The 114,175-nt window shown below is 58.2% G+C and carries 107 protein-coding genes and 3 tRNA genes (2 of these 110 only partly in view); 60 read left to right on the top strand and 50 right to left on the bottom strand.

All coding sequences use genetic code 11. The features are described from left to right. A protein-coding gene (locus Q0816_RS01985; protein ID WP_298846997.1) for an endonuclease/exonuclease/phosphatase family protein crosses the window boundary here: on the top strand, positions 1-149 show its final stretch. It extends 853 nt beyond the left edge of the window; 149 of the gene's 1,002 nt are visible here — the last part of the coding sequence; the start codon falls outside the window, past its left edge; the stop codon is at positions 147-149. Between the two features lie 37 nt (positions 150-186). Continuing rightward, positions 187-561, top strand: a complete 375-nt coding sequence (locus tag Q0816_RS01980; RefSeq protein ID WP_298846994.1) for a hypothetical protein — start codon at positions 187-189, stop codon at positions 559-561. A gap of 14 nt (positions 562-575) precedes the next feature. Here Q0816_RS01980 and Q0816_RS01975 read toward each other — a convergent pair whose 3' ends face one another. From Q0816_RS01975 to Q0816_RS01955, 5 genes are all read right to left on the bottom strand, one after another. Further along, positions 576-2,120 carry a Ppx/GppA family phosphatase gene (locus Q0816_RS01975; protein WP_298846992.1) on the bottom strand — a complete coding sequence of 515 codons (1,545 nt, stop codon included), beginning with the start codon at positions 2,118-2,120 and terminating at the stop codon, positions 576-578. 49 nt (positions 2,121-2,169) lie between these two features. Further along, positions 2,170-2,859, bottom strand: a complete 690-nt coding sequence (locus tag Q0816_RS01970; protein WP_298846989.1) for a DnaA/Hda family protein — start codon at positions 2,857-2,859, stop codon at positions 2,170-2,172. Next, complete coding sequence (locus tag Q0816_RS01965; RefSeq protein WP_298846986.1) at positions 2,860-3,933, bottom strand: AI-2E family transporter; 1,074 nt, start codon at positions 3,931-3,933, stop codon at positions 2,860-2,862. It lies immediately after the preceding gene. An 89-nt stretch (positions 3,934-4,022) separates the two neighbouring features. Next, positions 4,023-4,997, bottom strand: coding sequence for a 2OG-Fe(II) oxygenase family protein (locus tag Q0816_RS01960; protein WP_298846983.1), 975 nt, complete (start codon positions 4,995-4,997; stop codon positions 4,023-4,025). Continuing rightward, complete coding sequence (locus Q0816_RS01955) at positions 4,997-6,361, bottom strand: FAD-dependent oxidoreductase (protein WP_298846980.1); 1,365 nt, start codon at positions 6,359-6,361, stop codon at positions 4,997-4,999. Before Q0816_RS01955 ends, Q0816_RS01960 begins: the two co-directional genes overlap by 1 nt. 170 nt (positions 6,362-6,531) lie before the next feature. Between Q0816_RS01955 and proS the strand changes: the two genes are divergently transcribed. Continuing rightward, positions 6,532-7,872: a proline--tRNA ligase gene (gene proS, locus Q0816_RS01950; RefSeq protein WP_298846977.1), complete on the top strand. Its 1,341-nt coding sequence runs from the start codon at positions 6,532-6,534 to the stop codon at positions 7,870-7,872. A gap of 122 nt (positions 7,873-7,994) precedes the next feature. Here the strand turns inward: proS and Q0816_RS01945 are convergent, their stop codons facing one another. Then, the gene (locus Q0816_RS01945; protein ID WP_298846975.1) at positions 7,995-8,348 is read right to left on the bottom strand and encodes a hypothetical protein; all 354 of its coding nucleotides are present in this window, start codon (positions 8,346-8,348) and stop codon (positions 7,995-7,997) included. A 355-nt stretch (positions 8,349-8,703) separates the two neighbouring features. On the opposite strand from Q0816_RS01945, the gene Q0816_RS01940 reads away from it, so the two are divergent. Both Q0816_RS01940 and Q0816_RS01935 read left to right on the top strand, forming a co-directional pair. Then, positions 8,704-9,999 (top strand): lipoprotein-releasing ABC transporter permease subunit, encoded by a 1,296-nt coding sequence (locus Q0816_RS01940; RefSeq protein ID WP_298846972.1) that lies wholly within the window; start codon positions 8,704-8,706, stop codon positions 9,997-9,999. Continuing rightward, entirely contained in the window at positions 9,992-10,678 is a 687-nt protein-coding gene (locus tag Q0816_RS01935; protein WP_298846969.1) for an ABC transporter ATP-binding protein, read from the top strand. Before Q0816_RS01940 ends, Q0816_RS01935 begins: the two co-directional genes overlap by 8 nt. Here the strand turns inward: Q0816_RS01935 and Q0816_RS01930 are convergent. Beyond that, the gene (locus tag Q0816_RS01930) at positions 10,662-11,099 is read right to left on the bottom strand and encodes a DMT family transporter (protein ID WP_298846967.1); all 438 of its coding nucleotides are present in this window, start codon (positions 11,097-11,099) and stop codon (positions 10,662-10,664) included. The two genes, Q0816_RS01935 and Q0816_RS01930, sit on opposite strands and share 17 nt — an antisense overlap. Before the next feature lie 92 nt (positions 11,100-11,191). Here Q0816_RS01930 and Q0816_RS01925 point away from each other — a divergent pair, with 92 nt between their 5' ends. Further along, a complete protein-coding gene (locus Q0816_RS01925; protein ID WP_298846965.1) occupies positions 11,192-11,599 on the top strand; it encodes a cytochrome c in 408 nt (135 codons plus the stop codon). Here Q0816_RS01925 and Q0816_RS01920 read toward each other — a convergent pair. Then, on the bottom strand, positions 11,596-12,288 hold the full coding sequence (locus Q0816_RS01920; RefSeq protein ID WP_298846963.1) for a hypothetical protein: 693 nt from the start codon (positions 12,286-12,288) through the stop codon (positions 11,596-11,598). The genes Q0816_RS01925 and Q0816_RS01920 overlap by 4 nt on opposite strands. Before the next feature lie 42 nt (positions 12,289-12,330). Beyond that, complete coding sequence (locus Q0816_RS01915; RefSeq protein ID WP_298846961.1) at positions 12,331-12,993, bottom strand: DNA-3-methyladenine glycosylase I; 663 nt, start codon at positions 12,991-12,993, stop codon at positions 12,331-12,333. Positions 12,994-13,416: 423 nt separating this feature from the next. On the opposite strand from Q0816_RS01915, the gene Q0816_RS01910 reads away from it, so the two are divergent. The 5 genes from Q0816_RS01910 (at position 13,417) to Q0816_RS01890 (ending at position 18,852) form a co-directional block, all read left to right on the top strand. Further along, positions 13,417-14,367, top strand: a complete 951-nt coding sequence (locus Q0816_RS01910) for an ABC transporter substrate-binding protein (protein ID WP_298846958.1) — start codon at positions 13,417-13,419, stop codon at positions 14,365-14,367. A gap of 10 nt (positions 14,368-14,377) precedes the next feature. Beyond that, positions 14,378-15,427, top strand: a complete 1,050-nt coding sequence (locus Q0816_RS01905; protein WP_298846956.1) for a glycine betaine/L-proline ABC transporter ATP-binding protein — start codon at positions 14,378-14,380, stop codon at positions 15,425-15,427. Further along, positions 15,424-17,490 (top strand): proline/glycine betaine ABC transporter permease, encoded by a 2,067-nt coding sequence (locus tag Q0816_RS01900; RefSeq protein ID WP_298846954.1) that lies wholly within the window; start codon positions 15,424-15,426, stop codon positions 17,488-17,490. The genes Q0816_RS01905 and Q0816_RS01900 overlap by 4 nt, the downstream gene beginning before the upstream one ends. 104 nt (positions 17,491-17,594) lie before the next feature. Continuing rightward, positions 17,595-18,260 carry an NnrU family protein gene (locus tag Q0816_RS01895; RefSeq protein ID WP_298846952.1) on the top strand — a complete coding sequence of 222 codons (666 nt, stop codon included), beginning with the start codon at positions 17,595-17,597 and terminating at the stop codon, positions 18,258-18,260. Between the two features lie 70 nt (positions 18,261-18,330). Beyond that, a complete protein-coding gene (locus tag Q0816_RS01890; RefSeq protein WP_298846950.1) occupies positions 18,331-18,852 on the top strand; it encodes a DUF2478 domain-containing protein in 522 nt (173 codons plus the stop codon). A 96-nt stretch (positions 18,853-18,948) separates the two neighbouring features. Here Q0816_RS01890 and Q0816_RS01885 read toward each other — a convergent pair whose 3' ends face one another. Together Q0816_RS01885 and Q0816_RS01880 are read right to left on the bottom strand one after the other, a co-directional pair. Further along, complete coding sequence (locus Q0816_RS01885; RefSeq protein ID WP_298846947.1) at positions 18,949-19,623, bottom strand: hypothetical protein; 675 nt, start codon at positions 19,621-19,623, stop codon at positions 18,949-18,951. A 150-nt stretch (positions 19,624-19,773) separates the two neighbouring features. After that, positions 19,774-19,857: transfer RNA gene (locus tag Q0816_RS01880), tRNA-Tyr, on the bottom strand. 116 nt (positions 19,858-19,973) lie between these two features. Here Q0816_RS01880 and rlmB point away from each other — a divergent pair. The 4 genes from rlmB (at position 19,974) to Q0816_RS01860 (ending at position 22,265) form a co-directional block, all read left to right on the top strand. Further along, on the top strand, positions 19,974-20,744 hold the full coding sequence (gene rlmB, locus Q0816_RS01875; protein ID WP_298846944.1) for a 23S rRNA (guanosine(2251)-2'-O)-methyltransferase RlmB: 771 nt from the start codon (positions 19,974-19,976) through the stop codon (positions 20,742-20,744). A gap of 127 nt (positions 20,745-20,871) precedes the next feature. Further along, complete coding sequence (locus tag Q0816_RS25985; protein WP_367180451.1) at positions 20,872-21,042, top strand: hypothetical protein; 171 nt, start codon at positions 20,872-20,874, stop codon at positions 21,040-21,042. Positions 21,043-21,121: 79 nt separating this feature from the next. Continuing rightward, a complete protein-coding gene (locus tag Q0816_RS01865; protein WP_298846942.1) occupies positions 21,122-21,598 on the top strand; it encodes a YHS domain-containing (seleno)protein in 477 nt (158 codons plus the stop codon). A 196-nt stretch (positions 21,599-21,794) separates the two neighbouring features. Beyond that, on the top strand, positions 21,795-22,265 hold the full coding sequence (locus Q0816_RS01860) for a CoA-binding protein (RefSeq protein WP_298846939.1): 471 nt from the start codon (positions 21,795-21,797) through the stop codon (positions 22,263-22,265). Here Q0816_RS01860 and Q0816_RS01855 read toward each other — a convergent pair. The 4 genes from Q0816_RS01855 to Q0816_RS01840 form a co-directional block, all read right to left on the bottom strand. Continuing rightward, positions 22,262-22,834: a hypothetical protein gene (locus Q0816_RS01855; RefSeq protein ID WP_298846936.1), complete on the bottom strand. Its 573-nt coding sequence runs from the start codon at positions 22,832-22,834 to the stop codon at positions 22,262-22,264. The genes Q0816_RS01860 and Q0816_RS01855 overlap by 4 nt on opposite strands. Before the next feature lie 69 nt (positions 22,835-22,903). Further along, positions 22,904-23,221, bottom strand: coding sequence for a phosphoribosyl-ATP diphosphatase (locus tag Q0816_RS01850; protein WP_298846933.1), 318 nt, complete (start codon positions 23,219-23,221; stop codon positions 22,904-22,906). Next, positions 23,218-23,979: an imidazole glycerol phosphate synthase subunit HisF gene (gene hisF, locus Q0816_RS01845; RefSeq protein ID WP_298846930.1), complete on the bottom strand. Its 762-nt coding sequence runs from the start codon at positions 23,977-23,979 to the stop codon at positions 23,218-23,220. Before hisF ends, Q0816_RS01850 begins: the two co-directional genes overlap by 4 nt. A 116-nt stretch (positions 23,980-24,095) precedes the next feature. Further along, on the bottom strand, positions 24,096-26,318 hold the full coding sequence (locus Q0816_RS01840) for a fused MFS/spermidine synthase (protein WP_298846927.1): 2,223 nt from the start codon (positions 26,316-26,318) through the stop codon (positions 24,096-24,098). A gap of 226 nt (positions 26,319-26,544) precedes the next feature. Here Q0816_RS01840 and Q0816_RS01835 point away from each other — a divergent pair, with 226 nt between their 5' ends. Further along, positions 26,545-26,991: a DUF302 domain-containing protein gene (locus tag Q0816_RS01835; protein ID WP_298846924.1), complete on the top strand. Its 447-nt coding sequence runs from the start codon at positions 26,545-26,547 to the stop codon at positions 26,989-26,991. 10 nt (positions 26,992-27,001) lie between these two features. Here Q0816_RS01835 and Q0816_RS01830 read toward each other — a convergent pair whose 3' ends face one another. Beyond that, entirely contained in the window at positions 27,002-27,466 is a 465-nt protein-coding gene (locus Q0816_RS01830) for a DUF2867 domain-containing protein (RefSeq protein WP_298846921.1), read from the bottom strand. Positions 27,467-27,470: 4 nt separating this feature from the next. After that, positions 27,471-28,193, bottom strand: coding sequence for a 1-(5-phosphoribosyl)-5-[(5-phosphoribosylamino)methylideneamino]imidazole-4-carboxamide isomerase (gene hisA / locus Q0816_RS01825; protein ID WP_298846919.1), 723 nt, complete (start codon positions 28,191-28,193; stop codon positions 27,471-27,473). Between the two features lie 134 nt (positions 28,194-28,327). Here hisA and Q0816_RS01820 point away from each other — a divergent pair, with 134 nt between their 5' ends. Further along, entirely contained in the window at positions 28,328-28,729 is a 402-nt protein-coding gene (locus tag Q0816_RS01820; RefSeq protein ID WP_050602864.1) for a DUF2147 domain-containing protein, read from the top strand. Between the two features lie 3 nt (positions 28,730-28,732). Here the strand turns inward: Q0816_RS01820 and hisH are convergent, their stop codons facing one another. Continuing rightward, positions 28,733-29,371 carry an imidazole glycerol phosphate synthase subunit HisH gene (gene hisH, locus Q0816_RS01815; RefSeq protein ID WP_298846915.1) on the bottom strand — a complete coding sequence of 213 codons (639 nt, stop codon included), beginning with the start codon at positions 29,369-29,371 and terminating at the stop codon, positions 28,733-28,735. Beyond that, positions 29,372-29,959, bottom strand: a complete 588-nt coding sequence (gene hisB / locus Q0816_RS01810; protein WP_298846912.1) for an imidazoleglycerol-phosphate dehydratase HisB — start codon at positions 29,957-29,959, stop codon at positions 29,372-29,374. A gap of 154 nt (positions 29,960-30,113) precedes the next feature. On the opposite strand from hisB, the gene Q0816_RS01805 reads away from it, so the two are divergent. Further along, the gene (locus Q0816_RS01805) at positions 30,114-30,353 is read left to right on the top strand and encodes an Lrp/AsnC ligand binding domain-containing protein (RefSeq protein WP_050602861.1); all 240 of its coding nucleotides are present in this window, start codon (positions 30,114-30,116) and stop codon (positions 30,351-30,353) included. On the opposite strand, the gene Q0816_RS01800 is transcribed toward Q0816_RS01805, so the two are convergent. From Q0816_RS01800 to Q0816_RS01790, 3 genes are all read right to left on the bottom strand, one after another. Further along, complete coding sequence (locus Q0816_RS01800; RefSeq protein WP_298846907.1) at positions 30,350-31,216, bottom strand: GNAT family N-acetyltransferase; 867 nt, start codon at positions 31,214-31,216, stop codon at positions 30,350-30,352. The genes Q0816_RS01805 and Q0816_RS01800 overlap by 4 nt on opposite strands. 81 nt (positions 31,217-31,297) lie before the next feature. Further along, positions 31,298-31,372, bottom strand: a tRNA-Gly gene (locus Q0816_RS01795). A gap of 33 nt (positions 31,373-31,405) precedes the next feature. Next, positions 31,406-31,480: transfer RNA gene (locus tag Q0816_RS01790), tRNA-Gly, on the bottom strand. Between the two features lie 148 nt (positions 31,481-31,628). On the opposite strand from Q0816_RS01790, the gene Q0816_RS01785 reads away from it, so the two are divergent. Then, positions 31,629-31,781 (top strand): hypothetical protein, encoded by a 153-nt coding sequence (locus tag Q0816_RS01785; protein WP_298846905.1) that lies wholly within the window; start codon positions 31,629-31,631, stop codon positions 31,779-31,781. A gap of 13 nt (positions 31,782-31,794) precedes the next feature. On the opposite strand, the gene Q0816_RS01780 is transcribed toward Q0816_RS01785, so the two are convergent. The 4 genes from Q0816_RS01780 to Q0816_RS01765 form a co-directional block, all read right to left on the bottom strand. Next, positions 31,795-32,178 (bottom strand): MAPEG family protein, encoded by a 384-nt coding sequence (locus Q0816_RS01780; RefSeq protein WP_298846902.1) that lies wholly within the window; start codon positions 32,176-32,178, stop codon positions 31,795-31,797. Between the two features lie 78 nt (positions 32,179-32,256). Further along, positions 32,257-35,694 carry a pyruvate carboxylase gene (locus Q0816_RS01775; RefSeq protein WP_298846900.1) on the bottom strand — a complete coding sequence of 1,146 codons (3,438 nt, stop codon included), beginning with the start codon at positions 35,692-35,694 and terminating at the stop codon, positions 32,257-32,259. 154 nt (positions 35,695-35,848) lie between these two features. After that, positions 35,849-36,976: an alpha-hydroxy acid oxidase gene (locus Q0816_RS01770; protein WP_298846898.1), complete on the bottom strand. Its 1,128-nt coding sequence runs from the start codon at positions 36,974-36,976 to the stop codon at positions 35,849-35,851. A 39-nt stretch (positions 36,977-37,015) separates the two neighbouring features. Next, positions 37,016-38,791, bottom strand: a complete 1,776-nt coding sequence (locus Q0816_RS01765) for a diguanylate cyclase (protein WP_298846896.1) — start codon at positions 38,789-38,791, stop codon at positions 37,016-37,018. Between the two features lie 180 nt (positions 38,792-38,971). On the opposite strand from Q0816_RS01765, the gene Q0816_RS01760 reads away from it, so the two are divergent. Beyond that, entirely contained in the window at positions 38,972-41,368 is a 2,397-nt protein-coding gene (locus Q0816_RS01760; protein ID WP_298846894.1) for an ATP-dependent helicase, read from the top strand. Positions 41,369-41,372: 4 nt separating this feature from the next. Here the strand turns inward: Q0816_RS01760 and Q0816_RS01755 are convergent, their stop codons facing one another. After that, on the bottom strand, positions 41,373-41,663 hold the full coding sequence (locus tag Q0816_RS01755; RefSeq protein WP_298846892.1) for a DUF1330 domain-containing protein: 291 nt from the start codon (positions 41,661-41,663) through the stop codon (positions 41,373-41,375). Positions 41,664-42,030: 367 nt separating this feature from the next. Beyond that, positions 42,031-42,255, bottom strand: coding sequence for a DUF1127 domain-containing protein (locus Q0816_RS01750; RefSeq protein ID WP_298846890.1), 225 nt, complete (start codon positions 42,253-42,255; stop codon positions 42,031-42,033). Between the two features lie 979 nt (positions 42,256-43,234). On the opposite strand from Q0816_RS01750, the gene mraZ reads away from it, so the two are divergent. The 9 genes from mraZ (at position 43,235) to Q0816_RS01705 (ending at position 52,901) form a co-directional block, all read left to right on the top strand. Continuing rightward, on the top strand, positions 43,235-43,702 hold the full coding sequence (mraZ, locus tag Q0816_RS01745) for a division/cell wall cluster transcriptional repressor MraZ (RefSeq protein ID WP_298846888.1): 468 nt from the start codon (positions 43,235-43,237) through the stop codon (positions 43,700-43,702). A gap of 4 nt (positions 43,703-43,706) precedes the next feature. Beyond that, on the top strand, positions 43,707-44,699 hold the full coding sequence (gene rsmH, locus Q0816_RS01740) for a 16S rRNA (cytosine(1402)-N(4))-methyltransferase RsmH (RefSeq protein WP_298846886.1): 993 nt from the start codon (positions 43,707-43,709) through the stop codon (positions 44,697-44,699). Beyond that, positions 44,696-45,064, top strand: a complete 369-nt coding sequence (locus Q0816_RS01735; RefSeq protein WP_298846884.1) for a cell division protein FtsL — start codon at positions 44,696-44,698, stop codon at positions 45,062-45,064. The genes rsmH and Q0816_RS01735 overlap by 4 nt, the downstream gene beginning before the upstream one ends. Beyond that, complete coding sequence (locus Q0816_RS01730; protein ID WP_298846882.1) at positions 45,061-46,848, top strand: penicillin-binding protein 2; 1,788 nt, start codon at positions 45,061-45,063, stop codon at positions 46,846-46,848. The genes Q0816_RS01735 and Q0816_RS01730 overlap by 4 nt, the downstream gene beginning before the upstream one ends. A gap of 22 nt (positions 46,849-46,870) precedes the next feature. Further along, positions 46,871-48,370, top strand: a complete 1,500-nt coding sequence (locus Q0816_RS01725) for a UDP-N-acetylmuramoyl-L-alanyl-D-glutamate--2,6-diaminopimelate ligase (RefSeq protein WP_298846880.1) — start codon at positions 46,871-46,873, stop codon at positions 48,368-48,370. Continuing rightward, on the top strand, positions 48,367-49,761 hold the full coding sequence (murF, locus tag Q0816_RS01720; RefSeq protein ID WP_298846878.1) for a UDP-N-acetylmuramoyl-tripeptide--D-alanyl-D-alanine ligase: 1,395 nt from the start codon (positions 48,367-48,369) through the stop codon (positions 49,759-49,761). The genes Q0816_RS01725 and murF overlap by 4 nt, the downstream gene beginning before the upstream one ends. A gap of 36 nt (positions 49,762-49,797) precedes the next feature. Further along, positions 49,798-50,880, top strand: coding sequence for a phospho-N-acetylmuramoyl-pentapeptide-transferase (gene mraY / locus Q0816_RS01715; protein WP_298846876.1), 1,083 nt, complete (start codon positions 49,798-49,800; stop codon positions 50,878-50,880). A gap of 149 nt (positions 50,881-51,029) precedes the next feature. Beyond that, the gene (gene murD / locus Q0816_RS01710; RefSeq protein ID WP_298846874.1) at positions 51,030-52,427 is read left to right on the top strand and encodes a UDP-N-acetylmuramoyl-L-alanine--D-glutamate ligase; all 1,398 of its coding nucleotides are present in this window, start codon (positions 51,030-51,032) and stop codon (positions 52,425-52,427) included. A gap of 99 nt (positions 52,428-52,526) precedes the next feature. Next, positions 52,527-52,901: a glycine zipper family protein gene (locus Q0816_RS01705; protein ID WP_298846872.1), complete on the top strand. Its 375-nt coding sequence runs from the start codon at positions 52,527-52,529 to the stop codon at positions 52,899-52,901. 50 nt (positions 52,902-52,951) lie between these two features. Here Q0816_RS01705 and Q0816_RS01700 read toward each other — a convergent pair whose 3' ends face one another. After that, entirely contained in the window at positions 52,952-54,133 is a 1,182-nt protein-coding gene (locus Q0816_RS01700) for an NAD(P)/FAD-dependent oxidoreductase (protein WP_298846870.1), read from the bottom strand. Between the two features lie 191 nt (positions 54,134-54,324). On the opposite strand from Q0816_RS01700, the gene Q0816_RS01695 reads away from it, so the two are divergent. The 17 genes from Q0816_RS01695 to Q0816_RS01615 all read left to right on the top strand — a co-directional run bounded on the left by Q0816_RS01695 (position 54,325) and on the right by Q0816_RS01615 (position 71,703). Further along, positions 54,325-54,660 carry a cupin domain-containing protein gene (locus tag Q0816_RS01695; protein ID WP_298846868.1) on the top strand — a complete coding sequence of 112 codons (336 nt, stop codon included), beginning with the start codon at positions 54,325-54,327 and terminating at the stop codon, positions 54,658-54,660. Positions 54,661-54,889: 229 nt separating this feature from the next. Beyond that, complete coding sequence (gene ftsW, locus Q0816_RS01690; protein WP_298846866.1) at positions 54,890-56,053, top strand: putative lipid II flippase FtsW; 1,164 nt, start codon at positions 54,890-54,892, stop codon at positions 56,051-56,053. Further along, the gene (locus Q0816_RS01685) at positions 56,053-57,150 is read left to right on the top strand and encodes a UDP-N-acetylglucosamine--N-acetylmuramyl-(pentapeptide) pyrophosphoryl-undecaprenol N-acetylglucosamine transferase (RefSeq protein WP_298846864.1); all 1,098 of its coding nucleotides are present in this window, start codon (positions 56,053-56,055) and stop codon (positions 57,148-57,150) included. The genes ftsW and Q0816_RS01685 overlap by 1 nt, the downstream gene beginning before the upstream one ends. Then, positions 57,147-58,556 carry a UDP-N-acetylmuramate--L-alanine ligase gene (gene murC, locus Q0816_RS01680; RefSeq protein WP_298846861.1) on the top strand — a complete coding sequence of 470 codons (1,410 nt, stop codon included), beginning with the start codon at positions 57,147-57,149 and terminating at the stop codon, positions 58,554-58,556. Before Q0816_RS01685 ends, murC begins: the two co-directional genes overlap by 4 nt. 75 nt (positions 58,557-58,631) lie before the next feature. Then, positions 58,632-58,880 carry a DUF2484 family protein gene (locus tag Q0816_RS01675; RefSeq protein ID WP_298846859.1) on the top strand — a complete coding sequence of 83 codons (249 nt, stop codon included), beginning with the start codon at positions 58,632-58,634 and terminating at the stop codon, positions 58,878-58,880. Next, positions 58,877-59,143, top strand: a complete 267-nt coding sequence (locus Q0816_RS01670; RefSeq protein ID WP_298846857.1) for a DUF2484 family protein — start codon at positions 58,877-58,879, stop codon at positions 59,141-59,143. The genes Q0816_RS01675 and Q0816_RS01670 overlap by 4 nt, the downstream gene beginning before the upstream one ends. Before the next feature lie 24 nt (positions 59,144-59,167). Further along, complete coding sequence (locus Q0816_RS01665) at positions 59,168-59,461, top strand: hypothetical protein (protein WP_298846854.1); 294 nt, start codon at positions 59,168-59,170, stop codon at positions 59,459-59,461. Further along, the gene (gene murB, locus Q0816_RS01660) at positions 59,458-60,384 is read left to right on the top strand and encodes a UDP-N-acetylmuramate dehydrogenase (RefSeq protein ID WP_298846852.1); all 927 of its coding nucleotides are present in this window, start codon (positions 59,458-59,460) and stop codon (positions 60,382-60,384) included. The genes Q0816_RS01665 and murB overlap by 4 nt, the downstream gene beginning before the upstream one ends. A 108-nt stretch (positions 60,385-60,492) precedes the next feature. Further along, complete coding sequence (locus Q0816_RS01655) at positions 60,493-61,410, top strand: D-alanine--D-alanine ligase (protein ID WP_298846849.1); 918 nt, start codon at positions 60,493-60,495, stop codon at positions 61,408-61,410. Further along, positions 61,398-62,405, top strand: a complete 1,008-nt coding sequence (locus Q0816_RS01650) for a cell division protein FtsQ/DivIB (protein WP_298846846.1) — start codon at positions 61,398-61,400, stop codon at positions 62,403-62,405. Before Q0816_RS01655 ends, Q0816_RS01650 begins: the two co-directional genes overlap by 13 nt. 8 nt (positions 62,406-62,413) lie before the next feature. Beyond that, positions 62,414-63,748: a cell division protein FtsA gene (gene ftsA, locus Q0816_RS01645; protein ID WP_298847263.1), complete on the top strand. Its 1,335-nt coding sequence runs from the start codon at positions 62,414-62,416 to the stop codon at positions 63,746-63,748. Beyond that, positions 63,735-64,154 (top strand): hypothetical protein, encoded by a 420-nt coding sequence (locus Q0816_RS01640; RefSeq protein WP_298846844.1) that lies wholly within the window; start codon positions 63,735-63,737, stop codon positions 64,152-64,154. The genes ftsA and Q0816_RS01640 overlap by 14 nt, the downstream gene beginning before the upstream one ends. A 348-nt stretch (positions 64,155-64,502) precedes the next feature. Beyond that, positions 64,503-66,107 carry a cell division protein FtsZ gene (gene ftsZ / locus Q0816_RS01635; RefSeq protein WP_298846842.1) on the top strand — a complete coding sequence of 535 codons (1,605 nt, stop codon included), beginning with the start codon at positions 64,503-64,505 and terminating at the stop codon, positions 66,105-66,107. 213 nt (positions 66,108-66,320) lie between these two features. Next, positions 66,321-67,241 (top strand): UDP-3-O-acyl-N-acetylglucosamine deacetylase, encoded by a 921-nt coding sequence (gene lpxC / locus Q0816_RS01630; RefSeq protein WP_298846840.1) that lies wholly within the window; start codon positions 66,321-66,323, stop codon positions 67,239-67,241. A gap of 126 nt (positions 67,242-67,367) precedes the next feature. Next, positions 67,368-68,231, top strand: a complete 864-nt coding sequence (locus Q0816_RS01625) for an outer membrane protein assembly factor BamD (RefSeq protein ID WP_298846834.1) — start codon at positions 67,368-67,370, stop codon at positions 68,229-68,231. Positions 68,232-68,267: 36 nt separating this feature from the next. Beyond that, positions 68,268-69,917, top strand: a complete 1,650-nt coding sequence (recN, locus tag Q0816_RS01620) for a DNA repair protein RecN (RefSeq protein ID WP_298846832.1) — start codon at positions 68,268-68,270, stop codon at positions 69,915-69,917. A 100-nt stretch (positions 69,918-70,017) separates the two neighbouring features. After that, positions 70,018-71,703, top strand: coding sequence for a chloride channel protein (locus tag Q0816_RS01615; protein ID WP_298846829.1), 1,686 nt, complete (start codon positions 70,018-70,020; stop codon positions 71,701-71,703). 3 nt (positions 71,704-71,706) lie between these two features. Here Q0816_RS01615 and Q0816_RS01610 read toward each other — a convergent pair whose 3' ends face one another. Continuing rightward, on the bottom strand, positions 71,707-73,074 hold the full coding sequence (locus Q0816_RS01610; RefSeq protein ID WP_298846826.1) for a DUF3179 domain-containing protein: 1,368 nt from the start codon (positions 73,072-73,074) through the stop codon (positions 71,707-71,709). 152 nt (positions 73,075-73,226) lie between these two features. Between Q0816_RS01610 and Q0816_RS01605 the strand changes: the two genes are divergently transcribed. After that, positions 73,227-74,150 carry a DMT family transporter gene (locus Q0816_RS01605; RefSeq protein ID WP_298846824.1) on the top strand — a complete coding sequence of 308 codons (924 nt, stop codon included), beginning with the start codon at positions 73,227-73,229 and terminating at the stop codon, positions 74,148-74,150. 139 nt (positions 74,151-74,289) lie between these two features. Here the strand turns inward: Q0816_RS01605 and Q0816_RS01600 are convergent, their stop codons facing one another. The 4 genes from Q0816_RS01600 to cobS all read right to left on the bottom strand — a co-directional run bounded on the left by Q0816_RS01600 (position 74,290) and on the right by cobS (position 79,627). After that, positions 74,290-74,631, bottom strand: a complete 342-nt coding sequence (locus Q0816_RS01600) for a DUF427 domain-containing protein (protein ID WP_298846821.1) — start codon at positions 74,629-74,631, stop codon at positions 74,290-74,292. A gap of 63 nt (positions 74,632-74,694) precedes the next feature. Beyond that, on the bottom strand, positions 74,695-76,485 hold the full coding sequence (locus Q0816_RS01595; protein WP_298846818.1) for an aminopeptidase P family protein: 1,791 nt from the start codon (positions 76,483-76,485) through the stop codon (positions 74,695-74,697). A gap of 152 nt (positions 76,486-76,637) precedes the next feature. After that, complete coding sequence (cobT, locus tag Q0816_RS01590) at positions 76,638-78,515, bottom strand: cobaltochelatase subunit CobT (RefSeq protein ID WP_298846816.1); 1,878 nt, start codon at positions 78,513-78,515, stop codon at positions 76,638-76,640. A gap of 125 nt (positions 78,516-78,640) precedes the next feature. Next, positions 78,641-79,627 carry a cobaltochelatase subunit CobS gene (gene cobS, locus Q0816_RS01585; protein ID WP_298846813.1) on the bottom strand — a complete coding sequence of 329 codons (987 nt, stop codon included), beginning with the start codon at positions 79,625-79,627 and terminating at the stop codon, positions 78,641-78,643. 452 nt (positions 79,628-80,079) lie between these two features. Between cobS and Q0816_RS01580 the strand changes: the two genes are divergently transcribed. Then, positions 80,080-80,982, top strand: a complete 903-nt coding sequence (locus tag Q0816_RS01580; protein ID WP_298846809.1) for a Hint domain-containing protein — start codon at positions 80,080-80,082, stop codon at positions 80,980-80,982. Between the two features lie 145 nt (positions 80,983-81,127). On the opposite strand, the gene Q0816_RS01575 is transcribed toward Q0816_RS01580, so the two are convergent. Both Q0816_RS01575 and Q0816_RS01570 read right to left on the bottom strand, forming a co-directional pair. Then, complete coding sequence (locus tag Q0816_RS01575) at positions 81,128-81,682, bottom strand: hypothetical protein (RefSeq protein ID WP_298846806.1); 555 nt, start codon at positions 81,680-81,682, stop codon at positions 81,128-81,130. Positions 81,683-81,824: 142 nt separating this feature from the next. After that, entirely contained in the window at positions 81,825-82,451 is a 627-nt protein-coding gene (locus tag Q0816_RS01570; RefSeq protein WP_298846804.1) for a J domain-containing protein, read from the bottom strand. A gap of 107 nt (positions 82,452-82,558) precedes the next feature. On the opposite strand from Q0816_RS01570, the gene Q0816_RS01565 reads away from it, so the two are divergent. Then, positions 82,559-82,813: a BolA family transcriptional regulator gene (locus tag Q0816_RS01565; RefSeq protein ID WP_298846802.1), complete on the top strand. Its 255-nt coding sequence runs from the start codon at positions 82,559-82,561 to the stop codon at positions 82,811-82,813. Between the two features lie 12 nt (positions 82,814-82,825). Here Q0816_RS01565 and Q0816_RS01560 read toward each other — a convergent pair whose 3' ends face one another. The 8 genes from Q0816_RS01560 to pepN all read right to left on the bottom strand — a co-directional run bounded on the left by Q0816_RS01560 (position 82,826) and on the right by pepN (position 93,077). Further along, a complete protein-coding gene (locus tag Q0816_RS01560; RefSeq protein ID WP_298846800.1) occupies positions 82,826-83,902 on the bottom strand; it encodes a PLP-dependent cysteine synthase family protein in 1,077 nt (358 codons plus the stop codon). A 416-nt stretch (positions 83,903-84,318) separates the two neighbouring features. Then, positions 84,319-85,155: a hypothetical protein gene (locus Q0816_RS01555; protein ID WP_298846798.1), complete on the bottom strand. Its 837-nt coding sequence runs from the start codon at positions 85,153-85,155 to the stop codon at positions 84,319-84,321. 57 nt (positions 85,156-85,212) lie between these two features. Beyond that, a complete protein-coding gene (locus tag Q0816_RS01550) occupies positions 85,213-85,632 on the bottom strand; it encodes a DUF4177 domain-containing protein (protein WP_298846796.1) in 420 nt (139 codons plus the stop codon). 80 nt (positions 85,633-85,712) lie between these two features. Next, positions 85,713-86,969 carry a peptidase T gene (gene pepT, locus Q0816_RS01545; RefSeq protein WP_298846793.1) on the bottom strand — a complete coding sequence of 419 codons (1,257 nt, stop codon included), beginning with the start codon at positions 86,967-86,969 and terminating at the stop codon, positions 85,713-85,715. A 148-nt stretch (positions 86,970-87,117) separates the two neighbouring features. Continuing rightward, complete coding sequence (gene gatB, locus Q0816_RS01540) at positions 87,118-88,629, bottom strand: Asp-tRNA(Asn)/Glu-tRNA(Gln) amidotransferase subunit GatB (RefSeq protein ID WP_298846791.1); 1,512 nt, start codon at positions 88,627-88,629, stop codon at positions 87,118-87,120. Positions 88,630-88,710: 81 nt separating this feature from the next. After that, positions 88,711-89,970, bottom strand: a complete 1,260-nt coding sequence (locus Q0816_RS01535; RefSeq protein WP_298846788.1) for a hypothetical protein — start codon at positions 89,968-89,970, stop codon at positions 88,711-88,713. Positions 89,971-90,099: 129 nt separating this feature from the next. Beyond that, entirely contained in the window at positions 90,100-90,528 is a 429-nt protein-coding gene (locus tag Q0816_RS01530) for a hypothetical protein (RefSeq protein ID WP_298846783.1), read from the bottom strand. Next, positions 90,525-93,077: an aminopeptidase N gene (gene pepN / locus Q0816_RS01525; protein ID WP_298846779.1), complete on the bottom strand. Its 2,553-nt coding sequence runs from the start codon at positions 93,075-93,077 to the stop codon at positions 90,525-90,527. Before pepN ends, Q0816_RS01530 begins: the two co-directional genes overlap by 4 nt. Positions 93,078-93,285: 208 nt before the next feature. Here pepN and Q0816_RS01520 point away from each other — a divergent pair, with 208 nt between their 5' ends. From Q0816_RS01520 to Q0816_RS01510, 3 genes are all read left to right on the top strand, one after another. Next, positions 93,286-95,421 carry a malate synthase G gene (locus Q0816_RS01520; RefSeq protein WP_298846775.1) on the top strand — a complete coding sequence of 712 codons (2,136 nt, stop codon included), beginning with the start codon at positions 93,286-93,288 and terminating at the stop codon, positions 95,419-95,421. A gap of 70 nt (positions 95,422-95,491) precedes the next feature. Next, positions 95,492-95,917 (top strand): heme-binding protein, encoded by a 426-nt coding sequence (locus Q0816_RS01515; RefSeq protein WP_298846771.1) that lies wholly within the window; start codon positions 95,492-95,494, stop codon positions 95,915-95,917. Positions 95,918-96,135: 218 nt separating this feature from the next. Beyond that, positions 96,136-96,915 carry a gamma-glutamyl-gamma-aminobutyrate hydrolase family protein gene (locus Q0816_RS01510; protein ID WP_298846768.1) on the top strand — a complete coding sequence of 260 codons (780 nt, stop codon included), beginning with the start codon at positions 96,136-96,138 and terminating at the stop codon, positions 96,913-96,915. 48 nt (positions 96,916-96,963) lie between these two features. On the opposite strand, the gene Q0816_RS01505 is transcribed toward Q0816_RS01510, so the two are convergent. Beyond that, complete coding sequence (locus Q0816_RS01505; RefSeq protein WP_298846765.1) at positions 96,964-99,204, bottom strand: molybdopterin cofactor-binding domain-containing protein; 2,241 nt, start codon at positions 99,202-99,204, stop codon at positions 96,964-96,966. Between the two features lie 3 nt (positions 99,205-99,207). After that, a complete protein-coding gene (locus Q0816_RS01500; protein WP_298846762.1) occupies positions 99,208-99,672 on the bottom strand; it encodes a (2Fe-2S)-binding protein in 465 nt (154 codons plus the stop codon). Positions 99,673-99,771: 99 nt separating this feature from the next. Between Q0816_RS01500 and Q0816_RS01495 the strand changes: the two genes are divergently transcribed. Next, positions 99,772-100,350, top strand: a complete 579-nt coding sequence (locus Q0816_RS01495; RefSeq protein WP_298846759.1) for a TetR/AcrR family transcriptional regulator — start codon at positions 99,772-99,774, stop codon at positions 100,348-100,350. On the opposite strand, the gene kynU is transcribed toward Q0816_RS01495, so the two are convergent. Continuing rightward, on the bottom strand, positions 100,343-101,536 hold the full coding sequence (gene kynU / locus Q0816_RS01490) for a kynureninase (protein ID WP_298846756.1): 1,194 nt from the start codon (positions 101,534-101,536) through the stop codon (positions 100,343-100,345). The genes Q0816_RS01495 and kynU overlap by 8 nt on opposite strands. 173 nt (positions 101,537-101,709) lie before the next feature. Here kynU and Q0816_RS01485 point away from each other — a divergent pair, with 173 nt between their 5' ends. The 6 genes from Q0816_RS01485 (at position 101,710) to Q0816_RS01460 (ending at position 108,435) form a co-directional block, all read left to right on the top strand. Beyond that, the gene (locus tag Q0816_RS01485) at positions 101,710-102,159 is read left to right on the top strand and encodes an isoprenylcysteine carboxylmethyltransferase family protein (RefSeq protein ID WP_298846754.1); all 450 of its coding nucleotides are present in this window, start codon (positions 101,710-101,712) and stop codon (positions 102,157-102,159) included. Positions 102,160-102,288: 129 nt separating this feature from the next. Beyond that, positions 102,289-103,860, top strand: coding sequence for a Re/Si-specific NAD(P)(+) transhydrogenase subunit alpha (locus Q0816_RS01480; protein ID WP_298846751.1), 1,572 nt, complete (start codon positions 102,289-102,291; stop codon positions 103,858-103,860). 13 nt (positions 103,861-103,873) lie between these two features. Next, positions 103,874-105,328, top strand: a complete 1,455-nt coding sequence (locus Q0816_RS01475) for an NAD(P)(+) transhydrogenase (Re/Si-specific) subunit beta (RefSeq protein ID WP_298846749.1) — start codon at positions 103,874-103,876, stop codon at positions 105,326-105,328. Between the two features lie 159 nt (positions 105,329-105,487). Next, positions 105,488-105,844, top strand: a complete 357-nt coding sequence (locus Q0816_RS01470) for a VOC family protein (protein WP_298846746.1) — start codon at positions 105,488-105,490, stop codon at positions 105,842-105,844. A gap of 108 nt (positions 105,845-105,952) precedes the next feature. Further along, positions 105,953-107,230 (top strand): DUF3422 family protein, encoded by a 1,278-nt coding sequence (locus tag Q0816_RS01465; protein WP_298846743.1) that lies wholly within the window; start codon positions 105,953-105,955, stop codon positions 107,228-107,230. 68 nt (positions 107,231-107,298) lie between these two features. Next, on the top strand, positions 107,299-108,435 hold the full coding sequence (locus tag Q0816_RS01460; protein ID WP_298846741.1) for an MFS transporter: 1,137 nt from the start codon (positions 107,299-107,301) through the stop codon (positions 108,433-108,435). A 7-nt stretch (positions 108,436-108,442) separates the two neighbouring features. Here the strand turns inward: Q0816_RS01460 and Q0816_RS01455 are convergent, their stop codons facing one another. From Q0816_RS01455 to Q0816_RS01445, 3 genes are all read right to left on the bottom strand, one after another. Then, positions 108,443-109,423: an ABC transporter permease gene (locus Q0816_RS01455; RefSeq protein WP_298846739.1), complete on the bottom strand. Its 981-nt coding sequence runs from the start codon at positions 109,421-109,423 to the stop codon at positions 108,443-108,445. Next, positions 109,416-110,423: an ABC transporter permease gene (locus Q0816_RS01450; protein WP_298846735.1), complete on the bottom strand. Its 1,008-nt coding sequence runs from the start codon at positions 110,421-110,423 to the stop codon at positions 109,416-109,418. The genes Q0816_RS01455 and Q0816_RS01450 overlap by 8 nt, the downstream gene beginning before the upstream one ends. 89 nt (positions 110,424-110,512) lie before the next feature. Beyond that, positions 110,513-112,219 (bottom strand): peptide ABC transporter substrate-binding protein, encoded by a 1,707-nt coding sequence (locus Q0816_RS01445; protein WP_298846733.1) that lies wholly within the window; start codon positions 112,217-112,219, stop codon positions 110,513-110,515. A gap of 285 nt (positions 112,220-112,504) precedes the next feature. Here Q0816_RS01445 and Q0816_RS01440 point away from each other — a divergent pair, with 285 nt between their 5' ends. Next, positions 112,505-114,175: the 5' portion of an ABC transporter ATP-binding protein gene (locus tag Q0816_RS01440; RefSeq protein WP_298846730.1), read on the top strand. Its footprint extends 150 nt past the window's final position; only the first 1,671 of its 1,821 coding nucleotides appear in the window; the start codon lies at positions 112,505-112,507; the stop codon falls past the right edge of the window.

Raw genomic sequence — 114,175 nt, 5'->3', positions numbered from 1 at the left:
TGATCACCCAGGATTTGCGTGCATACCGCCCGGCCTGGCGGATCTGGCATCCGTTTCGTGATACGGCTTGTTGGTCCGAGCCGGATTTACGGCAAGCGCTGCTGACGGCGTCTGATCATTTCCCGGTGACACTGGATATCGACCTGTGACCTTTCCAGCCCGCGACAGGGAAACTATATGTTCGGTATGAAACACATTTTGCTGACCAGCGTGATCTCAGCCGTCTTGTGCGCACCTGCTGCAGCGCAGGAAGACAATGGCAAATCCCTGATGGAGCAAGGGGCGGAACTGTTTTTCGAAGGTCTGCGCAAGGAAATGGAACCGGCACTGGATGAATTGCTTGACCTGGCGGATGAGTTTGGCCCGGCGATGCAGTCGTTCCTGCAGGAAATGGGCCCGGCGTTGGTCGAACTAGGGGCTGAGATCAAGGATTGGAGCGCCTATGAAGTGCCCGAGATCTTGCCGAACGGTGATATCATCATCCGCAAGAAGCCGGATGAGGATTCACCGACCCCCAATGAACAGGACGAAGAAGCACCTGAAGGGGCGACCGATATCTGATCGGGGTAGGGGGGTCAGCCTCTGATGATCACCCGTGTGTCGGATTTCAGGGCGTTTGCCAAAGAGTTCAAACGAGAATCGGCCACTTCGCTGAACAGGGGTGCTGCTGCTTTGGGCAGATACAACTCCAACTCGCGCTTCTTGGGATAGAATTTCAGGCGCCCCATATTGGCGTCATTGTGCATCCACAGCATCGCACCAAAGCGCATGGCCTTGCCCAGAATCTCGGCCTGTTTCTGGTCCTTTTCATCCAGCAACTCATACAAAGGCGCAAACCGGTTACCTTCGCGTTTGTTACGATACCGATGCTGCAAAGCCAGCCCGATAAAGACACGTTCGGAATGCTTCAAACCACCCAGATTGGCGCGGGTGACGTTGTCAAAACAGACCTCGGCCCGGTAATCTGGATGGGCGCGCCAGCTGACATCGTGCAGCAGGCACGCCGCCTGGATCAGACGCACCTTGTTAGGGGGCGCAGATTTGAACAGCGGCATCACGAAATCATAGAGGTTGCGGCCAAATCCGGGCAGGCGGGCATCCTTGGCCTCGGAAAAGAGGCTGGCTTCGATCAGCGGGTCTCGGTCCCGCAATTCCTGCGACATCTGCTCGTACAACAGTCCTTCGCGGATGCCGTAGCTGGAGATGGCAATATCCTTGGGCTTGAACGTGCGGATCAATCGCGCCAGCACATCCATCGCATAGGGGATAAGCGACATGCGCGAGCTGGACACACCTGCCTTACTGCGCAGTTTTTCGTGGTCATTCTTTTCGATGAACTTGATCGTTTCGCGGACCTGTTTCGTGGTCATGCGATATTCATGCAGCACGTTCAAAGGATACCCACGCCGCAACATGTCCAGCCGGGCAAATGCACGCCAGCTGCCGCCGACCAGAAACAGACGATCCCGCTGTGGACCCATCTGGTCACGCAGCGTTTCCATCGTGGCTTTGATATGCGACTTGCGTGCGCGCCGCCCACCCTTGATGTCGCGCAGTTTCAGCGGCCCGAGCGCCGAGGTCACGCGGCGGCCCACCTGACCGTCCCCGATTTCAGCAAGCTCCATAGACGACCCGCCGATGTCGCAAATCAGGCCATAGGCTCCGGGCCACCCCAGCAAAACACCCTGCGCAGAAAACCGGGCTTCTTCTTCTCCGTTGATGACCTCTACGTGCAGGCCGGTTTCCGCCTTTACCTGATCGCAAAAATCCGGTCCGTCTTTGGCTTCGCGCACAGCTGCAGTGGCCACGACATGCAGACCCGGCAAATCCAGATCCACTGCCAGATTCTGAAATCGTCGTAATGCCGCCAGCGCACGTTCGCGTCCGCGTGGGTTCAATCGCCCGGTTTCGGACAGCCCAGCCCCCAGTTCACACATGACTTTCTCATTGTAGAAATAGGCGGGCGATCTGGCGGCACCGTCAAAGATCACCATCCGGACCGAGTTTGACCCGACATCGACAACTCCGACACGCGACAAATCCCGCGTTCCAGGCTCGTCGAACAGTGGCTTTCCGAAAGGTCCCCAGTCAGGGATGTCGGTTACAGCGGTCTGATCCATGTGTCTTCCAGATATTGCTGCGTGAGGATGCGAAATTGGCGGGCATGGGTCAATCGCCTGTCTCGATCTCATCCGGGCTCATGTTCAAGACCCGAACGGCCAAAGCACGAGTGATATCGCGTTTTTCAGTCAGGGCCAGCTGATCCAGCTGCACCACCACGTCAGCTGCGGTTTCAAATCGCCGATCCATATGTTTGACAAGATAGGCAATCACATCCGGGCTGGGGTTCAGTTGTCGATCAACAAACAGCTTGGCCAGCACAGCGCCCAGCAGGGCATCGTCGGGTGGGTCCAGCGCCACATGATGGGCCCCTTCGACCCTGCTTTGCAGATCCGCCAGCGGCAATTCCCAGAATTTCGGTGCAAGCCGACCTGTCATCAGCAGGGCGTGCCCCTCGGCCAGAACAAGATTGTGCAGGTGAAACAGTGTTTTCTGCTGGTCGATATCGACTGCGATCATGGGCACGTCTTCAACCGCAATCGGCTTGCGCGCCAATTCCGGCACATCGTCATATCGCAGGTCGGTGGCCTGAATGATACGTCCGCCGGTTTCAGCGGCCCAGACGTGCGCTAGGTGGGTTTTGCCCGCGCCGGCCGGGCCGCTCAGCACCAGCTTGTTGCCGGGCCAGGACGTGGCCGAGATCATCGCCACGGCCAGCGCATTGGCAGGTGACACAAAGAAATCTTCACGCCCCAGCGCAGTCTTGGCGGGCAGATCAAAGCTGAGTTGTCGGGCCATTTACTCGGGTTCCTGATCCTGACCTTCAAGACCGGTGTATAGTCGGCTGTCCAGGTACAGCGATGTGGCAAATCGGGCCAGTACGCCCAAGGCAGCGGCCACTGGAACAGCGATCAGCATACCGACAAAGCCAAATAGCGCCCCAAAGACCGACAGCGCCAGCAACAGCCAGACCGGGTGCAACCCCACAGAGCTGCCCACCAGCTTGGGCGTCAGGAAATTGCCTTCGGTGACCTGCCCGATTGCAAAAATACCCGCGATCAGCCCAATATGAGCCCAATCGCCCCAGAACTGGAACAGCGCCAGCCCAATGGCCAGTGAGCCGCCGATCAGGGCGCCCAGATAGGGAATGAACGTAACCAATCCCGCGATGAAGCCCACGATCAAACCGAATTGCAGACCAGCAAGCATCAAAGCGACCGCGTAATATGTACCAAGGATCAGGCAGACCGTGCCCATGCCGCGTACGAATGAGGCCAGAACAGCGTCAATCTCAGCGGCCAGTCGCTTGATGATCGGGGCATGATCGCGGGGCAGCAGCTCGCCGATGCGAGCGATCATGCGGTCCCAGTCCAACAGCAGGTAAACAGCCACAACCGGCACAATCACCAGCAGGACCACAATGTTTAACGCGGACCCAAGTGAGGCGAGAACTGTTTGCAGAACATCCCCAGTCTTGGACTTCAACGTTTCGCCGAAAGACACCAGCATCTGATGCGTGTTTGATTCCCGATCCAGCAGGGACGGGAATTGTTTTTCGACGAAGCCGCGCAATTGCTTGAACAGATCGGGCAGAACGTCGATCAGATCCAGCAACTGAGTGATCAGGGCGGGCACCACCATCAAGATTGCCAGGACAAACCCCAGCACGCCGACAACGGTGATGATTGCTGTGGCCGCCATGCGTGACAGGCCCAGCCGCTCCAGCCGATCCGCAACGGGATCAAGGAAGTAAGCAATGGCCCCGCCAATGACGAACGGCAGCAGGACATCCCCCAAAGCCCAGAGGATCAACACAAAAACCACAGCGGCGACGCTCCAGTATCTCAGCTGATCCTTAACCGGCAAAGCCATGGCGTTCCCCCTGTTCAGGCCGTTGCAGGTGTTCTTGGCGCATCAAAGCCCATGATGCAAGCGCTTCATTTGGCCGGGCTTTGTCGCCTTCAGTCCTGCAGTGTTCCCAGTTCCGGAGTATCTGCGTCGGCGGTTTCATCAGACCAGTTGGTGCGCCAGATTTCCGCCGACCAGTGGCCGCAATGGACGGCAGGGCGGTCGAAACCGGGCAGGGATGGCAACAACGGTTCAACAATAACATCATGACGGGGCACGGCGAAATACGGGAACGAGTACCGTTCTTTGCCCGACCGGTTGACCACTCGATGTGGTGTGGATTTCAATCGCCCGCCGGACCACAGCTCCAGCATGTCGCCGATATTGACCACAAATCCGCCAGGTGGACAGCCCGGCGTGATCCACCCGCCGCTGCGGGTTTGTATCTCAAGCCCGCCCACAGGGTCAGGGGCAATGATGGTCAGCGCGTCCGTGTCCTTGTGCGGATGGATGCCATAGCCCGCGTCATCCACAGCCTGCGGCGGATAATGCAGCAGGGTCATATTGGTCATTGGGTTCCGGAACGCGCTGCGCAGCATGTCGGGTTTCAGATCCAGACCAGCCTCCAGCGCGGCCAGCAACAAGTCGGTGACGCGATCCAACTGGTTCCAATAGTCCAGAATGATATCCTTGGCGCCGGGCACTTCATCCGGCCAGAGGTTCGGCCCGTACAACGCACACTCTGCACATACCGGCGCGTCAATCGCGACCTCATGATGCAGTTTGTAACCTTCATATTTATCCGCCTTGCCGGATCCATCGTTGGGTGTGAAAAATCCCATCGGAATATAGCCGCGATAGTTTTCGCGCATGATGGCCTGATCCCATTTTCGAGACTCATTGATGGCAAAGATCTCTCGGGTGGTCTGGCGGACCTGATCTACAGTTTTCTGTGAAATCGCTGTTCCGGTGATGGACAGAAAACCGATCCCGGTGCAGGCCTCAAGAATGCGCTGCACCGTCGTATCGTAGGCTGCAGTTTTCGGCTCGGCCAATGGCGAGATGTCAATCGTCGGAATGCCGTCCATCAGTGAATCCTGACCCCTTGACGCTTTAGTTCCGTATGAACAGGTGCCAGGTTCAATTGATCCAGTTCCTGATTGGTTTTCAGCGACAGGGCTGCCGCTATGCCCGCGCCCTGACCCATGACAGCGCAACACGACATGTTGCGCGTAGCGGCATGGGCAACCCGGTCTGCGCCATGTGACCGGCCCGCGACAAGAAGGCCCTTAATCCCTTTCGGCAGCATCGATCTATAGGGGATTTGCATGTACCGCCCCGTAGTGGGCAGGATCAGGATGCCATAACCGTCGATGAATTCGGGATAGATCCCTATGGTGTCCTCGAACCGGCCTTCATGGCGGGCATCACTTTCGGTCATGTTATACATCGCGTCAATTTTCCGAGTATCGCGGATACCGATGGTCATCCCGAAATTCCGCAGCCGCGCGTTCTCGCACCCGGGCATGAATCGGCGCAGAGCGTCGATGGCCAGCATGGACTGGCGGCGGCCTTCGATCTCACCGCGCGTCAGGCTGTCAGGGTCAGTGCCGTCGATCTGGTCAAGATGGATCAGGTTCATGTAGGTCAGTTCGCCTGTGTCATGCATCGCGCCCCATGTACCCGCGATGGTGTTCAGATGCGGCGGAATCAATCCTTCATCAATCGCCTGCTGGAAAGGTTTCTTGACGAAAGGTGAGAACATGTCGTCCTCTTTTCCTGAGGTCTCGATATTCCACTCGCCGCCGCCGCCCCAGTCCTTGTAGGTCTGCGGGTCAGCTTTCACGCCTTCCATAAAGGCGCGCTTATCGACGCCTGCCAAATGAAACATGACCGAGGCGGCCATCATGTCCTCTCTTGGAGTTTTGTGCGTTGGTGCCCCCGCGCGATGGGCTACATCCGCGTCGCCGGTAGCGTCAATTACGACCTTGGCCAGAATTGCTTCACGCCCGGCTTTGGATTCGGTGATGATGCCAGTGATCCGGTCGCCGTCCATGATTGGTGCCACGAATTGGCGGTGCAGCATCGGTTGCACGCCTGCCTCTTCGACCAGCTTGTCGGCCACCAGCTTGAAGCCTTCGCTGTCCAGCTCATAGCTGAGAGACTGGCTTTCCGGGACAGCGGCTCCCATGTCCTTGGCGCGGTTTTCAAACTCCATCCCGATGCCGCCCGCTTCGATGGTTTGCTCGTGCCGGTACCAGGCGAACCCTTCTACGCCGACCGCTGTAATATTGCCGCCCATGCAACCGAACCGATCAACCAACGACACCTCGGCGCCCGCGCGTGCTGCAGCCAATGCTGCGGCCAACCCGCCGGGGCCGGAGCCCACAACCAGAACATCGGTTTGATGGATGACGGGAATCTGGCGGGCGGGTTCCTGTATTGTTTGCATCGGCGCCTCTTCGGGGTTTGCGTTTCCGCTACCATTGAAACTTCGGATTGGCGGGTCAATCAAAAAACCGACTGACGCGAAGTCGCAAAAACGCCAATGTCCGATTGCCCCCGGCGAGGCTTTGGCATAATCACCTTTGAAGTCGAATTCTCACCTTCGAAGGTCCAACCATGCGCCTCAGCCGTTACTTTCTGCCCGTTCTCAAGGAAAACCCGTCCGAGGCTCAGATTGTCAGCCACCGGCTGATGCTGCGTGCCGGGATGATCAAGCAGGCCTCTGCCGGGATTTACTCCTGGCTGCCACTGGGCTTCAAAGTGCTGCGCAAGCTGGAAAACATCGTCCACGAAGAACAGGCACGCGCCGGCCATATCGCGATCCAGATGCCCATCATCCAGTCGGCAGATCTGTGGCGCGAATCCGGGCGCTATGATGACTATGGTCAGGAAATGCTGCGGATGAAGGACCGGCATGACCGGGACATGTTGTTCACACCCACGGCCGAAGAACTGGTGACCGACATCTTCCGTGGCCACGTCAACAGCTACAAGGACCTGCCGCTGACGCTCTATCAGATCCAGTGGAAGTTTCGCGATGAAATCCGCCCGCGTTTTGGCGTGATGCGGGGCCGCGAATTCTACATGAAGGACGGCTATAATTTCGACCTGACCAAGGAAGACGCGCTGCACGCCTATAACCGCCATCTTGTCAGCTATCTGCGCACTTATGAGCGTATGGGGTTGCAAGCGATCCCTATGCGCGCCGATTCCGGGCCCATCGGCGGCGATGATACGCATGAATTCCTGGTTCTGGCCGATACTGGTGAATCCGAGGTCTTCTATGACAGCGCCGTCACCGATCTGACCTTTGGCGACCGCCAGATTGATTATGACAGCCGCGAAGAATGTCAGACGATCTTGGAAGAGTTCACCTCGAAATACGCGCGCACTGATGAAACGCATGACGAGGCGCTGTTCAATCAGATCCCCGAAGAACGCCGCCGCGTGGCGCGCGGTATCGAAGTTGGGCAGATCTTTTATTTTGGCACCAAATACTCCGAGCCGCTTGGCGCGACCGTGCAAGGCCCCGATGGCAAACCGGTTCCGGTGCATATGGGCAGCCACGGCATTGGCGTCAGCCGCCTGGTCGGCGCGATTATCGAGGCCAGCCATGACGACAAGGGCATCATCTGGCCCGAAGGCGTGACACCGTTCCATTGCGGGATTGTGAACCTGAAGCAGGGTGATGAAGAAGCTGACACAGCCTGTGACAAAATCTACAAAGCGCTGACGGCCTTGGGTCTCGAGCCGCTCTATGACGATCGGAAAGAAAGGGCAGGGGGCAAATTTGCAACCATGGACCTGATCGGTCTGCCCTGGCGCATCACGGTGGGCCCGCGTGGTCTGAAAAACGGTGTCGTTGAACTGACTTGTCGCCGTACCGGTGAAAGCGAAGAGCTGAGCCCCGAGGCCGCTGTCACCAAAGTCGCTGAAATCTATGAGCAGATCGCCTGAACGCGGCTATCGGGTACTGCTCTGGTTGTCAGTGTAAACCGACCTGATCCATGAAGACGGCCAGGATTTTGTTCTGGCCATTTCATTAGCCTGACCAAAACGCCGGGTTCGGCTCTTTAGTTTTAGTCTGCCGTTGGGCGCGTTGCCAGGATGTCGCCATTGGCCCCGTCGCCGGTTGCCACCACGATTGGACGGCCCAGTCGACTGACCAGTTCGCGAAACTCAAAGCCAAGAAACCGCAGCCCGCAAACCCGCGCGTTCGTGGTCCGATCCGTGATACACAGACGACCTTGCCGAAAAACCAGCCGATACCCTTTGTCTTTCAGGATGTCCGTCAGATTGCCCCAGCTTGCCGCGCTGACAAATATCGGCCGAATGGCCGCTCGCAGCAGCGCCGCTGTCTCGCAATCCAGTTCTGATGATGCCTGGCGGGACGGAATAACGCCCGCTCTGTTGGTTGAGATTAGAAAATTCATTGAGCGACCCCCGCTCTTTAAATGTGTTCCCCCAAGGATAGGGTGACAAAGTTTCTGAAAATAATCAAAAAGAGTAATAAAATTTCGCACCCATTGTTGCTTTTTCGATTCAGGAGCTCACGAAGTGCGATGATTAAAGTCATACCTGAAACAATCTGGGTATGTCTGTGATGCGCTTCACAACCAATGGTGTAACGCCTGTTTCCGAAGTCATCCGTTTGGCTCGATCATCTCGGTTGCACGTTGGGTTGATTCGGTTCATTCAGGCCGAGGAGCCGGGTCAAAGTGACAACCGGCTTGACCATCGGATGAAATGCCGAAACTGTCCCCGCAAACAAGAACACCCGGAGCAGGCATGGCCAGAACACCCCCGCCCTTTGCCCCTTTTGAATGGAAAATCGCCTGGCGCTATCTGCGGGCCCGCAGGGCCGAAGGTGGTGTCAGCGTGATGACGTGGATCTCTCTGATCGGGATCACACTGGCAGTGTTTGCCCTGATTGCGACATTGGCGGTTCGGTCCGGTTTTCGTTCGGAATTTGTGGGCACCATTCTGGGTGCCAACGCGCATGTGACGGTCTACTCGTCGGGTGAGTTCGACGCCCAGGGCCGGGTGGATCGCACAATGGCCGATTACGAAGACCGCGCGGCTCGTATCGCGCAAGTGCCCGGTGTTGAACGAACAGCGCCTTTGGTGAAAGGGCAGGTCTTGATCACCAATCGCGACCGCAGCAGCGGGGTTGAGGTGTTTGGTATTCGACCCGACGATCTGCTTGATTTGCCGGGTGTTGCGCAGGCAGAGCAGGCTGCCGGTGATTTGTCCAAATTCCAAACCGGAGAGGATGTCATTGCCATCGGATCGGGCGTGGCGCGCAGCATCGGGGCCACCGTGGGGGATGTCGTCAAACTGACCTCGCCCAACGGGGTCAAAACCGCCTTTGGTACCTCGCCACGGGTAAACGCGTATCGCGTCGTCTATGTGTTCTCGGCGGGTCGCTATGACATCGACCGCACCCGCGTCTATATGCCGTTTTCGCAGGCCCAGAGTTTTTTCAACCGCGAGGGCGTGGCGGATGAAATCGAGGTGATGGTGGAAAAGCCGGAAGAACTGGGCCCGATCCTGATATCGATCATTGAGGCCTCGGGTGAACGCAGCCAGATCTGGACCTGGCAGGACGCATCCGGTGGCTTTTTGCGGGCGCTGGAAGTCGAGGACAACGTGATGTTCATCATCCTATCGATCCTTGTTTTGATCGCAGCGATGAATATCGTTTCGGGCCTGATCATGCTGGTCAAGAACAAAGGGCGCGATATCGGGATTCTGCGTACCATCGGGCTGAGCGAAGGCTCGATTCTACGTGTCTTTTTCATCTGTGGAGCATTCACCGGCCTGATCGGAACCGTGATGGGGGTTATTCTGGGGTGCTTCTTCGCGATCTACATCGACCCGATTTTCTCGTTCGTGAATTATGTGATGGGCGGAGGCGTCTGGGATCCGTCGATCCGCGGCATCTATGCTTTACCCGCCGAGTTGCACCTGAACGATGTGCTCAAGGCTATCGGCCTGTCCCTTGGTCTGTCCTTTATCGTCACATATTTCCCTGCGCGCCGTGCGGCGCGGCTGAACCCGGTCGAGGCATTGCGCTATGAATAATGTCACATTGCGTCTGAACGGTTTGACCAAGACCTACCTGACAGGCACGCCGGGAGAGGTTCAGGTTCTACGCGGGGTCGACCTGGATCTGCGCGCGGGTGAGGCGGTGGCAATGGTTGCCCCATCAGGGGCTGGCAAATCGACCCTTCTTCACATTGCAGGTCTGTTGGATAAGCCCGACAACGGAACCGTCGAAATCGGTGGCCGGAATGTCTCGGCCAAGGGTGATCGCACCAGAACAGCGCTGCGTCGGCAGGATGTGGGCTTTGTCTATCAGTTCCACCACTTGCTGCCGGAATTCACGGCGCTGGAAAACATCACCCTGCCGCAACTGGCGAACGGTGTGCCTGAAAAAGCCGCACAGGCGCGAGCCATGGAGTTGCTGGATCGTGTTGGTGTTGCCCCACGCGCCAGTCACCGCCCTGCCGCGCTCTCGGGTGGGGAACAACAGCGTGTCGCTTTTTGCCGGGCGCTTGCCAATGCGCCGCGTGTATTATTGGCGGATGAGCCGACCGGCAACCTGGACCCGGATACTGCGGATCAGGTGTTTGACGCGCTGATGACACTGGTCCGGGACGAAGGGCTGTCGGCGTTGATTGCGACCCACAATCTTGAGCTGGCGGCGCGCATGGACCGGATGGTCCGGCTTGAGGGTGGCGTGCTCAGGCCAGTTGAGTGATCGCAACACCAATGGCCATCACGGCAATTCCGCCCGCCCGCATGAGCGTAAGCGGTGTGATCTGAGCGCCAAACAGGCCGAAATGGTCAATAGCGGCCGTGCTGATCAATTGCCCTAGCAATACAAAGAACACGGCGTTGCCGACCCCGAAATGAGGGGCAACGTGAGTGATCGACAGAACGTAGAACGCGATCAGGACACCGGCCAGCAGCAGGTGTTTAGGGGCCTCGGCAACCTTGGACAGCGCTTCAACTCCGGGCAATAGCAACATTACCAGTGCCGACGCGACAAAGGCGATGGCGAACAGGATCACTGCGGCGGTGGTCGGCGACCCGATCAGCTTGCCCAGAGCCGCGTTCAAAGCCGCCAGAATAGGGACGCCGATCCCGGCTGCCAGCATGATGGCTGCGTATTGTGTCATGGCCTGTACCCTCCGCCTGCGTTGATCTGGATCATTGCGCCAAGACGTCCACCGGGCAACCCTGCAATTGTCAATCTTGGCAGGAGGATAGGATGTTCAAGGCAACAATCGGCGTGCTGGTTCTTGGGGTTTCGGCCGCTGCTTCACAGGCGGTCTGGGCTCAGGATGCAAAGACCGGTGAGGAACTTTACATGCATCATTGTGCAACCTGCCACGGGATCGATGCGACCGGCCAGGGCCCGATGGCAGGCGTGCTGGTGATTCAGCCGACCGATCTGACCGCTTTGTCCAATGAAGAAGGCGTGTTTCCGACCGCCGACGTCGTCGCCCGCATCGACGGCAGGAACCCGCTGGTCAGTCATGGTAGCCCGATGCCGGTTTACGGTCCTTATTTCGACGGACAGGACACATCCATGAAAACGCCCGAGGGTCAGCCAATCCTGACCAGCCAGCCCATCGTGGATCTGGTGGCGTATCTGGAAACACTTCAGCGGAACTAGGTGCCGCTGCATATCCCTTCAATCTCGGCCTCACTCCAGGGCAGTACAATCGCGCGCTCGCGTCCGTTTTCCGGAAGCGGAGACAGGTCAAAATGCGCACCCAACATCCTGTGCAGCCTTTTGGTTCGCGTGGCCTGAGGGTCCAGCGCCCGGCAACACACGTACTCCTCGACAATTGCGCCTTGCTGCTCAAACCCGTAGGACAGGAAGTCCGGTGAAGTTTCGAGGTCGAACAGATAAGGGTCCTTCCGTCCTCCATGCTCCGCCGCCGCGCGAAGGGGGTGATAGCCGGTGGTCTGGCGATTTTGCCATTGCCAGACATGCGTCAATTCATGGGCCAGCAGCATCGCGGCCACCAGATTCATCTGATCCGGGAAGTCAGACATGTAGTCTTCCAGATACCAGTCGCGGGCAAAGTAAACCTTGTTGAACAGGGCCACAGCTGCGGGTTTGCCCGTCACCGGCCCGGGTTCCACCGGAGGAAGAATACGTTCTCGGCAGGCAAGGCGTGGGCGCTCTTCGCGGAAATATGTCACATTGGCAACCGGAGCGCCCTCAACCAATCGCACGCTGTCCAGATTCAGGGTTTCCCCCTGAATGGCATCCGCAAAATCCCGCTCTTGCACGGTCAACTGACGACCGCAGGAGGAAAGCAATAAAAGAGCAAACAGGAATACACGCAGAACCATGAGTTGAATCCTAGTCTGCTGCTGGTATTCCGCAAACCGTTTTCACAGGCTCATCGCCAGAACCCGGCTGATTTCTGTCAAAGACCGACCGGATTGATCCATCCAGGAATTGAATGCTTGCTGTACTGCAGCCATGGCTTTCTTGGACGCGGCGGGCTTGTCGATCACACCTTCGGCAATCAGGCGGGCGGTCACATCCTGAGACAGAATGAAACTGTCGCGCCCGGTGAAGCGCATTGCATATTGCGCTGAAGCCCCGCCCAGGCGGGACCCGCGCTTGGCCAGCATCGCAAGAAGATTGACATAGTCATCAGACGGCCAGCCGCCCAAAACTTTGCCCGCGCCGCCTTCCTCGCGCAGTTCCAACAGGAACGCGGCATTGTCTCGCACCGCCGCAATCTTAGTTCCATTGCGGACGATGCGTGTGTCCTGCAACAGGGCATCAAACTTCTCATCATCCATGAAAGCGCATCGACCCACATCGAATCCATCAAAGGCAACCTCGAACCCGTCCCACTTGTTTTCGATGACCTTCCAGTTGAAACCAGCTTGAAAGACGCATTTCGTGATGATCGAAAGCCAACGGTCCTCGGGCATTGCTGCCAGCGCTGCGTGACTTTTGGGTTTGCTCAGCTTTGCCTCAAGGGTCTCGGCTCCACCGTGGCGACCTGCGGCAATATCAAGGATTTCTTCAAATGATCGCATAACCCTAACCTTTAAGCCGTCATGTATAGAATGTTCATCTTTTGTTTCGATATTGCAATGGGTAATCAGACCGCTCGAAATTCTACCCGACTGGGGCCAACGTTCGGCTTCTCCAAGAAAAACTGCAGAATTGTCAAAGAAATCCTCGACAAACGGGCTCAAAACGGCTTGTGATTGACTCGTCAGTCAACGTTCCTTGTCCAGGACAAGGGGCAATGACGGGTCGGGCTGGGGCCTTGGGGGCGCTTGCAGGGAAATATCAACGGTTTGACGGAATGAGACTTTCCATCCGTTACAAACTGATCACTTTCCTTTTCCGGCCGATTTTGTGCATGTTGCGACATGGTATTGTCGTCAGACAAAAAATGCCGGCGGGAAATCCTCGCCGGGGTGGGCAAGACAAATAAGACAGGGAGAAAATCCATGAAAAAACTGAGTGTAAGCCTTATGGCACTGACCGTTGCGGGTGCAGCGCAGGCGGCGGATATGGGTGCCGTGGACGAGCCGATCAAGCTGGCGATCAACGAATGGACTGGTCAGCACGTGACCACGCATGTGGCGGGTGAGATGCTCAAGGCCGCAGGCTATAACGTCGAGTTTGTGACTGCGGGCATGATGAACCAATTCCAGGCGCTGGCGGATGGCGACATCGACGCGACGCTGGAAATCTGGTCGTCCAACGTATCGGACGAATATGCCAAGAAGATCGACGAAGGCACTGTTGTCGAAATCGGCGATCTGGGCCTGGCTGCCAAGGAAGGCATTGCATACCCAGCGCACGTCGCTGATCTGTGCCCGGGCCTCCCCGCCTGGGAGGCGCTGAAAGACTGTGCGCAAGTCTTTGCCACGGCGGAAACGCTGCCGGGCGGCCGCCTGGTTGACTATCCGGCCGACTGGGGGACGCCTGGCGCAGATCGTATGACCGGTCTGGAACTGCCGTTCAAAGCTGTGCCTGCGGGGTCCGAGGGTGCTCTGATCGCTGAACTGCGCGCCTCGACCGAGCGTAAGTCACCACTGCTGATCACCTTCTGGCAGCCGCATTGGGCGATGTCGGCTTATGACGTGCAGTTCGTCGAACTGCCCGCCGGCGAAGAGGCGTGCTTCAATGATCCGGCATGGGGTCCGAACCCCAATGCGATCAACGATTGCGACTTCTCACCTTCGCGCATCTTCAAAGCCAGCTGGAGCGGCATGGAGGACAAATGGCCCGCTGCTTATGAGATCCTGTCGAACTATCAACTGGCGGTCGAAGACCAGCAGCCAATGATGGGCGCGATCGACGTTGACGGCGGTCAGGTCGAAGAGGTTGTCGCCGCATGGATGACTGAAAACGAAGGCAAATGGCGTCCCGTTGTTGACGCGGCAACCCAGTGAGCGCGCGTAAGTGACTGACGCGACTATGCCAGCCATCGCCTGCCGGAATCTCTGGCAGGTGTTTGGCCCCGGCGCTGACAAAGCCCTGACCGACGCGCTGTCTCGGTCAGGGAATGACGCTGACAAAGCCGCCTCTGATCTGCGGGAAAACGGGTTCATCCCGGCGGTGCAAGACGCCAATTTCGAGGTCAAAGAGGGCGAGCTGTTCGTCATTATGGGCCTGTCAGGCTCGGGTAAATCCACGTTGATCCGCTGTATCTCGCAACTGCTGCCCGGCACGGGCGGCGAGATTCGCGTGGATGATCAAAACGTCATTGGTGCCTCGAAGAAGGTGATGACGGACCTGCGCCGCAAAAAGCTGGGTATGGTGTTCCAGCATTTCGGTCTGTTCCCGCATATGACCGTGGCCGAAAACGTAGCCTATCCGCTGCGTGTTCAAGGCGTGAGCAAAAGGGAACGGCTGGACCGCGCGCAGGAAGTGATCTCACTGGTCGGTCTGGACGGGCGCGAAGACAGTTTCCCGCGCCAGCTTTCTGGTGGTCAGCGTCAGCGTGTGGGCATCGCCCGCAGCCTCGCAGTGAACCCCGATATCTGGTTTCTGGACGAGCCGTTCTCGGCGCTTGATCCACTGATCCGTCGTCAGTTGCAGGACGAATTCCTGCGCATTCAGGCGACGTTGAAGAAATCCATCGTCTTCATCACCCATGACATCCAAGAGGCGCTGAAACTGGCCGACCGTATTGCGATCATGCGTGATGGCAAGATTGTTCAGATCGGTACACCTACGGATATCGTCCTGCGCCCCGTGGACGATTACGTGCGCGAATTCTCTAAGGATGTCGCTAAAGGTCAGCACGCCAAGGTCGCCTCGGTCATGCAGGGCGAGGCGGATTGTGGCCCGGATGATCCTGGCCTAACCATCTCGATGACGTTGGATGCAGCCCTCGCACATTGTATGGAACTTTATGAACCTGTGCCCGTGCGGGATGCCGATGGCAATGTCGTTGGTACGGTACATCCGTCTGATCTTGCTGCCGCGTTGCAGGTGGACGAAGCATGACGGCTGTCACCGATCTGCCGACGCAAAACCGCGCGCAATTGACGGCAGGGGCAAAGGCTGCCCTGATCACAGTCTTCGTCGGCGCCGTTTGCCTTGCGCTGGAGGGCATCGCCCCATGGCTGGTGAAATGGCCAGCTACGTGGGAATTGCCTGCAACCCAATGGGTTGGCGCGTTTCTGGACTGGTTTCTGAACTTGATCAAACCGGCGATGCGGCTGTTTTCAGACCTGATGACCTATCCGATGGACTGGGCCAATTACGTGCTGGGCAACACGCCATGGCCCATCCTAATCGGGATTGTGACCGCACTGGGCTGGTACCTTGGCGGCTTACCGATGGCAGCGCTGGGTTTTCTGGGCCTCAGCTTTGTACTGGCGTCGGGCTATTGGACCGAGAGCATGAATACCTTGGCTCTTGTTGCCGTTTCCGTCCCTGTGGCGTTGATCATGGGAGGTGGTATCGGCATTCTCGCCAATGAGGTGCCCAAGGTTAAGTCCTTTGTGCAGGCTGTTCTGGATGTCATGCAGACAGTGCCAACTTTCGCTTATCTGACTCCACTTTTGCTTCTCTTTGGCTTTGGGCCCGTTGTCGGCCTGATCGCTTCGGCAATCTATGCCGCGCCTCCTATGGCGCGCAACGTGATGCTGGGGCTGGAACGGGTGGAGCCCGAGATCAAAGAGGCCGCTATCATGTCTGGCGGTACACGGTTCCAGCAACTGTTTCAGGTCGAAATCCCCGCCGCCACAACGCAGATCATGGTCGGTGTGAACCAATGTCTGATGGCCGCCTTATCGATGGTGATCATCGCCGCCGTCATCGGAGGGTTCAACGATATCGGCTGGGAGGTTCTGCTGACCATGCGCAAAGCCCAATTCGGTGAATCGCTGATGGCCGGTCTGGTCATCGTGGTCTTTGCCGTGGTGATCGACCGGATGAGCGGCACCCTTGCATCCGAACGCAAACGTTATGACAGCCGTGTTGTCTGGGCGATGCTGGGCTTTGCCGTGTTGTTTACCTTGGCATTCCGCAACTGGTTACCGAATCCGTCTGAACTGACCCTGCTGGACCCGATGGCCGAAGCTGTTGACAGCGGCCTGACCGCGTTCACACAGGCCAACGGCCCGTGGCTGGATGCGCTCAAGAATAACTCGTTGTTCTATGTGCTGCTGCCGTTGCGGATCGGTCTGGATCAGGCGGTGCTGCCTTTCACCTGGGGCTTCCAGTGGACGTCGACCATGAGCTTTGGCCTGTTCGCCGCAGGTGCCGTGATTGCCTTGTTGATGGCGTGGCGCGGGCGGCTGACGGGTGGTCTGATCGTCCTGATCCTGATTGGCATGCTGGAAACCGGAATCGCAAACCTGCCGTGGCCTTTTGTCCTGACCAGTGTTGCCGCGCTGAGCTGGGTCGCGGGCGGCTGGCGTCTGGCCGCGCTCTGCGTAGGGCTGCTTTGCACCATCCTCGTTTCGGGCCTGTGGGAAAGGGCGCTGCTGTCGCTCTACCTCAGCGGCGCGGCAGTGTTCTCCTGTGCGGTAGCCGGCGGCCTTATTGGCCTTGCCAGCGCGGTTTGGGAGCCGGTGTGGAAAGTGGTTCGTCCGATTTGCGACATGTTGCAAACAATCCCATTGTTCGTGTTCCTGATCCCGGTCCTGATGGTATTCCAGATTGGTGAGTTTTCGGCCTTCCTTGCAATATGCGCCTACGCGATCGTCCCAATGATCCGCTACACCCGGCACGGGCTGGTCAACACGCCAGAGGAAATGATGGAGGCCGCGATCTCTAGCGGGGCGACCGAGTGGCAGATCATGCGGGACGTGCGAGCACCCTATGCAGCGCCGACCATACTGCTGGGGCTGAACCAGACCATCCTTTATGCCTTCGCGATGTTGGTGATCGCGGCTCTGATCGGGACCACTGGTCTGGGCCAGTCGATCTATCTGGCACTGGGTCAGGCGGATGTGGGGCTTGGTATCTCGGCAGGCGCTGCGATGGCGATTCTGGCGCTGATCGCCGACCGGATCGTGCAGGGGTTTGCCGAAGAACGCCGCGCGGCGCTTGGGTTGTAACACAGCACGGGGGCGGTGCACCCGCCCCTGTTCTTGACTTGATTTCGGACAAGGATACCACCGCCATCCTGATCTAGACCGATCCCAATAACGCGGAGATCACCATGACCGGTTGGGCCCTATTCCTTGCAGCGCTCATTACATTCCTTCTCAGCCACGCCATTCCCGTTCGGCCCGCTGTCCGAGGGTGGCTGATCGACACACTCGGACGCCGGGGTTATTTCACGGCCTATTCGGTTCTGTCGCTGGCCGTACTGGCCTGGCTGATCGTTGCCGCCGCAAATGCCCCTTATGTCGAGGTCATCCCGCCATTCGCGGTTTTACGCTGGGCACCAGTGCTGATCATGCCCGTGGTCTGCTGGCTGGCTATTGCGGGGCTCATCATTCAGAACCCGTTCTCTTTCGGAGGGCTCGGCAATCGGCCTTTTGACCCGGAACAGCCCGGTATCCTGCGCACCACCCGCCACCCCATCCTTGCTGCGATGATGCTGTGGGCGGTGGCACATTTGCTGGCCAATGGCAGCCTGTCTCATGTGATCCTGTTCGGCCTTTTTGCCGGTTTCGCGGCAATGGGCATGGCCCTGATCGACCGGCGCAAGAGGCGCGAGATGGGTTTTGAATGGGTCCGGTTATCCCGCAATACAGCGCGGTTTTCACTGCGTTCACCATGTCCCTGGCCTCGCCTTGGGGTTTGGCTGGCCGCGCTTGCCGTCTACGCGATTCTTCTTCACCTGCACGCACCTGTGATCGGCCTGTCCCCGCTTCCGTAACTGAGGGAGTGGTCGGGCAGCACCTTGCGTGCTATCTGAAACGTCATAAACAATTTACAAGAGGTCCAAGATGCAGCTGGCCTATGTCACCACTACCGATCGCGGCGCAACGGACCGACTGCTGAGCGCTGTCGCCGAGCGTCTGCTGGCGTCCGGCGCAAAACTTGCCGGTGTTGTACAAACGAACACGGAATGCGCCGACAGCAGCAAATGCGATATGGACGTTCGTGTGCTGCCCGATGGCGAAACCATCCGCATCTCGCAATCACTGGGAACCCAGTCACGTGGCTGCCGACTGGATCCGGCTGCGCTGGAACAGGCGGTGGGATATGTGACCGCCTCGCTTGAGGATGCGCCCCAACTTCTGATCATCAACAAGTTCGGCAAGCATGAATCAGATGGACGCGGGTTCCGGCCCGTGATCGGGGAAGCACTGGCCCTGGACATTCCGGTGCTGGTCGGCGTGAACGGATTGAACGAAGAGAAGTTTCAAGCCTTTGCCGACGGCGCGGCCGAGGTACTGCCAGCGGATCTGGATGCAATTGAGGCGTGGTTCAAGAGTGTCTCACAACTGCGCCCGGCGGCAGAATAAGCACGTCAATACGCCAGCCTCACGGTATCAAACGCGAAAAAAAAGCGGCGCTGAAAATTAATCAGCGCCGCTTATTCCTGTCAGTATAGTCAGCAACTAGGTTGTCTTAAGCCTGCGGTATCCGAACAGGCCCAAAACGGCTCCGATCAAAAGCAACCCGCTTGCGGGAAGGGGCACCGGCGCGACCTGCAAATTGTCAACATTGAACTCGCCACACCATTGGTTGCACCAAACGGTGTTTGATCCGAGACCAAAGGGGAATTTGACTGCGTTGGGGACGTTCAACGTGATCAGCAATTGATCAATGACCGTGAAAGCGCTGGAGAAATTAAACGTGTTCAGAGCCGTGGGTCCGAAAGTCTGCGTTGCAACGGTGGCGCCGTTCAAGAGCCCCGAAAATGTCAGGGTCGGCACTGGCGCAGAACCCGCTGTAAGCCATTGATTGTAAGCCTGCGTTCCAAGCGCAGGAGCCGGACCCGCTCCAGTCATGAACACGCGAGACAACCCCCACAAGTCCACGGATTGCACCGTGAATTTCGACCCGTTCACGGCCTGCACAACTGTTGACATCACGCCGCTGTCGTCATGCAAGTTTATTTGATTTCCAAAGTTGTAGACGGGGGCATAGTCAAAGGTGAATCCCTGGCTGGTTCCCTGATACGTTGTCGGGCCACTTTGGGGATCACTCGGAAAGCTATTGTCAAATGTGATCGTCAGCGCATTCGCCGCGCCCGCAACACACACGGCGATGGCCGCCAGTATTAGTCTCATAACAAATCCCTCGCAAAAACGTGATCAGACTAGCGGGCAATGTCCGGTTTCGCAACTTTTACGAGTTCTTTCGGGTGCAATTGCGCGTGCGCCTGTAAACAGAAACGCGCTGACAGAGCATTCTGGTGATCTTTGAAATCTGCTGAAAGATGGTGGGCGACCCTGGAATCGAACCAGGCGTGCGTCTCCGCGAGGGAGTTACAGTCCCCTGCCACACCTTGCGGCCTGTCGCCCACTGTCAGGCGTTGCACCTGACGTGGAGGCGTGATTACTAGCGCACCAAAGGAGCGTCAACAGGAAAATTTCGCTTTGACGCAGGAAACCGTATACTCGGCCCGGAGGCCCATAAAATGAAGAAACCCAAATGGGTCGTTGAAAAGGAACAGGCCCGAAAAGTCGCTGCCGCTGAAACTGTCTGGCTGTTTGGTCTGCATGCGGTTCGCGACGCTTTGATGAACTCAAATCGACAGAAATTGCACTTGATCGTGACGCGCAATGCGCGTGATAAACTGGCCGAAGCGATTGAATTCTCGGGGATTGAGCCTGAAATGGTTGATCCGCGTAAGTTTACCGCGCCAATTGATGCTGGTTCTGTGCATCAGGGTGCCGCGCTGGAGGTCAAGCCGTTGGATTGGGGCGGTCTGGCCGACAATTGCATCGGTCGGGAAAACCCGCGCGTCATTTTGCTGGACCGGGTCACGGATCCGCATAATGTCGGAGCGATTCTGCGCTCGGCCGAAGTACTGGGGGCCAGTGCGGTCATCGGCACGCGCCATCATTCCGCACCCGAGACTGGGGCGCTGGCAAAAACCGCCAGCGGCGCGCTGGAGCGGCAACCCTATCTGCGGATGCGCAATCTCGCGGACACTATTGTTGAACTTCAGAATATGGGCTTTCTGGTCCTCGGGCTGGATGGCGAAGCAGAGGTAACGATCGAAGGCGCGCTGAGCGAAGGCCGGGACCGGCCCGTCGCGCTTGTTCTTGGAGCGGAAGGCCCGGGGTTAAGGCAAAAGACGAAGGAAACCGTGGATCAATTGGTGAAAATTGACGCAGCCGGTGGATTCGGATCGCTGAATGTCTCAAATGCGGCGGCAATCGCCTTATATGCATCCCGGCCCTGAGAAAAAGGAGAGCGCCATTTCCGGTCCAGCCAAAATTGCAACCTGCTGTTATTGTGGGACCCGGGCTGCCCTTGTCCTGAAAGGCAAAGAGCGGCACGAGCTGAGCTGTTCAAATTGTGGAGCGCCTTTGCACGATCTGAAGATGCTGCCCAAGCGGAAAGCTGCGCCTTCCAAACAGGTGCGTTCTGCCGTGTCACATGTGGCACCGCCGAAAGCCAGGCGAAAAAAGAAGAAGAAAAGTATGTTCTCCAGGGTTTTTGACGAAGCCTGGGATGTGATCGAAGATATTTTCGATTGAGCGTATTTGGTTGAAGTTCGTTCACATCCGCGTCAACGGGGGTTCCGCGTGCAGCAAAAAATTGCATCTTGATACCTCTGTGAATTCAGATTCTGACATGATGATGCTGACCCGACGTTTCATTCTTGGCGCGCTGAGCGCTTTTTTTCTTGCTCCTGCTGCACACGCGCAGGATATGCCTGTCTACTACACCACCGACGGGGTGGCGTTGGCCGGGTACGATGCCGTTTCCTATTTCGATGGTGCTAAGCCCATAATGGGCATGCCCGAGAATTCGGTGATGTGGAAAGGGGCCAGATGGCATTTCGCATCGCAGGAGAATCGCGAGCTTTTCGAAAGCGACCCGCGTGCTTTCGCGCCGCAGTTTGGTGGCTATTGTTCTTACGCGATGGCAATGGGCACTTTGAAAAGCACCGACCCCAATGCATGGCAGGTGGTGAACGGTCGTCTGTACCTGACTCATTCAGAAGCGATTGAGAAGATTTGGCAGCAGGACAGGGCGGAGTATATCCACCTGGCCGAGGAAAACTGGCCGGTCATACTCTACCGAGAGTAGGTCGACCTCAGATAATTGTGAAAAGTCATCACAAAAATGCGCCTACCCTCTTTTTTTTAACCAAGCCATGCTTAAATGTCACAGTGACCGCGGAACGGAACTGCCGCGGGTCATTTCACTGTCCCTCGTTCCAACAACTGGCGCCCAAGGTTTCTTGGGCGCTTTTTTCTTTTTGGAACCCTGCTAAGGATAGGGCATGCCCGACTATTCCGATCAGCACCTGAAAACCATTCTGCAACGCACCAAGACCGTTGCTGTTGTCGGGGTGTCCATGAACCCGGTAAGGCCAAGTTATTACGTGGCGCGCTATCTTTCGTTGAAAGGGTTCAAAGTCATTCCAGTCAATCCGGGCCATGCCGGGAAAGACCTGTTTGGCCAGACGGTGCGCGGCAGCCTTTCGGATATATCCGAGCCCGTGGATATGGTGGACATTTTCCGGAGGTCCGAGGCCGTGCCGCCTATTGTGGATGAGGCCTTGGGGGCATTCCCTTCACTTGGCACCGTCTGGATGCAAATTGGGGTTGAACATCCGGAAGCGGCGGCCGAGGCCGAAGCCCGAGGAGTGGACGTCGTGATGAATCGCTGTCCCAAGATCGAATATCAGCGCTTGTTCGGCGAACTGCGCATGGGCGGGTTTTCGACCGGGATCATCTCGTCCAAGCTTTAAGGCGTTGTGGGCTCATAAGGTCTGAGCCGGGCCACTTGTTCCTGTCGCCGTTTTTCCAGCACCACGTCGCGCGGCACCCAGTCATAGCGGGTATCCTCAACCAGCGGAGACCAATACAAGACCCCGCCATAGCGCCAGGGGTCGAGCACGACGCCGTCATACAGCGATTCTCCCCTGCGACTGATGATAGCGGTACTGTGGTCGATCCTAAGTGGATTGTCGGCATTTGCGATGGCGCGATGCAACTCCAGCGTCTGAAAGTTTTCCCGTTTCAGGCGCCGCTCGATATCCTCGGCCCAATGCCAACACAGGCCACGTGGGCGAAGACCTTTGTTGACCTTAGCGTTGTGGATCAGGGGTGGGTCCGTGATCTGGTATTCGTCCACCAGCTGGGCGGTATAGGCATAGGCGACTTGCGCGGCCCGTGCGGCTTCTTCAGGGTCGATATCGGGCCCAAGCCTCTGAATCTCTGCTGTCAGGCGTTGCACCTCATCTCCGGTGGAGGGTGGTGGCGCAGAGCAGGCCGCGACGATGGCAAAGGATGCCACAAGCATCAATACTCGGATCATGTTGCGCCCTCGGCCTGTCATTCTGACGCCCGAGTATAGCGGTCATTTAAACGGCGCGGAACCCGGCCTTTATCCTTTGGGGCGGGCAGCTTTTTCGGCAATGCCGCTCATGCCCTGACGGCGCGCAAGCTCGGCCAGCACATCGTCCAGCGCCACATCGCGCGCGGCCAGCATGACCAGCAGGTGATACAGAACATCCGCCGCCTCAGAGGTCAGCTTGGCCTGATCCCCTTTTGTTGCTTCGATGATGGCCTCAATGGCTTCTTCACCAAATTTCTCGGCGCATTTCTCGGGGCCTTTTGCAAGCAGCTTGGCTGTCCAGCTTGACTCCGGATCAGCGCCCTTGCGGGCTTCAATCGTGGCTGCCAGATCGTGCAGAATGCTCATATCAACCTCATTGGAACACCAGCGGCGGCCATGTGTTCCTTGGCCTCGCGGATCGTGTATTCGCCAAAATGAAAGATCGAGGCGGCCAGTACCGCGCTTGCGCCACCCTTGGTGACGCCTTCAACCAGATGGTCCAGATTGCCGACACCTCCGCTTGCGATCACTGGCACGTCCACGGCATCGGAAATGGCGCGGGTCAGGGGCAGGTTGAAGCCGGCTTTGGTGCCGTCGCGATCCATCGAGGTCAGCAGGATTTCCCCAGCACCCTTGGCAACAACCGTTTGGGCAAATGCGACAGCATCAATGCCGGTGGGTTTGCGCCCGCCGTGGGTGAAGATCTCCCACTTGCCGGGGCCGACTGTCTTGGCGTCGATGGCGCAGACAATGCACTGGCTGCCGAACTGGTCCGCCGATTCCGCAATCACATCCGGGTTGGCAACGGCAGCCGAGTTGAAGCTGACCTTGTCCGCCCCCGCCAAAAGCAAGGCGCGCACATCATCCTTGGTGCGAACGCCACCGCCCACGGTCAGGGGCACAAAGCACTGCTCTGCCGTGCGTTGCACCACATCGAACATGGTGCCTCGGTTCTCATGGGTGGCGTGAATGTCCAGAAAACAGATCTCATCCGCACCGGCGGCATCATAGGCTTTGGCTGATTCCACCGGGTCACCCGCATCGCGCAGGCCTACGAAATTCACACCTTTGACCACGCGGCCATCGGCAACATCAAGGCAGGGAATGATCCGGGTTTTCAGCATCTGGACGTCCTTTGTTGCCGGACCTTTACCGGCAAAGCGCAGCTGATGCTACAGACGTTTTGACGCCAGAGAAGGGGATTGCCCGGGCAGCGTTCATTACGCGTTGAACAGCCGCCCTAGTGAGCCTTGTCCTTCAATAGCTTGAGCGCCGTGAGAAGGTTGGCCTTGTCGTCGGTCCACGGCGTTGCTCCATCCGGGTTCACGATCTGCCAGTTTCCGTCACGCACGAATTCGTCAATGCGGGCTTTGTCGGGGCTCAGAATAACGACGCTGCTGGTGGCTGCGCCAGTCTCGATCTGATTCGCCTTGGCGTCCAGAAGCTGGTGTGCCACGTTCAGATTCAGGCGATCCGCAATTCTGGCCAAGGGTGGCACCAGATCATAAAAACGGTTGGTGACATGGAAGACCAGAACGCCATCCTCAGCCAGTTGACGGGTATATGTCTGGACCGCTTCCAGAGTGATCAGGTGCAGCGGTATCGCGTCCGAGCTGTAGGCATCCAGAACAAGGATGTCGAATTCAAACGGCTTTTGTTCCAGCACGATACGCGCGTCGCCCAGATGAGTGACCGAGTCAGGCGTACATTCGGAAATATAAGTGAACAGGGATGGGTCGCGGGCGATTTTGTCGACGGTCGCGTCGATTTCGAAAAACTCCCACGTTTGCCAGGGTTGCCGGTAGCAGGCCAGCGCGCCTGTGCCCAACCCGACGATGCCGATGCTGTCGGCCTGATTGCCAAATTCCGAAGTGATAACCTGGGCCATGGGGCCATCTGGGTGATAGTAGGACAAGGGCGTCGGTCTTTTGTCATACTCGGATTCACGCTGCCAACCATGAACCGTCGTGCCGTTCTTGTAGACACGGTAGCCTGCGCTTGAATAGACGGAATGCACGCCAAAGAAACTGCGGTCCTGTAGGATCGGGCTGTTATCCGCGGCAAAAGCTGGCAGTATCACGGCCGCCAAAACGGCCGGGATGCGCACCGGGTATGTACGGAAGATCAGCAGTACTGTCAGAAGCAAGATGAAGATTGCACCGGCCCGCGCGAATTCCGAACTCAGTATATCCACCCCCCGCAGCGCGATGGCGATCACCAGAACAAGGATGCCTGAAATAAAGCCCATACCTATATGGCGCAAAGAAAAATCCGGGGCGCGTACAAGGAAAAGCCCCCCGGCAAGCATCATGGTAATTGGCACTTCCAGTTCACGCACAAAGACAAGGGGTGCAACGATCGAGTTGAACAAGCCACCCAAAGCGCCGCCCGCAGATAAGGCGATGTAGAAAACGGTCAGTTGATCGGCTGGCGGTCGAAGTTCGTAGAGCAGTCTGTGCGCAAACAGCGCGACGACAAACAGAACAGGCGCGTACAGCAGAATAACCGCAGGCGCATCGTGCTCGCTTACAATTTTTGAGACCAGCACCACTCCTATCGCCAGAGCGATCAGCATGGGCAATTCCAAACTGGCCAGTGTCAGCCGCTTCCACTTTGCGAAAGCAATAATGAAAGAAAGAATGTAAATCGCCAGCGGGATAACCCAAATCAAGGGAAGCGCCCCAAGGTCGGTGCTGACCCGGGTTGTGAACGACAACATCAGCGAAGACGGAACAAAGGCAACAAATACCCAAATCACTATCTGCTTCAAAGCGGGGAAACTGGCTCGGGTTGCGGCGTTTGTGTGAACTTCCATCTGACGGGATCCGCGCAAGGCGATCAAACCGCTGCTGAGCAACAGGACACCGAAAAGAACAAAACCGGCCAACCATGCGCGGCTGATCTCTGCCGCGCCGAAAAATGGGTCTGCTATCAGGGGAAAGGCCAGCAACGCCAGCAAAGACCCTACATTACTGGCGCTGTACAAAAAGTACGGATCGTCAGACGAAGGCCCGCCCGACTTGGCGTACCAGGCCTGTAACAGAGGCGCATTTGCCGACAGTACGGCAAAAGGCACACCCACACCCACGGCGAACAGGCCAAGCGTTTGCAGCGCGGTCGAAGTCGACGCGTCGTATCTCCAGCTTTCGCTTGTGGACAGTGGAAGAAATGTCAGCGCTGCGATCCAAAAGGCAAAATGGGTGATGATTTGCCAGCGCAAGGGCAGAAACTTGGTCAACAGGTGCGCGTATACATACCCGAGAATCAGCACCACCTGAAAAAACAGCATGGCAGTGGTCCAAACTGCCGGGGCACCGCCAATCTTGGGCAGGACCAGCTTGGCAAACAGGGGCTGAACAAAGAAAAGCAGGCTCGCGCTCGTGAAAATCGCGGCGCAGAAGATCGCAATAGTTGCTGATCGGAATCTGGACGTGTTGGGAACGTCTAGGTTGGAAATACTCACGTTTGCCACCCGAGTTTCTGTGTTTGAGGCATGAAATAGGCGGGAATTCCGGCTGAATTGAGGCTCAATGCAGTAAAATCTTTGGCTTCTGTTCGGATTGTTCTCGAATACAAGGGTAAATTGAGCTTTTCCAATTCCGGCAAAGCCTTGCCGATGCCAGACTTGTGATTGCCAGATTTCCAGAACCTGTGAGAATTGGGCTGATTTTCACAGAAGGATAACCGATATGCGTATCTTGATACTGGCTTCAATTTTCACGTTCGGAGGGGCACTTTCCGCCATGGCTGACGACATCATCAAAGTTCAAACAGACAAATCCGTGGTCGAGGCGCTGGATGCGCTCGAGGCGGCAGTGGGCAATGCAGGGGCAACCGTATTTGCCCGCGTCGACCACGCGGCCGGGGCGGAAAAAGTCGGAACGCCCATTCCTGCCAATCAGGTGCTGATTTTCGGCAATCCTGCGCTGGGCACGCCTGCCATGCAGATCGATCCACGCGCAGGGCTGTTCTTGCCCCTCAAGGTGCAGGCCTATGAGGACTCCGACGGTCAGGTCTGGTTGGCCTATGAAGATCCCAAAGAGACGATGGATGAGCTGGATGATGTCGAAAAGTCACCGGTCATCGAAAAGATGCGCGGTGCTCTGGCCAAGCTGACCGCCGCTGCCGCGGGTTAAGTACCTGTTGCTACGTGCTTGCGCTGTTCACACGCGCAAGCGCGTTACGCGTGATCAAGATGTGAAATGGCAGAATCGCAGCCAAATACAGCCGTCCGCCCAGATTGTGGCGATGAACCCACGTGGCCAGCGAGATGTGGCCGTTTTCCGACAGGACTGAGACACGAAAATCCAGGTGGCGGTCGTTGAACCCTGCAATCACTTCGGTCTCACCATCATGCTCAACCGGAAAAATCCCCAGCTTGTCCCCAGCGTCCGGCCCTTTGGTGCTGAGGCCAAAAGGTGCGACCAGCAAGCCGCGCAATCGCACCAATGCCATCGCCCATGCCGGAAACGCAGCAATGATTTCCGCGGCCCGACGGGGCGAAAGCTCGGACTCGACACTGAAGCAATCCAGAAAGTCGCCCTTTTTGTACCGTTTGTGCAGCAGGCTTTGCGCGGATAAATCGGAACGTTTTACAGGCGAATGGAGCATTGAACTATTCTCTGAGAGTTGTCAGAGCCTCTTTCAGGTCAATCGCCCCATCATAAAGCGCACGACCGGAAATGGCACCGTTCAGGGCTGCGCCACAATCACGCAGGGCGATCAGATCGGCGATCGATGACACGCCGCCGGATGCGATAACAGGAATGTCCACTGTCTTGGCAAGCTCTGCCGTGGCCTCGATATTGGGACCCTGCATGGCGCCGTCGCGGTTGATGTCGGTGTAGATGATCGCGGCAACACCTGCGTCTTCGAAGCTGCGCGCCAGATCGGTAACTTGCACGTCCGTCTCTTCGGCCCAGCCTTTGGTGGCCACCATGCCGTTCCGCGCGTCGATGCCCACCGCGACCTTACCGGGAAAGGCTTTGGCAGCTTCGCGCACCAGGTCAGGGTCTTCGACTGCAACTGTGCCCAGAATGACCCGCGCCAGACCTTTGTCGATCCAGGTCTCAATCGTGGCCATGTCGCGGATGCCACCGCCCAGCTGTGCGGGCACATTGCACGCTTTCAGAATCGCTTCGACAGGTGCAGCGTTGACGGGTTCACCTGCAAATGCACCGTTCAGATCGACCAGATGCAGCCATTCGCAACCTGCCTCGACAAAGGCGCAGCCCTGTGCCGCCGGGTCTTCGTTGAACACGGTGGCCTTGTCCATTTCGCCACGCAGCAGGCGTACGGCGTTGCCGTCTTTGAGATCGATGGCGGGGTAGAGGATCATGTCAGGCGGCCCTATATCACTGTTACACGCGCGGGATATCGCACAAGCAGGGCAGGGGATGCAACGCGACGCTGGGTCATTCTTGCCCGTCGCCCATTGGCGGGTCAGACTGTCCTCAAAACAGGGAGACAACCATGAAGAGATTTACTTTTGCAGCGGGTTTGACGCTTCTTGCAACCGGGGCAATGGCCGCTGATCCCGTCGATGGTCTGTGGAAGACCGCACCGGGTGATACAGGCGGATATCTGCACGTAACAATTTCAGAATGCGGCAGCGCGATTTGCGGCACCATCGACAGCGCGTTCGACGCGGATGGCAATCAGCAGCTGGAGTATGAAAATCTGGGTAAACAGATAATCTGGGACATGGTGCCCGAGGGTGGCGGCAGTTATGACAGCGGCAAGATCTGGGCCCCGGACCGCGACAAGACCTATAACTCTAAAATGTCGCTGGACGGCCAGAACAAGCTGACCGTCAAAGGCTGTGTGGCGGGCGGTTTGATCTGCCGGGGTCAGACCTGGACAAGGGTCCAGTAAGCGTCAGGGTTTCCAGGTCAGGAAATTGCCCAGCATGCGCAGGCCAACGTCCTGGCTTTTCTCAGGGTGGAACTGCATCCCAACCATCGTGTCGCGGCCGATCATGGCCGTGACGTCCTGACCATACTCCACATAAGCCAGCCGCTGTGCCGGATCTGTGACGCGGAAGTGGTAGGAGTGCACGAAATAGGTATGATCCCCCGATTTCACCCCGTTGAACACGGGGTGATCGCTTTCCAGAACCAGATTGTTCCAGCCCATATGGGGTACTTTCAGAGTTGAATCCGACGGCTCGATCCTGACCACATCACCGGCAACCCAGTCCAGACCATCCGTATCAGTATATTCATGGCCTGTCGTTGCCATGAGTTGCATGCCGACGCAGATACCCAGAAACGGGCGGCCTTTCGTCTCGACTGCCTCGACCATCGCATCATAGATGCCTTTGTGGCCGCGTAACTCGGCAGCGCAGGCCGGAAATGCCCCATCACCGGGCAGAACCAGGCGGTCCGCTCGCGCGACAATATCCGCGTCCGAGGTTACAACAACTTCGCCCGCATTCACCTCGCGCGCCATGCGCTGAAACGCTTTCTCGGCCGAATGTAGGTTGCCGCTTTCGTAGTCAATAATTGCGGTCAGCATTTACAGCGCGCCCTTGGTCGACGGAATTGCGTCCGCCTTGCGGGGGTCGGTCTCAACCGCATCCCGCAAGGCGCGTGCAACGGCTTTGAAAGCAGCTTCGGCAATGTGGTGGCTGTTGAAGCCGTGCAGCTGATCAATATGAAGGGTGATGCCACCATGGGTGCTGAGTGCCTGAAAGAACTCACGCACAAGCTCGGTGTCGAATGTGCCGATCTTCTGCGTCGGCAGATCAACGTTCCAGATCAGGAACGGGCGACCCGACAGGTCCAGCGCACAACGTACCTGTGCGTCGTCCATAGGCAGGTGGCATTCGCCATAGCGGCGGATGCCTTTCTTGTCGCCCAAAGCCTGCGTTAGTGCCTGACCCAGCGCGATGCCAGTGTCTTCGACCGTGTGGTGGTCGTCGATGTGATAATCACCCTTGGCGTGGATCGTCATGTCGATCAGCGAATGGCGCGCCAGCTGATCAAGCATATGGTCAAAGAACCCGACGCCGGTCTGGTTGTCATAGGTGCCGGTGCCGTCCAGATTGACCTGAACCGAAATTTCGGTCTCGGCGGTCTTGCGGCTGATCGAAGCGCTGCGCATGGGCGAATTCCTTTTGCTACAGGCGCGCTTATAGACGGGGATGGTCATGGTTTTCCAGACCGCGCGTTGTGATCGCTGCAATCTGTTGCAGGGGATTGCACCCGGCTTGGCCCCGTGTCAGCCTGCGAACAACACGAACCGATAGGGTCAAACCATGTCCACCTGCGTTTTCATCCAGATCCGCTGCAAACCCGGCACCACTTACAAGGTCGCTGAAGAAATCGCCCTGCGCGAAATCCACTCGGAACTTTATTCCACCAGCGGTGAATACGACCTGCTGCTCAAGCTCTACATCCCCGAAACCGAGGATGTGGGCCATTTCATCAACGAACACCTGCTGGTGATTCCCAATATCGAACGTTCGCTGACGACGATGACGTTCAAGGCGTTTTAACCAAGTTCGAACGTAGTGACGCCAAAAATACGATCCAGATCGATATCCGGCTGATGGCTGGAGTACATCCGGGCCGTTTCAAAGACTTTATCCAGCCCGATTTCGTCGGCCAACGCAAAGGCTGATGCGTTGGGCTGTGGCATATCCACGAATACCTCATGTTCAGTGTGGTCCTCGGGAATCGAGGACAAGACAGCGTTCAACAACGCCTTTGCGATATCGGTGGAGTCCGCAAACAGAGGCCCAACTTTATAGCCCGTGAGGCAAGGGCGCAGCGTGGCGTAGCCCCGGATATTACCGTTCTCGGAATAGACTTTCGAGACATGGCTGAAAGCGCTCAGCCAACTGTCGAGAAATAAGTCACGTGGCGCAGGGAATAGATTGCGGTCATAGGCCTTCAACGCGTCAGATGCGCTGTTCAGATCCGCGATGTGATTATTCGGAGATGTGTCCAGTTTCGCCAGCATCAGAGTTTTCGTTCCGGCAAACCGATAATTGTTATAGGCGAAAGTGAACCCGGACTTGCGATAATTGTCCTGTTGCTCGACCACGCCATCCAGACCCATGTTGCGCCCGGCGCAATGGGCCAGCGCATGCTGCGCGATCTCAAGCCCGTGGCCATGGCGTCTGAATTCGGGTTTGACGATGTAGAAGCCCAGGAAAGCAAAGTGATCGTTGTAATTTACCGCTGACACGGATGCGATCATCTCTCCGTTCAGAAATCCGCCCAGGAAACCACCGGGGTCCGTCTGGCGAAAGCATTCGGCATCATGCACCCCCGGGTTCCATCCCTCGCGTCCGGCCCAATCCACGGCATGCTGGACTTCGGCGACGGTGAGGGGGCGGATGATATAATCAGACATAGAGTAATCCTGCATTGCGTCTGCCAGCCAGAATGGCGCAACACCCAGCAAAGAACCAGCAAGTTTGGAAAGCTTGGTATCTGGAGCGGGCGAGGCGATTCGAACGCCCGACCCTAACCTTGGCAAGGTTATGCTCTACCCCTGAGCTACGCCCGCATCAGATACTTATGTGGTCCGAAGACCTCTCAATGGAGCGGGCGAGGCGATTCGAACGCCCGACCCTAACCTTGGCAAGGTTATGCTCTACCCCTGAGCTACGCCCGCGCCGTTGAGTGAGGAGGGATGTATTAATTCCCACGCGGGGCTGCAAGCGGAAAAACACAAAAAACAGGAAAAATCTTTCGACGGAAATCCAGGTCTGATGCGTTCAAAATCCAGAGCGTGACAAAACAAGAGGGGCTGAAGACAGAAAATGACACGTACTGCGGATATGAAAATGGCGTTGTTGGCCGTGTTGATCGTACTGACCACGATGATAGGCGCGCGGGACGAGGACAAGGTGGCCGAGGTCGAACCAATCCTTATGCACGCACCGCAGATCGAAACACGCGTATTGGCGGGATAAACCCCGCCTGCCGTCAGAGCGCCAAGACCAGATTCGCGATGGCGGCGACCAAAATAGCTGTGAATGTCAGCCCCATACCGATCTGCCGCAAGATAACAATCTGGGGGGTCCTGCCAAATCCATAAGCGTGCAGCAGACGCCCGGCCAGCAACGTCAGGCCCAGCACATGCAATGTCAACCCACCTGCACCCTGCAATTCCACCATAGCGATAAGTAACAGGGCGATTGGGGCGTATTCGGCGCAATTTGAGTGCGTCCGCATCGCCTTGATCATCATTTTGCTGCCGCCATCCCCGACCGAGATCCTGTCGCTGCGGCGCTGCAGGATCACTTTGACGCTGAGCGTCACATAAAGGAGTGCGATCAGAGCCGCGTAGATCGGGGTGATTGCAAGCATAGTGTATCTCCGTGCCATTATAGAAAAGGGCCACGCGGTTTCCTGCGTAGCCCTTTGCACTGTAACCGGTTCGACAGCTTATTCCAGTTCGACCAGAAGGTCCTTTGCGTCAATCTGGCCGCCGGGCTGCACATGAACGGCCTTGACCGTCGCATCACGCTCGGCGTGGATACCGGTTTCCATCTTCATCGCCTCGATGGTCAGCAGCATGTCGCCTTCCTTGACCTGTTGGCCTGCCGAGACGGCCACAGTGGCCACAACACCCGGCATCGGTGCACCGACATGATCTGGGTTGCCGACCTCGGCCTTGGGCCGAGCCTGCGTGGTCGATGTGACCATTCGGTTCGGAACACGGATGACACGCGGCTGGCCGTTGAGTTCAAAGAACACTTTGACCTCACCCTTTTCATCGGTCTCACCAATCGCCTGGCAGCGGATTTCCAGCGTTTTGCCGGGATCAATCTCGGCCGTGATCTCTTCGCCGGGTTCCATGCCGTAGAAAAAGCTGCGCGTGGGCAGGGTACGGACCGGGCCATAAACCCGGTGACGGCCCATGTAGTCCAGAAAGACCTTGGGATACATCAGGTATCCGTTCAGATCCTCGTCATCGACCTCTTTGCCTTCCAACTGCTTGGACAGCTCGGCGCGGGTGGCCTCAAGATCAACCGCAGGCACGTCCTTGCCGGGGCGCTGGGTGTTGGGCGCTTCGTCCTTGAGCACCTTCTTGATGATGGTATCCGGGAACCCGCCCGGAGGCTGACCCAGATTGCCGCGCATCATGTCCACGACCGAGTCGGGGAAGGCCACGTCGGTGCCCGGGTCCTCGACCTGTTCGCGGGTCATGTTCTGGCTGACCATCATCAGTGCCATGTCGCCAACAACCTTGGAGGATGGTGTCACCTTCACGATATCGCCAAACATCCGATTCACGTCCGCATACATCTGCGCCACCTCATGCCAGCGCTCTTCCAGCCCCAGCGAACGCGCCTGCGCCTTGAGGTTGGTGAATTGGCCGCCGGGCATCTCGTGCAGATAGACTTCCGATGCCGGAGCCTGCAGGCTGGATTCAAAGGCCGCGTACTGGCCGCGTACAACCTCGAAGTAATCGCTGATTTCGCGGATCGCCTTGATGTCCAACCCGGTGTCGCGGTCGGTATGGCGCAGCGCCTCGACCACGGTGCCCAGCGTTGCCTGGCTGGTGTTGCCCGAGAAGCTATCCATCGCGCAATCCACCGCGTCCACGCCCGCCTCGGACGCCGCCAGAATGGTCGCGCTGGCGATACCTGCAGTGTCATGAGTGTGGAAGTGGATCGGCAGGCCAACTTCTTCCTTCAACGCGCGAATAAGGATCTTGGCTGAGGCCGGTTTCAGCAGGCCAGCCATGTCCTTCAGGCCCAGAATATGCGCACCGGCATCGCGCAGTTCTTTCGCCATGCCGACATAGTACTTCAGGTCATATTTGGCGCGATCCGGGTCCAGAATATCACCTGTGTAACAGACGGTGCCTTCGCAGATCTTGCCGTTCTCGACGACCGCGTCCATCGCCACACGCATGTTCTCGACCCAGTTCAACGAGTCGAACACACGGAACACGTCGATATTATTGGACGCTTGGCGCACGAATTCCTGCACCACGTTGTCGGGGTAGTTGGTGTAGCCAACCCCGTTCGCGCCGCGCAGCAGCATCTGGGTCATCAGGTTCGGCATCGCTTCGCGCAGATCGCGAAGGCGCTGCCACGGACATTCCTGCAGGAAGCGGTATGCGACGTCAAAGGTCGCACCGCCCCAGCACTCGACCGAGAACAGCTGCGGCAGGTTCGCCGCATAGGTCGGGGCCACTTTGATCATGTCGATTGACCGCATCCGGGTCGCCAACAGAGACTGGTGCCCGTCGCGCATGGTGGTGTCGGTGATCAGCAGTTGGCGCTGCGCTTTCATCCAGTCTGCCACCGCCTGCGGGCCCTTCTGCTCCAGCAGGTTGCGCGTACCCATCTGCGGTTCGGCTTTCAGCGCGGGCGGCTTGGCCTCTTTCAGATCAGCGCGCGGTTCGGGGCGGTCCTTGGTCTCGGGGTGACCGTTCACCGTGATGTCAGCGATATATGTCAGAACCTTGGTGCCCCGGTCGCGGCGGCGCTTGAAGGCAAACAGGTCCGGCGTCGTGTCGATGAATTTGGTGGTGTATTCGTTCGACAGGAAGGTCGGATGTTTCAGCAGGTTGATGACAAAGTCGATATTGGTGCTGACGCCACGAATACGGAATTCGCGCAGCGCACGGTCCATGCGGGCAATCGCTGCCTCGGGGGTCGGCGCTTTGGCCGTTACCTTGGTCAGCAGCGAATCATAATAACGCGTGATCACACCACCTGCATACGCCGTGCCGCCGTCCAGACGGATACCCATACCAGTGGCCGAACGATAGGCGGTGATGCGGCCGTAATCGGGGATGAAGTTGTTCTGCGGGTCTTCAGTCGTGATCCGGGTCTGGAGGGCATGACCGGTCAAGTGTACGTCTGCTTGACTTGCTGCACCGGTGGCCTCGGCCAGTGTCTTGCCTTCCGCAATCAGGATCTGCGCCTGCACAATGTCGATGCCGGTGACTTCTTCAGTCACGGTATGTTCCACCTGAACACGAGGGTTCACTTCGATGAAGTAGAACTTGCCGGTTTCCATATCCATCAGGAATTCGACCGTGCCAGCGCATTCATAGTTCACATGTGCGCAGATCTTGCGACCCAGCTCGCAGATCTCGGCGCGTTGTTCTTCGCTCAGGTATGGGGCGGGGGCGCGTTCGACTACTTTCTGGTTCCGGCGCTGGACCGAGCAGTCGCGTTCATAAAGGTGATAGATCTCACCTTGCTTGTCGCCAAGGATCTGTACCTCGACATGGCGGGCGTGGATGATCATCTTTTCCAGATAGCCCTCGCCGTTGCCAAAGGCGGCTTCGGCCTCGCGGCGACCTTCCAGAACCTTTTCTTCCAGTTCATCTTCCGACTGGATTGGGCGCATGCCGCGACCGCCGCCGCCCCAGGATGCCTTGAGCATCAGCGGGTAACCGATCTTTGCGGCCTCTTTGCGGATGACATTCATGTCGTCGCCCAGCACTTCGGTGGCCGGAATGACGGGAACACCTGCCGCTACGGCCACGCGCCGGGCGCTGGCCTTGTCACCCAGGGCGCGCATGGTCTCGGCCTTGGGGCCGATGAAGGTGATACCGTTCTGGACACAGGCATCAACGAAGTCCGGGTTCTCGGACAGCAGGCCGTAACCAGGGTGGATCGCGTCGGCACCACATTGCTTGGCCACGCGAATGATCTCGTCAATCGACAAATAGGCCGCGACTGGCCCCATGCCCTCGCCGATCTGATACGCTTCGTCCGCCTTGAACCGGTGCAGGCCCAGCTTATCTTCTGCCGCGTAGACAGCGACGGTGCGTTTGCCCATCTCGTTTGCTGCGCGCATTACGCGAATGGCGATCTCGCCTCGGTTGGCGATCAGGATCTTGTTGAAGTCTGTCATGGTAGGTCCCGGTCTTTTGTGTGTGGGCGTCTTATTGGGCGGAGAATACGCGCAGGTATATCCGTTCTTCTGGGTAGAACCGGCATGTTATCGCTCGCAAACGCCCTTTGGCCGCTGCGTTCTTATACTTATGCCGCGCCGCAGCATCAAATGTTTAGCGTCTGCTCTCAATCTGGGACAAATCTGCCAGTCCCAACTGACCCATATTCGCCTGCAGATCCTGTCTCAGAATATCGATTACGTGTGCAGGCCCCGGCGCGCCAAGTGCCGCCAGCCCATACAAAAAAGCACGCCCGAGCATGACGAAATTCGCACCCAGCGACAGCGCGCGCAAGATATCCAGCCCGCCTTCGACGCCGCTGTCAAAGATCAGGGGCAGGCGGGTCGCGTCCCGTATGGCGGGAAGAACTTCGACGCTGGCCGGGGCGGCGTCAAACTGACGGCCGCCGTGATTCGACACCCACAAGGCGTCCACACCAACCTGTTCCAGCCTGCCCGCGTCCTCGGGGCGCAGGACACCTTTCAGGATAAATGGCCCGTCCCAGTGATCGCGCAACCATTTGACATAGTCCAGATCCGGTGACGTCCGCAGCAGGTAACCGATATGAGCCGTTGGCGGCAGATCGCCCGGGTTGTCGATATACTTATCCAGCGTACGCATATGCGGCACACCGTTGCGCAGCATACCTATGGCCCACGCGGGCTTTTGAGCGATCTGTGCCAACAGGCGCGGGGTCAGCTTTGGCGGCTGTCTCAGGCCAGATCGGGTTTGCCGTTCCCTGCGCGAGGCGACAGGGACATCAACCGTCAGAACCAGTGTGCGAAAGCCAGCTTGGCGAATCCGGTTCAGCATATCCTTGCGAATCTCCGGGTCCCTTGGTGGATAAAGTTGAAACCAGGCGTTTTCCCCCAGATTCGGCGCCAAGTCTTCAGGGCTCTGGCTGGCGACGGTTGACAGGGTGTATGGAATCCCGGCTTTGGCAGCGGCACTGGCAAGCAGTTGTTCCGCATCGGGCCAGACCAGCCCGGACATCCCGATCGGGGCGATACCGAAAGGGAATGGATACGCAGTCGTCAGAAACGTCCTTGACGTATCAAAATCCAAATCTCCGTGCAGGATCGACGGGCTTAGGCGCACCTCATCCAGCGCTTTGCGATTCCTGTGTAGGGTCGTTTCAGCCCCGGTTCCGCTGTCGATATATTCCCACACAAAATGCGGTAGGCGGCGGCGCGCGCGGCGTTTCAGATCGGGAATGCCTGGGTAGGTGCTGTGCAGGTCCATGCAGATTGATCCGACCTGCCATGCGATTCGGCAAGGTTTTTACGCTGCATCCGTCGATGGTTGCTGGCTTTCGGGCGGTGTGTGTTTGGTCTGGTTCTTGGCTCCACAGGCGACCTGCACCTGATTGCGCCCCTTGTCTTTGGCGACATACAGCGCATCGTCGGCCGCACGCATCAGGTCCTGAGGCATGGTTCCGTGTGCCGGGTAATGCGCGACCCCAACCGATATCGTAATGCGCGGCAGAGCCTTCTCGCCATATCGTACAGTCACGGCCTCGACCGCCTGACGCAGGTGTTCGGCGCGGGTCATGGCATCTTCGGGGCTGTTGTCGGGCAGGATCAACATGAACTCCTCGCCCCCAATGCGACAGGCGATTTCATCCCGATCGCAGCCTTGCTCCAGCGCGGCACCGACGGCGCGCAATACCATGTCACCAGCGTCATGACCGTGAGTGTCGTTGAATTTCTTGAAGTGATCGACATCCACCGCGATCAGGCTAAGCGCGGCGCCTGTCTGCTGGCTGCGGTTGATGGATTTGCGCAGCGTCTCAGTCATATGGCGGCGATTGAACAACCCGGTCAGAGGGTCACGTACCGATTGGTCATGCAGCTGATCGCGCATACGGACATTGGCAATCGCCACACTGATCTGTTCTGCGCACAATTGTGCCAGTTTGCGGCTTTTGTTGAAGCAATCTTCACGCCCCTCAATTGCCCGCAGATGCAGAAGACCAACGGTTTCCCCATGTGCCAGAATAGGAAAACAGAAATACCGCCTCCCATCATGAGGTTCGGCATGTTCGCAAACGAAATCGATCTCGGATACGCCGAATTCATAGGTCCGGCCACGCCGCAAGCCCCAGCATCCTTCGGGGTGGATATGCGCCTTATGCGCGCCGCCATTCCAGCTGGCGCAGCCATCCAGCACATCGCGTGAGTTGGAATAGACATAAACGCTGCCTTCAGCCTCGGGCAGGATATGTGTCATGAAGCGAGCGACCATGTCGAACAGCTCGTCCAGCGACCGGCTTGATTGCAGCCATTCGTTCAGTTCGCCCAGCAAGCGGACCTCGCGGGCCAGACGCAGCTGTTCATCCATCAACTCACGTTCCTTGTTGGTGCGCGTGCGCAGATCGCGAACCTGACGACGGTTGGTGCGGTGAACAATCAGGATGACTGTGGACAGCGCCAGCAAGGCAACCCCGCTGAGAACCGCCAAAGACAGGCGCACGCGGGTGATGAACAGGTTCCGCAGGTCCGTAATGTCCGAATAGAATGCGATGGCTCCCAGAAACGTCGCATCCCTGATGATCGGTGTGTAGACCTCGGCCACATGGCGGCTGCTAAGACCAGTATCCTCTGGATTGCTTGCGCCGAAGAAATCAACTTCGGCAATCGGTTTCTCTTCATGCTTGTAGTAAAGGCCACCGGCAGCCACGGTTGATTGGAAATAAGGTTTCGTATTCACAGTCCCGACGTCACTTGTACGGGTCGACCAGAAGACCTGCCCCGCAGCATCAAACAGCTTGAAGCGATAAATGTCCGAGGTCACGGGTAGCAGTTCCAGAAATTCCTCGTCATGCTCGGTCAACGCGTGAAACCGGAAAGTCTCGCCCAGATCGTACAGGTGGCTTTCAACCTGGCGGCTCATCTGCATCGCGCTTTTTCGCAGATCGGATTCCAGCATGCGATCGACCACTGGCGCAGGAACGGCGTAAATGCCCCATCCCGCTGCTGCGGTCAGCGCGACCAGCATCAGGGTTGCGCCCGCCATTTTCAGCCTTGAGGACTGGCCTGTCAAAGTCACCTGTTCCATCTTTCCCGCTCCCACAACACTCGGCCAAGCATCCAGACCAATATTTGACAGAGGGTTAACGGGTGCGCAGGGCAGCGGCGTCTTTGTTTAGAATTGAACGCAAAAAGAAGTGTGAAAAGCTTGTGAACAAGGCGTGAACAAACCCTTTCCCTTCGCGCTTATCCGGCGTAGTTTGGGGCCATGAGCAGTTTTGACGAAATGGACGCCTTCGAAGGCGCATCATTGTCGGCGCGGGCTATGGCCGTGCGCCCCTCGCCCTATCTGGATGAGCTGAACCCGGCGCAGCGGGATGCAGTCGAGCGTTTGGATGGCCCGGTTCTGATGCTGGCAGGTGCAGGGACAGGCAAGACCAAGGCTCTGACGGCCCGGATCGCGCACCTGCTCAACACGGCGCGGGCCCGTCCTAATGAGATTTTGTCGGTGACCTTCACCAACAAGGCTGCGCGCGAGATGAAAGAGCGGGTCGGTCGTCTGCTGGGTCAGCCTGCCGAGGGGATGCCATGGCTGGGCACCTTCCACTCGATTTGCGTAAAACTGCTGCGCCGCCATGCGGAGCTGGCCGGGTTGAAGTCGAACTTCACCATTCTGGACACCGATGATCAGAAGCGGCTGCTCAAGCAGCTCACGCAAGCCGCCAATATTGATGACAAACGCTGGCCCGCGCGGATGTTGGCTGGGATTATCGACGACTGGAAAAACCGCGCGTTGACACCCGACAAGGTGCCAACCGCCGACGCCGGAGCCTATAACAACAAGGGCATTGAGTTGTATGCCCGGTACCAGACCCGCCTGCGAGAGCTGAATGCAGTGGATTTTGGTGACCTTCTGCTGCACGTGGTCACGATCTTACAGACCCATCAGGACGTTCTGGAGCAATATCAGCGCTGGTTCCGTTACATCCTCGTGGACGAGTACCAGGACACTAATGTCGCCCAATACCTATGGCTTCGATTGCTGGCCGGAGGGCACAAGAACATCTGTTGCGTCGGCGATGACGATCAGTCGATCTATGGCTGGCGCGGGGCCGAGGTGGGGAATATCCTGCGGTTCGAAAAGGATTTCCCGGGCGCATATGTTGTGCGGTTGGAACAGAACTATCGCTCGACCCCGCATATTCTGGCTGCTGCGTCGAATGTCATTCGGGGCAATGAAAACCGTCTGGGCAAGGAATTGTGGACCGCCGAAGAGGAAGGCCACAAGGTGCATCTGATCGGTCATTGGGATGGCGAAGAAGAGGCGCGCTGGATCGGCGAGGAAATCGATGCGCTGCAGAGTGGCACACGCGGCGTGCGGCCTATGAATCTCGACGAAATCGCCATCCTCGTCCGCGCCTCGCACCAGATGCGCGCCTTCGAGGATCGGTTCCTGACAATCGGTCTGCCTTACAAGGTGATCGGCGGCCCGCGATTCTATGAACGGATGGAGATTCGCGATGCCATGGCCTATTTCCGGCTGGTGGTCAGCCCCGAGGATGATCTGGCGTTCGAGCGGATCGTGAACACGCCGAAACGCGGCCTTGGCGACAAGGCTCAGCAGACGATTCAGATGACAGCGCGTGAGAACGGGGTGTCTCTGGTTGATGGGGCCCGAATCGCTGTTGACAACGGGCTGATCAAGGGTAAGGGCGGCAAGGCGCTGCGCGAACTGATCGGTGGTTTGGCGCGGTGGAACGCGATGACGCGGGGACCTCGGATCGAGGTGGATGATGATACGGTCATCGATGATGGCGTCTCGCCGATCCGCTATGGCGCGCCCGAGCATACGCATATCGAACTGGCGCAGATCGTGTTGGACGAATCCGGCTATACCGCCCATTGGCAGAACGAAAAGACGCCCGAGGCGCCGGGGCGGCTGGAGAATCTCAAGGAACTGGTCAACCAGTTGGACAATTTCGAGAACCTGCAGGGGTTTCTGGAACATGTCAGCCTGGTGATGGATAACGAGCAGGACTCGGATGGCGACAAGGTTTCGATCATGACTTTGCACGCGGCCAAGGGGCTGGAGTTTCCCGCCGTTTTCCTGCCGGGGTGGGAGGATGGGCTGTTCCCCTCACAACGGTCAATGGACGAATCGGGGATCAAGGGCCTCGAAGAGGAACGGCGGCTGGCCTATGTGGGCATCACCCGCGCGGAAGAGGTCTGTACGATTTCCTTTGCCGCCAACCGGCGGGTGTTCGGGCAGTGGCAGAACTCCATGCCCTCGCGGTTCATCGACGAACTGCCCGAGGATCATGTGGAGGTGCTGACGCCTCCGGGTCTCTATGGCGGTGGCCAGCAAACGGCGGGCATCGAAACGCGTGCGGCGGAAGCCAATGTCTACAACTCGCCGGGCTGGAAGCGGTTGCAGGCGCGGCAAGGGCAATATGGCATGTCGCAACCGAAAGAAAGCCGGGACACGGTGATCGATGCCACTGCACTGGCCAGTTTCACTCTGGGCGAACGGGTGTTCCACCAGAAGTTTGGCTATGGCGCGGTGATCGGAATCGAGGGTGACAAGGTTGAGGTCGATTTCGACAAGGCTGGAACCAAGAAGGTTGTTTCGCGGTTCCTGACCAACAAAGATGACGTCCCGTTCTGAGGTGTTAGATCCCTTCGACTAGAACCAGATTAGTCGAGGCAGTGGCTTGCCGGATCTTCGCCAGCTCGATGTAATCGGGGTCGTCTTTCCAGGCTTTTGCCGCCGCAAGGTCCGGAAACTCCATCAACACAATCCCGCCTTCAGGCCATTTGCCTTCGATTCGTTCGACCGGTTTGGACGAGATCGTCAGCAAGCGGCCTCCGTGGCGGTCGAAGATCGGCATGAAGCCTGCAAGATAGTCCTGATACCCGTCCGGGTCGTGGATATCAATCTGCGCGATGAAATAGGCTGCCATAACGTCCTCCGGATCAGAAATCAGGACGCCATCCTACACCAATGACCCAAAACAAAAAACGGCGGTCCCCAGGGAGGAGGGAACCGCCGTCTTGTCAACATCAGAGCAGGGAGGAGGAGAGCCCCGATGTATCCGAACCCGGGTTTGAACCCGGAATGAGGAAGACGCGGCGACGTCAGGGAGGAGGAAGACGTCGCCGCGCGCTTTCAACATCAAGGCAGGGAGGAGGAGAGCCCCGATGTATCAGTTTCCGGCGGAGTTGAGGCCGGTATTAGGTGCGGCAACGTCAGGGAGGAGGAGAGACGTTGCCGCTAATTACAGACCCTAAGGGAGGAGTAAGGGTCTGATCTCGGTATGTGTTGCGCGCTTATCGCGCGATTTGATCGTTTGCGGCCTGCATGGCCACGCGACGGATCATGGAGCGGTGCAGGCCAAGATCTGCCAGTTCACGATTGGACAGAGCGGACAGTTCACTGACGGTCTGGCGGTACATGCGATGGCGCACGAACCGGATTTTTGCGTTTTCTACCAGTGCGCCGAACCCGAACGCCGGTGCGCTCTTCAGTGCTGTTTGTGTGCTTGCAACTGCCATGCTCATCATCCGTATCTTTTTGCTTTGCCGATATCGCTCGGCCCTTGCTTGAGACTGAAAATAAGCAAATGCTGCGATTGCACAATGGGTCACGTCATCAATGCTGCTATGCAGCAAATGCATAGATTGGCTCAGTTTTTTCCCCAACGTCAAAAACAGGCCTGTAAAACATAGCTATTACCCTAGGTCACTTTTCAACCCCGATCACAACGGTCTGATGACCTGCATGTGAATTGGGCACGATCGACGGGAATTTGTGCGATTTAAAGCATCTCGGGACGCGTCCGCGAAAGAAGTACCACCGCGAAGCGCGGCGGTTCACCTGTTTCCTGTGCCGCAAAGTGCGCGATCGGCGTCCAATGGGAAATCATGGGTAGTGTTGGTTTTCGAGGAACGTCAGGCCTGAATTACTCAGGAAATCCGAGCGATTCTGTGATACGGCTGCCCAAAGGCGCGCAGTTTTTCCACACTTAATGGCATATTCCAAAGTTTTTCGGGAATTCATGGGAAAAAATTTCACACCCGAAATTTCCTATATATAGCGGCTTCATACTCGCTTTGTCCTACAAATGGTGTCGTGGCGCTCCAATTTCAGTGTGATACTATGTTTTTGGCGTGTTCCGTGTGACACGCTCCACAATTTTCCTATTGATTTCCATGAATTCCCATGGCATCCCTTATGCATCCGATGAGGACGAGGCAGCAGGGGCACCAAACGACCCCGACCAAAAATAATCAGGTTTCATACAGGCATCTCGCTTTCATCAATCAAGAGATCCGGCGCGCGGGCGAGCAGACATCCCCCCAGGTGGCGCGTGCAGCTGGACATCCCGCAAAGCGGGTCAATGCGGCGGGTTGATCAGTGGCAGCAGATCAACTCGCCGTTTTTACCTTCTGGGGGACGTGAATTTCAAGTGGGGCGCAAGCGAAAGGGACAGTCGTCTTGGCGCGCAGGTTTAGAGGTGAAGGCCACCATAAGGTGGACACGAAGGGCAGGGTCTCGATCCCGGCCTCGTTTCGCCGTGTGCTTGAAGCGTCCGATCCCAACTGGCAGCCCGGTGACTCTCCAGAACTTGTGATTGTCTACGGTGACCACCGCCGCAAATTCCTTGAATGTTATACGATGCAGGCGATTGACGAGGTCGACGCCAAGATTGACGCGCTTCCGCGTGGTTCAATGGAGCGCAAAATGTTGCAGCGCATGTTCCACGGCCAGTCGTTCCCGACAAACGTGGATGAAACCGGGCGTCTGGTTCTGCCCGCCAAGCTGCGCACCAAGATCGACCTTGAGAATGAGGCGTTCTTTATCGCCGCCGGTGACACGTTCCAGATCTGGAAGCCCGAGACCTACGAGGTCGAGGAACTGGCCAAGGCTGAAGAGTGGATGGACGATCTGCCCGACGATTTTGACCCGATGGTCTATCTCGATGGCGTCGGGGACGCGTGACGGCATGTCCGGCGCTATCCCCTCCTCTAATAAACCTCATATTCCTGTATTGCTGCGTCCATTGCTGGCCGCGGTGTCTCCGGTGTGCGGCGTTTGGTTGGACGGCACCTTTGGGGCAGGCGGATACACGCGCGGGTTGCTCAATGCAGGAGCTGACAAGGTTATCGGCGTTGATCGCGATCCGCTGGCCTTTGAGATGGTAGCGGATTGGGTCGGTGACTATGGCGACCGGCTGGTGATGCAGCAGGGTGTGTTTTCGCGCATGGATGAATATGCGCAAGATCTGGACGGCGTTGTGTTGGATCTTGGTGTGTCTTCGATGCAGCTGGACCTGGCCGAACGCGGCTTTTCCTTCATGAAAGACGGCCCGCTGGACATGCGGATGAGTCAAAAGGGCGAAAGTGCCGCCGATCTGGTGAACACCGCGACCGAAGTTCAGTTGGCAGATATCTTGTTCCACTACGGCGAAGAACGCGCCAGCCGTCGGATTGCCAAGGCAATTGTCAGGGCGCGGACGGAAGAACCGATCACAACGACCCTACGTCTGACCGAGATCATCGAATCCTGCCTGCCGCGGCCTAAACCGGGACAATCTCATCCTGCGACGCGTAGCTTTCAGGGCCTGCGCATTGCTGTGAATGCGGAGTACGAAGAACTGTACCAAGGGCTCATGGCCGCCGAACGCGCTTTGAAACCTGGCGGGCAACTGGCCGTTGTCACCTTTCATTCCATCGAGGATCGGATGGTAAAGCGGTTCTTCCAATCCCGTGCGGGCAAGACCGGGCGTGCGAACCGTTATGCACCCGAGATGGAACAGGAACAGCCGCAATTCACGCTGAAGACCCGCAAGGCGGTGGGTCCTGACGAACAGGAATTGCAGGAGAATCCGCGCGCACGCTCGGCCAAGCTGCGCGTCGCAATACGAACTGAGGCGCCGTCGGGGGAAATCGAGGCACGAGCCATCGGGATGCCGCAGCTTGGGGGAAGGGCGAGATGAAGAGTGTTTTGTATGTGTTGACTGCTCTGTCCGTGTTTGGGCTGGCATTGTGGGCCTATCAGGAAAACTACCGCACCCAGCAGGTGGCAAAAGAAACGCAATCCCTGCAGCGCGAAATCGGTATGGCGCAAGTACGCTTGGCCGTTCTGAACGCCGAATGGGCCTATCTGAACCGTCCCGACCGGCTGCGCGAACTGGCCGACCTGAACTTTGAACGCCTTGGCCTGCTGCCGCTGCGGGCCGAACAGTTCGGGCGCGCCGATCAGATTGCCTATGCAGAAGACCCGGACCTGCCTATCGTCGATCCGATTGAATTGCAGGCCATCACGGACATTCAGGCATTGGGCGAGGTGCAGATCCCATGACACGCACCCCGCTGCGCCCTCTGGCCCGTATCCTTGACGCCCGCGCCCGGGGCGAAAACCCCAAGGTGATCGAGCGTGAGAACATCCGCAAACGCCATGAAGACATGAAAGACCGCGCCCGCGCCCGCGCCGAAGGGCGTCTGCTTGTGTTGGGTCTGTTCTTTTTCTGCGCGTTTTCGGTCGTCGGTGTCCGCATGGGCATGTTGGCAACTTCTGAGGCGCAAGAGCCGCTGGCCAGCGCGCCGGGGGCCGCAATCGCCATGCAGCGCGCCAATGTTGTCGACCGCGAGGGTCGTATTCTGGCGACCAACCTGGACACTTATTCCGTTTACGCCCAGCCGCCGCTGATGATCGACCCGGTTGCCGCTGCGGATCAGCTGGTGGCGATTTTCCCCGATCTGGAAAAAGAGCGTCTAGTTAAAGATTTCACCGGAAATCGCAAGTTCCTGTGGATCAAAAAACGCATCTCGCCCGAGCAGAAGCAGGCCGTCCATGACATCGGTGATCCCGGCATCCTGTTCGGCCCGCGTGAAATGCGGCTGTATCCCAACGGCCGTCTGGCCGCGCATATTCTGGGTGGGTCCGGTTTCGGCCGCGAAGGCGTCAGCGCCGCCGAAGTGATCGGCGTCGCTGGCGTGGAAAAGCAGTTCGACGATTATCTGCGCGACCCGGCCAACGGCAACAAGCCGCTGCAGCTGTCGCTGGACCTGACCATCCAGGCGGCGGTAGAGCAGGTTCTTTATGGCGGTATGAAGATCATGAACGCCAAGGGTGCCTCGGCCGTTTTGATGAACGCCCATACGGGTGAGGTTGTTTCCGCCGCCTCGCTGCCTTCATTTGACCCGAATGACCGACCACGCCCACCGACCTCGGGATTTGACCCCTCGGACAGCCCGCTGTTCAACCGCTATGTGCAGGGCGTCTATGAGTTGGGATCGGTGTTTAAGATTTTCACTGCTGCGCAGGCGGTTGAGCTTGGGTTGGTGAATTCGAACACCATCATCGATACATCTGGCCCGATGAAGATCGGACGCTTCCCGATTGGTGAATTCAACGGCAAGAATTACGGTAAAATCAGTGTGGCGGATGTGATTGTTCACAGCTCAAACCGTGGCACAGGGCGCTTGGCACTGCAAATCGGGTCCCAGCGACAGCAGGATTTCCTGAACGCGCTTGGTATGTTCGACCCGACCCCGTTCGAGATTGTCGAGGCCAAGGGCGGTGCGCCGCTGAAGCCGAAGAAATGGGGCGAGCTCAGCACCGTGACAATTTCTTATGGCCATGGCCTGTCGACCAGCCCGATGCATCTGGCCGCCGGGTATGCGACGATTGCAAATGGCGGACACTATGTCAGCCCGACCATCCTGCGCCAGAACGGCCCGCAATACGGCCCGCGTGTCATGTCACAGGGCACCGCGCGTCAGGCGCAGAAAATGCTGCGCAAGGTGGTGACAGACGGCACCGCCAGCTTTGGCGAGGTCAAGGGATATGACGTGGCGGGCAAAACCGGTACGGCGGACAAGCCCAAGCCGCGTGGCGGGTACTATGATGACAAGGTCATTGCCACCTTCGCAACGATCTTTCCGGCCTATGATCCGCAATACGTTCTGATCGTCACGCTGGATGAGCCCTCGATTCTGGCTTACGGCGAAAAACGACGCACGGCGGGTTGGACGGCGGTGCCGGTTGCCGCTGAACTTATCGGTCGCGTTGCCCCCCTACTGGGCCTGCGTCCCCGGCTTGAGCCTGAGGCGGGCGCTGCTATAACGCTGACCTCAAACTAGGCTGTCCGGCAAGAGGTGGGTCATGGGCACAAGGACGAAAAAACTCAACCAACTGGCCCTGACCGCAAGAGGGGGCGCAAACCCCGATATCATGGGTCTTGCCGTTGACAGCCGCGAGGTGAAAGACGGCTATCTTTTCGCAGCCCTTCCCGGCACCCGCGTTCATGGCGGAGATTTCATCCAATTCGCCCTGCGCATGGGGGCATCCGCGATCCTGACCGATGCCGAAGGGGCCGAGATCGCGGCGCGAGAGCTTGCAGTCTCGGACGCGGCACTGGTTGTGGTCGAAGACCCGCGACAGGCGCTGGCCGGTGCTGCCGCGCTGTGGTTCGGCGCGCAGCCGAAAACCATCGTCGCTGTCACCGGAACGAACGGCAAAACGTCTGTTGCCACCTTCGTGCGTCAGATCTGGACCGAACTTGGCCACGCTGCCGTCAACCTCGGCACCACTGGGGTCGAGGGCGCGTGGACCGCTCCACTGGCTCACACCACGCCCGAGCCGATCACTCTGCACCGCTGTCTGGCGGAAGCCGCCGAAAACGGCGTGACCCATGCCGCGATGGAGGCCTCATCCCACGGCCTTGAACAGCGCCGTCTTGACGGCGTGCATCTGACCGCGGCCGGGTTCTCGAATTTCACACAGGACCATCTGGACTACCACGAAACGTTTGAAGCTTATTTCGCTGCCAAAATGGGCCTGTTCGACCGTGTTTTGCCGCAGGATGGAACCACCGTAATCAATCTGAGCGACCCAAAGGGGGCTCAGGTCAGGCGGATCGCCGAGGCGCGGGGTCAGTCGATGCTGAGCGTTGGTCTGGGTGATGCCGATCTGTGCCTGATCAACCAGCGGTTTGATGCCACCGGACAGGATCTGCGCTTTGCGTGGCAGGGCAGAACCTTCCAGACCCGTCTGAATTTGATCGGTGGGTTCCAGGCCGAAAACATCCTGCTGGCCTGCGGGCTGGTGATCTCCGCAGGCGACAACCCCGATAAGGTCTTTGAAACCCTGCCGCACCTGACGACGGTTCGGGGGCGGATGCAATTGGCTGCAACCCGCAACAATGGCGCAACGGTTTTTGTGGATTACGCCCACACGCCTGACGCCGTGGCCACGGCTCTGAAGGCGCTGCGCCCCCATGTGATGGGTCGTTTGATTGCCATTGTCGGCGCAGGTGGCGACCGCGACGCTACAAAACGCCCCCTGATGGGCAAAGCGGCTGCAACCCACGCAGACGTGGTCTTTGTCACCGATGACAACCCGCGCAGCGAAGATCCGTCCAGCATCCGCGCAGCCGTCATGGCAGGCGCTTTGCAAGCCGCAGGCGACACCAGTGTGACCGAGGTCGGTGACCGTGCCGAAGCCATTTTGCGCGGCATCGATGCTCTACAACCCGGCGACGCGCTTTTGATCGCAGGAAAGGGCCATGAAACCGGGCAAATCGTGGGCGATCAGGTCCTGCCATTCGATGATGTGGAGCAGGCCAGCATTTCCGTTGCCGCGCTGGACGGGAGGGTCGCATGACACTCTGGACGGCGTCCGAGGCCGCTGAGGCTACCGGAGGGCAGGCAACGAGCGATTGGGCCGCAAATGGCGTGTCCATCGACACCCGCACCCTTCAGCCCGGCGATCTGTTCGTGGCGTTGAAAGCGGCGCGGGACGGGCATGATTTCGTGGCGCAGGCGCTGGAAAAAGGCGCTGCGGCGGCACTTGTTTCTCGTATTCCCGACGATGTGCCTGAAGGTGCACCTCTGCTAGTCGTCGATGACGTACAAACGGGGCTCGAAGCTTTGGGACAGGCGGCCCGGGCCCGAACGGATGCACGTGTGGTGGGCGTAACGGGCAGTGTCGGCAAGACTTCGACCAAGGAAATGCTGGCGACGATCCTTGAAACACACGGTAAGACCCATGCCAGCGTGGCCAGCTATAACAACCATTGGGGTGTTCCGCTGACCCTCGCGCGGATGCCGCGCGACACCGAGTTTGCGGTAATCGAGATCGGCATGAACCACCCGGGCGAAATTGCTCCGCTGGCCAAACAGGCCCGTCCGCAAGTCGCGTTGGTCACAACCGTGGCGGCAGTGCATCTGGAAGCCTTCGAGTCGGTCGCAGGCATCGCGCACGAAAAAGCTGCGATCTTTGAGGGGCTCGAACCCGGCGGGGCCGCGATCGTCAACGCAGATATCGACCACGCGGACATCCTGCGCCAAACGGCGCTTGAACAGGCGGCACGGATCGTTGATTTCGGCCACACCGCAGCGGATTACCGGCTGACCGATGTTCAGCCACAGTCCAACGCCGTCAAAGCCGAGGCTGTGGTCGGTGATCACGTGATCCGATTTGAAGTGAATTCTGCAGGCACGCATTTCGCCATGAATGCGCTGGGTACTCTGGCGGCTTGCGTTGAATTAGGTGTCGTTCTGGACCAGGCTATCGCAGGCCTGCGCGCGTGGTCGCCAGTCAAAGGGCGCGGGGTACGCGAAAGCTTGCCGTTGTCCAGTGGCGGGCAGATCGAACTGCTGGATGACAGCTATAACGCCAACCCAACCTCGATGGAGGCCGCGCTGGAGGTATTGGCCGCCTCGCAAGGCTCGCGCCGCATCGCGTTTCTGGGCGACATGAAAGAACTGGGTACTCGGGAAGAGGCCATGCACTCGGCCATGGCAGGTATCAAGGCGATGGCGCAAGTGGATCAGGTCCACTGTATCGGCCCGTTGATGCAGGCGATGCACCATGCGTTGCCCGAGGGAAAGCGCGGTCTCTGGTCTGAAACCAGCGCCGAAATGGCCGAGCAACTGCCAAGTTTAATCCGGGATGGCGATACTGTGCTCGCCAAGGGTTCGCTCAGCATGGCATTGGCCACGATTGTTGACGGTCTGCGCAAAATGGGGCAAGGGGGCGCGCTTGATGGGTGAACGTGCCCGCGCGCCTCGTGTGAGAAAGGTATTGGCATGCTGTACTGGTTGACCGCCCTGTCGGATGGAGGGGATTTTTGGAACCTCTTCCGGTATATTACCTTCCGTGCAGGCGGTGCTTTTATGACGGCACTGATCTTTGGGTTCATCTTCGGAAAACCCTTGATCAACGTGCTGCGTAAAAAACAGGGCAAGGGCCAGCCAATCCGCGATGACGGCCCCGAGGGTCATTTTTCCAAGGCAGGCACGCCGACCATGGGTGGATTGTTGATTGTCGGCGCCCTTGTGACCTCGACACTGATCTGGGCGCGGCTGGATAACCCGTATGTCTGGATGGTGCTGTTCGTGACCTTGTCTTATGCGGCAATCGGATTCGCCGATGACTACGCCAAGGTCTCAAAACAGAACACTCAAGGCGTCTCGGGCAGGATGCGCCTCGCTTTGGGTGTGATTATTGCCGTACTGGCCTCGCTTTGGGCGACGTTGCACCACCCCGAGGCTTTGCAGAACCAACTTGCCGTGCCGGTACTCAAGGACACTCTGCTCAATCTGGGCGTCTTCTATATCCCGTTCTCGATTGTCGTGATCGTTGGCGCGGCCAACGCGGTGAACCTGACCGACGGTCTGGACGGCCTGGCGATCATGCCCGCGATGATCGCGGCCTCAACTCTGGGCGTCATCGCCTATGCGGTGGGCCGGGTCGACTTTACCGAATATCTGGACGTGCATTACGTCCCGGGCACAGGTGAGATATTTATCTTCACCTCAGCGCTTTTCGGCGCGGGGCTTGGCTTCCTGTGGTACAACGCCCCCCCGGCGGCCGTGTTCATGGGCGACACCGGATCGCTGGCTCTTGGGGGCGCGCTGGGCGCAATCGCCGTGGCCACCAAGCACGAGCTGGTTCTGGCCGTGGTCGGTGGCCTGTTCGTGGTCGAGGCGCTGAGCGTGATCATTCAGGTGCTCTACTTCAAACGCACCGGCAAACGGGTCTTTTTGATGGCCCCGATCCATCACCACTATGAGAAAAAAGGCTGGGCCGAGCCGACCATCGTCATCCGTTTCTGGATCATCTCACTGATCCTGGCGATGATCGGTCTGGCAACGCTGAAAGTGCGGTAGCGCTCCCGCCAGGATCGGAGGGCCTGCGGCCCTCCGGCCAACTGTTGGGCCCGGCTCGCGCTGCAGCGCGAGCCTGACACGCCCCTTGTCATTGTGAATTTCTTCGGTGCAGTGTGACCTCCAAATTCAATTCAAAGAAGGTGGGTAGGATGATCCCGGTCAAAGGCTTTTCAGGACAGAAAGTAGCGGTTCTGGGGCTGGGCCGGTCCGGCCTGGCAACTGCGCGCGCCCTGCGCGCTGGTGGGGCAGACCCTGTGTGTTGGGACGACAACCCAGCCGCCCGCGACATCGCCGTCGAGGAAGGTTTCACTTGCGCTGACCTGCGTAAACACGGCGCGTTTGACGGCATTGCTTCGCTTATCGTTTCTCCGGGCATTCCACATCTCTATCCCGAACCCAACCCGGTGGTTGCTGCAGCCTTGGATGTTGGAGTGCCGGTGGACAATGACATCGGCCTATTCTTCCGTTCGTTCGCGGGGTCGGAATGGAACGGTTACGACACGCCGCCGCGCGTGATCGCGGTGACGGGATCGAATGGAAAATCGACGACCGCCGCTCTGATCCATCATATCCTGACCGAGGCCGGGCGCGAGGCGCAGTTGGCAGGCAATATTGGGCGCGGGGTTCTGGATATCGATCCGGGCGGCGATGGTTCGGTCGTGGTGCTGGAGCTTTCCAGCTATCAGACCGAGCTGGCTCGCGCTCTGACCCCCGATGTGGCGGTATTCACCAACCTGTCGCCCGATCATCTGGACCGCCACGGCGGCATGGGTGGATATTTCGCGGCCAAACGGCGCCTCTTTTCCGAAGGTGGCCCCGACCGCGCGATCATTGGTATCGACGAAGCTGAGGGCGCATTTCTGGCAGGGCAACTGGCCGAAGGGCCAGCAGATGACCGGGTGGTCCGTGTCTCGGTGGCGCGAAAACTGACCGGGCCGGGCTGGCAGGTTTTTGCGCGCAAGGGTTTCCTGTCGGAATACCGAAAAGGGCGTCAGGCCGGGTCCATCGACCTGCGCGTCATCAAGGGCTTGCCCGGCGCGCATAACCACCAAAACGCCTGCGCGGCTTATGCCGCCTGCCGATCATTGGGCCTTGCGCCGCGCGTGATCGAGGATGCGCTGCACTCTTATCCGGGCCTGCCGCATCGCAGCCAGATCATTGCCGAGGCGGATGGGGTCACTTACGTCAACGACTCCAAGGCAACCAATGTCGACAGTGCGCTGAAGGCACTGACCGCGTTCAAAAAGATCCGGTGGATTTGTGGCGGGCTTGAGAAAGAAGGGGGCATCGCAGCCCTGAACGCTGCAGCGAATCAGGTTCTGAAGGCCTATGTGATCGGTCGCGAAGCGGCCGGTTTTGCGATGCAGCTTGAAGCCGACGCTCAGGTCTGCACCACGATGGAAGCAGCTGTGGCGCAAGCCATGGAGGATGCCGAAGAGGGCGATACCGTGCTGCTGGCCCCTGCAGCAGCAAGTTTCGATCAGTATGACAACTTCGAACAACGCGGCGATGACTTTGCCGAACAAGTGCGCAAACATCTTAGCTGAGGCAGCGCCCTGCCGGTTGATCTGGACTTTTCCCAATCAGATTGACACTTTGTAGGAAGTAAGGTTGCGTCACCTTCAGTTCACAAAGAGGTAGCGGATATGTCTGCACGCAAAATTTTCTTCGCCCTTCCCGTGGTCGCGCTGGCTGGGGCCTGCGCCAATAGCGGGGCGAATTATGTTCCGATCGTCGATGGGGCCGTAGGCCCTAACTATCAGTCTGATCTGGCCAATTGTCAGGCGCTGGCCCGGTCTCAGCCAACGCTCGACAGCAACACCGCTGGTGCTGCGGCCATCGGCGCGGCTGGTGCTGCGGCGACGACAGCGATCATCGACAACAGCGCCAGCGATCTGGGCCGAGCGGCGGCTGCCGGTGCCCTGATCGGTGCTGGTGCAAGTGCGATCAACAACACCCAGAATCAGGAAGTGATCGTGCGCAACTGTATGCGTGGGCGCGGATATAACGTCGTCGGCTGAAGCCGCGCAAATTGATGTGTCGGCTAAAGTCGCGCAAATTGTCGTGTCGGCTAATGCCTGGCGGCAATGGCGACACCTGCAGCATGGCCGGATGACCATGCCCATTGGAAATTGTAGCCGCCCAACCACCCGGTGACATCCACCGCTTCGCCAATTGCATAGAGGCCGGGGACATCCTTGGCCTCCATTGTTTTCGAGGACAGATCATTGGTCTCGATCCCGCCCAGCGTGACCTCGGCGGTGCGATACCCTTCGGTTCCGGACGGAACCAACTGCCAGTCAGACAAAGCCGAGGTCAGGTCAGCCAGCTTCGCATCTGATTGGTCGGCCAGATTTCCGGACATCGGAATGAATTGACACAGATAATCGACCAGTCGGGCCGGCATATGCCGCGCCAATTCAGTGGTCAACGCTTTGCGGCCTGCACTCTGCCGCTGCGAGCGCAACAGATCGAACAGGGGCAGATCTGGGATCAGATTTGCACGGATCGCTTCGCCTTCGCGCCAGTAGGATGAAAGCTGCAACACTGACGGCCCGCTGAGGCCCCTATGAGTAAACAGCAGCGCCTCGTCAAAGCTGGTACGGTCATTCGACAACCGTGCGGGCAGGGAAACACCGGACAGGCCCTTGAACCGACCATCCGAGAAAGTGAACGGCACCAGCGCCGCACGCGTTTCGGTCACGCGCAGGCCGAACTGCCCGACAATGTCATAGGCCAGCCCGGTCGCGCCCATCTTGGGGATCGATTTGCCGCCCGTGGCCAGCACGAGATTGGCGCAGGTCAGATGAAGGCGTTGCCCTTCACGTTCGACCTCCAGCGCAAACCCGCTGTCCGTCTTGCGCAGGTCGCGCACCGAAGTTTGCACCCACAGCTCTGCTCCTGCACTGTTCATCTCGTCCAGCAACATCTGGATAATCTGTTTCGAAGATCCATCGCAGAACAATTGCCCCAGAGTTTTCTCGTGCCAGGCAATGCCATAGCGCCCGACCAGATCGACGAAATCCCACTGCGTGTACCGAGCCAGCGCGGACTTGCAGAAATGCGGGTTCTGCGACAGGAAGTTGTCGGGACCCGCATACATGTTGGTAAAGTTGCAGCGTCCACCGCCCGAGATGCGGATTTTTTCACCCGGCGCCTTGGCGTGGTCGATCACCAGCACACGCCCGCCGCAATAGGCTGCGCACATCATGCCGGCGGCCCCGGCGCCAAGGATGATCGTGTCGTAGGTCATGTGGTGCGCATGGCGTGGATTAGGCAGGATGGCAAGAGCTCATGCCGATGTGGTTCACGAGACGAGCCACATGCGTATTCCCAAATCTGAGGTCAACTGACGTGAGGATTGCCAGATGTTCAGTGTACTGTCATGCTGTTGCCTTGACCACCAAAATTTTTGACAAAACCCGCTGACAAAAGGAATTTTCAATGCAATTTCCGGAATTTATAGCGTCCTTCCCAAAACTGGATGTGCCGTTCCCTGAAGACGTAGTGCAGACGGCCGTTATTCGATCCGACGCAGGTTTGGTCGCATTTCTCACTTTTCTAAAGGATATGGAACTTCCCTTGCATTCGCATGGTGCCCAATGGGGGACAGTGGTTGAAGGGGAAATTGAACTCACAATAGGTGACCAGACCAACACCTATCGTCCCGGCGACAGTTATTCGATCCCGAGCGGGGTTGAGCACGGTGGAGTTATCAAGGCGGGGTCTCGTGTCATCGACGTGTTTGAAGAACCTGACCGATACCCGATTAAAGACTAGCGCAAAGCGATGCGCCTTGTGGGTTCAACCGCACGCTGTTCGACTAAGAGCAGCAGTTACAACTCCAACATCCATGGCCATCCTGAGGCATATGAGGGATGAGGCGCACATGGCAGGTCGATTTCTGTGTTATGTCTTCATTCCGCTAGCCCAAAGGTAAAAATCCTTGTAAACTCTCAATCAGATCCCGAAAACGGGGCGTTAACGAGGCAGAGAGTGGCGGTATCTCATGACTGAGATGGTGTATGGCGCGGTTCAGGACCGGCGCGGAGAACCGATTCTACCGAAATGGTGGCGTACAATTGATCGTTGGACGATGTCCTGCGTTCTGATCCTGTTTACCATCGGGTTGTTGCTGGGGCTGGCCTCATCGCCGCCGCTTGCCGGTCGAAACGGTTTTGATCCTTTCCATTATGTTGAACGTCAGGCCATCTTCGGCGGATTGGCGCTGATCGCGATGTTGCTGACCTCGATGATGTCGCCGACCCTGGTGCGCCGTCTGGCGGTGCTGGGGTTTCTGGGTGCTTTTGTGGCGCTGGTCTTCCTGCCTGTCTTCGGGACCGACTTTGGTAAGGGCGCGGTGCGTTGGTACTCGTTGGGCTTTGCCTCGCTGCAGCCGTCCGAGTTTCTGAAACCCGGGTTCATCGTTGTGGCCGCGTGGCTGCTGGCCGCCTCGCAGGAAATCAACGGCCCGCCGGGGCGCATCTGGTCCTTTGCGCTGTGCATGGCGATTGTCGGCATGCTGGTGATGCAGCCTGATTTCGGCCAGGCCTGCCTGATCCTGTTCGGCTGGGGGGTGATGTACTTTGTCGCCGGGGCGCCGATGCTGCTGCTGGTCGGAATGGCCGGGTTTGTTGTTCTGGGTGGTATGTTTGCCTATTCCAATTCTGAACATTTTGCCCGTCGTATCGATGGCTTCCTGAATCAAGAGGTCGATCCGACCACGCAGTTGGGCTATGCCACCAACGCCATTCGTGAAGGTGGTTTGTTCGGTGTCGGTGTGGGTGAGGGGCAGGTGAAATGGTCTCTGCCGGACGCGCATACCGATTTCATCATTGCCGTCGCGGCCGAGGAATACGGCCTGATCCTGGTGCTCATCATCATCGCGCTTTATTCGTTGATCGTGGTACGCTCGCTGCTGCGCCTGATGCGGGAACGCGACATGTTCATCCGTCTGGCGGGTACCGGTCTGGCGTGCATGTTCGGCGTGCAGGCGATGATCAACATGGGTGTTGCCGTACGTCTGCTGCCCGCGAAGGGTATGACGCTACCTTTTGTCAGCTATGGCGGCTCATCGCTGATTGCAGGCGGTATTGCGGTCGGAATGCTGCTGGCCTTTACCCGAAACCGCCCACAGGGCGAACTTGGCGATATTCTACGCGGACGAGGATAATGGGGACTCCATACCTGTTGATTGCGGCTGGTGGGACTGGGGGGCACATGTTCCCCGCTCAGGCGCTGGCCGAGGCGATGCTTAACAAGGGCTGGCGTGTGCGCCTGTCTACCGACCCGCGCGGCGCCCGCTATACCGGAAGTTTCCCGCATTCGACCGAGATTGTCGAGGCGTCCTCAGCCACTTTCGCCCGTGGCGGCCTGGTGGCCAAGGCTATGGCCGGTCCCAAGATTGCGGGCGGCGTCGCCAGCACGGTGTTCCAGATGATGCGGGACAAGCCCGATGTTGTTGTGGGCTTCGGCGGGTATCCTTCGATCCCGGCGCTGAGCGCGGCGACCATGCTTAAAATCCCCCGCATGATCCACGAACAGAACGGAGTGTTGGGGCGTGTGAACCAGTTGTTCGCCACCCGCGTCGCGCAGGTGGCCTGCGGTGTCTGGCCCACGGACCTGCCCGAAGGCGCACATGGCATCCACACTGGCAACCCGGTCCGGGCTGCCGTTCTGGACCGCGCCGCAGCCGGTTACATTCCGCCCGGTGATTATCCGATGTCGGTCCTTGTCATGGGCGGGTCGCAAGGCGCTCGCATCCTCAGCGATGTTGTGCCCGGAGCCATCGCCGCACTGCCCGAAGACATCCGCAATCACATCCGCGTCTCGCATCAGGCACGGGACGAAGACGGCGAGCGCGTCACAGCCTTCTACAACGACCACGGCATTCGCGCCGATGTGCAGCCCTTCTTCGATGATGTCCCCCGTCGCATGTCGGATGCCCAGCTGGTGATCTCACGCTCGGGCGCGTCCAGCGTTGCCGACATTTCAGTCATCGGGCGTCCTTCGATCCTGATCCCGTTCGCCGCTGCCGCCGGGGATCATCAAACTGCAAACGCGCGTGGGTTGGTGCAGGCGGGCGGGGCCATCATGATCCCGGAAAAGGCACTTGACGTTCCCGCGTTGACACAGCAAATCACCACGGTTCTCACGAACCCTGAAGCCGCACAGAAAATGGCCCACGCCGCCTTGTCTGTCGGGGCACCCGACGCCACTGAGCGTCTGGTCGCCCTGGTCGAGCAATTGGCGCAGAAGGAGACCACATGAATCCAGCAACCAAACTGCCCCAGGACGTAGGGCCGATTCATTTTGTTGGGATCGGCGGAATCGGGATGTCAGGCATCGCTGAGGTGCTGTTGAACCTTGGCTATCGGGTGCAGGGCTCGGACCTCAAAGCATCCAAGATCACCGACCGTCTGGCAAGTCTGGGCGCGGAGATCTTTGTCGGCCAACGCGCCGAGAACCTTAAAAACGCAGCTGTCGTTGTCACTTCAACCGCGATCAAACCGGGCAACCCGGAACTGGACAAGGCGCGCGCGCAGGGCCTGCCTGTTGTCCGCCGAGCTGACATGTTGGCCGAACTGATGCGCTTGCGCTCGAATATTGCCATCGCCGGAACGCACGGCAAGACCACTACGACGACCATGATGGCCGAGTTGATGGTCGCGGGGGATTTTGACCCGACCGTGATCAATGGCGGTATCATTCATGCCTATGGCTCGAACGCGCGGATGGGGCAGGGCGAATGGATGGTCGTCGAGGCCGACGAATCCGACGGCTCGTTCAACCGTCTGCCTGCCACTATCGCCATCGTCACCAATATCGACCCCGAGCATATGGAGCACTGGGGCGATTTCGACACGTTGCGCGACGGTTTCTATGAGTTCGTTTCGAACCTGCCGTTCTACGGTCTGGCCGTCTGCTGCACGGATCATGCCGAGGTGCAGGCTCTGGTCGGTCGCATCACCGACCGCCGTGTGCGCACCTATGGGTTCAACGCACAAGCCGACGTGCGCGCCGAGAACCTGACCTACAAAGGCGGCGTTGCGCATTTTGATATCCATCTGCAATACGAAGACAAGGTGATCGAAGGCTGTACCCTGCCGATGCCCGGAGACCATAATGTCTCGAACGCGCTGTCCGCCGTGGCCGTTGCCCGCCATCTGGGCATGAAAGCCTCGGAAATCCGCGAAGCGCTGGCCAATTTCGGCGGCGTCAACCGTCGCTTCACCAAGGTCGGAGAAGTCGACGGCGTCACCATCATCGACGATTACGGCCACCACCCGGTCGAGATTGCCGCTGTTCTGAAAGCCGCGCGTCAGGCGACCGAAGGCCGCGTGATCGCCGTGCATCAGCCGCACCGCTATTCGCGCCTGTCCAACTTGTTCGACGATTTCTGCACCTGCTTCAACGACGCCGATGTCGTGGCCATCGCGGAGGTCTTTGCCGCCGGCGAAGACCCGATCGAAGGTGCAACCCGTGACGATCTGGTGCAAGGCCTGATCCGCCACGGCCACCGCCATGCCCGCGCGCTGCTCGATGAAAACGATCTTGAACGTCTTGTGCGGGAACAGGCCCGTCCCGGCGATATGGTTGTCTGTCTCGGCGCCGGTACGATCAGCGTCTGGGCCAACGGCCTGCCCGAGAGATTGCAACGAAAACAAGCCGTTTGACTTCCCGTTTGATTGATGCACAACCTGAAAGTGTGGTAATCTGCCCGCAGCTATCGCACGTCCTCGGAGGGGCAGATGGACTATTCGATGATCTTTGCCGCACTCTGGGTGATCTGCGCCACGATTGTGGCGTTCTTGCCGATGCGCCTGCAATTCCCGCCCGGCGTGGCCCTGTTAATCTGTGCGCCGATTCTGATCGTCTGGCTGGGCTATGACCACGGCAGGTTCTGGTCGGTTTTTGCCTTCGGCGGGTTCGTTTCGATGTTCCGCAACCCCATCCGGTTCTACTGGCGGAAATGGGTGCGGAGGGAGGTCATGGAATGAACTGGTCCATCGCCCTTGCCGGCCTCTGGGGGGTTGCTGCGAATCTGCTGGCAATGATCCCAAGCAAAGACAACCACTGGACTCGTGCCTATATCCTGATCGCCGTGGGCATTCCGATCCTGGGGTACGTTACCTTCCAGAACGGCCCGTGGATTGGCTTGCTGGTGCTGGCCATGGGCATGTCCGTGCTGCGCTGGCCTGTGATTTATCTGACCCGTTGGACAAAGACGAAAATGCAGGGCATGAAGGCGGCTGACGAATAACCGGCCAAGTTCAGGAGATCCGCCATGGCGTCGGTCGCTACATTTGCCTATCTGCCTATTTTTTCTTTCCTTCTCGGGGCCGCTGCCGGTTTCACGGCAGGCCGTTGGTTGGGCCTGCGCGGCCTGTTGTGGCTTATCGGGCTGGCATCAGCGGTCGGGTTGGCGTTGATTGTCGTTCTGGCCGGTATTGGAACAGGCGAAGAAGAACAAGCCTTCGGCCCGCTCGTTTGGCTGACCGCCGGAGTACTTCCCTTCCTCTTTGCCGCGATCATGGGTGGCGTTGGTGGGCGCAGTCTGGCGGTGCGCGCAGACGCATGACAACGCTTCCCGCTCCCCGTGGTCGCTTGTCTCAGGCGCGTACCCTCTCTGACTTCACATGGCTTCGTGTCGGCGGCCCGGCTGATTACCTGTTCCAGCCCGCCGATATCGATGACCTGCAGTCGTTTCTGCGGGAATTGCCCGCGGACATCCCTATCTTTCCGATGGGTGTCGGCTCGAACCTGATTGTCCGGGACGGCGGCCTGCGGGCCGTCGTGATCCGATTGGGGCGCGGGTTCAATACGATCTCGGTTGAGGGCAGTATCGTTACGGCAGGAGCTGCAGCGCTGGATGCGCATGTGGCGCGCAAAGCGGCGAACGCCGGTGTGGATTTGACCTTTCTGCGTACTATTCCGGGCTCGATCGGTGGCGCAGTGCGGATGAATGCGGGGTGCTATGGAAGCTATACGGCAGATGTTCTGCGCAAGGCCACAATCGTCAACCGGCAGGGTGAGGTTGTGGAGCTGACGCCCGAAGATTTGAACTTTCGCTACCGCCAGACAGACCTGCCCGAAGGTGCGGTGCTGATCTCGGCAACGTTCGAGGGTCCCTCAGGCAATCCCGAAGACCTCCATGCCCAAATGGAGGCTCAGCTCAGGAAACGTGACGAAACCCAGCCGACCAAAGACCGCAGCGCGGGGTCGACTTTCCGCAATCCGGCCGGATTTTCCTCAACGGGTCAGGCGGATGACGTGCATGATTTCAAGGCGTGGAAGGTGATTGATGACGCCGGGATGCGTGGCGCGACGCTTGGCGGTGCGCAGATGAGCCCGAAACATTCGAATTTCCTGATCAATACCGGCGCGGCCACTGCTGCCGACCTCGAAGGTCTGGGCGAGGAAGTGCGAAAAAAGGTTTACGAAACAAGCGGCATCACGCTAGAGTGGGAAATCATGCGGGTCGGTGATCCGTTGAAAGAATAAAGCCCCATCCGTCAGACCATAACAGGCAAATATAGGCGACGGATCAAAGGCATAAACGCAGTACGGACCACCATATAAGGTCCGGGGACATTGAGGCGCACGTTGGGTATGTCGAGCAGGACAAACCCCAAAGTGGCGGTATTGATGGGTGGCCCCTCGGCGGAACGCGAGGTGTCTCTCAGCTCTGGGCGCGAATGCGCAGCCGCTCTTGTGGGAGAAGGTTTCGAAGTGGTCGAGCTGGACGCGGGTCCCGACCTCTATGCGCGCCTATTGGACATCAAGCCGGATGTGGTTTTCAACGCCCTGCATGGCCGCTGGGGCGAGGATGGCTGTGTGCAGGGGCTGCTGGAATGGGTGCGCATTCCCTATACGCATTCCGGCGTGCTGGCCTCGGCTCTGGCGATGGACAAACAGCGTAGCAAGGAAGTGTATCAGGCCGTAGGGCTGCCCGTTGTTCCCAGTGTGATCGTTCCAAAAACGGCGGTGATCGAAGCCCACGTGATGGAGCCGCCCTACGTGGCCAAGCCGAACAACGAAGGCTCCAGTGTTGGCATCTATATCGTGCATGAAAACGCCAACGGCCCGCCGCAGCTGTCCGGAGATATGCCCGATCAGATCATGGTCGAAAAATACGTGGCGGGGCGCGAACTGACCGTGACCGTGGTGGGCGACCGCGCCCTGACCGTGACTGAGATCATGACCGACGATGGTTGGTATGATTACGACGCCAAGTACAAACCCGGCGGGTCGTGGCACGTGCTGCCTGCCGACGTCCCGCAAGATATCTTCGATCGCTGCATGGATTACGCTGTGCGCGCGCATGATGTCTTGGGTTGTAAAGGCGTCAGCCGCACCGATTTCCGCTGGGATGACAGCATGGGTGCCGATGGTCTGATTCTGCTGGAGACCAACACCCAGCCCGGCATGACGCCCACCTCGCTGGCCCCGGAACAGGCCGCCCATCTGGATATGACGTTCGGACAGCTTTGCGCCTGGATGGTGGAGGACGCCTCATGCGACCGCTGACCGCCAGTCGTTCGCTGGAAATCCATCGTGCCAAGCCCGTTTTGGGGCCGGATGCGGATTTCGCCTCGGCGGACACCGAACCGCACGAGACCCAACCGCTTCTGCGTTTGCGTGGGGCGCGGGTGTTTTCTCGCACCGCCCGGCGCAGCGACCCAGCGCCGTCGCGTCTCAGCTACAGGCTTCAGCGCTGGATGCTGACGCCAGGCATTCGTCTGGGCGTCAAGGTCGGTCTGCCGATTTGCGCCATCGCCGCTGCGGTTGGCTTATTCTTTGCCTCTCAGGACCGTCGCGATGCACTCGGGGCATACATCGCAGATGTGCGCACTTCGATTCAGGAGCGCCCTGAATTCATGGTCAACCTGATGGCCATCGATGGGGCCGGTACCAGCCTGTCCGAGGATATCCGCGAAATTGTACCTTTGGATTTCCCGATCAGCTCCTGGGATCTGGATGTTGAACAGATGCGTGACACGATCACCGGTCTGGATCCTGTGAAATCCGCAACTGTCAGAATCCGTCCCGGCGGCATCCTGCAGGTGGACGTGGTCGAGCGTCAGCCGGTGATTGTCTGGCGGACGCGTGACGGGCTCGAACTGCTTGATGAGACTGGCGCGCATGTCAAGGAAACCATCTCGCGCAAGGTTCATGCCGACCTGCCGCTGATCGCGGGAACAGGCGCAAATGATCACGTGGGTCAAGCGCTGGAACTTCTTCAAACGTCGCGCAGCCTGGGCAATCGCGTGCGTGGGTTGGTGCGCGTTGGTGAACGACGCTGGGATCTGGTGCTGGACCGCGGTCAGCGCATCATGCTGCCGACCGACCGTCCGGTGCGTGCGCTGGAACGTGTGCTTGCAGTGAATGAGGTGCAGGACCTTCTGGAACGCGACGTGGCCGTGGTGGACATGCGCCTCGGGCAGCGCCCCACCATCCGAATGACCAAAGCCGCCAGCGAAGACTGGTGGAACACAAAAGTGACAGTGAGTAACGGGCAGTAACGACCATGATGACCGATCTTTATCAGTCCCAACGCGCCATGCGTCAGATGCGGCGGCAGGCTTTGCAACGCGGTGTGATCGCAATTCTGGATGTGGGCAGCTCGAAAATAGCCTGCCTCGTCCTGCGCTTTGACGGGACGGGTCGGCTGAGTGAGGATAGCACCATCGGTTCAATGGCGGGGCAGACGGGGTTCCGTGTCATCGGCGCGGCGACCACCCGGTCGCGCGGTGTGCAGTTTGGCGAAGTCACCGCCATGCAGGAAACCGAACGCGCCATCCGCACTGCGCTTCAGGCTGCACAGAAGATGGCCGATATCCGCGTCGATCATGTGATTGCCTGTTTTTCAGGGGCGAACCCGCGTTCATACGGGTTGGACGCACAGGTGGATCTGGACGGTCAGCTTGTAACCGAGGCCGAAGTCGGCCGTGTTCTGAACGCTTGCGACGTGCCGGATTATGGCGACGGGCGCGAGGTGCTGCACGCGCAACCGGTGAATTTCGCACTGGACAACCGATCGGGCCTGATCGATCCGCGCGGCCAGATGGGCCAAAGCCTTGCGGTCGATATGCATATGCTGACCGCCGATGCGATGGCGATCCAGAACATCGTACGCTGCATAAAGCGCTGCGATCTGGAACTGGCAGGCATCGCGAACTCGGCCTATGTCTCGGGCATCTCGGCACTGGTCGAGGATGAACAGGAACTGGGCGCGGCCTGTATCGACATGGGCGGAGGCACGACCAGCGTGTCGATCTTCATGAAGAAACACATGATCTACGCTGACTGCGTCGGTATGGGTGGCGATCACGTGACGTCCGATATCTCGATGGGGCTGGGCGTGCCAGCGGCTGTGGCCGAACGGATCAAGACCTTCAACGGCGGTGTTCATGCGACAGGTGCAGATGATCGTGACATGATCGATATCGGTGGTGATACAGGCGACTGGGAACATGACCGTCGCACCGTCAGCCGTGCCGAACTGATCGGCATTATGCGCCCGCGCGTCGAAGAAATCCTTGAAGAGGTTCGCGTGCGGTTGGACGCCGCTGGGTTCGAACATATGCCAAGCCAGCAGATCGTGCTGACCGGCGGTGGCAGCCAGATCATGGGGCTGGATGGCCTCGCCACTCGTATTCTGGGGCAGCGCGTGCGCCTGGGTCGCCCGCTGCGCGTGCACGGCCTGCCGCAATCGGCCACCGGGCCGGGGTTCTCGTCCGCGGTCGGTCTCAGCCTGTTCGCGGCCAATCCGCAGGATGAATGGTGGGACTTCGAGATTCCGGTCGATACGTATGCCGCGCGCCCGTTCAAGCGCGCCGTTCGGTGGTTCCGTGACAATTGGTAGACACCTGCTCCGGGTCGCTCTATGCGCGGCCCTGCTGCCGGGCTGGGCCTTTGCCCAGACCATTATCACGCCTGAGGCGTTTCTGGATGCTGCTGTCGGAAAAACGCTCACATTCTATGAGATTCGCAGCGGCGGCCTGGTTGGGACCGAGCAGTTCCTGAGCCGCCGTGTTTCGGTCTGGCGGGAAGAGGGGCAGAGTTGCGTCTATGGGCAGATTACCACCCCCAACGGGCAGATTTGCTTTCTCTATGACAATGACCCTGATGGTATGCCTGTCTGCTGGTGGCCTTTTTTGCACGAAGACCGCCTGATGGTGCGACTCGCCTCTTTCGCGGAGGGCGAAATACAAGAAGTGCGTAGCATCACAGAAGTCAGCCTAAACTGTCCAAATGCTCCGACCAGCTGAAAAATCCGGTTGCAGCGATTCGATTTATCCCTCAAGATATCCACAAGGCCCGGCAGAGGCCTCGCGGCAGGACCTGAGCAGTTTTCCGCAATGTAGTTGATAGTCGATCAGAGCGTGATGAACGGGTGAGTCTTCGCGTTCATGTTGGTTGTCTTGTGGTGGTCGTCGATGTTTTCGCTATATCTGGCAGAGCCTGCGAAATGCCGCCGGTTGGTGCCTTATTTCCTCCATATTTTGTGGGAAAACGCGATTTTTGACGTGACCTTTTCGCATCAGGCCGCTAGAATCATACATGGATAGGTAAGAAAAACACCGCTTTGGCGGGACATAAATACAGGCGGACAGAGCATGACATTGAATCTTTCGATGCCCGGGCAGGACGAACTGAAGCCTCGGATTACAGTATTTGGCGTTGGCGGTGCAGGCGGAAACGCGGTCAACAACATGATTGAAAAACAATTGGACGGCGTTGATTTTGTGGTCGCCAATACGGACGCGCAGGCTTTGCAGCAAAGCCAGTCCTCAGCGCGTGTGCAGCTGGGTGTGAAAGTCACCGAAGGTCTGGGGGCGGGGGCCCGTCCGACCGTGGGTGCAGCCGCCGCGGAAGAAAGCATAGAACAGATCGTGGATCACCTCGCCGGCGCGCATATGTGCTTCATCACTGCTGGCATGGGCGGCGGTACCGGTACAGGTGCGGCACCGATCATCGCACAGGCCGCCCGTGAGCTGGGTGTTCTGACCGTCGGTGTTGTCACCAAGCCTTTCCAGTTCGAAGGTGCCAAGCGGATGCGGCAAGCCGAAGACGGCGTTGAAGCATTGCAGCAAGTCGTCGACACGCTGATCATCATCCCGAACCAGAACTTGTTCCGTCTGGCCAACGAAAAGACCACCTTCACCGAGGCGTTCTCGATGGCTGACGACGTTCTGTATCAAGGCGTCAAGGGCGTGACCGACCTGATGGTGCGTCCGGGCCTGATCAACCTCGACTTTGCCGATGTTCGCGCCGTGATGGACGAAATGGGCAAGGCGATGATGGGTACCGGCGAAGCAACCGGCGAAGACCGCGCCATCCAGGCGGCGGAAAAAGCCATCGCCAACCCGTTGCTGGACGAAATCAGCCTCAAGGGCGCCAAAGGCGTTCTGATCAACATCACCGGCTCACACGACCTGACCTTGTTCGAACTGGACGAAGCCGCCAACCGCATCCGCGAAGAAGTGGATCCTGAGGCGAACATCATCGTCGGCTCGACGCTGGATACAGTCATGGAAGGTGGTATGCGTGTATCGGTTGTTGCGACCGGCATCGACGCTACCGAGAAAACAGCAGATGTCCCGGTGGCACGCCGCTCCATGTCGGAACCGCTGACCCGCACCGTTTCGGCGGAAGAGCATGTTCAGGAAGAAGCACCGGTCGCAGCGGAAATGGTAGAGCCTGCACCGCAGCCGGAAGAGATCCGCGAGCCGTCGCTGTTCGAGGCTACCGAAGAGCCTTCACAGACGCAGTTCCAACCGCGTGACGCGCGTGAGGATGACGGCCTGCCGCCGCCAGCCTACCAGCCGCGTGTGGCAGAATTCGAACCGCAACCCGAACATGTCGAGCCAGCACCCGAAGCATATGCGGCACCGCGCGGACATTCCGCTGGTACCCCGTCGCCCGAAGCTCTGCAGCGTCTGCAGGCAGCTGTTCAGAAGGTTCCTTCGGCACCGCAACGTCCGGCCGCGCCTCGCCAACACGAGGCTGTTTCACAGTCGGAACCCGAAGAACGCTCGCGTTTTGGCTTCAATCGTCTGATCGATCGGATGACAGGTCACGCCCCGGATACACCGGCGCAACCAGCCCGTCAGCAACCCGTTCTGCGCCAGTCCGAAGCTACGGCACCGATGCAGGATGAGGCCGATGCGGACCAGGACCGCATCGAAATTCCGGCCTTCCTGCGCCGTCAGGCCAACTGATCACGGTAACAAAATCCACTCGAAGGGCCGTCTTTTGGCGGCCCTTAATTTTTTGTTAACAGCAGCTTACAGGCATGTAAGCAGGGTTTTGCCGATCTGTCACATACATGTTTCAATCGGTTGCAAAGAGTGAGTTGAGCCTTGACGCGGGCTTCCTTAACTGAGTGTCCAACACAGCCTCAGAAGGCTGGACATCACTCACCGAGGCCCATTTTGCAACATACGCTCAAATCTCCGGTTAGGTTTAATGGTGTCGGACTGCACAGCGGCAAACCGGCGACCATGGTCCTGAAACCGGCGGCGGCTGGTCATGGGATCTGGTTCAAGCGGACGGATATTCATCTGGGCGATGCGATGATCCCTGCCATCTATCACGTGGTCGAACGGACCCCGCTCTGCACACGTCTGGTGAATGATGCCGGTGTCTCGGTTTCCACCATCGAACATATCATGGCTGCCTTGGCGGGTTGCGGCGTACATAACGCACTGATCGAGATCGACGGTCCCGAAGTTCCGATCATGGACGGGTCCTCGATTGAATTCGTGCGGGGCATCATGGCCAAAGGCGTACGCCGTCAGGCCAGCCCGGTTCTGGCCTATGAGGTGTTGAAGCCTGTCACCGCATTGCGCGAAGGCGCAAGCGCAAGCATCGCACCGGCGAACGGACTGATCATTGATTTCCACATCAACTTCGAAGACAGCGCCATCGGCAACCAAACCAAAACGCTGGATATGCGCAACGGATCGTTCGCGCGCGAGCTCAGTGATTGCCGGACCTTCTGCCGTCGCACGGATGTCGAAGCGATGCGGGAAAATGGGCTGGCACTGGGTGGTACACTTGAAAATGCTGTGGTCGTTCAAGGCAGCGACGTTCTGACGCCCGGCGGGTTCCGCCGCACGGACGAAGCCGTGCGCCACAAGATGCTGGACGCTCTGGGCGATCTATATCTGGCGGGTGGACCGATTTTGGGCCACTTCACGGGCGACAAGTCGGGTCATTCTCTGACCAACACTTTGTTGCGCAATCTGTTCGAAACGCCGGGTGCGGTGCGTCCGATTCTGTGTACGCCGGAACAGGCCGCGCGCCTGCCGGGGCAGGGGCTGGTCGTAAACGAAATTCCCGAAGTCGCCTGATCTGATCAACTCTGACGACATTTGCGCCAGAAGTTGCATAAGGCGTTTTGCACCGGAATTTTCTGTGCTAGACCATGGCTCAATTCGGGGCAAACCCCATTAAGCAAGACGACAAGGATGGGCGGTATGGTTGGCAGCAAAGCGGCAGTCAGATTCGCAGGCGCGGTTCTTCTGACAGCAGTTTTGGCGGCGTGCGGTAACGGGGGCGGCCTTTTTGGTAACAAAGGCGCAGACCGGGACCAGAACCTTGAAGGGTTTACGCCGGAACAGATCTACACCCGTGGTGAATACGAACTGTCGCAGAATCGGTCGGATGATGCGGCGTGGTATTTCTCGGAAGTCGAACGTCTGTATCCCTATTCTGACTGGGCCAAACGTGCGCTGATCATGCAGGCGTTTTCGTTCCATGCGGACCAGAACTATGAAGAAAGCCGTGCGGCTGCGCAGCGCTATATCGACTTCTACCCCACGGATGAAGACGCGGCTTATGCGCAGTATCTGCTGGCACTAAGCTATTATGATCAGATTGATGAAGTCGGTCGCGATCAGGGCCTGACCTTCCAGGCACTGCAATCCCTGCGCACCGTGATCGAGGTCTATCCCGACAGCGAATACGCCACTTCGGCGGTTTTGAAATTTGATCTGGCCTTCGATCATCTGGCGGGCAAGGAAATGGAAATTGGACGCTATTACCTGCGTCAGGATCATTATATCGCGGCGATCAACCGGTTCCGCGTTGTGGTCGAAGACTTCCAGACCACGTCCCACACCGCCGAAGCGCTGTATCGTCTGGTCGAGGCCTATCTGTCCCTCGGCCTGCTGGACGAAGCGCAGTCTGCGGGGGCAATCCTTGGATATAACTATCAGTCCACGGAATGGTATGACGATGCCTATAAGTTGCTGACCTCGCGCGGGCTGAAACTCAAGAGCCGTGGCAACAACTGGCTCAACACGATCTATCGTCAGACCATCAAAGGTGAATGGTTGTAATCGCCATGGCCTCTGGTCCGGGACGCTGAAGACCTGATGCTGCGCGCCCTTGATATCCGCGATATGCTGATCATTGACCGGCTTGAACTGAGTTTTCAGCCGGGCTTGAACGCATTGACCGGTGAAACCGGGGCGGGCAAATCGATCCTTCTGGATTCGCTGGGCTTCGTGCTGGGCTGGCGCGGCCGGGCTGAACTGGTACGGCAGGGCGCTGCGCAGGGCGAGGTTGTTGCCGAGTTCGAACTCACCGCCGACCATCCCGCCCACGCGGTTTTGGCCGAAGCTGGCCTTCCGGGCGGCGAGGAACTGATCCTGCGTCGTGTCAACACTGCCGAGGGGCGCAAGACCGCTTGGGTCAATGATCGCCGATGTTCGGGCGAAGTGCTGCGGGCGCTCTCTGAGACTCTGATCGAATTGCACGGCCAACATGACGATCGCGGGCTGCTGAACCCACGTGGTCATCGTGCGATGCTGGACGAGTTTGCAGGGGTATCAGACCATCTGGCTGGAGTACGATCAGCCTGGACCGAAATGTCGTGCACGCGCAAAGCACTGGCCGAGACCGAAGCTGCATTGGCCGCCGTCCGCAGTGAAGAAGAATTCCTGCGCCACGCGGTTGCCGAACTGGATCAGCTTGACCCACAACCCGGCGAAGATGCCGAACTGGATGCCCGCCGACGCATGATGCAAGGGGCCGAGCGCATCCGTGACGATGTCGCGCGCGCCTTTGCCCTGTTGTCCGGAGACGGGGCCGAGGGGGCCATGTCCGACGCCATCCGCTGGCTGGAAGGCGTTTCTGACAACGCGGGTGGCCAGCTGGAAAGCCCGATCGCCGCGCTTGGTCGCGCCATGATCGAACTGGGCGAAGCACAGGATGGCGTGAATGCCTGCCTTCAGGCGCTGGACTTCAATCCGACAGAACTGGAGCATGCCGAAGAACGCCTTTTCGCCATCCGCGCGCAGTCCCGCAAACATGATGTGGCTCCGGACGATCTGGGCACGTTTGCCGACACCCTGCGCGACCGGTTGAACCGGCTGGAAGCGGGTGATGCCGATCTGGCAGACAGACGCGCAGCCGTGGACGCGGCACAGCAGGCGTATGATGCCGCAGCCGCCGATCTCAGCGCGGCCCGCAAGGCGGCCGCCGGGCAGCTTGATGCGGCCGTCATGGCCGAACTCGCCCCGCTCAAGATGGAACGCGCCGTGTTTCAGACCGAACTCACCCCGTCCGAACCGGGCCCTGACGGGACCGACGCCGTGGCGTTCACCGTGGCCACCAACCCCGGTGCTCCGTCAGGGCCGCTGAACAAGATCGCATCAGGGGGTGAACTCAGCCGCTTCCTGCTGGCCCTAAAGGTCTGCTTGTCAGGTGATGACAGTGCCCGGACGATGATCTTTGATGAGATTGATCGCGGCGTCGGTGGCGCAACTGCCGATGCGGTCGGGCGCAGGCTCGCATCGCTGGCGCAGGGCGGGCAGGTTCTGGTTGTCACCCATTCCCCGCAAGTCGCCGCGCGGGCGGCGCATCACTGGCGGGTGCAAAAACAGGTAACGAACGGGCAAACCCTGTCCTCCGTCGTACCTCTGGCCGAGCTGGACCGGGTGGACGAGATCGCGCGCATGGTCGCAGGTGATACCATCACCGAAGAAGCCCGCGCCGCTGCCCGGGCGCTGCTGCAAGCCTGACGCGCCAATGGCGTGAATTGGTGCTCACACTGTCGCTATCTCACTTTTATATGGGCGCTCCGTGGCTTACTAAGGATCAAGAGATGATCGCCGAGGGCCAATGACCCAATCGACCCGCACCGTTCTGCGCAACCAGTTCAATCAGGCTCTGGCCGCGATCAAGGATGCGTGGCGGGTGATGCTGCGCCGGGGGCCAAGCCAGATTCAGTTCTGGTTCATCGCATTGGCCATTGGGATCGCAGCAGGGTTCATGGCTTTGGGGTTCCGCAAAGCCATCCGCGCGCTGCAGGCCTATCTTTACGATACCGATGACATCCTGCTGCTGCACAGCCACGCGGAAATGCTGCCGTGGTTCATGGTTCTGATCATCCCTATTATTGGCGGGCTGATCGTGGGTGTGATCCTGAACAGGTTCACCAATGACGGTCGCGTCCGGTCGGTTGCCGATGTGATCGAAGGCTCGGCCATCACCGACGGGCGGGTCGAGGTCAAGGCGGGCATCGCCTCGTTCTTCGCCTCATTGATCACGCTCAGTTCGGGTGGGTCAACGGGCCGCGAAGGCCCCGTGGTGCACATGGCCGGGGTCATATCCACATGGGTCAGCAACCGAATTCACGCGGACGGGATCACGGGCCGAGACCTGCTGGGTTGTGCGGTCGCTGCCGCCGTATCGGCCAGCTTCAACGCACCCATCGCCGGGGCCTTGTTCGCGCTCGAGGTTGTGCTGCGCCATTTCGCCGTGCATGCCTTCGCGCCAATCGTCATCGCTTCGGTCGCCGGAACGGTGATCAACCGTCTGGAATATGGCGATGTCACCGAATTCACGCTGGAGACACCGGGATCGCTGCAATTCTACGTCGAACTGCCAGCTTTCCTGATCCTCGGCCTGATCTGTGGCTTTGTCGCCCTGCTGCTGATGCGGTCGATCTTCTTTGCCGAGGATATTGGCAGCCATATTCAGAACCGCCTGTCCATTCCGGGCTGGCTGCGCCCGGCGGTGTCCGGGGCGATGCTGGGGCTGATGGCGATCTGGTTCCCGCATATCATTGGTGTCGGGTACGAGACGACCATCCGCGCTTTGACCGGTGATCTGGTACTGACAACAGCTGTCCTGTTTGCGGTAACCAAAACGGTTGCCGTCGCCATCACGATGGGCGGGCGCATGGGTGGCGGCGTGTTTTCTCCCTCGCTGATGGTCGGGGCGCTGACCGGGCTGGCCTTTGGCCTGATCGCCACCGGGTTGCTGCCGGATGTGTCGGGCACGCACACGCTCTATGCCTTTGCCGGAATGGGTGCTGTGGCCGCGGCGGTGTTGGGCGCGCCGATCTCGACCACTCTGATCGTCTTTGAACTGACCGGGGATTGGCAGATCGGCATCGCGGTGATGGCCTCCGTGTCGATGTCCACAGCACTGGCCTCACGTCTTGTGGATCGGTCGTTCTTCCTGACCCAACTGGAGCGGCGTGATGTCCATCTGGCTGCCGGACCGCAGGCTTATCTATTGGCCATGCTGCGCGCCGGGGCGGTGATGCGTCCCATTGGGGATCCGCGTTCAATCACCAAGGAAGAGGCGCAGGGACTGATCGAACAGGGCTTGTGCATTCAGGCCAGCGCCACGCTGGAAGCCGCAATGCCTTATTTCGACCGCGACGACATCCCCTGCATCCCGGTTGTCATTTTGGAAGAGGATGGATCTGAGACACCTGTTGGTGCGCTCTATCACGTCGATGCGCTCAAGGCCTATAACAGGGCACTGGCGGCGACGGCTGCCGAAGAACATTCCTGAGTTTCACCGGCCATATACGCTGGCTGCGTCGCCCAAGTAATTGTCCCACGCAAACCAGTAAGAGATATGTCCGGCGACCCGCGGCAAACGCGCACCATCCGGCCCGATCAATGCCTCTTCGGTAACGGTCCAGCCTTTCCCCGACCCATCCTGCAACCCGCTTTGCGTGGCCCTGAACTGGTGGCCTTTCCGCTCATAGGCCCGCACGCTGCGCTCCTTGGGATCGCCGATCAGAACCAGAGGCGTCTGACCAATTGCGTCATTGATAACCGGCTTGCCCTTGAACTCATCCAGCGGCCAAGCGCGTGCGGCGCCAAACTGGCGCACGGCAAATATGTAATCCTTCTGCCGATGGCGGGACTGATCCACGACTGCCGGGAACATCAACTCGCCTGAGGCGAAATAATCCCGATAGACAACGCCGGACCCATAATTGCGCCGATGCCCCGTGTTCACCGACAAAACACGGGTCTTGGGGTGCGAGGTCTGCCAGCTGTCCCATGTCGTGATCACCACCGGGCGCTGCTTCAGCTTGATGCCGCTATCCACCAGAGGTCCCACAACAGGCTTGCCGGTATACTGGTTCCACAGCGAATGCGTTTCACGGTCGAACATCAGTTTGTTCGAGCGATACAGGAACCCGGGCGAGCCGAAGACCAGAGGTTTCCGACGCCCGGCTATTTGCGTTTCAAACAGGATGCCCGACCCGCAGAGCGTGCAATAAGCCAGCGCCACGGGCACACCGCCAATCACCTCGTTGAACATCTCATGCCAACCCATGATCCGAAGCGGATAGGCGCGCTCGTCGCCGTTGATGGCGACACCAAAGACCAGATCATCACCCTTCAGGTATCCCGCATTCGAAGCAGAGATCAGGGTCGGGTTGTCCAGAGACGGAATGCCATCCTTGTGCACACCGCCCCACGTGATCTCCTCCAACCGGATCTTCATCCTGTCGCGCTGCAGATACTCAGACCGCAGAAACACATCGAAATTCGGGTCGATCCCCACCAGAACCTCCCGCTTGAACGGGATCAACGACGGGTGGGGGGCAATCTGGGGGTTCCGTTCTTGCCACAGCATCCATTCGAACCAGTCATTGCCGTGACGCTGCCCGGTCAGAGCCTCCATCACTTCGATGATCTCATTCCGCCGACGGTCGGCATAGCGCATCGCAGTCAGCAACCCGGCCACGACATCCGGCTGGCCGCGATCTTTGAGATAGACCATCTGCGCTTCAAACTCGGTCCGGCGCCCGTTCAGTGTGCTGCGCAACGCCTCCAGAATCGGATCCTGCTGTGCCCACAAAGCACCGGGTGCAAGTGCGCCAGCCCCGATCATTCCTGCAAAACCGCGACGTGAAATCGACATGGAAACCCCCGGTGATACCCAGAGGAAGTGTGCCGCAATTGCCGCTCACTTGCATGCCACAGCTGCGTGAGGTGGGAAAAAGACGGCGCAACCAAGTGTCTGCTCGATGAATCTCTGCTCTAATATGCGCGAACCCGTGTTAGCACTTGTGGATGGCGACGACGACACCTCAGACAAAAAAGGTTGTTTCTTATGCGTTTGCGGTCGCTGGTGTTTTGTTTGCGTCAATCTGTTTCGGACTGGTTCCCTATTTCAGCCGGGGGCTGACCGAGCAAGGCGTCGCACCTTATGCAGTCGCCTTCTATCGCTACATCGTCGCGGCCGTTTTGCTGCTGCCCGTTCTCATCATGCACCGTCACGCATGGCGCGAAATATGTTGGGGTCTGTCAGCTGGTGTGGTGATGGGTCTTGGCTGGATTGGATATGTGACCGCGCTCGAAACATTACCCGCCTCAACCGTCGGCGTGCTCTATATGACCTATCCGGTTTTCACATTGATCATTGCCTGGGCCTTGTTCTCCGATGCACCAACCAGGCGCGCCGTGCTGGCCGCGGCCGTCATTGCGCTGGCGGCAGTCATAGCCGGTTCGCCTGCATCCGTTCCACTCCGGCATGTACCGACATTGTTAATGTCTCTGGCAGCGCCATTTGGCTTTGGTTTTGGCATATGTGTCCTGGTCCACAGGCTGTCCCGCATTGCCCCGCTTGCACGCATTGCATCCATTTCCCTGGGATCGATTCTTGGGCTCTTGCCATTGATGCTGAACGCCGATGTCGCCAGTTTGCTTCCCAAAGGGCAGTCCGACTGGATATTGATCATCGGCATAGGGCTGGTCACGGCGCTTGTGCCACAGCTGATTTACACGATCTGTTCGCCGCTGATCGGCGCGTCTCAAACCGCAATCATCGGTAGCATTGAATTGCCGACTATGTTTGCCGTTGGGTTCTTTGCTTTTGATGAGGCGATCACGCTATCTCAGACCCTGGCCTGTGCCTTGGTCTTAGGCGCGATTGCAATCACCAGAAGCAGGACAACACGCACTGTGAGTACCGTGATTGCGAAAGACCCCAAATAGGTAAGATTGCACGAAACGCGGCCCCCGTAAGCCAGGCATTATACACCTGCGCGAAAACCGATCGTCCGGATCTGCACTTGGCAAAAAAAACGGGCCAGTCGGCCCGCTTGAACGCCCTGCAAGATGAGGTGATGCGCACTCAGATCTGTTCCACTTTCACCGACTCTACCGGGTAAAACGCCAGATGGCCCTTGATCTCGGCCACGGTCGGGATTGGATCTTCATAGCTCCACACCGCATTTTCGGTTGTGGATGACTTGTTGACGATGGAAAAATGCGTCGCATCGCCCTTGCCGGGGCAGTGGGTCACCTTGTCGGTCTGATCCAGAAACGCCATCGCAATATCGCTGCGTGGGAAATAGATCACCGGATCCTTGTCGCCTTCATGCAGTTCCAGCGCGTTATTCGTTTCGCCCAGAATCGCCCCGCCCGAGCGGACACTCCATTTACCCGGCGCTTTTTGGATCGTGATCTCAGTCATTCCTGTTCCTTCCGTCGTCGTATTCAGGCCTCTCGTCTGCCCGTTCCATGTAACAGACTGGTGTCAGATCGGCGCAGTTGCGGCATCCAACCACAATTGCGCGTCATGTCCCAGCCTCGGGCGGATATTTTTTGCAACGTCACAGTGATAAGCGTTCAGCCAGTCGCGTTCGCCAGCCGTCAACATATCGGTCACGATCAGCCTGCGGTCAATCGGCACGAAAGTCAGGGTGCGCCAGTTCAACATCGCACGTTCGGTATCGCCGCCGGGCAGAGACGGGGCCTCTTCCACCACGACAAGGTTTTCGATGCGGATGCCAAAGGCGCCTTCGCGGTAATAACCCGGCTCGTTCGACAGGATCATGCCGGGTTGCAGCGGCACATGACTGACCTTCGACAGGCGTTGCGGCCCTTCATGCACACTCAGATAAGCTCCGACCCCATGTCCGACCCCATGATTGAAATCCTGCCCTGCCGACCAAAGCGGCGTGCGGGCCACGCATTCGATGTCACGCCCGGCAAGGCCCGTAGGCCAACGCAGCATCGACATGGCAATCATGCCCTTCAGTACACGGGTAAAGCAGGTTTTTTCCTCCGCGCCGACTTCGCCGATGGCAATGGTCCGCGTGATGTCAGTGGTGCCGTCCAGATATTGCCCGCCACTGTCCAGTACCAGAATATGACCATTTTCCAACAGGCTGTCGGTCTCTTCAGTCACGCGATAATGCATGATCGCACCGTTCGGACCCGTCCCGGCGATAGTGTCGAACGAAATATCCTGCAGCGCATCCCCCTTGCGACGGTTTTCTTCCAGCCGCGTGACAACCTGCATTTCGGTGATGCTGCCCGTGGCCTGTTTGTCCAGCCAGCACAAGGTATCGATGACCGCCACCGCATCGCGTAAATGCGCCTCGGCGCTGCCCGCAATTTCAGCCGCGTTCTTACAGGCCTTGGGCAAGGCGCAGGGGTCACCTCCGTCGGTCATTGCATCGTCCAGAGCGTCCGCCACGATCTGAGGCACCGTACCCACGTCCACTTGTACCAACCCGCCCAAAGCCGCAACCGCGTCCAGCAGTGCCTGCGGCTCGTGTAGAGTTACCTGAGGGCTCAGATAATCCCTTACCCCCGCCAGTTTCGCCGCCGCCATGAACAGATCAACCTGACCACCTGCGTGCAGGATCGCAAAGCCATGAGCCACCGGGTTGTACGCAATGTCCGATCCTCGGATATTCAACAGCCACATGATCGAATCCGGCAGGGTGATCACAGCTGCCGTGTGTCTGGCCTGCCGAAGGTTTTCGGCCAAGCGGGCAATCTTGCTGTCTGCACTTTCCCCCGCAAACTCAATCGGATGTGCCTTGACGGGGTTCATCGGTGGGGCGGGCTGATCTGCCCAGACCCTGTCCACAAGGTTTTCGCACCGCACCAGATCGATGCCCGATCCTTCCAGATCTTCCACGGCGCTGGAAATCTGCCCCGTCGCATGCAGCCATGGATCGAACCCGATCTTGCCCCCATTGGGCAACTGCTCTTTCAGCCAAGTGCTCAGGCTGACCTCAGGCCAGGGAACGGGGGTGAATTCTTTTGCAACCTGTGCCTTGACCTGAGTGCGATACCGCCCGTCGATAAAAACCCCCGCTACGTCGCGCAAGGCCGCGCAAAACCCGGCTGACCCCGTAAACCCGGTCAACCAGGCCAGGCGCTCATCGCGTGGCGCAACATATTCGCCCTGATGCGCATCTGCGCGCGGAATCAGAAACCCGTCCAGCCCCTCCTGCGCCATCTGTTCCCGTAATTCGGCCAGTCTCGGTGGCCCCTGTTCCGGGCGGGCAGTCACTTCGAAGGATTGGAACATAGGCAGCCTCATCAACAGCGTTTGTGCGAGACCCTGAGGCGCAATTCAAAAAATGTCCAGATCGGGAATACTCCGCCGAAACCGGCCAGACCTCAGAAGCGCCTGGCACTTTACCTTTTCAGAAAATACTCCCGCCGGAGGCAAGGTCAGCTTCAGCTGGCCTTTCTCATTCCCATCACCCGTGCCCGCGCCCGCGGATCACTGTCGAACAGGGCTGCCAACTGCTCGGTCATCGCACCAGCCAGTTGCTCTACATCGGTGATGGTCACGGCTCGGTCATAATACCGGGTCACGTCGTGGCCGATCCCGATGGCCAGCAGCTCGACAATCTTGCGCTTCTCGACCATTGCGATCACGTCGCGCAGATGTTTTTCCAGATAGTTGGCCGGGTTCACGCTCAACGTTGAATCATCCACGGGCGCGCCATCCGAAATCACCATCAGGATCTTGCGCTGCTCGCGCCGCGCCAGCATCCGCCGGTGCGCCCATTCCAGCGCCTCACCGTCGATGTTTTCTTTCAGCAGACCCTCTTTCATCATCAGGCCCAGATTGGGCCGGGCCCGTCGCCACGGGGCATCGGCCCCTTTATAGATGATGTGGCGCAGATCGTTCAGACGCCCGGGTTGTTGCGGTCGACCATCGTTCAGCCACGCCTCACGCGCCTGACCACCTTTCCACGCCCGGGTGGTAAAGCCCAGAATCTCGACTTTCACATTACACCGCTCCAGGGTTCGCGCCAGAACATCCGCGCAAATGGCTGCGATCGAGATCGGACGCCCGCGCATCGAGCCAGAGTTGTCCAGCAGCAGCGTAACCACAGTATCGCGGAACTCTGTGTCCTTCTCGACCTTGAAGCTCAGCGGTGTGGTCGGGTTGGCCACCACACGCGCCAATCGTCCCGCGTCCAGAATGCCTTCCTCCCGGTCGAACTCCCAACTGCGGTTTTGCTGCGCCTGCAACCGGCGTTGAAGTTTGTTGGCCAGACGGCTCACGGCCCCCTTCAGCGGCTCCAACTGCTGATCCAGATAGGCCCGCAGGCGTTCCAGCTCGGCAGGTTCTGCCAGATCTTCGGCGGCGATCTCTTCGTCATGGGTGTCCAGATAGACCTTGTAATCCGGGTCAGCCTCGGACGCTGGCGGCGGGGCAGGTGGTTCCAGCGGCGCTTCGCCGTCTGGCATCTCTGCCTCATCGCCCATCTCATCCTCGGCCATCTCATCCATCGAGACCTGGGCCTGAGACTGATCCTGCTGCTCTTCCTGAGTTTGCTCAGGGGTCGCATCCGCATCCTGCTCGTCCTGATCATCCTGACCAGTACTGTCGGGATCGGGCTGTTCCTCGGCGTCGTCCTCGGCTTGATCGTCCTGCTCGTCGTCCAGCTCATCGGGATCATCGCCCAGCTGGTCGCCATAGCCCAGATCCTTAATCATCTGACGGGCAAACTTGGCGAATTCGGCTTGATTCGAGAGCACTTCATCAAGGTTTTCCAACACGCCACCGGCCTGTTCCTCGATAAATCCACGCCACAAATTCATGACGTTTTCGGCAGCAGGCGGCAGATCGCGCCCGGTGGCGAGGTGACGGATCAGGTACCCGGCTGCCACCGACAAAGGTGCATCGGCAGGCTGTTTGCACTGATCATACCCGCGCCGGATCGCCTCATGCCCGATCTTGACGTCGATATTGCTGGCGGTGCCGGGCATGTCCCGCGCACCCATCGCCTCGCACCGCGCAACCTCCATCGCCTCGTAAAGATCCCGCGCCATATCACCCGGAGGCGCATAGCGGTTGTGCGTCGCATCGTCATGATACTTGCGTTGTAACGCCAAAGCGTCTGCCGTGCCGCGCGCCAGCAGCACCTCTTCGCGCGTCATCCGGCGAGAGACCTGCGGCAACCGCATCGACTCGCCCGACAGGCCCGAAGGGTCAACCGTGTACGAAACGCTCAGTTCCGGATCATCGGCCATGACTTTGGTGGCTTCGGCCAGAGCCTTTTTGAACGGATCAGCAGGATTGTCGTTCTTCGGTGCCATATTCCCAAGCCTTTCTTAACGCGATCCCGGTTTCATTTACTTTGGAAACCGGACCCGCCTTCATCTGGCCAAAAATACCTCCGCCGGAGGCATTGCGCCCGAAACGGGCGCAATTAATCGGGTGGTTACCCCAAGCTCGCACTCGCGGCGCTCTCGGGTAATTCTTCATCAAAGCAACGCTGATAAAACTCGGCCACAGTCTGACGTTCCAGCTCGTCGCATTTGTTCAGGAAGGACAGCCGGAAGGCATAGCCCACGTCGCGGAAGATCTCGGCGTTTTGCGCCCAGTTGATTACGGTGCGCGGGCTCATGACGGTGGACAGATCGCCATTCATGAAGGCGGTCCGGGTCAGGTCGGCCACAGTGACCATCTGGCTGACGGTCTTGCGTCCTTCGGCGGTGTTGTAATGCGGCGCCTTCGACAGCACGATCATCGTCTCGGCATCGTGGCTCAGGTAGTTCAGGGTCGAGACCAGCGACCAGCGGTCCATCTGCGCCTGGTTGATCTGTTGGGTGCCGTGATAAAGGCCGGTCGTGTCACCCAGACCCACAGTGTTTGCGGTGGCAAACAGTCGGAAATTCGGGTTCGGTGTGATGATCTCGTTCTGGTCCAGCAGGGTCAGCTTGCCGTCATGCTCCAGCACGCGCTGGATCACGAACATCACGTCGGCGCGGCCTGCGTCATATTCGTCGAACACGATGGCGACCGGGTTGCGCAGCGCCCAGGGCAGGATGCCTTCGTGGAATTCGGTCACCTGCTTGCCGTCGCGCAGTTTGATTGCATCTTTGCCGATCAGGTCGATCCGGCTGATGTGGCTGTCGAGGTTCACGCGCACGGCCGGCCAGTTCAGACGGGCCGCGACCTGTTCGATATGGGTCGATTTACCTGTGCCGTGATACCCTTGAATCATCACACGACGGTTATGCGAAAAGCCCGCCAGAATCGCCAGCGTGGTTTCCGGATCGAACTTGTAGGTATGATCGATCACCGGCACTCGGTCGCTGCGCTCGGCGAAACCTTTGACCGCCATGTCGCTGTCAATGCCGAACACGTCACGGACCGAGACATCCTCGGTAGGTTTTGCGTTGATATCGATCGATCCGTCAGCCATGCGCCTTGTCCTTATCCTTTGCCCCGCTTTGCCGGGTTTGAACCCGTGTGTGGTGCAACATATTGCGGGCAAGGGCAAGGGAAAGCGAAGCGCGTCGAAAGGTGAGCAGGTTTTTCTTTCAAACTGGCCCTATCGCTGCGTGGTGCAATTCATTTCAGAAAGATTTCCCGCGCTCTGATATGGCGCCTCTCATAAACAAACTTGAGGCCGATTAAGCATAGCCCTGAAGTGCTCGGCAAGAGTCCTGCAGCAACCTGTGCACCTCATTCAAATGCAAATATTAAGATGCTAATATTGAAATGTTTCTTGGGTGAATTAACATGACTTCTAAATGTGGATTTGGTGTTTCTACGAGGTTGTAAGGTCTATGCTGTTCTGTGCGGTCAATAGATGGAGGGAGCTCGAGCGTTGCGGGTTATCTTTGGGTTCAGCCAATCTAGTGGGCGCAACGTATGTCGTTTGACGTCCTGCTTCATACGGTCAACACAAGCGGGCAAGGCGACTTGATCGTACAAAACAGGACCGAACCAGCCATTGTCTCAGGTCAAACAATTTCGATCAACGGTGGTCCGTTCCTACCCTATACATACCTAGGTCAAGGTAACTACAAAGGTACCGGGGAATCTGGTGAATTCATTCAGGTCGGGACTGCCACCTATGCCTGGGACACCAATAACCCCACCGGGCCTATGACAACCGGAAACTGGCAAATCACAACCGGTGATCTTGATCCGAACAACCCGCCCTGTTTTGTAGCAGGAACCCTGATTGAAACCGAAGCCGGTCCCCGTCCGGTTGAAAACTTGGCGATCGGTGACAGAGTTTGCGTGTCAGGTGGGAAGACACTACCGATTTTGTGGATCGGTAAGAAAGTGCTGAGTGCAAGAACGTTGGTTCTGCAACCTAAATTTAGACCCGTTCGCATTCGGCGCGACGCGATTTGCAAGGGTCAACCCAACCAAGATATTTTTGTGTCCCCGCAACATCGGATCATGCTGGAAGGCTGGCGTGCCGAGTTGTTGTTCGGACAGGATCGGGTCTTTGTTGCGGCAATCCATTTGGTGAATGACGGAGCAATTCAGCAGGTGCTCACGGGTGAAGATACCACTTATTATCACATTGCCTGCTCTCGACACGCGATACTGCACTCGCAGGGTCTACGCAGTGAAAGCTTGTTTCTGGGCGACACAGCGCTGAAGTCTTTTCATCGTGAAGACGTTATGGAGCTGCTCGCACTATTCCCGGATTTGGGTGACGACACTGCAGTGTCGCAACAAACTCGCTTAAGTTGCTTGAAGCGCCGGGAAGCAATTGCCTTGCGAAACTCATACCCGGACAAAAATCCGAATAGTTGAAATTCGAACTGACTCTGGTCTGATCCTTTGTCTCAGCAAGTTCCTTCAAGTGTGTTTTCTTGGATCGATTGCCATGGGCTACTTCAGGACGCAGCACCATTTTCATGGCTTTGCGCGTTTCTGCCTTGCATCGACCGTCGCTTGCCTACAGCGAAAACCAAAGCTGGTCTTTGCGAAAGCCGCCTTTCACGAGGCGATCCGCGTTCAACACATCCGGAAACTCGTCTACCCAATCCCGAAACCTGTCATTTGTGACGATGCGCGCCTTGCTGTCCCGCGCTGCCTGCAAAATCAATGGGTCTGCGGGCGTGCCCTTGGGGGCGACCATGACCCGCTTGGCCCGCAAGCCCAGGGCGCGGCTCAGCACCCGGTCGCTCATGAAATGACCTTCGAGTTTATACCCCACATTCGCGTCGAACACGACGCCCGGTTTGAAGCCAGCTTGCTTCAAGGACGCAAGAACGTGCTGCAATGTCCCCAATTCCGGCTTGCCGTCTTTCCAGTGCATGACGTTCGAGCCGTCCACGATGATCCATGTGTTGGCCTTGCGCCACCCGAACCAAGCTCGGATCAGAAGGATCGTGCTGGTCAATACGCACAAAAGGGCCAGAAGGAACAGCCAATCCAGTTCAGTCGGAAAAAGATAAGCAGCGACAAGTCCGCATAGTGAGACAAGCAACAGAAGGAAAGGAATTCGCACAGCGGTCGCTCCGTGGAAAACTCTGATTCAAAACACCACCACTATCGCGGGAATTCAAACAGGTTTCCATAGGGCATCCTCACACCCGGACCAAACTGTGTAAACACGTGACCAAAGACCCGGCTGCCACCGGGCGGCAAGCTTATTTGAAGTTCCGGCTGTCCTTGATCTGGTCCCAGGCCCAGACGACTTCCTGCAGCTGCTCTTCCTGGCTACGGTCGCCACCGTTCATGTCAGGGTGAAGCACTTTGATCAGTTTCTTGTATGCCTTGCGAACCTCGGCCTTGGTCCAGCTGTCATTGGCTTCGAGAATCTCGATCGCACGACGCTCGGTGGGCGGCAGGCGACGTCCGCCACCACCACCGGTACGGCCTTTGTTCTGGGTGCTGTTGGCGCCCAGCACCTGATGCGGGTCCTCGATCCCCAGACGGGCCCAGGCGCGGGCCTCGGGGTCGCCCATCGGCTTGGTCTCGCGCTCCCACACCTTATCCTTCGACCGCTGTGCGTTCAGCTCAGCCTCGGTGGTGCCGTCGAAGAAATTCCATTTCTGGTTATATTCGCGCACATGCTGCTGGCAGAACCAGAAGAAATCATCCAGCACGTCCGGCGCTTTGGGCGCGCGGAACTTGCCGGCCTCCTCACAGCCCTCATGATCGCAGATCCGGACCGAGGTTTCAGACGCGCCCGACATCCCCCGGCGCCCGCGCGGGTTTTTCTTCTTGGAAGTGGAAACGGACATATCGAATCCGAAGGGGTCTGATTTCGCCATGCTCTCATCCTCACGAACGCATCTTTTCGACTCGGAGGCAGCAGTTTAGTCTAAGTAGCCAAAAGTAGAAGAGGGGAGCGGAAAAATTTTTACCGTTGAGCGAAAAAATGAACGTGACCGACGAAATCCGAACCTGCCTGCAAGCCGCCTTTAATCCGCGCGAGCTTGACGTGATCGATGACAGCGAAAGCCACCGCGGCCACGCGGGTTATCAGGAAGGCGGCGAGAGCCACTTCAACGTCCGCATCCGCGCGGCCGCCTTCGAGGGTCAGTCCCGCGTCGCCCGCCATCGCGCCGTGCACAAGGCGCTGGGCGACATCGTGCCCCGCATTCATGCGCTGGCGTTAGATATCGGCACCTGAGCTTTTGTGGCGTCAGTCGGCGCTCATCTGCGCGGACGGTGTCGAGGCCGAGATTGCATATTCTTCTTCTGTCATGCCATCTTCGATTCCCTCGAACAGAGGGGTCGAAAGGTAACGCTCGCCGGTATCCGGCAGCATGACCAGCATAACGGACCCCTCTGGTGCGGTTTCTGCCATCTTCATCGCTACGGCAAATGTTGATCCGCCCGAGATACCGGTGAAGATCCCTTCCTCCGAGGCAAGGCGACGTGACCACTCGATCCCTTCGGGTCCGGGCACAGGGATTAGTTCATCGTAATAGGAATTGTCGATGGCTTCCTGCAGGACCCACGGGATGAAATCCGGCGTCCATCCCTGAATCGGATGTGGTTCGAAATTCGGGTGGCTTTCGGTTGGCTGATGATCGCCGTTGCGGGTGTTGACATAGCCTGATGACACGATGGCGGCGTTGGCCGGTTCAGTCAGGATGATCTTTGTGTCGGGTCGTTCTTTCCGTAAGGCGCGTGACACACCGGAAACGGTGCCGCCGGTGCCGTAGCCTGTCACCCAATAATCCAACCGCTCCCCTTCGAAATCCGCAAGAATTTCCCGCGCGGTCGTGGTCTCATGAATATCGGCATTGGCAGGGGTCTCGAACTGGCTGGCAAGGAACCACCCTTTTTCCTCGGCCAGCTCCTTGGCCTTGGTGTACATGCCAAACCCTTTCTGCGCCTTGGGGGTCAGAACAACCTTAGCGCCCAGAAAACGCATCAGCTTGCGCCGCTCGACCGAAAAGCTCTCGGCCATCGTCACAACCAGCGGATAGCCCTTGGCGGCGCACACCATGGCAAGGCCGATTCCGGTGTTTCCCGAGGTCGCCTCGACAACAGTCTGACCCGGTTGCAAACGTCCGTCACGTTCTGCTGCCTCAATGATATTCAGCGCCAGCCTGTCCTTGACCGAACCCGCCGGGTTGAACGCTTCGAACTTCACATAGACAGTCACATGGTCCGGCGCGATCCGGTTCACGCGGATGCAAGGCGTGTCGCCAACTGTGTCGAGGATGCTGTCATACAGGCGTTCCCGCCCTTGTGTTTGCCGAATAGCCATTTTGATGTCCCTCCCGCTTGTCCGGTTAACATGCCACAGATTTCTTGGAGGCGTTTCCTTATTTTACAGGTCGCGTAACCGGGTTGTTCTAAACCAGCTGGCGCCGCGGGACCAATTCTACTGATCCGCTCTGCGCTTTGACGCGATTTAGACGTTGGGAAAGCGGCTAATGCATCCAGAATCTAGAGTTAAAACAGAACGAATGTATCGTTGTTGTCGAATTTGAAGGTGCGGAGAAGAATTCTTCGGCTCTTTTTAGACGCGTCTGGTCAAATTTACGCTTACTTTACAGGCCTCATAGGTCAATCGCCTTTCCTTACTAAAGTAGACTTCTCGCACCAAAGACATTTTCCCGGGTCTTGAAGCGATTACCTCAAACTCCTCCACTTCAGGTGAGCTAAACTATAACGGTGTAACTATTTCTTTTGGTGGTCGGTTTTGAGTGAAATTGCCGGTGAAAAGTTGATGTTTCGGTTGAAACTAGACAGAGATAAGTTCGTTCTCTCGCCAACTTTCATTTCAAGATCCTTACCGTCTATGTCCTGACAAAGCGGCGTGGTTTGCAGCAGATGATCCACTTCTGCGGGAGCTCTTTCAACAACCCAAACAGGGCAAATGCTGCGTAGTTCGTGCACATCAGAATCCGCGCCTTCCACAAGTCCGCTGTTCCACGAAAAAACGCCGAGCCCTTCGGATTGACCCCTTACTTGAATGAAGCGACCTGTGATTGGAACAACGTCAACAAAACTGAGTGGTCTTCCGCTAACTTCATCCAGTTGTTCTGGACTTTCACAGATTTGCACATGTCCCGGTAGAAGAACTTCTGCTCCGGATACTTGCTTTAGGCTACACTCTCCAAATTGGATGGTTGCCGTTTCGTGAAGGTCTGGGTCGTACTCAACAATTTGAACCGAACAAATGTGGGCAATTGATTGTTCCCGCCGGACAAATGTCAAAATAATGGAAGGGAGAAAGTTCGACGTGTCTACGGAAACATTTGAAGTACCCAGGCCGAAGTGTTTACTTGCTTGGACCTCGACGTTTAGCCCGGATCTGCTCCTAGGAAAGATCGAGATACTCTCATGATCAGTAAGAACGTTGTCGTACTCTACGGGCGCAGACGCTGTCCCCAAAAGCCCGGCGATAAGGCTACCTTTTTCATCGACGTTGGTTTGGCACTCGGGGACAACAAAAGCTGCTGATTCTATGTTGGTTTTTGCAACAACCGGGCACGCTCCGATCAACAACAGCACCGAAAACAGACGTAGTGATTACGGTAGAGAAAGACGCAAGTTTATCAACTTATCAACTTAGCTGCTTTCTGCTTTCGTGTCTTTCTCGGTCATGTCGGAACTTTTCAACGACAAAGGCGGTTCATCCGTCTCTGCAGCAATCGGTTTCGGCGCTTGCACTTTGTCCGGTCCCGGAATCGGATGCGCCAGTGGAGTGTTATCCATCTCGGACACCGTGCCGACATCAGCCGCATCGATTTCATTCTCCACCACGCGTCGGAATACCAGAACATTCCGCCAGTTCGTCGTTGACCCGGTCAGACCCGAGCGCTCTTCGCTGGGCAGCAGCTCTGCACGTTGGTATTCCCAGCCGTCCTGACCCATCTGGTTCAGAACCTGCTCGACCGAGACCGCAAAGCGGCCCTCGGCCGTTTTCACGCCCTTGGCCTTGACGCCTTTTTGCGGGGCGGGGATCACTTTGTATTCATAGCGCTGCATCAACTGTTCCTAAACACCTGTTCGCGCCAACTTAACACGTTGATCCCCGGGTGAAAGAGCCGTTGCCCGACCGGCGGTTTTCAGCCCTGACGAATACCGTCCGCCTGTGCCGCCCTGGTCACAACCGACAGGCACAGCTCGGTCGCCAGCGCCATGTCCTGCACCGAAATCCATTCCATCGGTCCGTGGATGCATTGCATTCCGGTGAAGATATTGGGGCAGGGGGTGCCGAACTCGGTCAGGCGCGACCCGTCTGTGCCGCCGCGGATCGGGGCAGAGAGCGGCTCGACCCCCAGGTCGCGGCAGGCGTCGCGGGCCAGATCGACCGGCGTCATGTCACTCTCCAGCCAATAGCGCATGTTGCGATACTGGTGGCTGATGTCGCAGGTGATGGTCGCGCGTGGTTCTGTCGATTGCACGGCAGCGCAGACCTGACGCACGATGTCACGTTGCGCCTCAAGCCCGGCCATCTCGAAATCACGCAGGATCAGCTTGATCTCCATCTCGGATGATCCGCCGTTCATATCGGTCACATGGATGAACCCGTCGCGCCCGTCGGTGGTTTCAGGCGTCATGGTGGCCTGCGGCAACGTCTGTACGATCTTTGCCGCCAAATGCGCTGCGTTCACCATCTTTTCCTTGGCCAGTCCGGGATGGATTGAAACGCCTTCGATCCGGATCACGGCGCGGTCAGCCGAGAAGCTTTCATACTCGATCTCGCCCACTTCCTGGCCGTCCAGTGTGAATGCGAAATCCGCGCCCAGATCCTTGGGCAATTGTTCGGTAACACCGCGTCCGATCTCTTCATCCGGTGTAAAGGCGATGCGGATCGGGCCATGCGGAACGTCCGGGTTTTCGATCAGATGTCGCGCCATGGTCATCAGGATCGACACGCCTGCCTTGTCATCCGCCCCCAACAGGGTCGTGCCTGAGGCGGTGATCAGATCATTGCCGATCTTCTTAGCCAGATAGGGGTTTTCTTCCGGTGATAAAACCAGTTCGGGATCGTCAGGAAATGAGATATCGCCGCCGTTATATCCCTTGATCACGCGCGGCTTCACACCCGTGGCGTTGAATTGCGGCGCAGTATCCACGTGGGCCAGAAAACCCACGGTCGGTCCCGGTGCAGTTCCGGGAATGGTGGCGACAACGACACTGTCGCCTGTCACCTCAACATCCTGCGCGCCGATCCCCGTCAGTTCGTCGCGCAACAGGTTCAACATGTCGAACTGAATCCGAGTGCTCGGGGTGGTGGGGGAAGTCTCGTCACTCTGGCTGTCAATGGCCGCGTATCGTACCAGCCGGTCTTCGAGTTCCTGATCAAATCTGTTCTGCATGATACCTCACCTCTCTGGATCGGAAGAAAGGGTGCAAACAGGGGGGAAGTCAAGCCGATGGCTTGACCTCAATTCTTAAGAAATCGAGAGGATTCGGGTTGTACAAACCCACCATCTGCTGTTGGCAGACCTGTACAAATCAAAAGATCTACGACCCCAGCTTTTTGCTGACCAGTTCGTTCACGGCCTTCGGATTCGCCTTGCCGCCGGTCGCTTTCATGACCTGACCCACAAACCAGCCCGCCAGTTTCGGGTTCACCTTTGCCTTTTCGACCTGTGCCGGATTGGCTGCGATGATCTCGTCCAGTGCGGTTTCAATGGCGCCGGTATCGGTCACCTGTTTCATGCCACGCTCTTCAACGATCTGCGCCGGGTCACCGCCTTCGGTATAGACGATCTCGAACAGATCCTTGGCGATCTTGCCCGAAATCGCGTCAGACGAAATCAGGTCGATTATACCACCCAGCTGCGCCGGCGAAACCGGCGAGACTGTGATGTCGTGATCTTCTTTCTTCAACCGGCCAAACAGCTCGTTGATTACCCAGTTCGCAGCCAGTTTGCCGCTGCGACCCTTGGCGACCTCTTCGAAATAGGCGGCGCTTTCAACTTCGGCGGTCAGCACTGAAGCATCATAATCGGTCAGTCCGAACTCACTGATAAAGCGGGATTTCTTATCATCCGGCAGTTCCGGAAGCTTGGCGGCGATGTCGTCGACCCATGCCTGCTCGATCTCCAGCGGCAACAGGTCCGGGTCGGGGAAATAGCGGTAATCATGCGCTTCTTCCTTCGACCGCATCGAACGTGTCTCGCCCTTGTCCGGGTCGTACAGGCGGGTTTCCTGATCGACAGTACCTCCACCTTCAACGATGGCGATCTGGCGACGGGCCTCAACCTCGATCGCTTGCTGGATGAAGCGCATCGAGTTCATGTTCTTGATCTCGCACCGCGTGCCCAGATGCGAAAAGTCCTGTGTTTCCTGATACTTCTCATAGGCGCCGGGCAAGCAGATCGAGACGTTCACGTCGGCCCGCAGGTTGCCGTTCTGCATGTTACCATCACAGGTGCCGAGATAGCGCAGAATCTGGCGCAGCTTGACGATATAGGCCGCAGCTTCTTCTGGCCCGCGAATGTCGGGGCGAGAGACGATCTCCATCAGGCAAACACCAGTGCGGTTCAGGTCGACAAAAGACATATGTGGATCCATATCGTGGATCGATTTGCCCGCGTCCTGCTCCATGTGGATGCGTTCGATCCGCACCATGCGCGCGGTGCCGTCACCCAATTCGACCAGCACTTCGCCTTCGCCTACAATGGGCTGATAAAGCTGAGAAATCTGGTAACCCTGCGGCAAGTCAGGATAAAAATAGTTCTTGCGGTCAAAGGCCGATTTCAGGTTGATCTCAGCCTTCAGGCCCAGCCCGGTGCGCACCGCTTGCTCAACGCAATATTCGTTGATCACTGGCAGCATACCCGGCATCGCCGCGTCCACGAAGGCGACGTTCGAATTCGGCTCGGCCCCGAATTGGGTCGACGCGCCCGAAAACAGCTTTGCATTGGATGAGACCTGAGCGTGCACCTCCATCCCGATCACCAGTTCCCAGTCGTGCTTGGCACCGGCAATGGTTTTAGGTTTGGGCATTTCGTATGTCAGATCGAGCATGGCGCGCCTCATTTCCACAGAAGTCTAAGCCTGCGTATTAGGCCCGGCTGGCTCTAGGGGCAAGGGGGAATACTGACGCGATCAGTTCTGAGAAAACTGCAATCCTGAGGGCGTGAAGGTCACATCCGTTCCGCTGCATAGTTCGTCCCGGAAAAGATCCGAGATGGCCCGCAGCGCGTCGCGCTGACCGCGCGCGGCAAACCGCTCGGGTGAGTTGATGCGGACAGAGTTGTTGAACCCGTTGGCCGCATGGGCCCAGATCAGCGGGTGCAATTCGGTCAGATGGTCGCGGATCAGCCAGTTGGCAGTGTCGCGCATCTGAGAGCGGATAAGGTCGGCCTGATCGTTCAGGCCCTGCCCGTTCTGGATGGTGATCGCACAATAGGCGGATAGCATGTTGATCATTTGCTGATCAGGGCGCAGACGGGCAATATCCCGCAAACCTTCAAGGAAATACTCAACATCGACGCGTGCGCAGGCCTCTTCGTCCAGCGCGATGGCGTCAAACTGCACCCAGGCATAGCCACCAGCGCCCCAGATATCCTGTGTCCGGACGGCGATGCGCAAGGCCTGCAATTCAAGCTCTTCGTAGCTGCCGAACCAGCGAGGCAATAGGTGGCTGCCCATCGCGCGCATATGGCGCTGATTGCGTGGATCCAGTGTGATCAGGCGCTCATATTCATCAGAAACCCGCGCGTTGGATTTGCGTTGACCCGCCAAAAGCGCGCAACCAGCCGCGGCAATCAACGGGCTTTCCGATGCGTCTTTTCTGCATTCGGGCAGGATCGCAGCGGCCCGGTCGAAATGAGCGGCACAACGTGACCGGTGCAAGGGCGGCAGCGTTGCGTCCGAGGCCGTTCCGCGCCAGGCCCATGCCAGATCGATATGGGCCAGGGCCACGACAGCAGCAATCATTGGTTCATCGGGGTTATCCGACATCTCGCCTTCAAGTTCGGAAATGCCACCCAACAGGTCATAATCCGAAATGGCCTTACCATCGGACAACGCATGTTCAGCGGCCAAAACCACGTCCGATCTGGCACCGAACGCCAATAGATCGGCAACCGGCATACCATCTGAAACGGCGGCGCGTTCCTGATCGGCAGCGCGCATTTCTTCGGACAGTTCCGTCCAGCGATCCTGCCTGGCCAGATAACGCCCGTGTTCGATTGTGGAATGTCCAATCAGATCGCTGTCGTCCGACTTGGCAACAGGGATGTTGAGCTGACCCTGCTCTGGCAAGGCGGCAGCCAGTGCGGATTTTGTCGCGCACAGATCTGCTGAGGCGTTTGCAGGAGTAGTTGTGGATTGGGCAAACAGCGCCCTTAGCGACCGAAACATGGTGGAACTCAAAACTGTAAAAACATATAACTGATACCGAAGTCTGGCGGGATATCAGGTTCAAATCAAGTAAGTTGCTTAATAATTTCTGCTTTTTGTGTCCAATTCGCCCTGCTGGGGCCCAGTGTTTCAGAAAATAGTGAAATGATGGCGTTCCACGCGAAATCCGGTTTGCGCCAGAAGGGTTTCCAGGTCCCGATGCGGGGGCAGGGACTCATCGGGCAGGCGGATTCGTTTGCTGGAATGCAGAACAACGGACACACGAACGGAAAAATCCCAGCGGGTGTCAAAACGGAAATAGTCGATGTCGCGCAGCGCGACCTCTCCCTGACGATTACCGGTGAACCAGCTTATGGCAACCTGATCCACCTGTACACCTGCGCTGGTGTTCTGAATCACATCCCATAGCGCGGGGAGTGTGGCCAGAGACAGCAGCCCCGCGATCCACCAGGCAGCGTCAAACAGGACTACAAGCGCCAGCAACGCTGCGTAAACACTGGCCAGAATGACCAGCGTCCGCGAATTCCGGTTGCTGCGAGAAAAGCTGTATGGGGTCATGCGCCGAAGATGCGGGACACCATTTCGGTTGTGTCGCGCGACAGGTTTGGTGTTTCCAAGATGCGGGTCAGTTGCGTGCGCATCAGGGTCTGACGGTCTGCATCATACCGTTTCCAGGTTTGGTAAGCGGAACACATTCGGGCAGTGGTTTGCGGGTTCACCGGGTCCAAACGGATCAGCCAATCGGCCAGCAGAGCATATCCGGCCCCATCTGGCTGGTGGAACCCGGCGTGGTTCATTGCCAACGCGCCCATGACAGCGCGGAACCTGTTCGGATTTTTCCAGTTGAAATCTGAATGCTCGGTCAGCGCCTTTGCTGTTTCGGATGTTGCTTCGGGTGCTGCCATCGCGACCTGCAAGCCAAACCATTTGTCCATAACCAGCCGATCGCGCTGCCATTGGTCGTAGAAGGCAGCCAGCTGCGCTTCACCTTTGCGGGCGCGAAGCAGGCAGGACAGTGCGGTCAGTTGCAAGGTCATATTGTCTGCGTTGGCGTACACATCTTCTGCCATCGCTCCGCCATCCAGACGAGAGGTCAGCGCCAATGCCGCGCTGCCAAGGGCACGTTTGCCGGATTGCAAGGCGTCTGGGCTGTAGGGGCTGTCCACCAAAGCTTCGCTGTGCAGACGAGGCAAGAGGTCTTGCACATATTGCGCAGTGGCTTGTCGCAGCGTTTCCACTGCCGACCAGATTGCCATTGGGTCGGGGGTTTGTCCGCGCTCATGCAGGGCCGCTGCCAGTTCGGATTGTGTCGGCAGTCCCAGCATCAACGCACGATAGGCCGGGTCCAGATCGCCATCGCGCAGTACGGCCAGAAGTCCTTTAAGGTAATCGGAGTCCGGTGTCGTATCCTCCAGGATCATCCGCATCAAGGTATCTTCGGCCAGCGACCGTCCTGCCTGCCATCTGTTGAACGGGTCTGTGTCATGTGCCAGCAGAAATGCGCGTTCCGTGTTACTGGTCTCATGTACCAAAATAACAGGCGCCGAAAAATCGCGAAGGATCGAGGGCGCAGGTCTCGAGGCCAGCCCAGTGAACTGAAAGCTCTGCTCAGCTTCGGTCAGTTCCAAAACTTCGGTTGGACGGACCTCATCACCGTTGGGCCCCAACAGGCCCACGGCAACCGGGATCACCTGAGGCTGCTTTTCGTTCTGCTCCGGCGTTGGCTCGGTGCGCTGTTTCAACGTCAGAGTATAGGTGTCGTCGGTCCAGTCTTCAGAAACCGTGACGCGGGGTGTTCCCGATTGACTGTACCAGCGTTTGAATTGAGTCAGATCGCGACCCGTGGTGTCTTCGAACACTTTCAGCCAATCCTCGATGGTGCAGGCCTGGCCGTCATGGCGGTCAAAATAGAGATCAAGCGCCTCAGCGTAGGCCTCATCTCCGACCAGTCGTTTCAGCATGCCGATCACCTCAGCGCCTTTTTCGTAGACGGTCGAAGTGTAGAAATTGTTAATTTCCTGAAAGCTCTCAGGGCGAACGGGGTGCGACAGAGGCCCGTTGTCTTCGGGGAATTGTCGTGCGCGCAGATCAATGGCGTCGTGGATGCGTTTCACCGGGGCCGAGCGCATGTCGGATGTGAACTGAGCATCGCGGAACACCGTCAGCCCTTCTTTCAGACACAGTTGGAACCAGTCGCGGCAGGTGATACGGTTGCCGGTCCAATTGTGGAAATACTCATGCGCGATGATCGCTTCGATGCGTTCGAAATTGGCGTCGGTCGAGGTTTCGGGGCTGGCCAGAACAGCTGACGAGTTGAAGATGTTCAGCCCCTTGTTTTCCATCGCGCCCATGTTGAAATCATCGACGGCCACGATATTGAATACGTCCAGATCGTATTCCCGGCCATAGACGTCTTCGTCCCATTCCATCGATTTCTTAAGCGCCTCCATGCCAAAGGCGCATTTTCCTTCGTCACCGGGGCGGACCCAAAGATTCAGCTCAACATCGCGCCCGGATTTGGTTGTGAATTGGCCGGGATGAGCAATCAGGTCACCGGCAACCAAAGCAAACAGGTAGGCGGGTTTTGGCCATGGATCGGTCCATTCGGCCCAGCCGTCGCCCTTGCCGGACGGATTGCCGTTGGACAGCAGCACCGGCAGATCACCCGTGATGCGCACGGTGAAGGTGGACATTACGTCCGGGCGGTCAGGGTAAAAGGTGATCTTGCGGAATCCTTCCGCCTCGCACTGGGTGCAGTACATGCCGTTCGACATGTACAGACCTTCCAAAGCGGTGTTGTTGCCCGGATCGATCTCAACCTCAGCCTCCCAGATGAACGGCGCATCGGGGGCATCGGCGGTCAGGCCCTTTTCGGTGACCTCAGGCGTGATCTTTTCCCCGTCGATAGAGGCGCGGATCAGGGTCAGGTCTTCCCCGTGCAGAAAGAAGGTGCGATCCGAGGCGTCAGGGTTGGGCCGGAACGCAATGCGCGAGGTAACACGTGTGGCGTGTGCTGCCAGATCAAACGTCAGGTGCACGCTGTCCACCAGATAGCCAAACGGCGTGTAATCTTTCAGGTAGATTGTGGTGGGAGCAGCGTCGCGCATCCTGGGCCTCGCATCGGTTCGGGTTTGGCGAGACGTTAGGGGCTTCGCTCAGAGGCTGCAACCGGCCCTAGCCATTGTCTTGTGGTTTTTGAAACAGCTTCTGGCCGAAGCGAATATCGCAAATGCCGGGCTGAAAGTTGCCTATCGGAAACTTTCAGCCTAAGTCACCTGAGCATACAGTGGCACACAATCGCGGGAGAGCAGGAATATGACGGACAGACACACCCTGAACGGGCTGCGGATCGATCCGGTGCTGGCAGAGTTCATCGAGACGCAGGCGCTGCCGGGCTCAGGCGTATCTTCGCAGGTCTTCTGGGCTGGTCTGGCGCGGATGGTGAACGAGTTGGGGCCGAAGAACCGCGATCTGTTGGCAAAACGCTCTGACATCCAAAGCCGGATTGACGGGTGGCATATGTCCCGCAAGGGCCAGAACACGGATGTTGCAGACTATGAGGCTTTCCTGAAAGAGATCGGGTATCTGGTTGAAGAAGGCGACGAGTTCCAGATTGAAACGGCCAATGTCGACCCCGAGATCGCCCTGACGCCGGGTCCGCAACTGGTGGTTCCGATCACCAACGCGCGCTTTGCCCTGAACGCGGCCAACGCGCGCTGGGGCAGCCTGTATGATTCGCTTTATGGTACAGATGCAATGGGTGACCTGCCTGCGGGCGGTGGCTATGAGCCCGCGCGCGGGGCGCGTGTGATCGCTTGGGCCAAGGATTTCTTGGATGTCGCTGTGCCGCTGGCGTCGGGATCATGGGCGGATGTCTCTGAACTCAGCGTCAAGGATGGCGCATTGATCCCGGCGCTGGGCGATCCTGCGAAATTTGCCGGCTTTGGCGGTGCTGCGGACAAACCGGAATATGTGCTGTTGAAAAACAACGGTCTTCACATCCAGATCATGATCGATCCATCCAGCAACATTGGTGCAACCGATCCCGCAGGCATCGCAGATGTCCGTTTGGAATCCGCGTTGTCCACGATTATGGATTGCGAGGACTCGGTGGCCTGTGTCGACGCGGCTGACAAGGTTGTGGCTTATGGCAACTGGCTGGGCCTGATGAGAGGCGACCTGACTGAAGAGGTCACCAAGGGCGGCACCGCCTTCACCCGAAAACTGGCTGATGACCTGACTTTCACCACGCCCGAGGGCGATGTCGCCTCGTTAAAAGGCCGGTCCTTGATGCTGGTGCGGAACGTTGGCCACCTGATGACCAACCCCGCCGTGCTGGACGCCGAAGGGCGCGAGATTGGCGAAGGATTGATGGATGCGCTTTGCACCACGCTGATCGCGATGCACGACCTGAAGCGCGAGGGCGGTAACTCGGTCGAAGGCTCTGTCTATGTCGTGAAGCCCAAGATGCACGGGCCCGAGGAAGTTGCTTTCTCGGTCGAGATTTTCGACATGGTAGAAGACATTCTGGGCCTGCCACGTAACACCGTGAAGCTGGGCATCATGGATGAGGAACGCCGCACCTCGGCCAACCTAAAGGAGTGCATTCGTGCTGCGAAATCACGGGTGGCCTTTATCAATACCGGTTTCCTGGACCGGACCGGCGATGAAATTCACACATCGATGGAGGCCGGTCCGATGCTGCCCAAAGGCGACATCAAGAATACGCCTTGGATCACGTCTTACGAAGATCGCAACGTCGATATCGGTTTGGTTTGTGGCCTGAAGGGCAAGGCGCAGATCGGCAAGGGTATGTGGGCGATGCCGGATCGTATGGGCGATATGCTGGAGGCCAAGATTGGTCACCCGATGTCTGGCGCGACCTGCGCCTGGGTGCCGTCACCCACGGCTGCGACTCTGCATGCGACGCATTACCACCAGGTCGACGTGCTGGCCCGTCAGAGTGAGATCGCGGCAAGTGGTGCCCGTGGTGCATTGGAAGACCTGCTGACTGTCCCGCTGCTGGGTGGTCGCAACCTGAGCGACGAGGAAATCGCGCGTGAGGTCGAAAACAACGCGCAGGGTATTCTGGGGTACGTGGTGCGCTGGGTCGATCAGGGTGTGGGCTGTTCCAAAGTGCCGGACATCAACGATATCGGCCTGATGGAAGATCGCGCGACGTGCCGGATTTCGTCACAGGCGCTGGCCAACTGGCTGCATCACGGTATCGTGGACGAGGCGCAGGTGATGGTCGCACTGCAAAAGATGGCCGCCGTTGTGGACCGCCAGAACGAAAACGACCCGAGTTACATTCCGATGGCCCCGGGTTTCGACGGCATCGCCTTTCAGGCTGCGTGCGATCTGGTGTTCAAGGGCCGGGTTCAGCCCTCGGGCTATACCGAACCGGTCCTGCATGCGCGTCGTCTGGAGCTGAAAACCAGTCTAGGATAACTGCTTACGACGCCCGCAGGCCAATGGCCCGCGGGCTTTTTGAACTCCAATCCGACTAGAGGATCTTCATATGTCAATTTCCCTACGCAAAGCCCGCACCGTCATCCGCAAGACCCTGGAAAAAGGCCACGAGATGGAGTTGAAGCCACTTTCGGTTGTGGTCTTGGACGCCGGCGGACATGTGATTGCGTTTGAACGCGAGGATGGTGCTGCACCGGGTCGTTTCGGTATTGCGCAGGGCAAGGCCTATGGCTCGGTCATGCTGGGCATGGCGGGCACCGCGCAGATGAAGCGCGCCGAAGCACAGGCCTATTTCATGGCCTCTGTGAATGGCGTCTATGGCGGTCAGGTGGTGCCGGTTCCGGGTGGTGTTCTGCTGCGCGATCGCAAGGGGGCCGTGATCGGTGCCGTTGGGGTTACGGGCGACACATCTGACAATGACGCGGTGGCGGCATTGGCGGGAATTGAGGCAGCGGGCCTTATCGGTGAGATTTAGTGCGAGCGGAAAATAAGTTCCCATTTTGGCATGAATAGGAAAATGTCCCTGTCTTTACCAAAATGTCAGGAAACTTTTCCAAAAATACAGGGTATTTTGGAACACATCGTGCGCACCTGAACACGTCCCTGCGCTTTCACGCAGGGCGTGTTTTCTTGCACGTTAATAATGCTGCCGCTAGCTTCCTTGTCAGTCAAAACAACAACAAGGAATGCGGAATGTCTCGGCCAGTCGTCGGCATCATCGGCAACTCGTATCTCATGAACGATCAATACCCCACGCACGCAGGTGGGACGATGAACTCGGACGCCGTGGCCAATGTGTCAGGATGTCTGCCCCTGCTTATACCCGCCGATCCGCGCTATGTTTCGGTCGATGAGTTGCTGGACGTCTGCGATGGTTTCCTGCTGACCGGTGGTCGCCCCAATGTGCATCCGGAAGAATACGGCGAAACCGAGACCGACGCACATGGCGAATTCGACCGCGCGCGGGATGCCATCACCTTACCACTTGTGCGCGCTTGCGTTGACAGGGGGCAGCCCTTTCTGGGTATCTGTCGGGGGTTTCAGGAGGTTAACGTGGCCATGGGCGGCACGCTCTACCCTGAGATTCGCGATTTGCCAGGTCGGTTGAACCACCGGATGCCGCCGGATGGAACACTGGAAGAAAAATTTGCTTTGCGTCATGTGGTGACACTGGAAGACGGTGGCGTGTTCCAGCAGCTGTTCGGCGCAACCGAGGTAATGACCAATACGCTGCACGGCCAAGGCATCAAATCGATTGGTCAGCGCGTTGTCATTGACGGCCACGCACCGGATGGGACGCCCGAAGCAATCTTTATCAAAGATGCGCCCGGCTTTACCCTGTCAGTTCAATGGCACCCGGAATGGGACGCGATCAATGATCCGGTTTCACGCCCGTTGTTCGAGGCGTTCGGCGAAGCGGTGCGTGGATGGGCGGCTGGAACCGTTTATCAAACCATTCAAAAAACAGCCTGAAATATGAACCGGCCCGATGAGGAGGAAGATCAGGCCGGTGCTATGCGATCAGATCAGAAGGTCGAACTGATTGATCAGCGGTAGGGAGCGTGCGCGCTTTCCGGTCAGGTCGAACAGCGCGTTGCCGAGTGCAGGCATCGACGGAGGCGTGCCGGGCTCACCCGCGCCGCCCATATGGCGGTTGGTTTCCAGAACGCGTACCTCGACTTGGGGTGCGGTGTGCATCCGAACCGAGTCATAATCGGGGAAGTTGAATTGCTCGACTTCGCCCTCGGCAAAGGTGATCTCGCCGAAACACGCTGCGGACAGGCCGTACATCATGCCACCGAACATCTGCGCCTTGACGTTGTCCGGATCCAGCGCCAGCCCCATGTCGCAGGCAATCCAGGCTTTGTTGATGCGGATGCTGCCATCCTCATCCACCACTTCGATGACCTGAGCCACAGGGGTGCCGAAGCTATAGGTGAAGGCCACGCCGCGCCCCACGCCGTCAGGTGTCTGACCGGTCCAGCCTGACATCTCCTTCACGGCTTCCAGACATCCCGCCGAGGGGGCGTGTTCGCCCTTCATCAGCTCCAGCCGGAATTCCAGGGGATCGCGGCCTGCGGCATGCGCCAACTCATCCATGAAAGTTTCATGGAAGAACCCGTTATGACTGTTACCGACCGAGCGCCAAAACCCGACAGGAATATCCAGATCGGCGATGTGGCCGCTGATGCGATAATTTGGAACCGCATAGGGTTGATTGAAGATGCCTTCCACCAGCACTTTGTCAGGTCCACCGCCGGCAAATCCGGTTATACGCGAAACAGCCTGATGGGTGCAGGATTGCGAGGCGACCTGCCCGTCGATCAGAACTGCCTGACCATCTTTGATCGCACCGCGCATCCGGGCGATCGCGCCGGGCCGGTAGAAATCGTGGCGCATGTCCTCTTCGCGGCTCCATGTGGTCAGGACCGGCGTGTTCGGCATGGCCATCGCGATTTTTGTGGCGATGACACCAAAGTCGAACTCACCGCGGCGGCCAAAGCCACCGCCAAGATAGGTGGTGTGAACCTCGACGGCATCAGAATCCAAATTTGCGGCGCTGGCAATCTTGGTCTGCATGAATGTCGGGGCCTGATTGCCGCCCCAGAATTCCAGCTTGTTGCCGGAATACAGCGCCGCTGCGGTCATCGGCTCCATCGTGGCATGGGCCAGATAAGGTACAGTATATTCCGCCGAAATCTCGCTCGCCCCCTCGGGTAATGTGCTGACATTGCCGTCATCACGCATGGTCGAGTTTGGTTTGTCCTCGAACGCCTCGGCGATTTTGGCAAAGATCGCGTCGGTTTCGGGAGGGTAGGGCGCATCGCCCCAATCCACGTTGATGGCCTCAACCGCCTGATTGGCCAGCCATGTATTGGTGGCAATAACCGCCACACCATTGCCCAGATCGACGATTTTCTCGACCCCGGGCATGGATTTCACGTGGCTGTCGTCAAAGCCGTTCATCGCACCGCCCAATTTCGGGTTCATCCGGGCGCTCGCGAATTTCATCCCAGGCAGGCGCACGTCTATTGCGAATTCCGCCGTTCCGGTGACCTTGCCAACCATGTCCAGGCGCGGCTGAGTTTGGCCCAGATAGCGCCATTCGGAGGGGTCGCGCAGGGGGGCTTCGATTGGCTCCAGTTTGGCCACATCTTCAGCCAGATCGGTATAGGCGATCTTGTCGCCATTCGGCGCGATCACATGACCCGAGGTTGTCTGCAACTGATCGCGATCCACCCCCAATCGGTCTGCGGCGGCCTGCTTCAGCGTCTCACGGGCCGAGGCACCTGCCTCGCGCATTCGTTCAAACCCGTCCTTCATTGAGGTCGAGCCGCCAGTGACCTGCAGGCTGACGACCTTGCCGATCACGCCCAGAGCCTGTCCCAGATTGTGTTGGAAATTCGAAATGTCATAGCCTTTGTTCGGCAGGCCTTCCCCCATCATGGCGGTGTTGTAATAGGCTTGCGCCGCCGGGCCGTGCAAAACGGTGATTTGATCCAGATCTACATCCAGTTCTTCGGCGATCAGCGCGGCCCATGTGGTTTTCACGCCCTGACCCATCTCGGCGCGGGGTGCGAACAGGGTGACGCCGTTTTGGTCGATCAGTACGAACGGGTTCAGCGCTGCCTCGCCCTCGCCAGGTTTCAGGGGGTTGGCTGCGGGGCGGGTGACGTAATAGCCGCCAAAGGCCACGCCACCGACAATAGCGGCAGAGCCGATCAGGAATGTACGGCGGAGGATTTTACCAACGGATGCCATCGATTACGCCTCCTTCAGCTTGGATGCCGCGTCGTGGATTGCAGCGCGGATGCGGGGGTAGGTGCCACAGCGGCAGAGGTTGCCCTGCATCGCTTCATCAATATCTGCGTCCGTAGGAGCCGGGTTTTCTGCCAGCAGAGCAGCGGCCTGCATGATCTGGCCGGACTGGCAATATCCGCATTGCGCCACCTGATGATCGACCCAGGCCTGTTGGATGGTTGCCAATGCGTCTGGTGTGCCAATGCCTTCGATTGTGGTCACGTCACCCCAGACATCCGACAGCGATACCTGGCACGAACGCACGGCCTCGCCGTCGATATGGACGGTGCAAGCGCCACAAGCTGCCACGCCGCAGCCGAATTTGGTGCCTGTCAGGCCAACCTCATCTCGCAGAACCCAGAGAAGGGGGACGTCTTCAGGCAGATCCACCTGATGTTGCTTTCCATTGATCTTCAGGGCCGTCGCCATGGCGCACCTCTCGTTGCTGTGGCTATGTCCTGACATAATGGGTTTAAAGTGTCAGGGTGTCAATTGACAAAATGTACAAAAAGTGTCAGTGCTTCGAGTATGAAAGATACAAGTGACGATTCACGGTTAAAGGCGATCCTGGATTCGGCGTTTCAGGCCTTTTCGACTTATGGATACCGAAAGACCTCGATGGACGATATCGCGCGCGGCGCGGGGATGTCCCGGCCAGCGGTCTATTTGCACTATAAGAACAAAGAGGCGATCGTCAGCAAGCTGACCGAGTTGTACTATGCCGAAAAAAGCGTTGCCGTGGCCGAGGCATTGGCGACGCAAGGATCGGTGCCCGAGGTTTTGACCCGTGCGATTCAGGCGCAGACTGAGGGGATGGCGAGAATTCTGGCCTCTCCCCACGGGCTTGAGATGTTGGACAACACCAAGTCCTTGTCTTCTGAAAACATCGCGGCGGGAGAGGCCAAATTGGCGGGGATCTATGCGGACTGGCTAACGCAACAGGAAAAGGCAGGCCGGGTTCGCCTGCTGGCCGACGCGGCAGAGACCGGACGGACGATCACCGCCACGCTCAAAGGGCTGAAGCTGATCGGCGCCGGTGCCGAGGTCTATGAACAGCAGGTCGCACAAGTTGCGGCCCTTTTCGGCTCTGGGCTTGAGGTCAGGTAACCCGCTGACGGACTTTGTATTCGGGCGCGTCCCACAAGCGGTTCTGCATGATCTCGGTGATGATCTCGACCGCGCGCTCGACATCGCCTTCATCAATGTACAAAGGCGTAAAACCGAACCGCATTATGTCCGGCGCACGAAAATCTCCGACCACGCCGTGCGCGATCAAGGCTTGCATCGCGGCGTAACCTTCCTTGAAGCGGAATGATATCTGGCTTCCGCGCAGCTCTGGATTGCGGGGGCTGGCCAGTCGCAGATCCGGGCAGGATGCTTCGACGCGTTCTATAAAGAGCTCAGTCAGTTCAATCGATTTGGCCCGGACGTCGGCCATATTCGCCATATCCCAGATATCCATTGCAGCCGACAGCGCCGTCATCTGGATGATGGGCGGGGTTCCCACCCGCATCCGCTCAATGCCGCTGCCGGGGCGGTAATCCAGATCGAAGGCAAAGGGCGCTTCGTGCCCCAGCCAGCCGGACAGGGCCGGGCGCACGTTTGCGGCCAGCCGGGGTGCCACGTAGATGAAGGCCGGTGCGCCGGGACCTCCGTTAAGATATTTATAAGTACATCCAACCGCGAAATCGGCGTTGCACCCGGCCAGATCCACTGGGATTGCGCCAGCGGAATGTGCCAGATCCCAGACCGTCACCACACCTTTGGTATGTGCCAGTTCAGTCAGCGCCTTCATGTTGTGCATCCGGCCAGAGCGGTAATCCACCTCGGTCAGCATCAGAACAGCCACTTCTTCGGTGATGGCGCCAGCCACGTCTTCAGGATCAACGACCCGCAACTCGTAGTCATCCCCGAGCGACCGCAACAGCCCATCGGCAATGTACAGATCCGAAGGGAAGTTTCCATTGTCCGACAGCACAACCTTGCGGCCCGGATTCAACTCAAGGGCCGAGGCTACGGCCTGATAGACCTTGATCGACAAGGTGTCGCCGGTTACCACGCTGCCTGTTTCCGCGCCGATCAGGCGACCGATCCGATCACCAAGCCCGGCAGGCAAGCCCATCCATCCGGCCTTGTTCCAGCCGGTGATCAGCATCTGCCCCCATTCATCGGTCAACATCCCCTGCACCCGTGCGCTAGCCGTATTAGGCAACGGCCCCAGAGAGTTACCATCCAGATAGATGACACCCTCGGGCAATTCGAACATGGCTTTGGTCGCTGAAAAATCGGTCATGAAGGCTCGCAATATTGTGTAATTTTCCCGGATTGCTTTTGAGGTAACCGATCCAAACATGTCTGTCTATCGATGCGACATACTGGGCTTTTGCCATTTTGGCGCAAAAGCGGTAGGACATCGCACAGAAGCGACATGTACCGGATATTGTCGTCACTCAATGAGGGCTTTTCATGCGTTGGATAGATGTGCCGCCGGTCTGGCTGATTGCCTTCGCCGTGTTGGCATGGATACAAGCCCGGTATTTTGATCTTGGCCTGTCCCTGGAGGGGGGCTTTACCGATCTTCTGAGCGGCGTGTTGATCGGGGGCGGTATCTTGATGGCAATTCTGGCCGTTATTGAATTCCGCCGCCACAAGACAACTGTCGTTCCGCACGAGACTCCGACGTCCATGGTACAATCGGGCGTCTACAAGCGCAGCCGAAATCCGATTTACGCAGGTGATGTCTTGATTCTTGCGGGTCTGGTTCTACGGTTCGATGCGGTATTGTCCCTGGTCCTGGTGCCGCTTTTCGTCTGGGTGTTGGAACGCCGGTTCATCCTGCCTGAAGAAGACCGTCTTAGACGAACGTTCCGCGCGGATTTCGCCCGCTACGAACGAAAGACGCGGCGTTGGATCTAGGGTGGTGTCCGCAATGAAACCACCTAAAAAATGCTGCGCTTGCGAAATAATGTTGCGCAAGTTACATCTTTGCTTAACAAAGAATACCGATCACCCGCTCAGACAGAGTAAGAATTAGGGGGACTGCCAGTGAAAATAGGCACGCCAAAGGAAATACTGGACGGTGAGAACCGGGTCGCGATGACACCAGATTCGGCCGTTCAATTGCAGAAGCTGGGCTACGAGTGCCTGATCGAAAAGGGTGCGGGTGCCGCTGCCGGTTTTTCGGATGCGACTTACGAGGCCGTAGGCGTTGAAGTGGTCAAGACCGCTGCTTCGCTGTGGAAAACCGCGGATATCGTGGCCAAGGTTCGTATCCCGACCGAAACCGAGATGAAGCGCCTGACCAAAGGCAAGACGCTGATTTCCTTCTTCAATCCTGCGGGTAACGACGAAGGGATGGAGCTGGCCAAATCCAAGGGCGCAAACGTGATCGCCATGGAAATGGTGCCGCGAATTTCGCGCGCTCAGAAGATGGACGCGCTGTCGTCGATGGCCAACATCGCCGGCTACCGTGCGGTGATCGAAGCGGGCAACAATTTTGGCCGCTTCTTCACCGGGCAGGTGACGGCTGCCGGTAAGGTGCCGCCCGCCAAGGTGCTGATCGTGGGCGCTGGTGTGGCAGGTCTGGCGGCAATCGGGACCTCGACCTCGCTTGGCGCGATCACCTATGCGTTCGACGTGCGTCCCGAAGTGGCCGAGCAGGTCGAATCGATGGGGGCCGAGTTTGTCTATCTGGACTTCGAAGAAGAACAGCAGGACGGCGCGTCCACCGGTGGTTACGCTTCGGTCCAGTCCGAGGAGTTCCGCAATGCGCAGCTGGCCAAGTTCCGCGAACTGGCCCCCGAGATGGACATTGTCATCACGACGGCCCTGATCCCTAACCGCCCGGCCCCCAAGCTGTGGCTGGAGGATATGGTCAAGGCGATGAAGCCGGGCTCGGTCATTATTGACCTTGCGGCGGAACGTGGCGGCAACGTCGAAGGTACCGTGCCGGATGAGAAGGTTGTGACCCCGAATGGCGTGACCATCATCGGCTATACCGACTTCCCCAGCCGGATGGCATCGCAATCCTCTTCTTTGTACGCCACCAACATCCGTCACATGATGACCGACCTGACGCCCGAGAAGGACGGTCAGATCAATCACGACATGGAAGACGACGTAATCCGTGGCTCAACCGTGACTCATGAGGGTGAGATCACTTTCCCGCCGCCACCGCCCAAGGTACAGGCAATCGCGGCACAGAAGAAGCCAGAGGTCAAGGAACTGACCCCGGAAGAGAAGAAGGCGCAGGAGATCGCGGCCTTCAAGGCGCAGACCAAGCAGCAGTTCACCCTGCTGGGTATTGGCGGTGCGTTGATGCTGCTGGTGGGGCTGGTCGCTCCGGCGAGCTTCATGCAGCACTTCATCGTCTTTGTGCTGGCGATTTTCGTGGGCTTCCAGGTGATCTGGAACGTCTCGCATTCGCTGCACACGCCGCTGATGGCGATCACCAACGCGATCTCGTCCATTATCATCGTCGGGGCAGTGATGCAGATAGGATCGGGGTCGTTCCTTGTCATTCTGCTGGCAGCGCTGTCCGTCTTCATGGCCGGGATCAACATCTTCGGCGGCTTCCTCGTAACCCGGCGCATGCTTGCCATGTTCCAGAAATCTTAAGGAGGCCGGGCACATGGATTATGGCTTCACTACTGCCGCATACGTTGTTGCGGCTGTCCTTTTCATCCTCTCGCTCGGCGGTCTGTCGAACCAGGAAAGCGCCAAGCGCGCGGTCTGGTACGGCATCGTCGGCATGGCGCTGGCGGTCTTTGCCACGCTGGTTGGTCCCGGTTCCGGTCTGTGGCTGCTGTCGCTGCTGCTGATCGCGGGCGGTGGTATGATCGGTCAATACGTGGCGCAGCGCGTCCAGATGACCGAGATGCCGCAACTTGTGGCTGCGATGCACTCGCTGGTTGGTCTGGCGGCTGTGTTCGTGGGTTTCAACGCGCATTTCGAGATCGGCAACGTGGCGCAGGTCATGGCAATCGCGGATTCCGCGAAAGAGGCGAATCTGCATGATCTGGGCGCTTTTGCCAAGCTGATCGCCAAGAAAACTCCGGCGGAGCTGGCAATCCTGCATGTCGAACTGTTCCTGGGCATCTTCATCGGGGCGATTACCTTTACCGGCTCGGTTGTGGCCTATGGCAAGCTGGCGGGCAAAGTGACGTCGGCGGCGACCAAACTGCCCGGCGGCCATGCGCTGAACGCGGCGGCGGCGGGTCTCTCGCTGATCTGTCTGGTTTGGTACACAGCGTCTGGTGGTTTGTTCCCACTGATCCTGATGACGCTGGCCGCGCTGTTCATCGGTTATCACCTGATCATGGGCATCGGCGGTGCTGACATGCCGGTGGTTGTGTCGATGCTAAACAGCTATTCCGGCTGGGCCGCGGCGGCGATTGGTTTCTCGCTGGGCAACGACCTGCTGATTGTGGTCGGTGCGCTGGTGGGCTCGTCGGGTGCGATCCTGTCCTACATTATGTGCAAGGCGATGAACCGCCACTTTGTCAGCGTTATCCTGGGCGGCTTTGGCGGCCCGCAGGGTGAGCAGATGGCCGTTGAAGGCGAGCAGATTGCCATCGAAGCCGATGGTGTCGCGGCAGCGCTGAACGATGCTGACAGCGTGGTCATCATCCCCGGCTATGGCATGGCCGTGGCTCAGGCGCAGCAATCGGTCAGCGAACTGGTCCGCAAACTGCGGGCCAAGGGCAAGAATGTGCGCTTTGCGATCCACCCCGTTGCAGGCCGTTTGCCGGGGCACATGAACGTGTTGCTGGCCGAGGCGAAAGTGCCGTATGACATCGTTCTGGAAATGGACGAGATCAACGATGACTTCCCGGATACGGATGTTGCTATCGTTATCGGTTCGAATGACATCGTGAACCCGGCGGCGCAGGAAGACCCCAACAGCCCCATCGCCGGGATGCCGGTTCTGGAATGCTGGAAGGCCAAGCAGGTGTTCGTGTCCAAACGCGGCCAGGGCACCGGCTATTCGGGCATCGAAAACCCGCTGTTCTTCAAGGAAAACACCCGCATGTTCTACGGTGACGCCAAGGCATCGCTGGACAAGCTGCTGCCGATGATCGACTGATCTCTGGCTTTAACCAAATTGCAAAGGGCGCCTGCGGGCGCCCTTTTCTTTTTGCACGCAGGAGGCTTTGCCTCCTGATCTCCAAGGTATTTTGAGGCCAGATGAACCTGGAACAGTGTGGTATGCTGATTGGGTGGGACGGATAACAGGAGGCCGGTGATGCAGACAGTAAATGGTATCGGGGGCGTTTTCTTTCGGGCCAAGGACCCACAGGCGTTGAGTGCTTGGTATGAGACCCATTTGGGCGTCAATCATTACGATCCCATGCCCTGGAAGCAGCGTGAAGGCTATACAGTTATTGCTCCGTTTGAGCAGGACACCAAATATTTCGGGCGGGCCGATCAGCAATGGATGATCAATTTCCGCGTCGATGATCTGGCTGCGATGATAGCGCAGCTTGAAGCTGCTGGAATCACGGTTGAAACCGATCCGGATTGGGACAGCGAGGTCGGAAAGTTTGCCCGCATTCACGATCCTGAAGGCAACCCCATTGAGCTGTGGCAACCAAATCAATGAGATAGCGGATTTGTATACCTTTGTATTCCTGTAAGTATATGAAATAAAAAGAGAATTGATGTATCGAGGATGTGACGTATAGTGCGGGCAACGAATTCGGAGCCTGTAATGACGCCAATTGACGATCATCCGCTACGCTACGCGCTGGCCAATGAGCTGCACGCCCGGCCATTTCCAGTGGCCAATTCGCCGTGCACGGTTATCTTTCTTGCGATCAAAAAGCCCGATGCCGCTGTCGCGCGAGATCGGAACAAGGACATTGAACATCTGATCAATCTGCTCGACCGCCACGGTGCCCAGCATCCACAGCCCGAAGCGACACATTTTGCCGGACAAATTGGGCGCCACTGGCTGAAATGGGAGCAGCACACGGAATTCGTCACGTACACCGCGATTGCCAACAATGTCAGCGACCGCGCCTTCAATCCGGCGGATTTCGAAGTTTTCCCGCCAGATTGGCTGATGGTCAGCTCGGGTCAAAGGATCACGTCGTTGCTGATGCGAGTTGTACCACGCCTGGAGAATGACGGCATAAAGTCGGCATTGGTCAATTGGTTCGAACCGGAAAGCCTGGCAGTGTCGCGTGTGCTGGACGATTCAGCGATATGTGCCAGCGATTTCCGCATAGACCCTGCCGGACACATGCGTTTCGCACTGTTTGTCGCCGAGGATACGGGCACGCGCCGTATAGGTCGTATTATCCAGCGCCTGTGCGAGATCGAAACCTACAAGGCGATGTCGATGCTGGGTTTTGCCCGCGTCAAGCAATTGTCATCTCGTATCGGAGAACTGGACGCCAAACTGAACGAGCTGATGGTCGAGATGACAGACGATACCACGCCACCGGACTCGCTGTTGCCTCAGTTGCTGAGCACATCGACCGAGCTTGAGACGATTTCCGCCCGATGTTCGTTCCGCTTCGGAGCGACCAGTGCCTATGAGGCATTGGTGCATCAGCGCATCGATGTGTTGCGGGAAGAACGGTTTGAAGGGGGGCAGAGCTTTGCTGATTTCATGATGCGCCGCTATGACCCTGCAATTCGCACCGTGAAAGCCACCGAGCGCCGCCTGCAGGCACTGTCGGACAGGGCCATCCGTGCAGGTGAACTGTTGCGGACGCGGGTGGATGTGGAACGCAGCGCGCAAAACCAGGCGTTGTTGGAAAGCATGGACCGCCGGGCTGATCTGGCCCTGCGTCTGCAACACACGGTCGAGGGGCTTTCTGTCGTTGCCATCAGCTATTATGCGGTGTCGCTGGTCAGCTACCTTTTGTACCCGTTGACGGCTTCTGGCATCAGTAAGGGCATGCTGACCGCTGCGGTTACGATCCCGGTTATCGCAGGTGTGTGGTTCGCGGTCCGACGTATTCGCAAGCGGCTCGGGTAGGCAGCAATTGCCAAACTGCGCCTGACCTGTAGAACACAAGGCGTTTGGCAAACAGAACGAGGCTTCAGATGATAAGCGTATTTGCAGCATGGCGCGCTGTCGCCGCCATGTTCATACTGAATGGCGCCTTGTTCGGACTCTGGGCATCGCGCATTCCCGCCGTGCGCGACAGGTTGGACCTGTCGCACGAGGCGCTGGGATACGGGCTGTTGTTCATGGCGGCGGGGGCCGTCTGCTCGTTTCCAGTAACCGGGCGGCTGACAGATCGGTTTGGTGCCGTCGCAATTACCCGGATCATTGCAGTATCGTACACATTGTCGCTGATCTTGCTTGCATTGGCTGATGGGTTCTGGGGACTGGCAGTTTCCCTGTTTATCTTTGGCGCCTTCCACGGGTCGATGGATGTTGCAATGAATGCGTGGGCTGCTGAGGTTGAGCAGGCCTACGAGAAACCAGTGATGTCCTCGTTCCACGCAATGTGGAGCCTTGGGGCCGGTCTTGGCGCGCTCAGCGGGTATGTGGCGGTGCAGATGGGACTGTCCGTTTTTGCGCATTTCCTTTTGGCGGGCGGGGTGGTTGTCGGCCTCGCGCTTGCGTTATCATGGGTAAGCTGGACTTCGAACCGAACCGAGGGGGCACAGAGCTCGGTCTTTGCGATGCCGTCTGGCGCGCTGATACTTGTTGGTTTAGCGGCCCTTTGCGGAGCTTTGGGGGAAGGGGCCGTTGCAGACTGGAGCGCGATTTATCTGCGTGACGTCACAGCGGCATCCGAAAGTGTCGCCGCCTTGGGCTATGCGGTTTTTTCGGTGACTATGGTGGCGTTTCGCCTTGCGGGTGCCGTTGTCATTACTCGGTTTGGCCCTGGTGCTACCGCCCGGTTTGGCGGTATCTGCGCAGCGTTGGGTATTTTCGTGGTGGTTTCGGCGGCGACGCCTTTGCCCGCGCTGGCTGGGTTTGCCTTGATGGGAATAGGATATGCCGTGATCATGCCGCTGGCATTCAGCCGGGCGGCCAACGATCCGAATGTACCGCCGGGGCAAGCCATCGCAAGTGTTGCTACATTGGGATATGGGGGGTTGTTGATCGGCCCGCCGTTGATCGGCTTTTTGGCGGAATTTTTCGGCCTTCGTCTGGCTTTTGCAGTGCTGCTGCCATTGGCTGTTCTGATCGTGCTCTTAGCCGGCGCGCTGAAGCGCGCCGGCTAAGATTTGTTTAACGCCCGCGGATACGCGGATCCAGCGCATCGCGCAGACCGTCACCCAGATAGTTGACGCTCAGCACCGTCAGCGAGATCGCCAAGCCGGGCCAGAACACGCGCTCGGGATACTGCTGCAGGTAGTCGACACCGTCGAACAGCAGGCGGCCCCATGTCGGGAAGTCAGGCGGGAAGCCCAATCCAAGGAAGGACAGCGCGCTTTCGGTGATGATCGCCGTGGCTATCCCCAATGTCGCCGACACCATGATCGGAGATAGCACATTCGGCAGGATATGCCGGGTGATGATCTGGCTGTTGCTGGTGCCGATCGACCGCGCAGCCAGCACGAACTCGCGTTCCTTGATAGCAAGAACGTCACCCCGCACAATCCGCGCAGTAGGCATCCATGATGTGATACCGATGGCACAAACAATCAGGATGAAAATCCCGCGCTCCAATCCAAAGGCGGCCGACAGCGGTTCGCGGAACAGCAGCATCATGACCAACAGCAACGGCAGCAGGGGCAGGGCAAGAAACAGGTCGGTTAGACGCATGAGCGGCCCGTCCAGCCGTTTGAAGAAGCCTGCCAGAACGCCGATGAACGATCCCAGAAACAGTGCCAGCAGCATCGCAGTGATGCCCACGGAAACCGAAGTTTGACCACCCGACATCATGCGCGCCAGGATATCCCGGCCCAGTTGGTCGGTTCCAAACGGATGCGCCCAGTTGGGTCCCTGATTGCGGGCCCGGATGTCGATCTGGGTCGGATCAATGCTCCACAGATATGGCCCCAGATAGACGCCCAGTACGATGAAGATGAACAGGATCGCTCCGATCATCGCACCCTTGTGAGTCTTGAACTGATCCCACACATCGCGCCATTGGCTGCGGGGCGGAGTAGCAAGTTCCTCCATCACGTCGGCGGTTGGCAACGCGGTGGATGCTGGGGCCAGACCTTCGTCGGGGATCAGCGTGTCTGATTTATCGTGATCAGTCATAGCGAATCCTTGGGTCCAGAATGCCATAGAGAACATCGGCGATCAGATTGAACAGCACAATCAGCACGGCAAAGATGAAGGTCAGGGTTTGCACCATCGGCAGGTCGTTGGCCTGAATGGCGCCGATCAGCAACTGGCCGATGCCGTTCACTTTGAACACCTGCTCGGTGATGATGGCGCCGCCGAAGATGGCTGGAATACCCAGCGCGATTACGGTGACCACAGGGATCATCGAGTTGCGCAGGACGTGCACCATGACCACGACATATTCACTGAGGCCCTTAGCGCGGGCAGTGCGGACGTAATCCTGGTTGAGATTGTCCAGCATCGAGGCGCGCATGAACCGGCTGAGCTGTGCAGTGATCTGCAGCGCCAGAACCATGACCGGCATGATCATCTGCTTCAGTTGCAACATGAAACTGTCCCAACTGTTGACCACAAGCGTGGTGTCGTAGATCGACGGAAACCAACCCAGCTGGACTGAGAAGATCACGATCACCAGCACGCCCGAGAAGAAGGGCGGGACCGAGAAGCCGACCATCGACACGAACGTGCCCATCTGGTCGAACCAGGAATACTGGCGGTAGGCCGAATAGATGCCGATAGGCAGCGCGATCAGGATAGCAACGACATAGGCGGTGCCGACAACCCAAAGGGTCTGCGGGATACGCTGAACAACAATGTCCATGACCGGCGAACGGGTCTGCCACGAAATCACACGCAAATCGCCTTCGGAGAAGGTGGTGCCGAACATTGCGTCGATCAGGACCTGCGGTTCGATCCAGAAGAACTGCACGATCCATTTCCAGAACCGGATATGCATCGGCTGGCCAAGGCCCAGAGCCTCGCGCATCTTCTCTTTGACTTCGGGGGGGACAGTGAGCGGAACCTGCGCCATCGGATCGCCGGGTGCGAGTTCGAGGAGCAGGAAGATGACGAGGCTGATGAACAGCAATGTCGGAACGGCCAACACCAGTCGTCTGATTGTGAAATTGAGCATTAAGAGGCGCCTTTATATGCGTCTTCTTTTTGGGATGGTGCAACTGACCGCGCCCCGAAGATCGGGGCGCGGCTTTGCAAGATTAGTGCTTAGGAACCGGTCTTGCGGTACCAGTCCGCAATGTTCCACAGCTCGCTGTCCCAAACGTTCAGGACAACGCCACCCAGGGTGTTTGCGTGCGCCGACAGACGTCCACGGTGAACCAGCGGGATCATGCCGCCGTTTTCAACCATGATGTCGTTCAGCTTTTTCGCAATCTCGGCACGCTGCTCGAGACCAGCGGTTTCAGCCAGCTGACCGTGCAGCTTGTCGAACTCTTCGTTGCAGAAGCGGCTGATGTTTTCACCCTGCCACTGCGAGTCGGGGCGAGGGGCCTTGTCGCACAGGCCGTTGCCCAGATAGGACTGCGGGTCGGTGCCGTTGAAGGTGTTGGCGTACATCTCAACGTCAGCATAGAACTTCTGGAAGGTGTCGGGCGAGCCCGGGTCACCACCAAAGAAGACTGACGCGTTGAGGTTACGTAGCTCGGATTCAATTCCGATCTGGCTCCACCATTCTTTGACCAGCGCCTGGAAGTCCTGACGGACAGCGTTGGTCGAGGTCTGGTAGACGATTTTCAAAGGAACGCCGTCCTTTTCACGCACGCCGTCGCCGTCCGTGTCGACGATACCTGCATCATCCAGCAGCTTCTTCGCGCCTTCGATATCCTGCGTGTCGCAGGTCATTGATGTCGAGTTGAACGCAGCCGGAGCAGGAACCCAGTTGCAGGTTACTTTACCGGCCTGACCATAGCCGATCTCAACCAGCAGCGGGCGGTCGATGGCCATGGACATGGCTTTGTAAACCGCGGGGTCTTGCAGGAACGGGTGCGGATGTGCAGCTGTCGAACGCTCACCTTCCGGCAGGTCGGGCGACGGGTTGGTCTGGTTCAGCATGATACGCTCGACCAGCGGACCGAAGCCTGCAACCGGAGTGCCTTTGCCACCTTCCTGCATCTGTGCGATCACTTCGGGCGCAAGCTGCAGGTTCCAGGCATAGTCAAACTCGCCTGTTTCCATGACAGCACGACCAGCCGCAGTTGCGTCGCCGCCGCCTTTGAAGGTCACGGACGCAAAGGCCGGTTTGGCCGGATCACGATAGTTGTCATTGGCCTTGAAGGTGATCACGTCGTTCGGCTTGAACTCTGTCACCACAAACGGACCAGTTCCGATCGGGTTAAAATTCTGATCGGTACATTCAGGAGCTTTTGCACCGACACAGTCCGCGAACTGAGCGGCCTGAATGATCGGGCTTTCGCCACCTACAAATGGGCCGTAGGGGAACGGTGTCGGCTTGTCGAAGGTAACTTTCACGGTCACGTCATCAACGGCTTCGACCGAAGTGACGCCTTCGAATTTCGTAACCTGAGCACAGCCACCTTCCGGGTGCATACAATAGTCGGCGGTGAACTTCACATCAGCCGATGTGAACGGCGAGCCGTCCGACCATGTGATTCCCGGCGCGATTTTCCATGTGATCGACGTCAGATCTTCGCTGACACCGCCATTTTCCACGGTCGGAATCTCGGATGCCAGATAAGGCACCATGTTGCCGTCCTGGTCGTAGCGCGCCAGCGGTTCGATCACCAGCGACGCTGATTCCACATCTTTCGTGCCGCCTGACAGGAACGGGTTCAGGATCGACGGAGCCTGCCAATAGATGATGCTGACATTGCCGTCCGAACCGCGCTCCGCAAAGGCCACTGGGGCCATTGCCGTGCTGGCGATCGCACCAAGCAAAAGGGTTTTGATTTTCATAAGTCACTCCCGAATTGGACACGTTCGTGTCTCGATTATCTCCGCAAGGCCTGCGGGTTTGGCGTTGCCATCTTGGGTTAAGTTTCTGATCAACAAAGATAATAGCGCTGACGACACATGTCGGCGCTGCCTCCCCAAGGCGGTTACGTTGGGTATCGAAACAGAACTTGAGAAAAATGCAAGTGGTGCCGTCGCGAAAATGTGTAATGGGTTTGACTTTTCCCGGCAGCCCGCCGTAGCGTTCGGCATTCAGAACAAGAACACCGTCGTCAAGGGAGTGCACACGTGCTGGATCAGCCTATTGCCCAAATCAAAAAACTGCGGGTGGAATTTCAGACGAAGGACGGTCCTGTTGTTGGGGTCGAAGACGTCTCCTTCGAGGTCAAACCAGGCGAAACCGTTTGTATCGTTGGCGAATCGGGCTCTGGGAAGTCGGTATCTTCGTTGTCCTTGATGCGGTTGGTTGAGTTCGGAGGCGGCGAAATCGCGGGCGGTGAACTGCTGTTTGATCGGCGCGATGGCGAAGAAATGGACCTGTCCAAAGCCGATCAGGATCTGATGAAACAGATTCGCGGCAATGAAATCGGGATGATCTTTCAAGAGCCGATGACCGCCCTGAACCCCGTTTTCACTGTTGGTCGGCAATTGACCGAAGGATTGCGTATCCACAAGGAAATGTCGAAAGCACAGGCCGAAGCACGGGCGCTGGAATTGCTGCGCCAGGTTCGTATCCCTGAGCCCGAACGCCGCCTGAAGCAATACCCGCACGAACTGTCTGGTGGGATGCGTCAACGAGTTGTCATCGCGATGGCTATGGCCTGCGAGCCGCGTCTGCTGATCGCCGACGAACCTACAACGGCGTTGGATGTGACCATTCAGGCCGAGATTCTGGCGCTGATGGACCGGCTCAAGCGGGAAACCGGCACGGCGGTGATGTTCATCACCCACGATATGGCCGTGGTTGCACAGATGGCTGACCGTGTCGTTGTCATGTTCCGCGGCAACAAGGTCGAAGAAGGAACGGTCAACGAGATTTTCGAGAATCCGCAGCATGACTACACCAAGTCTTTGCTGGCGGCAGTGCCGAAACTGGGCGAGATGCGGGGCAAATCCGCCCCCGAACCGATGAAGTTGCTGGGTGTTGAAGGGCAGAATATTGCACCGATCCCAGGAACCGAAGAGGTTCTGCTATCCGTCAAGAACCTGACCACAAGGTTCCCGGTGAAGGGCGGGCTTTTGCGCCGCACGATCTCGAATGTGCACGCGGTCGAAGATGTGTCGTTCACTTTGAACAGGGGTCAGACGCTTAGCCTTGTAGGCGAATCCGGTTGCGGCAAATCCTCGGCCGGGCGGTCCATCCTGCGACTGATCGAGCCGCTGGCGGGTGAGATCGATCTGGACGGCGTCGATATCATGAAGCTGGACCCGTCCGGCCTGCGCAAGGCACGGCTGGATATGCAGATGATTTTTCAGGACCCGTTCGCCTCGCTGAACCCGCAGATGCAACTGGTTGATCAGGTCGCCGAGCCGATGCGCAATTACGGCGTGGCTTCCGGATCAGAACTGCAGGACCGCGTGGCACAACTGTTCGACAAGGTACAGCTGCCGCGCAGCTTCATGCGCCGGTTCCCGCACGAAATGTCTGGTGGTCAGCGTCAGCGGATTGCGATTGCCCGGGCTCTGGCCCTGAATCCCAAACTGATCATCGCGGATGAGGCGGTTTCGGCGCTTGACGTATCGGTGCAGGCGCAGGTTCTGAACCTGATGATGGAACTGCAATCCGAACTGGGGCTGTCCTATCTGTTCATCAGCCATGACATGGCCGTGGTCGAACGGGTCAGTCACTATGTCGGGGTCATGTATCTGGGTCGCATCGTCGAACTTGGGCCCCGCGCGCGGGTGTTTGAAAACCCGCAGCACCCCTATACCCAAGCGCTGATGAAGGCGGTTCCGATT

This window comes from uncultured Ruegeria sp. (assembly GCF_947497005.1).
In the GTDB taxonomy this organism is placed as follows: domain Bacteria; phylum Pseudomonadota; class Alphaproteobacteria; order Rhodobacterales; family Rhodobacteraceae; genus Ruegeria.
Note: the sequence above shows the minus strand (reverse complement) of the source record. Positions and strands in the feature narration are given on the sequence as shown.

What these genes read in the sequence shown, in the direction of transcription:
- Q0816_RS01475 (WP_298846749.1), top strand. Translation starts at nt 103,874, where the DNA reads ATGGATTATGGCTTCACTACTGCCGCATACGTTGTTGCGGCTGTCCTT.
- Q0816_RS01750 (WP_298846890.1), bottom strand. Translation starts at nt 42,255, where the DNA reads ATGGCAGTTGCAAGCACACAAACAGCACTGAAGAGCGCACCGGCGTTC.
- Q0816_RS01485 (WP_298846754.1), top strand. Translation starts at nt 101,710, where the DNA reads ATGCGTTGGATAGATGTGCCGCCGGTCTGGCTGATTGCCTTCGCCGTG.
- Q0816_RS01495 (WP_298846759.1), top strand. Translation starts at nt 99,772, where the DNA reads ATGAAAGATACAAGTGACGATTCACGGTTAAAGGCGATCCTGGATTCG.
- Q0816_RS01565 (WP_298846802.1), top strand. Translation starts at nt 82,559, where the DNA reads ATGAACGTGACCGACGAAATCCGAACCTGCCTGCAAGCCGCCTTTAAT.
- Q0816_RS01445 (WP_298846733.1), bottom strand. Translation starts at nt 112,219, where the DNA reads ATGAAAATCAAAACCCTTTTGCTTGGTGCGATCGCCAGCACGGCAATG.
- Q0816_RS01980 (WP_298846994.1), top strand. Translation starts at nt 187, where the DNA reads ATGAAACACATTTTGCTGACCAGCGTGATCTCAGCCGTCTTGTGCGCA.
- Q0816_RS01895 (WP_298846952.1), top strand. Translation starts at nt 17,595, where the DNA reads ATGACCGGTTGGGCCCTATTCCTTGCAGCGCTCATTACATTCCTTCTC.
- Q0816_RS01975 (WP_298846992.1), bottom strand. Translation starts at nt 2,120, where the DNA reads ATGGATCAGACCGCTGTAACCGACATCCCTGACTGGGGACCTTTCGGA.
- Q0816_RS01900 (WP_298846954.1), top strand. Translation starts at nt 15,424, where the DNA reads ATGACGGCTGTCACCGATCTGCCGACGCAAAACCGCGCGCAATTGACG.
- Q0816_RS01855 (WP_298846936.1), bottom strand. Translation starts at nt 22,834, where the DNA reads ATGATCCGAGTATTGATGCTTGTGGCATCCTTTGCCATCGTCGCGGCC.
- ftsW (WP_298846866.1), top strand. Translation starts at nt 54,890, where the DNA reads ATGACTGAGATGGTGTATGGCGCGGTTCAGGACCGGCGCGGAGAACCG.
- hisH (WP_298846915.1), bottom strand. Translation starts at nt 29,371, where the DNA reads ATGCTGACCGCAATTATTGACTACGAAAGCGGCAACCTACATTCGGCC.
- Q0816_RS01755 (WP_298846892.1), bottom strand. Translation starts at nt 41,663, where the DNA reads ATGGCAGCCTATTTCATCGCGCAGATTGATATCCACGACCCGGACGGG.
- Q0816_RS01535 (WP_298846788.1), bottom strand. Translation starts at nt 89,970, where the DNA reads ATGTTTCGGTCGCTAAGGGCGCTGTTTGCCCAATCCACAACTACTCCT.
- Q0816_RS01935 (WP_298846969.1), top strand. Translation starts at nt 9,992, where the DNA reads ATGAATAATGTCACATTGCGTCTGAACGGTTTGACCAAGACCTACCTG.
- Q0816_RS01500 (WP_298846762.1), bottom strand. Translation starts at nt 99,672, where the DNA reads ATGGCGACGGCCCTGAAGATCAATGGAAAGCAACATCAGGTGGATCTG.
- murB (WP_298846852.1), top strand. Translation starts at nt 59,458, where the DNA reads ATGACAACGCTTCCCGCTCCCCGTGGTCGCTTGTCTCAGGCGCGTACC.
- ftsA (WP_298847263.1), top strand. Translation starts at nt 62,414, where the DNA reads ATGACCGATCTTTATCAGTCCCAACGCGCCATGCGTCAGATGCGGCGG.
- Q0816_RS01560 (WP_298846800.1), bottom strand. Translation starts at nt 83,902, where the DNA reads ATGGCTATTCGGCAAACACAAGGGCGGGAACGCCTGTATGACAGCATC.
- Q0816_RS01920 (WP_298846963.1), bottom strand. Translation starts at nt 12,288, where the DNA reads ATGGTTCTGCGTGTATTCCTGTTTGCTCTTTTATTGCTTTCCTCCTGC.
- hisB (WP_298846912.1), bottom strand. Translation starts at nt 29,959, where the DNA reads ATGCGCAGCGCTTCGATCAGCCGCAAGACCGCCGAGACCGAAATTTCG.
- Q0816_RS01460 (WP_298846741.1), top strand. Translation starts at nt 107,299, where the DNA reads ATGATAAGCGTATTTGCAGCATGGCGCGCTGTCGCCGCCATGTTCATA.
- Q0816_RS01625 (WP_298846834.1), top strand. Translation starts at nt 67,368, where the DNA reads ATGGTTGGCAGCAAAGCGGCAGTCAGATTCGCAGGCGCGGTTCTTCTG.
- gatB (WP_298846791.1), bottom strand. Translation starts at nt 88,629, where the DNA reads ATGCTCGATCTGACATACGAAATGCCCAAACCTAAAACCATTGCCGGT.
- Q0816_RS01760 (WP_298846894.1), top strand. Translation starts at nt 38,972, where the DNA reads ATGAGCAGTTTTGACGAAATGGACGCCTTCGAAGGCGCATCATTGTCG.
- Q0816_RS01675 (WP_298846859.1), top strand. Translation starts at nt 58,632, where the DNA reads ATGGACTATTCGATGATCTTTGCCGCACTCTGGGTGATCTGCGCCACG.
- mraY (WP_298846876.1), top strand. Translation starts at nt 49,798, where the DNA reads ATGCTGTACTGGTTGACCGCCCTGTCGGATGGAGGGGATTTTTGGAAC.
- Q0816_RS01570 (WP_298846804.1), bottom strand. Translation starts at nt 82,451, where the DNA reads ATGGCGAAATCAGACCCCTTCGGATTCGATATGTCCGTTTCCACTTCC.
- Q0816_RS01510 (WP_298846768.1), top strand. Translation starts at nt 96,136, where the DNA reads ATGTCTCGGCCAGTCGTCGGCATCATCGGCAACTCGTATCTCATGAAC.
- Q0816_RS01695 (WP_298846868.1), top strand. Translation starts at nt 54,325, where the DNA reads ATGCAATTTCCGGAATTTATAGCGTCCTTCCCAAAACTGGATGTGCCG.
- Q0816_RS01730 (WP_298846882.1), top strand. Translation starts at nt 45,061, where the DNA reads ATGACACGCACCCCGCTGCGCCCTCTGGCCCGTATCCTTGACGCCCGC.
- kynU (WP_298846756.1), bottom strand. Translation starts at nt 101,536, where the DNA reads ATGACCGATTTTTCAGCGACCAAAGCCATGTTCGAATTGCCCGAGGGT.
- hisF (WP_298846930.1), bottom strand. Translation starts at nt 23,979, where the DNA reads ATGCTGAAAACCCGGATCATTCCCTGCCTTGATGTTGCCGATGGCCGC.
- pepT (WP_298846793.1), bottom strand. Translation starts at nt 86,969, where the DNA reads ATGCAGAACAGATTTGATCAGGAACTCGAAGACCGGCTGGTACGATAC.
- Q0816_RS01770 (WP_298846898.1), bottom strand. Translation starts at nt 36,976, where the DNA reads ATGGACCTGCACAGCACCTACCCAGGCATTCCCGATCTGAAACGCCGC.
- Q0816_RS01765 (WP_298846896.1), bottom strand. Translation starts at nt 38,791, where the DNA reads ATGGAACAGGTGACTTTGACAGGCCAGTCCTCAAGGCTGAAAATGGCG.
- Q0816_RS01940 (WP_298846972.1), top strand. Translation starts at nt 8,704, where the DNA reads ATGGCCAGAACACCCCCGCCCTTTGCCCCTTTTGAATGGAAAATCGCC.
- Q0816_RS01670 (WP_298846857.1), top strand. Translation starts at nt 58,877, where the DNA reads ATGAACTGGTCCATCGCCCTTGCCGGCCTCTGGGGGGTTGCTGCGAAT.
- Q0816_RS01455 (WP_298846739.1), bottom strand. Translation starts at nt 109,423, where the DNA reads ATGACTGATCACGATAAATCAGACACGCTGATCCCCGACGAAGGTCTG.
- Q0816_RS01915 (WP_298846961.1), bottom strand. Translation starts at nt 12,993, where the DNA reads ATGCGATCATTTGAAGAAATCCTTGATATTGCCGCAGGTCGCCACGGT.
- hisA (WP_298846919.1), bottom strand. Translation starts at nt 28,193, where the DNA reads ATGATCCTCTACCCCGCCATCGATCTCAAAGACGGCAACGCCGTACGC.
- Q0816_RS01685 (WP_298846864.1), top strand. Translation starts at nt 56,053, where the DNA reads ATGGGGACTCCATACCTGTTGATTGCGGCTGGTGGGACTGGGGGGCAC.
- Q0816_RS01530 (WP_298846783.1), bottom strand. Translation starts at nt 90,528, where the DNA reads ATGACCCCATACAGCTTTTCTCGCAGCAACCGGAATTCGCGGACGCTG.
- rlmB (WP_298846944.1), top strand. Translation starts at nt 19,974, where the DNA reads ATGAAGAAACCCAAATGGGTCGTTGAAAAGGAACAGGCCCGAAAAGTC.
- Q0816_RS01860 (WP_298846939.1), top strand. Translation starts at nt 21,795, where the DNA reads ATGCCCGACTATTCCGATCAGCACCTGAAAACCATTCTGCAACGCACC.
- Q0816_RS01600 (WP_298846821.1), bottom strand. Translation starts at nt 74,631, where the DNA reads ATGACTGAGATCACGATCCAAAAAGCGCCGGGTAAATGGAGTGTCCGC.
- recN (WP_298846832.1), top strand. Translation starts at nt 68,268, where the DNA reads ATGCTGCGCGCCCTTGATATCCGCGATATGCTGATCATTGACCGGCTT.
- ftsZ (WP_298846842.1), top strand. Translation starts at nt 64,503, where the DNA reads ATGACATTGAATCTTTCGATGCCCGGGCAGGACGAACTGAAGCCTCGG.
- murF (WP_298846878.1), top strand. Translation starts at nt 48,367, where the DNA reads ATGACACTCTGGACGGCGTCCGAGGCCGCTGAGGCTACCGGAGGGCAG.
- Q0816_RS01450 (WP_298846735.1), bottom strand. Translation starts at nt 110,423, where the DNA reads ATGCTCAATTTCACAATCAGACGACTGGTGTTGGCCGTTCCGACATTG.
- Q0816_RS01665 (WP_298846854.1), top strand. Translation starts at nt 59,168, where the DNA reads ATGGCGTCGGTCGCTACATTTGCCTATCTGCCTATTTTTTCTTTCCTT.
- Q0816_RS01885 (WP_298846947.1), bottom strand. Translation starts at nt 19,623, where the DNA reads ATGAGACTAATACTGGCGGCCATCGCCGTGTGTGTTGCGGGCGCGGCG.
- Q0816_RS01955 (WP_298846980.1), bottom strand. Translation starts at nt 6,361, where the DNA reads ATGCAAACAATACAGGAACCCGCCCGCCAGATTCCCGTCATCCATCAA.
- proS (WP_298846977.1), top strand. Translation starts at nt 6,532, where the DNA reads ATGCGCCTCAGCCGTTACTTTCTGCCCGTTCTCAAGGAAAACCCGTCC.
- Q0816_RS01820 (WP_050602864.1), top strand. Translation starts at nt 28,328, where the DNA reads ATGAAGAGATTTACTTTTGCAGCGGGTTTGACGCTTCTTGCAACCGGG.
- Q0816_RS01650 (WP_298846846.1), top strand. Translation starts at nt 61,398, where the DNA reads ATGCGACCGCTGACCGCCAGTCGTTCGCTGGAAATCCATCGTGCCAAG.
- Q0816_RS01595 (WP_298846818.1), bottom strand. Translation starts at nt 76,485, where the DNA reads ATGTTCCAATCCTTCGAAGTGACTGCCCGCCCGGAACAGGGGCCACCG.
- murC (WP_298846861.1), top strand. Translation starts at nt 57,147, where the DNA reads ATGAATCCAGCAACCAAACTGCCCCAGGACGTAGGGCCGATTCATTTT.
- Q0816_RS01725 (WP_298846880.1), top strand. Translation starts at nt 46,871, where the DNA reads ATGGGCACAAGGACGAAAAAACTCAACCAACTGGCCCTGACCGCAAGA.
- Q0816_RS01580 (WP_298846809.1), top strand. Translation starts at nt 80,080, where the DNA reads ATGTCGTTTGACGTCCTGCTTCATACGGTCAACACAAGCGGGCAAGGC.
- Q0816_RS01970 (WP_298846989.1), bottom strand. Translation starts at nt 2,859, where the DNA reads ATGGCCCGACAACTCAGCTTTGATCTGCCCGCCAAGACTGCGCTGGGG.
- Q0816_RS01610 (WP_298846826.1), bottom strand. Translation starts at nt 73,074, where the DNA reads ATGTCGATTTCACGTCGCGGTTTTGCAGGAATGATCGGGGCTGGCGCA.
- Q0816_RS01505 (WP_298846765.1), bottom strand. Translation starts at nt 99,204, where the DNA reads ATGGCATCCGTTGGTAAAATCCTCCGCCGTACATTCCTGATCGGCTCT.
- murD (WP_298846874.1), top strand. Translation starts at nt 51,030, where the DNA reads ATGATCCCGGTCAAAGGCTTTTCAGGACAGAAAGTAGCGGTTCTGGGG.
- Q0816_RS01470 (WP_298846746.1), top strand. Translation starts at nt 105,488, where the DNA reads ATGCAGACAGTAAATGGTATCGGGGGCGTTTTCTTTCGGGCCAAGGAC.
- Q0816_RS01960 (WP_298846983.1), bottom strand. Translation starts at nt 4,997, where the DNA reads ATGGACGGCATTCCGACGATTGACATCTCGCCATTGGCCGAGCCGAAA.
- Q0816_RS01735 (WP_298846884.1), top strand. Translation starts at nt 44,696, where the DNA reads ATGAAGAGTGTTTTGTATGTGTTGACTGCTCTGTCCGTGTTTGGGCTG.
- Q0816_RS01890 (WP_298846950.1), top strand. Translation starts at nt 18,331, where the DNA reads ATGCAGCTGGCCTATGTCACCACTACCGATCGCGGCGCAACGGACCGA.
- Q0816_RS01910 (WP_298846958.1), top strand. Translation starts at nt 13,417, where the DNA reads ATGAAAAAACTGAGTGTAAGCCTTATGGCACTGACCGTTGCGGGTGCA.
- Q0816_RS01800 (WP_298846907.1), bottom strand. Translation starts at nt 31,216, where the DNA reads ATGTCTGATTATATCATCCGCCCCCTCACCGTCGCCGAAGTCCAGCAT.
- Q0816_RS01835 (WP_298846924.1), top strand. Translation starts at nt 26,545, where the DNA reads ATGCGTATCTTGATACTGGCTTCAATTTTCACGTTCGGAGGGGCACTT.
- Q0816_RS01805 (WP_050602861.1), top strand. Translation starts at nt 30,114, where the DNA reads ATGTCCACCTGCGTTTTCATCCAGATCCGCTGCAAACCCGGCACCACT.
- Q0816_RS01655 (WP_298846849.1), top strand. Translation starts at nt 60,493, where the DNA reads ATGTCGAGCAGGACAAACCCCAAAGTGGCGGTATTGATGGGTGGCCCC.
- cobT (WP_298846816.1), bottom strand. Translation starts at nt 78,515, where the DNA reads ATGGCACCGAAGAACGACAATCCTGCTGATCCGTTCAAAAAGGCTCTG.
- rsmH (WP_298846886.1), top strand. Translation starts at nt 43,707, where the DNA reads ATGTCCGGCGCTATCCCCTCCTCTAATAAACCTCATATTCCTGTATTG.
- Q0816_RS01775 (WP_298846900.1), bottom strand. Translation starts at nt 35,694, where the DNA reads ATGACAGACTTCAACAAGATCCTGATCGCCAACCGAGGCGAGATCGCC.
- Q0816_RS01520 (WP_298846775.1), top strand. Translation starts at nt 93,286, where the DNA reads ATGACGGACAGACACACCCTGAACGGGCTGCGGATCGATCCGGTGCTG.
- Q0816_RS01830 (WP_298846921.1), bottom strand. Translation starts at nt 27,466, where the DNA reads ATGCTCCATTCGCCTGTAAAACGTTCCGATTTATCCGCGCAAAGCCTG.
- Q0816_RS01965 (WP_298846986.1), bottom strand. Translation starts at nt 3,933, where the DNA reads ATGGCTTTGCCGGTTAAGGATCAGCTGAGATACTGGAGCGTCGCCGCT.
- Q0816_RS01705 (WP_298846872.1), top strand. Translation starts at nt 52,527, where the DNA reads ATGTCTGCACGCAAAATTTTCTTCGCCCTTCCCGTGGTCGCGCTGGCT.
- Q0816_RS01615 (WP_298846829.1), top strand. Translation starts at nt 70,018, where the DNA reads ATGACCCAATCGACCCGCACCGTTCTGCGCAACCAGTTCAATCAGGCT.
- Q0816_RS01780 (WP_298846902.1), bottom strand. Translation starts at nt 32,178, where the DNA reads ATGCTTGCAATCACCCCGATCTACGCGGCTCTGATCGCACTCCTTTAT.
- Q0816_RS01945 (WP_298846975.1), bottom strand. Translation starts at nt 8,348, where the DNA reads ATGAATTTTCTAATCTCAACCAACAGAGCGGGCGTTATTCCGTCCCGC.
- pepN (WP_298846779.1), bottom strand. Translation starts at nt 93,077, where the DNA reads ATGCGCGACGCTGCTCCCACCACAATCTACCTGAAAGATTACACGCCG.
- Q0816_RS01700 (WP_298846870.1), bottom strand. Translation starts at nt 54,133, where the DNA reads ATGACCTACGACACGATCATCCTTGGCGCCGGGGCCGCCGGCATGATG.
- Q0816_RS01930 (WP_298846967.1), bottom strand. Translation starts at nt 11,099, where the DNA reads ATGACACAATACGCAGCCATCATGCTGGCAGCCGGGATCGGCGTCCCT.
- Q0816_RS01925 (WP_298846965.1), top strand. Translation starts at nt 11,192, where the DNA reads ATGTTCAAGGCAACAATCGGCGTGCTGGTTCTTGGGGTTTCGGCCGCT.
- Q0816_RS01605 (WP_298846824.1), top strand. Translation starts at nt 73,227, where the DNA reads ATGGCGACGACGACACCTCAGACAAAAAAGGTTGTTTCTTATGCGTTT.
- Q0816_RS01550 (WP_298846796.1), bottom strand. Translation starts at nt 85,632, where the DNA reads ATGCAGCGCTATGAATACAAAGTGATCCCCGCCCCGCAAAAAGGCGTC.
- cobS (WP_298846813.1), bottom strand. Translation starts at nt 79,627, where the DNA reads ATGGCTGACGGATCGATCGATATCAACGCAAAACCTACCGAGGATGTC.
- Q0816_RS01465 (WP_298846743.1), top strand. Translation starts at nt 105,953, where the DNA reads ATGACGCCAATTGACGATCATCCGCTACGCTACGCGCTGGCCAATGAG.
- Q0816_RS01785 (WP_298846905.1), top strand. Translation starts at nt 31,629, where the DNA reads ATGACACGTACTGCGGATATGAAAATGGCGTTGTTGGCCGTGTTGATC.
- Q0816_RS01850 (WP_298846933.1), bottom strand. Translation starts at nt 23,221, where the DNA reads ATGAGCATTCTGCACGATCTGGCAGCCACGATTGAAGCCCGCAAGGGC.
- Q0816_RS01515 (WP_298846771.1), top strand. Translation starts at nt 95,492, where the DNA reads ATGTCAATTTCCCTACGCAAAGCCCGCACCGTCATCCGCAAGACCCTG.